Source organism: Corynebacterium diphtheriae (assembly GCF_001457455.1).
Lineage (GTDB): Bacteria > Actinomycetota > Actinomycetes > Mycobacteriales > Mycobacteriaceae > Corynebacterium > Corynebacterium diphtheriae.
In genome coordinates this window covers 1,094,049-1,209,391 of record NZ_LN831026.1, presented here as the reverse complement: position 1 = coordinate 1,209,391, position 115,343 = coordinate 1,094,049, and the positions used below count along the sequence as shown (strand labels likewise).

General features: G+C 49.1%; 115 protein-coding genes, 3 tRNA genes, 3 rRNA genes and 3 pseudogenes (2 of these 124 cut by a window edge). 65 read left to right on the top strand and 59 right to left on the bottom strand.

Annotation, left to right across the window (positions count from 1 at the left end; all coding sequences use genetic code 11):
- Positions 1-758, top strand: partial view of a polyprenol monophosphomannose synthase gene (locus AT687_RS05935; protein ID WP_003851440.1) — the 3' portion only. The gene continues 46 nt to the left of window position 1, outside the view; 758 of the gene's 804 nt are visible here — the last part of the coding sequence; its start codon lies off the left edge, out of view; it ends in the stop codon at positions 756-758.
- Between the two features lie 77 nt (positions 759-835).
- On the opposite strand, the gene AT687_RS05930 is transcribed toward AT687_RS05935, so the two are convergent.
- Positions 836-1,225, bottom strand: coding sequence for an RNA polymerase-binding protein RbpA (locus AT687_RS05930; RefSeq protein ID WP_014301899.1), 390 nt, complete (start codon positions 1,223-1,225; stop codon positions 836-838).
- Positions 1,226-1,489: 264 nt separating this feature from the next.
- Here AT687_RS05930 and AT687_RS12620 point away from each other — a divergent pair, with 264 nt between their 5' ends.
- Positions 1,490-1,819: a hypothetical protein gene (locus tag AT687_RS12620; RefSeq protein ID WP_003851437.1), complete on the top strand. Its 330-nt coding sequence runs from the start codon at positions 1,490-1,492 to the stop codon at positions 1,817-1,819.
- A 13-nt stretch (positions 1,820-1,832) separates the two neighbouring features.
- Positions 1,833-2,531, top strand: a complete 699-nt coding sequence (locus AT687_RS05925) for a YceI family protein (protein WP_014301897.1) — start codon at positions 1,833-1,835, stop codon at positions 2,529-2,531.
- Positions 2,532-3,137: 606 nt separating this feature from the next.
- Here AT687_RS05925 and AT687_RS05915 read toward each other — a convergent pair.
- Positions 3,138-4,112: a bile acid:sodium symporter family protein gene (locus tag AT687_RS05915; protein WP_014316729.1), complete on the bottom strand. Its 975-nt coding sequence runs from the start codon at positions 4,110-4,112 to the stop codon at positions 3,138-3,140.
- Positions 4,113-4,392: 280 nt separating this feature from the next.
- Between AT687_RS05915 and AT687_RS13285 the strand changes: the two genes are divergently transcribed.
- The 5 genes from AT687_RS13285 to AT687_RS13005 are packed head-to-tail and all read left to right on the top strand — an operon-like array spanning position 4,393 to position 6,526.
- Positions 4,393-4,506, top strand: coding sequence for an FAD-binding oxidoreductase (locus AT687_RS13285; RefSeq protein WP_088251254.1), 114 nt, complete (start codon positions 4,393-4,395; stop codon positions 4,504-4,506).
- Between the two features lie 2 nt (positions 4,507-4,508).
- Positions 4,509-5,030, top strand: a complete 522-nt coding sequence (locus AT687_RS13020; RefSeq protein WP_014308329.1) for an FAD-binding oxidoreductase — start codon at positions 4,509-4,511, stop codon at positions 5,028-5,030.
- Entirely contained in the window at positions 5,027-5,647 is a 621-nt protein-coding gene (locus tag AT687_RS13015) for an FAD-linked oxidase C-terminal domain-containing protein (RefSeq protein ID WP_014310413.1), read from the top strand. The genes AT687_RS13020 and AT687_RS13015 overlap by 4 nt, the downstream gene beginning before the upstream one ends.
- Before the next feature lie 42 nt (positions 5,648-5,689).
- The gene (locus tag AT687_RS13010; protein WP_014310412.1) at positions 5,690-6,154 is read left to right on the top strand and encodes a (Fe-S)-binding protein; all 465 of its coding nucleotides are present in this window, start codon (positions 5,690-5,692) and stop codon (positions 6,152-6,154) included.
- Between the two features lie 42 nt (positions 6,155-6,196).
- Positions 6,197-6,526: a (Fe-S)-binding protein gene (locus tag AT687_RS13005; RefSeq protein ID WP_014303395.1), complete on the top strand. Its 330-nt coding sequence runs from the start codon at positions 6,197-6,199 to the stop codon at positions 6,524-6,526.
- A gap of 14 nt (positions 6,527-6,540) precedes the next feature.
- Here AT687_RS13005 and AT687_RS05890 read toward each other — a convergent pair whose 3' ends face one another.
- Positions 6,541-7,836 (bottom strand): SAM-dependent methyltransferase, encoded by a 1,296-nt coding sequence (locus AT687_RS05890; RefSeq protein WP_014303394.1) that lies wholly within the window; start codon positions 7,834-7,836, stop codon positions 6,541-6,543.
- Positions 7,837-8,012: 176 nt separating this feature from the next.
- Between AT687_RS05890 and AT687_RS05885 the strand changes: the two genes are divergently transcribed.
- Entirely contained in the window at positions 8,013-9,377 is a 1,365-nt protein-coding gene (locus tag AT687_RS05885) for an NAD(P)/FAD-dependent oxidoreductase (protein WP_014303393.1), read from the top strand.
- Between the two features lie 76 nt (positions 9,378-9,453).
- Here the strand turns inward: AT687_RS05885 and AT687_RS05880 are convergent, their stop codons facing one another.
- Positions 9,454-10,083: a class I SAM-dependent DNA methyltransferase gene (locus AT687_RS05880; protein ID WP_014303392.1), complete on the bottom strand. Its 630-nt coding sequence runs from the start codon at positions 10,081-10,083 to the stop codon at positions 9,454-9,456.
- Positions 10,084-10,089: 6 nt separating this feature from the next.
- On the opposite strand from AT687_RS05880, the gene AT687_RS05875 reads away from it, so the two are divergent.
- A complete protein-coding gene (locus AT687_RS05875; protein WP_014310409.1) occupies positions 10,090-11,190 on the top strand; it encodes a magnesium and cobalt transport protein CorA in 1,101 nt (366 codons plus the stop codon).
- Here the strand turns inward: AT687_RS05875 and AT687_RS05870 are convergent.
- On the bottom strand, positions 11,187-11,672 hold the full coding sequence (locus AT687_RS05870; protein WP_021335004.1) for a PaaI family thioesterase: 486 nt from the start codon (positions 11,670-11,672) through the stop codon (positions 11,187-11,189). The two genes, AT687_RS05875 and AT687_RS05870, sit on opposite strands and share 4 nt — an antisense overlap.
- Positions 11,673-11,753: 81 nt before the next feature.
- On the opposite strand from AT687_RS05870, the gene gndA reads away from it, so the two are divergent.
- From gndA to AT687_RS05840, 6 genes are all read left to right on the top strand, one after another.
- Entirely contained in the window at positions 11,754-13,208 is a 1,455-nt protein-coding gene (gene gndA / locus AT687_RS05865) for an NADP-dependent phosphogluconate dehydrogenase (RefSeq protein WP_014310407.1), read from the top strand.
- Positions 13,209-13,311: 103 nt separating this feature from the next.
- On the top strand, positions 13,312-14,670 hold the full coding sequence (locus AT687_RS05860) for a DEAD/DEAH box helicase (RefSeq protein ID WP_014310406.1): 1,359 nt from the start codon (positions 13,312-13,314) through the stop codon (positions 14,668-14,670).
- A 24-nt stretch (positions 14,671-14,694) separates the two neighbouring features.
- Complete coding sequence (locus tag AT687_RS05855) at positions 14,695-16,089, top strand: hemolysin family protein (RefSeq protein WP_014303387.1); 1,395 nt, start codon at positions 14,695-14,697, stop codon at positions 16,087-16,089.
- Positions 16,086-17,138: a hemolysin family protein gene (locus AT687_RS05850; RefSeq protein ID WP_014319066.1), complete on the top strand. Its 1,053-nt coding sequence runs from the start codon at positions 16,086-16,088 to the stop codon at positions 17,136-17,138. Before AT687_RS05855 ends, AT687_RS05850 begins: the two co-directional genes overlap by 4 nt.
- The gene (locus AT687_RS05845; protein WP_003851408.1) at positions 17,135-18,013 is read left to right on the top strand and encodes a hypothetical protein; all 879 of its coding nucleotides are present in this window, start codon (positions 17,135-17,137) and stop codon (positions 18,011-18,013) included. The genes AT687_RS05850 and AT687_RS05845 overlap by 4 nt, the downstream gene beginning before the upstream one ends.
- 31 nt (positions 18,014-18,044) lie before the next feature.
- Positions 18,045-19,457 carry a vWA domain-containing protein gene (locus tag AT687_RS05840; RefSeq protein WP_014303386.1) on the top strand — a complete coding sequence of 471 codons (1,413 nt, stop codon included), beginning with the start codon at positions 18,045-18,047 and terminating at the stop codon, positions 19,455-19,457.
- Positions 19,458-19,532: 75 nt separating this feature from the next.
- On the opposite strand, the gene AT687_RS05835 is transcribed toward AT687_RS05840, so the two are convergent.
- The 5 genes from AT687_RS05835 to secA2 all read right to left on the bottom strand — a co-directional run bounded on the left by AT687_RS05835 (position 19,533) and on the right by secA2 (position 24,595).
- Complete coding sequence (locus AT687_RS05835; RefSeq protein ID WP_010934892.1) at positions 19,533-20,093, bottom strand: MerR family transcriptional regulator; 561 nt, start codon at positions 20,091-20,093, stop codon at positions 19,533-19,535.
- A 151-nt stretch (positions 20,094-20,244) separates the two neighbouring features.
- Positions 20,245-20,832 (bottom strand): bifunctional nuclease family protein, encoded by a 588-nt coding sequence (locus AT687_RS05830; protein ID WP_010934891.1) that lies wholly within the window; start codon positions 20,830-20,832, stop codon positions 20,245-20,247.
- A gap of 22 nt (positions 20,833-20,854) precedes the next feature.
- Entirely contained in the window at positions 20,855-21,625 is a 771-nt protein-coding gene (gene ftsR, locus AT687_RS05825; protein WP_014301880.1) for a transcriptional regulator FtsR, read from the bottom strand.
- A gap of 77 nt (positions 21,626-21,702) precedes the next feature.
- The gene (odhI, locus tag AT687_RS05820; RefSeq protein ID WP_010934889.1) at positions 21,703-22,134 is read right to left on the bottom strand and encodes an oxoglutarate dehydrogenase inhibitor Odhl; all 432 of its coding nucleotides are present in this window, start codon (positions 22,132-22,134) and stop codon (positions 21,703-21,705) included.
- Between the two features lie 166 nt (positions 22,135-22,300).
- A complete protein-coding gene (secA2, locus tag AT687_RS05815) occupies positions 22,301-24,595 on the bottom strand; it encodes an accessory Sec system translocase SecA2 (RefSeq protein ID WP_021335003.1) in 2,295 nt (764 codons plus the stop codon).
- A 268-nt stretch (positions 24,596-24,863) separates the two neighbouring features.
- On the opposite strand from secA2, the gene AT687_RS05810 reads away from it, so the two are divergent.
- Both AT687_RS05810 and AT687_RS11905 read left to right on the top strand, forming a co-directional pair.
- A complete protein-coding gene (locus AT687_RS05810) occupies positions 24,864-26,051 on the top strand; it encodes a bifunctional alpha/beta hydrolase/OsmC family protein (protein WP_014319065.1) in 1,188 nt (395 codons plus the stop codon).
- A gap of 6 nt (positions 26,052-26,057) precedes the next feature.
- Entirely contained in the window at positions 26,058-26,435 is a 378-nt protein-coding gene (locus AT687_RS11905) for a YchJ family protein (protein ID WP_010934886.1), read from the top strand.
- 194 nt (positions 26,436-26,629) lie between these two features.
- On the opposite strand, the gene AT687_RS05805 is transcribed toward AT687_RS11905, so the two are convergent.
- Positions 26,630-26,703, bottom strand: a tRNA-Pro gene (locus AT687_RS05805).
- Between the two features lie 104 nt (positions 26,704-26,807).
- Complete coding sequence (locus AT687_RS05800; protein ID WP_014319064.1) at positions 26,808-28,058, bottom strand: alpha/beta hydrolase; 1,251 nt, start codon at positions 28,056-28,058, stop codon at positions 26,808-26,810.
- Between AT687_RS05800 and AT687_RS05795 the strand changes: the two genes are divergently transcribed.
- Positions 28,057-29,061 (top strand): class I SAM-dependent methyltransferase, encoded by a 1,005-nt coding sequence (locus AT687_RS05795; protein WP_014310403.1) that lies wholly within the window; start codon positions 28,057-28,059, stop codon positions 29,059-29,061. The genes AT687_RS05800 and AT687_RS05795 overlap by 2 nt on opposite strands.
- A 30-nt stretch (positions 29,062-29,091) precedes the next feature.
- Here the strand turns inward: AT687_RS05795 and AT687_RS05790 are convergent, their stop codons facing one another.
- From AT687_RS05790 to AT687_RS05755, 8 genes are all read right to left on the bottom strand, one after another.
- Positions 29,092-30,477 (bottom strand): anaerobic C4-dicarboxylate transporter, encoded by a 1,386-nt coding sequence (locus AT687_RS05790; protein ID WP_014310402.1) that lies wholly within the window; start codon positions 30,475-30,477, stop codon positions 29,092-29,094.
- Between the two features lie 231 nt (positions 30,478-30,708).
- A complete protein-coding gene (gene der, locus AT687_RS05785; protein ID WP_003851382.1) occupies positions 30,709-32,352 on the bottom strand; it encodes a ribosome biogenesis GTPase Der in 1,644 nt (547 codons plus the stop codon).
- Complete coding sequence (gene cmk / locus AT687_RS05780; protein WP_014319062.1) at positions 32,349-33,074, bottom strand: (d)CMP kinase; 726 nt, start codon at positions 33,072-33,074, stop codon at positions 32,349-32,351. Before cmk ends, der begins: the two co-directional genes overlap by 4 nt.
- A 1-nt stretch (position 33,075) precedes the next feature.
- Positions 33,076-34,041 (bottom strand): pseudouridine synthase, encoded by a 966-nt coding sequence (locus AT687_RS05775; protein WP_014301875.1) that lies wholly within the window; start codon positions 34,039-34,041, stop codon positions 33,076-33,078.
- 103 nt (positions 34,042-34,144) lie between these two features.
- Positions 34,145-34,699: an SMC-Scp complex subunit ScpB gene (gene scpB / locus AT687_RS05770; RefSeq protein ID WP_014319061.1), complete on the bottom strand. Its 555-nt coding sequence runs from the start codon at positions 34,697-34,699 to the stop codon at positions 34,145-34,147.
- Between the two features lie 18 nt (positions 34,700-34,717).
- Entirely contained in the window at positions 34,718-36,292 is a 1,575-nt protein-coding gene (locus AT687_RS05765) for a cation:proton antiporter (RefSeq protein WP_014319060.1), read from the bottom strand.
- A gap of 116 nt (positions 36,293-36,408) precedes the next feature.
- Positions 36,409-37,077, bottom strand: a complete 669-nt coding sequence (bioD, locus tag AT687_RS05760) for a dethiobiotin synthase (protein ID WP_010934877.1) — start codon at positions 37,075-37,077, stop codon at positions 36,409-36,411.
- Positions 37,078-37,089: 12 nt separating this feature from the next.
- Positions 37,090-38,403 carry an adenosylmethionine--8-amino-7-oxononanoate transaminase gene (locus AT687_RS05755; RefSeq protein WP_014306858.1) on the bottom strand — a complete coding sequence of 438 codons (1,314 nt, stop codon included), beginning with the start codon at positions 38,401-38,403 and terminating at the stop codon, positions 37,090-37,092.
- Between the two features lie 50 nt (positions 38,404-38,453).
- On the opposite strand from AT687_RS05755, the pseudogene AT687_RS05750 reads away from it, so the two are divergent.
- A pseudogene (locus AT687_RS05750) lies at positions 38,454-39,958 on the top strand (peptide MFS transporter).
- Here AT687_RS05750 and bioD (AT687_RS05745) read toward each other — a convergent pair.
- The 28 genes from bioD (AT687_RS05745) to AT687_RS05605 form a co-directional block, all read right to left on the bottom strand.
- Positions 39,959-40,609, bottom strand: a complete 651-nt coding sequence (bioD, locus tag AT687_RS05745) for an ATP-dependent dethiobiotin synthetase BioD (RefSeq protein ID WP_014301870.1) — start codon at positions 40,607-40,609, stop codon at positions 39,959-39,961.
- Positions 40,610-40,678: 69 nt separating this feature from the next.
- A complete protein-coding gene (locus AT687_RS05740; RefSeq protein ID WP_003851367.1) occupies positions 40,679-41,497 on the bottom strand; it encodes a segregation and condensation protein A in 819 nt (272 codons plus the stop codon).
- A gap of 42 nt (positions 41,498-41,539) precedes the next feature.
- Positions 41,540-42,409 carry a ParA family protein gene (locus tag AT687_RS05735; RefSeq protein ID WP_014301869.1) on the bottom strand — a complete coding sequence of 290 codons (870 nt, stop codon included), beginning with the start codon at positions 42,407-42,409 and terminating at the stop codon, positions 41,540-41,542.
- A 191-nt stretch (positions 42,410-42,600) separates the two neighbouring features.
- Positions 42,601-43,536, bottom strand: coding sequence for a site-specific tyrosine recombinase XerD (xerD, locus tag AT687_RS05730; RefSeq protein WP_014316714.1), 936 nt, complete (start codon positions 43,534-43,536; stop codon positions 42,601-42,603).
- A gap of 2 nt (positions 43,537-43,538) precedes the next feature.
- Positions 43,539-44,177, bottom strand: coding sequence for an NUDIX domain-containing protein (locus AT687_RS05725; protein WP_016829734.1), 639 nt, complete (start codon positions 44,175-44,177; stop codon positions 43,539-43,541).
- Positions 44,178-44,198: 21 nt separating this feature from the next.
- Positions 44,199-45,149 carry a copper transporter gene (locus AT687_RS05720; protein ID WP_014306854.1) on the bottom strand — a complete coding sequence of 317 codons (951 nt, stop codon included), beginning with the start codon at positions 45,147-45,149 and terminating at the stop codon, positions 44,199-44,201.
- Positions 45,150-45,173: 24 nt separating this feature from the next.
- A complete protein-coding gene (gene steA, locus AT687_RS05715; RefSeq protein WP_010934869.1) occupies positions 45,174-46,367 on the bottom strand; it encodes a putative cytokinetic ring protein SteA in 1,194 nt (397 codons plus the stop codon).
- A 110-nt stretch (positions 46,368-46,477) separates the two neighbouring features.
- Positions 46,478-48,217, bottom strand: a complete 1,740-nt coding sequence (recN, locus tag AT687_RS05710) for a DNA repair protein RecN (RefSeq protein WP_003851361.1) — start codon at positions 48,215-48,217, stop codon at positions 46,478-46,480.
- Positions 48,218-48,348: 131 nt separating this feature from the next.
- Positions 48,349-49,287 carry an NAD kinase gene (locus tag AT687_RS05705; RefSeq protein WP_014303377.1) on the bottom strand — a complete coding sequence of 313 codons (939 nt, stop codon included), beginning with the start codon at positions 49,285-49,287 and terminating at the stop codon, positions 48,349-48,351.
- On the bottom strand, positions 49,287-50,108 hold the full coding sequence (locus AT687_RS05700) for a TlyA family RNA methyltransferase (protein WP_014303376.1): 822 nt from the start codon (positions 50,106-50,108) through the stop codon (positions 49,287-49,289). The genes AT687_RS05705 and AT687_RS05700 overlap by 1 nt, the downstream gene beginning before the upstream one ends.
- 209 nt (positions 50,109-50,317) lie before the next feature.
- Positions 50,318-51,313, bottom strand: coding sequence for an HAD hydrolase-like protein (locus AT687_RS05695; RefSeq protein ID WP_014316711.1), 996 nt, complete (start codon positions 51,311-51,313; stop codon positions 50,318-50,320).
- A 37-nt stretch (positions 51,314-51,350) separates the two neighbouring features.
- A complete protein-coding gene (locus AT687_RS05690; protein ID WP_014319057.1) occupies positions 51,351-52,427 on the bottom strand; it encodes a tetratricopeptide repeat protein in 1,077 nt (358 codons plus the stop codon).
- A gap of 101 nt (positions 52,428-52,528) precedes the next feature.
- Positions 52,529-52,645 (bottom strand): 5S ribosomal RNA (gene rrf / locus AT687_RS05685).
- Between the two features lie 146 nt (positions 52,646-52,791).
- Positions 52,792-55,877: ribosomal RNA gene (locus tag AT687_RS05680) — 23S ribosomal RNA — on the bottom strand.
- 364 nt (positions 55,878-56,241) lie between these two features.
- Positions 56,242-57,760 (bottom strand): 16S ribosomal RNA (locus AT687_RS05675).
- Together the 16S, 23S and 5S rRNA genes form the textbook arrangement of a ribosomal RNA operon.
- 620 nt (positions 57,761-58,380) lie before the next feature.
- The gene (gene tyrS, locus AT687_RS05665; protein WP_014306849.1) at positions 58,381-59,643 is read right to left on the bottom strand and encodes a tyrosine--tRNA ligase; all 1,263 of its coding nucleotides are present in this window, start codon (positions 59,641-59,643) and stop codon (positions 58,381-58,383) included.
- Positions 59,644-59,656: 13 nt separating this feature from the next.
- Positions 59,657-59,839 (bottom strand): Trm112 family protein, encoded by a 183-nt coding sequence (locus AT687_RS05660; RefSeq protein WP_003851328.1) that lies wholly within the window; start codon positions 59,837-59,839, stop codon positions 59,657-59,659.
- A gap of 93 nt (positions 59,840-59,932) precedes the next feature.
- Complete coding sequence (gene argH / locus AT687_RS05655) at positions 59,933-61,366, bottom strand: argininosuccinate lyase (protein ID WP_014308313.1); 1,434 nt, start codon at positions 61,364-61,366, stop codon at positions 59,933-59,935.
- Positions 61,366-62,565 carry an argininosuccinate synthase gene (locus tag AT687_RS05650; protein WP_014301857.1) on the bottom strand — a complete coding sequence of 400 codons (1,200 nt, stop codon included), beginning with the start codon at positions 62,563-62,565 and terminating at the stop codon, positions 61,366-61,368. Before AT687_RS05650 ends, argH begins: the two co-directional genes overlap by 1 nt.
- 157 nt (positions 62,566-62,722) lie before the next feature.
- Complete coding sequence (locus AT687_RS05645) at positions 62,723-63,214, bottom strand: arginine repressor (RefSeq protein ID WP_003851324.1); 492 nt, start codon at positions 63,212-63,214, stop codon at positions 62,723-62,725.
- 106 nt (positions 63,215-63,320) lie between these two features.
- Positions 63,321-64,280, bottom strand: coding sequence for an ornithine carbamoyltransferase (gene argF, locus AT687_RS05640; protein ID WP_010934859.1), 960 nt, complete (start codon positions 64,278-64,280; stop codon positions 63,321-63,323).
- Positions 64,281-64,308: 28 nt separating this feature from the next.
- Positions 64,309-65,550 (bottom strand): acetylornithine transaminase, encoded by a 1,242-nt coding sequence (locus AT687_RS05635; RefSeq protein WP_014303347.1) that lies wholly within the window; start codon positions 65,548-65,550, stop codon positions 64,309-64,311.
- Positions 65,543-66,475, bottom strand: a complete 933-nt coding sequence (gene argB / locus AT687_RS05630) for an acetylglutamate kinase (RefSeq protein ID WP_014303346.1) — start codon at positions 66,473-66,475, stop codon at positions 65,543-65,545. Before argB ends, AT687_RS05635 begins: the two co-directional genes overlap by 8 nt.
- A gap of 36 nt (positions 66,476-66,511) precedes the next feature.
- Entirely contained in the window at positions 66,512-67,672 is a 1,161-nt protein-coding gene (gene argJ / locus AT687_RS05625) for a bifunctional glutamate N-acetyltransferase/amino-acid acetyltransferase ArgJ (protein ID WP_014316706.1), read from the bottom strand.
- Between the two features lie 74 nt (positions 67,673-67,746).
- A complete protein-coding gene (argC, locus tag AT687_RS05620) occupies positions 67,747-68,790 on the bottom strand; it encodes an N-acetyl-gamma-glutamyl-phosphate reductase (protein ID WP_041740673.1) in 1,044 nt (347 codons plus the stop codon).
- A gap of 126 nt (positions 68,791-68,916) precedes the next feature.
- Positions 68,917-71,427 (bottom strand): phenylalanine--tRNA ligase subunit beta, encoded by a 2,511-nt coding sequence (gene pheT / locus AT687_RS05615; RefSeq protein ID WP_014306846.1) that lies wholly within the window; start codon positions 71,425-71,427, stop codon positions 68,917-68,919.
- 41 nt (positions 71,428-71,468) lie between these two features.
- The gene (pheS, locus tag AT687_RS05610) at positions 71,469-72,524 is read right to left on the bottom strand and encodes a phenylalanine--tRNA ligase subunit alpha (protein WP_003851307.1); all 1,056 of its coding nucleotides are present in this window, start codon (positions 72,522-72,524) and stop codon (positions 71,469-71,471) included.
- A gap of 127 nt (positions 72,525-72,651) precedes the next feature.
- Positions 72,652-73,473, bottom strand: coding sequence for a TrmH family RNA methyltransferase (locus tag AT687_RS05605; RefSeq protein WP_014319055.1), 822 nt, complete (start codon positions 73,471-73,473; stop codon positions 72,652-72,654).
- 246 nt (positions 73,474-73,719) lie between these two features.
- Here AT687_RS05605 and AT687_RS05600 point away from each other — a divergent pair, with 246 nt between their 5' ends.
- Positions 73,720-74,265 (top strand): hypothetical protein, encoded by a 546-nt coding sequence (locus AT687_RS05600; protein WP_010934851.1) that lies wholly within the window; start codon positions 73,720-73,722, stop codon positions 74,263-74,265.
- Positions 74,266-74,514: 249 nt separating this feature from the next.
- Here the strand turns inward: AT687_RS05600 and rplT are convergent, their stop codons facing one another.
- From rplT to uvrA, 4 genes are all read right to left on the bottom strand, one after another.
- Positions 74,515-74,898: a 50S ribosomal protein L20 gene (gene rplT, locus AT687_RS05595; RefSeq protein ID WP_003851301.1), complete on the bottom strand. Its 384-nt coding sequence runs from the start codon at positions 74,896-74,898 to the stop codon at positions 74,515-74,517.
- Positions 74,899-74,959: 61 nt separating this feature from the next.
- Positions 74,960-75,154 carry a 50S ribosomal protein L35 gene (gene rpmI, locus AT687_RS05590; protein WP_003851299.1) on the bottom strand — a complete coding sequence of 65 codons (195 nt, stop codon included), beginning with the start codon at positions 75,152-75,154 and terminating at the stop codon, positions 74,960-74,962.
- A 29-nt stretch (positions 75,155-75,183) separates the two neighbouring features.
- On the bottom strand, positions 75,184-75,705 hold the full coding sequence (gene infC, locus AT687_RS05585; RefSeq protein ID WP_071570303.1) for a translation initiation factor IF-3: 522 nt from the start codon (positions 75,703-75,705) through the stop codon (positions 75,184-75,186).
- Between the two features lie 268 nt (positions 75,706-75,973).
- Positions 75,974-78,835, bottom strand: coding sequence for an excinuclease ABC subunit UvrA (gene uvrA / locus AT687_RS05580; protein ID WP_029589651.1), 2,862 nt, complete (start codon positions 78,833-78,835; stop codon positions 75,974-75,976).
- Positions 78,836-78,996: 161 nt separating this feature from the next.
- On the opposite strand from uvrA, the gene AT687_RS05575 reads away from it, so the two are divergent.
- The 3 genes from AT687_RS05575 (at position 78,997) to AT687_RS05565 (ending at position 83,101) form a co-directional block, all read left to right on the top strand.
- Positions 78,997-79,635, top strand: coding sequence for an MBL fold metallo-hydrolase (locus AT687_RS05575; RefSeq protein WP_014317864.1), 639 nt, complete (start codon positions 78,997-78,999; stop codon positions 79,633-79,635).
- 184 nt (positions 79,636-79,819) lie between these two features.
- Positions 79,820-80,665, top strand: a complete 846-nt coding sequence (locus tag AT687_RS05570; protein ID WP_014317863.1) for a DoxX family membrane protein — start codon at positions 79,820-79,822, stop codon at positions 80,663-80,665.
- Positions 80,666-80,788: 123 nt separating this feature from the next.
- Positions 80,789-83,101 carry a HelD family protein gene (locus AT687_RS05565; RefSeq protein WP_014319054.1) on the top strand — a complete coding sequence of 771 codons (2,313 nt, stop codon included), beginning with the start codon at positions 80,789-80,791 and terminating at the stop codon, positions 83,099-83,101.
- Positions 83,102-83,149: 48 nt separating this feature from the next.
- On the opposite strand, the gene AT687_RS05560 is transcribed toward AT687_RS05565, so the two are convergent.
- From AT687_RS05560 to coaE, 4 genes are all read right to left on the bottom strand, one after another.
- Positions 83,150-83,590 carry a universal stress protein gene (locus AT687_RS05560; RefSeq protein WP_010934845.1) on the bottom strand — a complete coding sequence of 147 codons (441 nt, stop codon included), beginning with the start codon at positions 83,588-83,590 and terminating at the stop codon, positions 83,150-83,152.
- A 229-nt stretch (positions 83,591-83,819) separates the two neighbouring features.
- Positions 83,820-85,916 (bottom strand): excinuclease ABC subunit UvrB, encoded by a 2,097-nt coding sequence (uvrB, locus tag AT687_RS05555; RefSeq protein ID WP_014319053.1) that lies wholly within the window; start codon positions 85,914-85,916, stop codon positions 83,820-83,822.
- A 49-nt stretch (positions 85,917-85,965) separates the two neighbouring features.
- Positions 85,966-87,198 carry a TIGR04053 family radical SAM/SPASM domain-containing protein gene (locus tag AT687_RS05550; protein WP_014319052.1) on the bottom strand — a complete coding sequence of 411 codons (1,233 nt, stop codon included), beginning with the start codon at positions 87,196-87,198 and terminating at the stop codon, positions 85,966-85,968.
- A 186-nt stretch (positions 87,199-87,384) separates the two neighbouring features.
- Entirely contained in the window at positions 87,385-87,987 is a 603-nt protein-coding gene (gene coaE, locus AT687_RS05545) for a dephospho-CoA kinase (RefSeq protein WP_014319051.1), read from the bottom strand.
- A 381-nt stretch (positions 87,988-88,368) separates the two neighbouring features.
- Between coaE and AT687_RS05540 the strand changes: the two genes are divergently transcribed.
- From AT687_RS05540 to dcuC, 3 genes are all read left to right on the top strand, one after another.
- A complete protein-coding gene (locus AT687_RS05540; RefSeq protein WP_014319050.1) occupies positions 88,369-90,399 on the top strand; it encodes a glucose PTS transporter subunit IIA in 2,031 nt (676 codons plus the stop codon).
- Between the two features lie 111 nt (positions 90,400-90,510).
- Positions 90,511-91,338: a PRD domain-containing protein gene (locus AT687_RS05535; protein WP_003851273.1), complete on the top strand. Its 828-nt coding sequence runs from the start codon at positions 90,511-90,513 to the stop codon at positions 91,336-91,338.
- Between the two features lie 219 nt (positions 91,339-91,557).
- Positions 91,558-92,970, top strand: a complete 1,413-nt coding sequence (gene dcuC, locus AT687_RS05530) for a C4-dicarboxylate transporter DcuC (protein ID WP_010934840.1) — start codon at positions 91,558-91,560, stop codon at positions 92,968-92,970.
- 83 nt (positions 92,971-93,053) lie between these two features.
- On the opposite strand, the gene rpsA is transcribed toward dcuC, so the two are convergent.
- Positions 93,054-94,514, bottom strand: coding sequence for a 30S ribosomal protein S1 (rpsA, locus tag AT687_RS05525; protein ID WP_003851272.1), 1,461 nt, complete (start codon positions 94,512-94,514; stop codon positions 93,054-93,056).
- Between the two features lie 210 nt (positions 94,515-94,724).
- On the opposite strand from rpsA, the gene AT687_RS05520 reads away from it, so the two are divergent.
- Positions 94,725-95,492 (top strand): class I SAM-dependent DNA methyltransferase, encoded by a 768-nt coding sequence (locus AT687_RS05520; protein WP_010934839.1) that lies wholly within the window; start codon positions 94,725-94,727, stop codon positions 95,490-95,492.
- Between the two features lie 49 nt (positions 95,493-95,541).
- On the opposite strand, the gene polA is transcribed toward AT687_RS05520, so the two are convergent.
- Positions 95,542-98,241 carry a DNA polymerase I gene (gene polA / locus AT687_RS05515; protein ID WP_014319049.1) on the bottom strand — a complete coding sequence of 900 codons (2,700 nt, stop codon included), beginning with the start codon at positions 98,239-98,241 and terminating at the stop codon, positions 95,542-95,544.
- A 71-nt stretch (positions 98,242-98,312) separates the two neighbouring features.
- On the opposite strand from polA, the gene AT687_RS05510 reads away from it, so the two are divergent.
- The 32 genes and pseudogenes from AT687_RS05510 to AT687_RS05385 all read left to right on the top strand — a co-directional run bounded on the left by AT687_RS05510 (position 98,313) and on the right by AT687_RS05385 (position 111,639).
- Positions 98,313-98,386 (top strand) — tRNA-Leu (locus AT687_RS05510).
- A gap of 289 nt (positions 98,387-98,675) precedes the next feature.
- The gene (locus AT687_RS05505; RefSeq protein ID WP_014319048.1) at positions 98,676-98,861 is read left to right on the top strand and encodes a hypothetical protein; all 186 of its coding nucleotides are present in this window, start codon (positions 98,676-98,678) and stop codon (positions 98,859-98,861) included.
- A 1-nt stretch (position 98,862) separates the two neighbouring features.
- Complete coding sequence (locus AT687_RS05500) at positions 98,863-99,714, top strand: DNA-damage-inducible protein D (RefSeq protein ID WP_014319047.1); 852 nt, start codon at positions 98,863-98,865, stop codon at positions 99,712-99,714.
- Positions 99,711-99,977, top strand: coding sequence for a hypothetical protein (locus AT687_RS05495; RefSeq protein ID WP_014319046.1), 267 nt, complete (start codon positions 99,711-99,713; stop codon positions 99,975-99,977). Before AT687_RS05500 ends, AT687_RS05495 begins: the two co-directional genes overlap by 4 nt.
- Before the next feature lie 144 nt (positions 99,978-100,121).
- Positions 100,122-100,424, top strand: a complete 303-nt coding sequence (locus AT687_RS05490) for a hypothetical protein (protein ID WP_014319045.1) — start codon at positions 100,122-100,124, stop codon at positions 100,422-100,424.
- A 140-nt stretch (positions 100,425-100,564) separates the two neighbouring features.
- Complete coding sequence (locus AT687_RS05485; RefSeq protein WP_014319044.1) at positions 100,565-101,590, top strand: YqaJ viral recombinase family protein; 1,026 nt, start codon at positions 100,565-100,567, stop codon at positions 101,588-101,590.
- A 221-nt stretch (positions 101,591-101,811) separates the two neighbouring features.
- The gene (locus AT687_RS05480) at positions 101,812-102,741 is read left to right on the top strand and encodes a RecT family recombinase (RefSeq protein ID WP_014319042.1); all 930 of its coding nucleotides are present in this window, start codon (positions 101,812-101,814) and stop codon (positions 102,739-102,741) included.
- Positions 102,742-102,803: 62 nt separating this feature from the next.
- Complete coding sequence (locus tag AT687_RS05475; RefSeq protein ID WP_014319041.1) at positions 102,804-103,319, top strand: single-stranded DNA-binding protein; 516 nt, start codon at positions 102,804-102,806, stop codon at positions 103,317-103,319.
- Positions 103,320-103,337: 18 nt separating this feature from the next.
- Positions 103,338-103,535 (top strand): hypothetical protein, encoded by a 198-nt coding sequence (locus AT687_RS05470; RefSeq protein WP_014319040.1) that lies wholly within the window; start codon positions 103,338-103,340, stop codon positions 103,533-103,535.
- Positions 103,536-103,885: 350 nt separating this feature from the next.
- On the top strand, positions 103,886-104,149 hold the full coding sequence (locus AT687_RS05465) for a hypothetical protein (protein ID WP_014319039.1): 264 nt from the start codon (positions 103,886-103,888) through the stop codon (positions 104,147-104,149).
- Positions 104,146-104,595: a hypothetical protein gene (locus tag AT687_RS05460; RefSeq protein ID WP_014319038.1), complete on the top strand. Its 450-nt coding sequence runs from the start codon at positions 104,146-104,148 to the stop codon at positions 104,593-104,595. The genes AT687_RS05465 and AT687_RS05460 overlap by 4 nt, the downstream gene beginning before the upstream one ends.
- Positions 104,588-104,755 (top strand): hypothetical protein, encoded by a 168-nt coding sequence (locus tag AT687_RS12430; protein WP_014319037.1) that lies wholly within the window; start codon positions 104,588-104,590, stop codon positions 104,753-104,755. The genes AT687_RS05460 and AT687_RS12430 overlap by 8 nt, the downstream gene beginning before the upstream one ends.
- A 30-nt stretch (positions 104,756-104,785) precedes the next feature.
- A tRNA-Lys gene (locus tag AT687_RS05455) sits at positions 104,786-104,858 on the top strand.
- Positions 104,859-105,142: 284 nt separating this feature from the next.
- Positions 105,143-105,499 carry a hypothetical protein gene (locus AT687_RS05450; RefSeq protein ID WP_014319036.1) on the top strand — a complete coding sequence of 119 codons (357 nt, stop codon included), beginning with the start codon at positions 105,143-105,145 and terminating at the stop codon, positions 105,497-105,499.
- A 1-nt stretch (position 105,500) separates the two neighbouring features.
- Positions 105,501-105,932 (top strand): dUTP diphosphatase, encoded by a 432-nt coding sequence (gene dut, locus AT687_RS05445; RefSeq protein WP_014319035.1) that lies wholly within the window; start codon positions 105,501-105,503, stop codon positions 105,930-105,932.
- Between the two features lies 1 nt (position 105,933).
- On the top strand, positions 105,934-106,191 hold the full coding sequence (locus AT687_RS05440; RefSeq protein ID WP_014319034.1) for a hypothetical protein: 258 nt from the start codon (positions 105,934-105,936) through the stop codon (positions 106,189-106,191).
- Positions 106,192-106,271: 80 nt separating this feature from the next.
- Positions 106,272-106,769 carry a hypothetical protein gene (locus AT687_RS05435; protein ID WP_014319033.1) on the top strand — a complete coding sequence of 166 codons (498 nt, stop codon included), beginning with the start codon at positions 106,272-106,274 and terminating at the stop codon, positions 106,767-106,769.
- A 64-nt stretch (positions 106,770-106,833) separates the two neighbouring features.
- Positions 106,834-107,184, top strand: a complete 351-nt coding sequence (locus AT687_RS05430; protein ID WP_014319032.1) for a hypothetical protein — start codon at positions 106,834-106,836, stop codon at positions 107,182-107,184.
- Positions 107,181-107,345, top strand: coding sequence for a hypothetical protein (locus AT687_RS12425; RefSeq protein WP_014319031.1), 165 nt, complete (start codon positions 107,181-107,183; stop codon positions 107,343-107,345). Before AT687_RS05430 ends, AT687_RS12425 begins: the two co-directional genes overlap by 4 nt.
- Positions 107,338-107,610, top strand: a pseudogene (locus AT687_RS13000) (pentapeptide repeat-containing protein); the annotation flags it as partial. The gene AT687_RS12425 and the pseudogene AT687_RS13000, both read left to right, overlap by 8 nt.
- 111 nt (positions 107,611-107,721) lie before the next feature.
- Positions 107,722-107,919 (top strand): hypothetical protein, encoded by a 198-nt coding sequence (locus AT687_RS12995; RefSeq protein WP_227917079.1) that lies wholly within the window; start codon positions 107,722-107,724, stop codon positions 107,917-107,919.
- A 136-nt stretch (positions 107,920-108,055) separates the two neighbouring features.
- Positions 108,056-108,298 (top strand): hypothetical protein, encoded by a 243-nt coding sequence (locus tag AT687_RS05420; RefSeq protein ID WP_227917063.1) that lies wholly within the window; start codon positions 108,056-108,058, stop codon positions 108,296-108,298.
- The gene (locus AT687_RS05415; protein ID WP_014319028.1) at positions 108,295-108,669 is read left to right on the top strand and encodes a hypothetical protein; all 375 of its coding nucleotides are present in this window, start codon (positions 108,295-108,297) and stop codon (positions 108,667-108,669) included. Before AT687_RS05420 ends, AT687_RS05415 begins: the two co-directional genes overlap by 4 nt.
- On the top strand, positions 108,656-109,213 hold the full coding sequence (locus tag AT687_RS05410; protein ID WP_014319027.1) for a hypothetical protein: 558 nt from the start codon (positions 108,656-108,658) through the stop codon (positions 109,211-109,213). Before AT687_RS05415 ends, AT687_RS05410 begins: the two co-directional genes overlap by 14 nt.
- A gap of 63 nt (positions 109,214-109,276) precedes the next feature.
- On the top strand, positions 109,277-109,618 hold the full coding sequence (locus tag AT687_RS05405) for a hypothetical protein (protein ID WP_041740504.1): 342 nt from the start codon (positions 109,277-109,279) through the stop codon (positions 109,616-109,618).
- On the top strand, positions 109,619-110,287 hold the full coding sequence (locus AT687_RS05400; protein ID WP_014319025.1) for a hypothetical protein: 669 nt from the start codon (positions 109,619-109,621) through the stop codon (positions 110,285-110,287).
- Positions 110,284-110,442 (top strand): hypothetical protein, encoded by a 159-nt coding sequence (locus tag AT687_RS12420; protein WP_014319024.1) that lies wholly within the window; start codon positions 110,284-110,286, stop codon positions 110,440-110,442. The genes AT687_RS05400 and AT687_RS12420 overlap by 4 nt, the downstream gene beginning before the upstream one ends.
- Positions 110,439-110,576: a hypothetical protein gene (locus tag AT687_RS12415; RefSeq protein WP_014319023.1), complete on the top strand. Its 138-nt coding sequence runs from the start codon at positions 110,439-110,441 to the stop codon at positions 110,574-110,576. The genes AT687_RS12420 and AT687_RS12415 overlap by 4 nt, the downstream gene beginning before the upstream one ends.
- Complete coding sequence (locus AT687_RS05395; protein ID WP_014319022.1) at positions 110,573-110,764, top strand: hypothetical protein; 192 nt, start codon at positions 110,573-110,575, stop codon at positions 110,762-110,764. The genes AT687_RS12415 and AT687_RS05395 overlap by 4 nt, the downstream gene beginning before the upstream one ends.
- A 62-nt stretch (positions 110,765-110,826) precedes the next feature.
- The gene (locus AT687_RS05390) at positions 110,827-111,354 is read left to right on the top strand and encodes a hypothetical protein (protein ID WP_014319021.1); all 528 of its coding nucleotides are present in this window, start codon (positions 110,827-110,829) and stop codon (positions 111,352-111,354) included.
- Positions 111,266-111,454 carry a WDGH domain-containing protein gene (locus AT687_RS13600; RefSeq protein WP_462138034.1) on the top strand — a complete coding sequence of 63 codons (189 nt, stop codon included), beginning with the start codon at positions 111,266-111,268 and terminating at the stop codon, positions 111,452-111,454. Before AT687_RS05390 ends, AT687_RS13600 begins: the two co-directional genes overlap by 89 nt.
- Positions 111,451-111,639, top strand: coding sequence for a WDGH domain-containing protein (locus tag AT687_RS05385; RefSeq protein WP_041740502.1), 189 nt, complete (start codon positions 111,451-111,453; stop codon positions 111,637-111,639). Before AT687_RS13600 ends, AT687_RS05385 begins: the two co-directional genes overlap by 4 nt.
- Here AT687_RS05385 and AT687_RS05380 read toward each other — a convergent pair.
- Entirely contained in the window at positions 111,636-112,319 is a 684-nt protein-coding gene (locus AT687_RS05380) for a hypothetical protein (protein ID WP_014319019.1), read from the bottom strand. The genes AT687_RS05385 and AT687_RS05380 overlap by 4 nt on opposite strands.
- 98 nt (positions 112,320-112,417) lie before the next feature.
- Here AT687_RS05380 and AT687_RS05375 point away from each other — a divergent pair, with 98 nt between their 5' ends.
- The 5 genes and pseudogenes from AT687_RS05375 to thyX all read left to right on the top strand — a co-directional run.
- A complete protein-coding gene (locus AT687_RS05375; RefSeq protein ID WP_014319018.1) occupies positions 112,418-112,816 on the top strand; it encodes a hypothetical protein in 399 nt (132 codons plus the stop codon).
- A gap of 354 nt (positions 112,817-113,170) precedes the next feature.
- Positions 113,171-113,920 (top strand): annotated as a pseudogene (locus AT687_RS05370) (IS1249 family transposase); the annotation flags it as partial.
- Positions 113,921-114,403: 483 nt separating this feature from the next.
- Positions 114,404-114,739 carry a hypothetical protein gene (locus AT687_RS05365; RefSeq protein WP_014319016.1) on the top strand — a complete coding sequence of 112 codons (336 nt, stop codon included), beginning with the start codon at positions 114,404-114,406 and terminating at the stop codon, positions 114,737-114,739.
- Positions 114,740-114,833: 94 nt separating this feature from the next.
- Entirely contained in the window at positions 114,834-115,181 is a 348-nt protein-coding gene (locus AT687_RS05360; protein ID WP_014319015.1) for a hypothetical protein, read from the top strand.
- A 10-nt stretch (positions 115,182-115,191) separates the two neighbouring features.
- Positions 115,192-115,343: the 5' portion of an FAD-dependent thymidylate synthase gene (gene thyX / locus AT687_RS05355; protein WP_014319014.1), read on the top strand. 565 nt of this gene lie beyond the right edge of the window; the window shows 152 of its 717 coding nt (coding positions 1-152); the start codon lies at positions 115,192-115,194; its stop codon lies off the right edge, out of view.

Sequence of the window (115,343 nt, the reverse complement as noted above, 5' to 3'; positions counted from 1 at the left end):
ACGAGTTGGAAAATCTCCCATTGATCACGGGCCGTGTACGTAAGACAAACCCTAACGTAGACATCCTCGTTGTGGATGACAATAGCCCAGATGGCACAGGAGAAGCCGCCGATGCCTTGGCGGCTTCCGACTCACACATCAAAGTGCTTCACCGCGAGGGTAAAGGCGGTTTGTGCGGGGCCTACGTGGCTGGCTTTCAATGGGGTCTGGAACGAGACTACACCGTACTATGTGAGATGGATGCCGACGGCTCACATGCACCCGAGCAACTCCATTTGTTGCTTGCACAGGTAGATAACGGCGCGGACCTCGTCATTGGTTCCCGTTATGTACCAGGTGGCAAAGTTGTGAACTGGCCGAAGAATCGTTGGGTGTTATCTAAGGGCGGTAATATCTACATTTCCTTAGCCCTTGGCGCAGGACTTTCTGACATGACCGCGGGTTACCGTGCTTTCCGCCGAGAAGTACTCGAGACAGTTGATCTTAACGAGCTATCTAATGCTGGCTACATTTTCCAAGTAGATATGGCGTGGCGTGTGATTCAGCTTGGCTTCGATGTGCGCGAAGTTCCGATTACCTTTACAGAACGAGAGATCGGTGAGTCTAAACTTGACGGTAGTTTTGTCAAGGATTCCCTCCTCGAAGTAACAAAGTGGGGCATCCACCACCGCAAAGAACAGATCACCAATCTTTATACAGAGTCTTCACGTCTCATTCGCCATGAGATTAGCTCTTTCCGTAAAAAGCATCTTATCTAGAGCCCATCTCGAATAGGGGCGGTGCACAGGAGGAATCCTGTGCACCGCCCCTATTCGTTTCAAGTCGAAATCTGACTTTAGGAATTTTGAGCTGCAGCAGCTTCTTCCTGCTGTTGTTTTAGCAAACGCGCAGCATTGCGACGTCGTTTACGAAGCATTTCAATCCGCTCTTCCAAAAGAACATCAAGTTCTTCAAGAGAACGACGTTCACGAAGCATATCCCAGTGTGTACGTGCTGGCTTAACGGGCTTAGCTTCTACGCCTTCACCTTCCATAAGGATGCCCAGCTGACCATTCTTGCACAGCCACTCACTTGGAATTTCAGCGTCATGAGCGAAAGGCACGTCAAAAATTTCACCCGTTTCAGTTTTGTAACGGACCATCTGACGTGGAGCGAGATCATGATCACGGTCAGTTTCGTAGCTCACAGCACCCATTCGACTGCCACGTAGTACGCGATCTGCCATAAGAGGAATCCCCGTCCTTTCGTTCTAGCGATTCAAGCATTTGATGTTCATAGTGTCATGTTTCTTCACAAGTAGGAGAGAAGCCGACATGACTACACAGATCTTTCACTATAACGTATGGCGGTTAGCTTTTTGTTCCCAGCATGGCCTTTATAGGAGTTTTACCGACATAAAAATATAAAATCTATAAAATTCACCTACGAAAAGGGCCTTTGATATTAATCGAATATACGGTAGGGAGTTTCATTCGCTATGATATGGCGGATGCCTACGAAACGAATCCCGACCTGCGCCTGGTGTGGCAAAGAGCTAAACTCCAACGGCCGTGGTCGTCCGAAGAAATTTTGTAGCCAATCTTGCAGACAGCGCGCATATGAACAACGACATGGATCCGGAGCAAAAACCGCGCTCCCAGAAGGAGCAGTTGTTTTAGTACCCGAAAAAGTAGAGAACCTCCGCGATGCACTGTACGAACTACGATGTTCCGCCGAAGATATAGCCACAGCCGCAGATGAAGGCATCAGCGTCGAAGATATGAAAGAGCTTTGTGCAGAGCTTGTCTCATTGGCAAAGAAAATCGAGAGATTAAGGTAAAAGAGACATCACTATGGATAAAAAGCAAAAGCCCATTATTATTGGCACTTTTATAGCGGTCGCGGTTCTCGCCATCGTAGCGGTAGCCATAGCCCTTATCCCATTGCTCACAAACCCGGGGGTAAAAACCGAGCAGGTAGACACCGCCAATGCACAGCCAGCTTCCACAGATATTGATGGAGAATGGTCCGTTACTTACGGAAAAGCCCCCAATATCAGTTCTGCAGGTTTCACCTTCCATGAAGTTCTACCTGGTGACAAGAGAATCACATCAGGGTCCACACGGTCAGTGTCAGGAAATGTTTCCGTTCAAAATTCACACTTAACTTCCGGAACTGTCACAATCGATATGGCAGATATCCACACCGACAATCAAAAGCGCGATACCAACGTACGCTCAAAGATTTTCGAAACTGCCAAATATCCTGAAGCGTCTTACGAGATTTCCCAAGCAGTAGATCTTTCGGCCGTGCCAAGCGATGGAACATCTATCGAACTTAAGATTCCCGGAAAACTCACCATCCACGGTGTAACACGTGACGTGACACCAGATTTCACAATTATTCGCGACGGCAATACTGTGAAAGTATCGACGACCATTCCGATCAATCGGCTCGATTTTAATGTACACACGCCTGAGTTTGTAGCCGCAAAAATTGACGAAAACGGGGAAATCAACGTCTTGCTAAACCTCGAAAAGTCCGGATCCTAGAAAGAGGCTCGATAACGATGGCACATAGAATGATTCCTGCATTGTGGCTCCGGATTATCGTGCTCATAGCGTTCATGGCGTATATGGTTCAACAATCTTTGCCTTGGCTGGCGCTTATCGCTGGAGTATTTGTTTTACTTACCGGCCTACAGTTGTGGGTAGCGTATCGTTCTAAAAAAAGATGATCGAAATTTTTCTTAAATCAAAACTGTAGGTCGATGGCAACAAGAGGCCCCATCATTATGTCACAGTGACGTAATGATGGGGCCTCTTGTTGCCTTATTGATCGCATCCCCAAAAGGAAAGTTGACACCGTTCACGTGCCCGCATCCAGGCCAGTCAAATAGGAGCTACCATCATGTATAAATTTGAACCTCAATACCACGCTGCTCAAATATAAATCTCCGTTAAAGGCAAGCGTTACAAACGGTGCAAGCAGCGAAGATTGAAAGCCATTAATTACCAAGCTGAACGGGCTTGACCCAAGGGATATTTGAATAGTCCCAAATGTCCGATAATGTACATTATGTCATTTAGGACTTCCCTTCGCGAAAGAGGCTGTAATGCACTTCGACATCACAGCCGATTTGCTCTTACTTCCTTTTCCTACAGCGCCTTACGTCGAACTATCGCCTCATAAATCGCGCCAGAGATATTTGCACAGATTGTCGCAACTGCACCGGGCAACGCCGCTTCCGGTGTAAAAAACTGCGTTGCCATCGAAGCTGCCAGCCCAGAGTTTTGTGTGGCAACCTCAATCGACGTAGTACGACAAGAAGCTTCTGACTGACGTACTGTGCGAGCGCTCCAGTATCCAGCAATAAAACCAATAAGATTTTGAATCGCAACACCTAACGCAACCACGATGCCAACTAGCGCTAATTTAGCATGCGCCCCAGCTACAACGGTCATCATCACGATCCCAATCACTACAATCGAAAGCCACGGCAATACCGGCAGTACAGTATCGACAAAACGCTGAGCGAAAAACCTTAAAATGAGCCCAAAACCAACTGGAATCAATACTGTTTTTAACAGGCTCACCATCATTCCAGAAGCATTGACCTCAGCGCTTTCTCCAGCTAACAGCAACATGATCAGTGGTGTGGCAAAAGGTGAAACCAATGTAGAAACTGATGTCATTGCGACAGACAATGCAACGTCTCCTTTTGCCAAATACGCTAATACGTTGGAGGCGGTACCCCCAGGCACGGATCCCAATAGAATTAGCCCGATGGTAAGTGACTGATCAAAGCCCAAAATTGAGGATATTGCCACCGCAGACAAAGGCATCACAATAAATTGACACACCACACCCAGCGCTATTGGCCATGGTCGCCGAGCAACCTCTTTCAAATCAGGAGGTGTTATCGTCAATCCCATTGCAAACATAATAAACATCAGCATTGGATTTAGATATGGCTTGAAGCCGACGAAAGTTTCCGGCGTTTGATACGCAATGATTGCGCCCACAATCATCAAAACCGGAAACACGAGGACGGCAATTGCTGAAGACCTATCCTCGGTAGTTACTTCCCCAGTGTCTCCGCACTGTTTTTCATGGCTATCAACCATTGACATCCTAGGCACCTCCCATGGGCCATACCCCCGCCTTGTTCTACACCACACATCATAACCCCAATTCCCACATAATGGAATTTAATTCCCACTATACGGGTTAAATGTTGAATTTAAGTAACGAAATGTGAGGGTAACTGTGCGCGAGATGACAAATAAGCACTAACGTGCAATGTATGCGCAAACTACTTCTCCCCGATCCCCACGTAATAGGCCGTCCGCAAGGCACCACCAGTCAAGCTGATGCGGTCGGCCCCGTAATGATCACGACTTTTCCCGCTTGATGCAATTTGCACGAAACCACGGACGAAAGCTCACTTTCCGTGCAGCGGGATCGTCTCTTAATGGACAGGCCACAAGCTACGATATTCTTGTAGACGTCAAGACTCACTTTTAGGGATGGAAGTACGTAATGACGGCGCACAATTGTGGGCTCGCTCCGGTGTAGTCCTCGGTGACTCAAAAGCAGTATTGGGAAGACAAGGGGTGATGCTTGGCCCAGATCCAGGCTCAACTGCCGTTTGTACTATTGGTGGAGTAATTGCTGACAACTCTGGTGGTATGCGCTGTTCAGTGGAGCGCGATGTTTATCACTCAATTGTTGACGCTCGTATTGTCCTTCCTAGTGACACCATTGTGGATACAGCCGCAGGCGACCTACGTTTCCAAGAACAAACACCCGAATTACACGCAGGACTTTTAGAGCTTCGCGATCGTATTCGTTCAGATTCAGTTCTCGCTGATAGGCTGCGCAACAAGTTTTCCATCAGAAATACAAATGGAATCCGTCTCAACGCCTTCCTTGACAAAGATCAACCAGTAAAGATTCTGCTTAAGCTAATGGTGAGCTCCGAAGGTAACTTTGGTGCGGTTACTGAATCGGTCATCAATACCGTTCGACTGCCTAGAAAAAGGCTGTGACTTGGGTACTGCTTAGTGATCTGAGAGACGCAGCTAACTACGTGAGCCCACTGATGGGGATCGGTGCAGAAACATGTGAGCTACTCGTCGCACCTGTACTAAAGCGATCTGTTGCAAATTTCCGAGAAGCGCCTCGTGACTGGAATGATATCCCTGATACATGTGCTGCATTGCTACTTGAAGTTGGCGGTGTTGATGACGCCGATCTCGATTCGGCTATTGAAAAAGCACGCTCTGTGCTGACTGACGCCGATCTAATTGCACCTCTAATCTTCGACAAAACTGTAGACGGCCAAAGAGGCGCGTGGCATATTAGGAATGGCTCGTTTGGTGTTATTGGTTCTGACCGACATCAAGGAACCACCCTCATTACCGAAGGCGTCTGCTTTCCGCCAGCCTTAGTAGGGCAAGGTGCAGCCGATCTTCTTGATCTATTAGCTTCCTATGAGTATCCCGAAATGGTCATGGGACATGCAGCTTTTGGTAAGCCCCATTTCTTTATCCTTCCCCACTTTGGAATTGAACAGGAACGTGAAAAATCTTCTCGATCCTTCGGGAATCTTGGCTCCTTATGTAAAGCTCACTCGAAAGCAAGACATCCACCTTCAGAATTTTAAGAGGTTCCCCAAGATCGAGCAGGAAATCAATTCTTGTGTGGAATGCGGATTCTGCGAGCCGGTTTGTCCCTCTCGTCATGTCACGCTGACTCCGTGCCAACGCATCGTTTTGCGTCGAGTAAAGCCGGAGCGCAAGCTGTCTACTTCCCTGCTTGCATCAATCGTATGTTTGGAAATTCCGATCCTGCACATCCTGCAAATCTGCTATTACCCCAAGCAGTCGTCGAATTAGGACGTAGAAGTGGTGTACCCGTGTGGATTCCGCAAGACGTTGGAGGACGTTGTTGCGGAACACTTTGGTCATCAAAGGGCTACAATGAAGGCTTTAAATATCATGCTTCGCAGATCGTTAACGACATGTGGCGGTGGTCCGACCAAGGTCAACTTCCAATTATCGTCGATGCATCGAGCTGCACTCACGGAATCCTCGAAAATATTCCTACAGTATTATCTGGCACCGATAAGAAGCTATTCTCTCAACTTCGCATCTTAGATGTGGTGGAATAGCTCGTTACTGAAGTAATAGATCATTTAACAACCACTGAAACTTTGGGAAATATCGCAGTTCATCCCACTTGTTCTATTCAACATCTAGGACTCGATGCCGATCTGTTGAAAGTAGCACAAACAATAGGTGCAGCATCGGTACCAGAAGGTACTCATTGTTGCGGTTCGGCGGGCGATCGGGTACTTCTTCATCCAGAACTTACCGAATCAGCCACTAAGGAAGAGCGTCATTCGCTTGATTCTGGAGACTATGACTGCTTTGTTGCATCTAACCGCGCCTGGGAAATGGGATTAGAGATGATCACTGACCGGCCGTTCGAGCGCATTGCCGTTGTCCTCGAACGCGCTTCTCGACCAGTGATTTCCCCCTAAACCCGTACAAGGTCTTACCTGCCACCACGTCGATGCCGTGTAGTCGCAAGACACTGCACGGCATCGACAGCACCTGCAATAAAGAGCGCTTCACGCATAGCTAATTGGTAGATCCATAAGCGCCGATAAACCACGTCAAAACCATCAGCCGCAGCTTGGCGAATATTGCCTTCAAATGTTTCTCTCTGCAACCGGAGTCCCGCCTGATAATGACCAGGAAAATGGGTCTGAGAGATAATCCTTAAATTGGTAAACCGGTCTACTAGTTTATGCATATCCGACAATCGCATAGGACTAAAAGCAGGCCACACATAAGCTTTATGTACACTCATGGCTGCTGTTGCAATATCTGCTTTTTCCTCGTTTAAAACGACACTTTGGCATGCAAATGCCCCGCCAACTGCAAGCATCCTATCGATAGCTTGCACGTATCGTTTCTTCATTCCTGGTTGCATGAGTTCGAGTTTTTCGACGCTCGTAATCACGTCATACTGCGTAGGCCACGCCTTGGGTGCTGGGATGGGATCGTCGATAAGTTCAACATGCGCACTGCCTTCTACGTTCGCCAAATCCAATATTTCGCGAATATCAGTGGCGAAATTCAAGTCTGTAGTAAGCGCATCAACCGTCGCTCCTCGATGGCACGCATTTATAGCCAAGGCGCCACCTGAACTCGGGAAATCCAATAGGTGCGTTCCCGCATGTACTCCAGCTGAATCCAAAAGCGCAGTTGTAGAACGTAGTTGACCTGCACCAAGATCAGCTTTCTCTACCAAAGTCGGATCACTTAGCGTAGTTTGGTCTACAAAATGGGTAGCCGGCTCATTCGCGCGTCCCGCACCTTTTACGTAACTGCGTACCGCAATACGCTCCGTTGTGGGAACGCCAGAAGAAAACAGAGTTCCTTGAATGCTCATGCCGTCTCCAGAAAATAGCTTAATAAGCTGGGTGTCGACTTCCATTCCAGAATAATCTCCACCGAGATCGAGCTTAGGCATTTTCGGGTGGTAGCCCACAGCAATCAGTTTTTTTAAAACATCTACCAAATTTTCGGCATACCACTCGCCTGCCATATACGATTCAGCGACTCCCAACCAACCAGCTGCCGCGATGCGTTTAAATAGCGAATCCTCTCGGACAATGACATCTGGAGCATCACCGAAGAGCTGAATTCCCGCCTTTTCGCATATAGCAGCAAACTCCGATTCGGCTTTACGCGCTTTGACTTCTATACGACGACCTTGTGGAACCAGTGCAATATTTGGCCATCGATCTGCATTAATTCGGGCATGTTGGTCGTTGACATTCACAGTGGTCAAGCCTACTAACTCTGCTAGATATACGGGTGGAGGCGCGCACCAACCCCACCTCAATTCAGCTGTTACCGCCAAATGGGTCTAATATTGTGACCATCGTCGCGTTAGGTTAAATATCACATTCAAATTTAATGCGGTTTACAAAATTTTTGAAGGAGCATTCCATCACCATGACTAACACCCCATTTCGCCCAGAAGGTGGACGCCACCACGTTGTAGTTATCGGCTCCGGCTTCGGTGGACTATTCGCAGTTCAAAACCTCAAAGATGCAGATGTCGATATCACCCTCATCGACCGGACAAACCACCACCTTTTCCAGCCGTTGCTTTACCAAGTAGCAACCGGTATCTTGTCGTCTGGTGAAATCGCACCACAAACGCGTCAAGTTCTTGCACAGCAAAATAATGTGCACGTTCTTAAGGCTGAAGTCACCGACATTGACACCGAATCGAAGACGGTCGTCGCAGACTTGGATGATTATTCTAAAACAATTGAATACGATTCCCTGATCGTCGCCGCTGGTGCAGGTCAGTCTTACTTCGGAAATGATCACTTCGCGGAATTCGCGCCGGGTATGAAAACAATCGATGATGCGCTCGAACTGCGTGCGCGCATCATCGGCGCTTTCGAACGCGCAGAAATGTGCGAAGATCCCAAAGAACGTGAACGCCTCTTGACTTTTGTTATCGTTGGCGCAGGACCAACAGGCGTAGAACTTGCAGGTCAGCTGGCCGAAATGGCACACCGCACGTTGTCTGGAGAGTACACGCAGTTCACGCCTTCCAACGCGAAGATCATCCTGCTTGACGGCGCTCCTCAGGTGCTTCCACCGTTCGGCAAGCGTTTGGGTCGTACTGCACAGCGTGAATTAGAAAAGATTGGTGTAACGGTCAAGCTGAACGCTATCGTTACCGGCGTAGACGAAAACTCAGTGACATATAAGTCCACCGTTGATGATTCTTTGCACACGATCGATTCCTTCTGCAAGATCTGGTCGGCAGGCGTAGCCGCTTCCCCACTAGGCAAACTAGTTGCAGAGCAGCTTGGTGTTGAGGTTGATCGCGTAGGACGCGTCCCAGTCAACGAAGATCTTTCTGTTGGCGACGATAAGAACGTCTTTGTTATTGGCGATATGATGTCGCTCAACAGGCTTCCGGGAGTCGCACAGGTAGCAATCCAAGGCGGTGAATACGTTGCTGAGCAGATTGCTGCTGAGGTCGAGGGACGTTCCTCGTCTGAACGCCCAGCCTTTGAATACTACGACAAGGGTTCGATGGCTACGGTGTCACGCTTTAACGCCGTTGTGAAGCTTGGAAAAGTTGAAGTTACGGGATTTATTGGCTGGGTCATGTGGCTTCTCGTCCACTTGATGTTCTTGGTCGGCTTCCGCAACCGAGCAACTGCAGCTTTCTCTTGGGGCATCAATGCACTTTCACGTAAGCGTTGGAACCTCGCCACCACTCGTCAGCAGCTTCACGGCCGTACTGGTTTGCAAAAACTTACTGCGCTCGTCGATACCGCCGAAAAGAAGTAATTAGCCCCGCTAATAGTTTAAAAACACCAGCGAACAGGATCGTTTCGATGCTACAAATTCGCTGGTGTTTTCTCACTTATTCAGGTTTACGCAAAAATGCTACGAGAAATTGAGACCGGTCGGTCATTGGATTTAGGTCCCAAGACTCGAAGTTATTTTCAATAACAAATCCTACGTTACGGGCATCTTCGAAAAACTGAGGAAACACATATCCTCGGCCAGCACCAAATCCAATAATGCACCGGCCATTGGGTCGCAAAGCTTCAAAAATATGCGCTAAAGCGGCTTCTTGTTTATCCGGCTCTATAAACGTAATAACGTTCCCAGCACATACAGCGATATCAAATCCCTGATCCGGAATCGATTCGCCCCCTAGGTCACCTACATGCCACGTTGCACCTGGGAATTTCTTTTCCGCCTCAGAAATCAAATAATCATCGATATCAATGCCAGTTACGATATGCCCTCGTGCCGATAAATATCCACCGACGCGTCCCTGCCCACATCCAGCATCAAGGATTTTCGATCCACGCTGAACGAGGGCGTCGATAAGCCGAGCTTCGCCGTTGATATCATTACCTTCAGCTTCGAGATTTTCCCAGCGTTTTGCATAGTTATGTGAATGCTGGGGGTTTCGTGCTTTGATGTCGTTCCAAGTTGGCATACGTTCAATAATAGACACTAAAACACAAAAAGAGGTCTGCATAAAGCTATGAACGAAAAGAATCGCCAGCTACCAGCATTCACCCCGCGAAATCGCCGCACGCACCCCATAAGCGCTGAGCGTAAACAACTTGGTGTTGACGATATTGTTGATCACTGCATGATTTATGTTGATGGACGAGCAATTCAAGGGTGGTTCGATTACGAATCAGGCTTAAAACGCGTGAAAGACTTCGTTGCTTCGGGCCATAAAGCTTTCATGTGGTTATCTCTCGAAGAACCCAGCGAACAACACATGATGCAGGTTGCCGATGATCTCCACATCCACGAACTCATCGTCGAAGACGCTGTAACTGCACATCAGAGGTCTAAAGTCGAACGCTACGACGATCAAATCTTCATGGTGGTTCGATCAGTTTTCTACCGTGATCACGAAACGGTTGATGACGCAAACGAAATTATTAAAACCGGTGAAGTTCAAATGCTGATTGGCGAACACTTCATCATCACAATCCGACACCGTACCCCTATGCCTGATTTAACGATGCGTCTCGACGACCCGCAAGAAATCAGCAGCTATGGGCCGATGATCATAGCTTGGGCGTGGGCAGATTATCTTGTCGACGGATACCTGCGTATCGTCAATATACTTGCCGAAGAAGTTGATGAGCTTGAAGAGGAAGTATTTACCCCAGGTAGCAGCTTCAACATCGAGCACATCTACATGATTAAACGCGAAATTTTAGAAATGCGACACGCCATTGATCCGTTAGCTCCCGCATTACGCATGCTCGTTACACAGCATAAGGATATGATCGCGAAACAACTCCGGTCGTATCTGCGAGATGTCCTTGACCATGAAATGGTAGCCAAGGACTATGTGGCAAACTTTGACGAACGTCTTAGTTCCCTAATCGACGCTGGCGTGGCAAAGATTTCACTACAGCAAAACTCTGATATGCGCGCTATATCTGCCTATGTTGGTATGGCAGCGGTTCCTACACTTATCGCCGGAATTTACGGAATGAATTTTGAAAATATGCCGGAACTAACTACCAACTACGGCTACTACATTGTAATTCTTGTCATGGTACTAACCGTGAGTCTCATGTGGTGGTACTTCCGCAAGATGAATTGGATCGGAGACTAAGCCATTTTATCTTTCTGGGGCTTTTCTGGTTGCGGAGCTACCAACAAAGTACGAAGTGTTGCTCGCGCCACTAACTTGCCCCTGTGGTGCATGTCAACGGCGACCACGTGGGTAGTACGGCCACGATGGATGATTTCAGCTGAAACGTCGATTACTCCAGCATGAACCATTCCCAAGAAATCAGTCGCGCAATGTACTCCTACCGCCATTGCCCCATCTGCAGCAACAACACTTGCTATTGATCCAGCTGTCTCAGCCATAGCCGAATACACACCACCATTGACTACACCTGATACTTGAAGATGCTCAGCTGCTACTGGAAGTTCCGCATGCACACCTTCAGAATTGATTTGTGTGAAACGTAGACCGAGTGTCTTAGAGAATCCTTCTAACTTTTCGTTAAATTCTTCCAGCTGTTCGATGCTCAGGCCTTCGACATTGGCGCTTTTGAGCAATTCCATAATCTCATCGTTGTTACTCATGTTGCCCAATCTAGTCTTTCTCCATGCCCAATCCGCAAGCTGGGTGGGTAAAATTGTTGCAGTCAGGGTATTGTCACAGTCATGACTGATCAAACACAACTAGCGCAGATCGGCGTTGTAGGTCTCGCTGTCATGGGTTCGAACCTCGCACGCAATTTTGCTCATAAAGGCCACACGGTTGCTGTTTTTAATCGCAGCTTTGAAAAGACCCAAGCGCTCATGGATCAGCATGGAGATGAAGGCAATTTCATCCCGTCCGCCACAATCGAAGAATTTGTTGCTTCGCTAGAAAAGCCTCGTCGCGCCATCATCATGGTTCAAGCAGGATCTGCAACTGACGCCGTAATCAACCAACTTGCCGATGCGATGGATGAAGGCGACATCATTATCGATGGCGGCAACGCACTCTACACCGACACGATTCGTCGTGAAAGCGAAATTGCTCAACGAGGCCTCAACTTCGTTGGCGCCGGTATTTCCGGAGGCGAAGAAGGAGCCCTCAATGGTCCTTCTATCATGCCTGGTGGTCCTAATAAATCTTGGGAAGCACTTGGACCGCTGCTCGAATCCATTGCCGCACAGGTTGACGGCACACCATGTGTTACTCACATCGGTCCTGACGGCGCAGGCCACTTTGTCAAGATGGTTCATAATGGAATCGAATATGCCGACATGCAGGTGATCGGCGAGGCATACCAATTGCTTCGATACGCCACCGAAATGCAGCCATCTGAGATTGCAGATGTGTTTAAGACATGGAACCAAGGCGACTTGGACTCCTACCTCATTGAGATTACGTCTGAGGTACTTGCTCAGGTCGATTCTGAAACTGGCACACCACTTATCGATCTCATCGTCGATGAAGCTGGTCAAAAAGGCACCGGTCGTTGGACGGTGAAAGCTGCTCTAGACCTTGGTATTGCAACTACTGGAATCGGCGAAGCTGTATTCGCTCGCGCACTTTCAGGTGCAACCACTCAGCGCAAGGCAGCCCAAGGTAACTTGCCAGCCGGCACTTTGGAATCATTGGCCTCGTTGAACATCGATAAGGACCAGTTCGTAGAAGATATCCGTCGCGCACTCTATGCTTCGAAGCTCGTCGCTTATGCGCAGGGCTTTGACGAAATTATCGCCGGATCAGCCGAGCACAACTGGGATGTCGATCCTCGCGACCTCGCTACCATCTGGCGCGGTGGCTGCATCATTCGCGCAAAGTTCCTTAACCGCATCGTTGAAGCTTACGACGCTAATTCAGAACTCCCGTCCCTCCTACTGGATCCCTACTTTAAGACTGAGTTGGAATCGCTTATCGATTCATGGCGCCGCGTAGTCGTTGCAGCTACACAACTGGGATTGCCTGTTCCAGTGTTCGCTTCATCGTTATCCTACTACGACTCTTTGCGAGCCGAACGCCTACCAGCTGCACTTATCCAAGGCCAGCGTGATTTTTTCGGTGCACACACTTACCGTCGCACGGATAAAGACGGAAGCTTCCACACCTTGTGGTCCGGTGATCGTAGCGAAGTAGAAGCTTAACGCTTCTTCTCGAAGAAACATTCTCCTTTATTTTAGAAAACAGGCTGGGCATTTTCACCCAGCCTGTCTGTTTTTTCACGCAGATTGCAGTAGAATTTTCCCAATGACTTCTTTTCTCGACCTCGGACTTCCTAGTGGTATCGTCCAGGTTCTATCCCGCCTAGGCATTGTTAATCCGTTCCCTATTCAAGAGGCGGCTATTCCCGATGCGATAAGCGGACGAGATATTCTCGGACGAGGTCCCACAGGCTCAGGTAAAACTTTTACTTTCGGCCTACCCATGATTACTCGACTGCAAGAATCTGGAGTGTCAAAGCCTGGTAAACCACGCGGACTCATCTTAGTTCCTACCCGTGAGCTCGCCGCCCAAGTTCGCGAACGTTTGGAAGAACCTGCTTCTGCTATGGGCTTACGTGTCCTCGAGGTAGTAGGCGGCGTCAGCATCAAGCGACACATCACATCACTAGCCTCTCCAGTCGACATTCTGGTAGCAACTCCAGGACGCGCCCAAGATCTGATTAATCAAGGAAAACTTTCCCTATCTGAGGTAGAGATCTCTACGCTTGATGAAGCCGATCAGATGGCAGACATGGGCTTTCTACCACAGGTAACCAAGCTACTGGAACTTACCCCGAAGACTGCTCAGCGATTGTTTTTCTCAGCAACACTCGATGGAGACGTGAATAAACTGGTCGATCGTTTCATGTCGGATCCAGTAACTCACTCGACCACCGCAGTAAAAGCAACCGTAGAGACTATGTCGCACTACCGATTCCATGTGGGCGACAGAGAAGCACGAAATTCTATAGTAGAAAAAATTGCTGGTCGCGACGGCAAAACAATCATGTTCATGCGCACGAAACATGGTGTTGATCGCCAAGTAAAGAAACTTCGCCGCATTGGTATAAACGCAGCTGGTTTACATGGCGATAAAGGACACAACACACGCGCTGCCGCCCTAGTTGGTTTCGCGGACGGCAGCGTTCCAGTGCTTGTTGCCACTGATATCGCAGCCCGAGGAATCGATATTGACGATGTCGATCTAGTAGTTCACGTAGATCCCCCAGCTGCGCACAAAGCTTACGTGCATAGGGCAGGCAGAACCGCCCGCGCCGGGACAGTCGGTAAAGTTGTCACACTTGTCATGGATAACCAACGTGAGGAAGTAGACAAGCTCCTCGGCAAAGCCGGAGTCTCTCCTGTTATCGTCGATGTGCATGCTGATTCAGCTGAGCTGACGAATATTACTGGGGCCCGCAAGCGTAATGGCAAAGCGTTGCAACCATTCGGTGCGCAGCAAAAAACTTCACAGCGCGGAAAGAAACAAGAGACAACTGCACAGGCAAATCAGCCCAAGCGCGGCAAATCTTCTTCATTCCGTACACGGCAATCCAAAAAGAAACGTCCCATCGCAACGTTTGGTGGGCACAAGAAGAAAGATGGTCAAAAGGGTCGAAGTTAATTCTTTAACCCAGTATTTCTCACGATGGACATTCTGTTAAGTATCCTCTCGCTCTTAGGTTTTGTGCTTCTCACCGCCAGCACAGGACTTTTCGTTGCCATTGAGTTTGCGCTCACCAGTTTGGAGCGCTCAACCATTGAAACCGAAGTAAAGGAGCGTGGGGATAAAAAATCTCGGGCGGTACAACGCGATTATCAAAATCTCTCCTTCGTCTTGTCTGGTGCCCAATTAGGTATCACCATCACTACCCTTGCAACGGGTTATCTAGCAGAACCAGTTCTTGCAAAGTTTTTAACACCGCTTTTGGAATTGATGGGATTGGAAGCGTCGACAAGCGTAGCTGTCGCTTTAGTGTTGGCGTTGATGATCGCAACGTTCTTGTCAATGGTGTTTGGCGAACTCCTGCCCAAAAACGTTGCAATCACAAACCCTATGGGTACCGCGCGCCACGTCGTCGGACCAGTTAATGCCTTCAATACCGTATTTAAGGGCTTTATCAAGTTTTTAAATCACTCGGCTAACTGGGCAGTACGAAAAATGGGAATCGAGCCAGCCGATGAGCTCGCCACAGCTCGTTCCACTCAAGAGCTCACGGCCATCGTCAAAAGTTCTGCGGAAACTGGCGATATTGATGAAAATACAGCTCTTGTTCTTGACCGCTCACTCAAATTTGGTGAGACAACTGCCGGTGAGTTGATGACTCCTCGGTCTACAGTTGAAGTTCTCTCAGCAGAAGACACCGTTCTTGACCTCATCGCATTAGCAATAGAGACAGGACACTCACGCTTCCCAGTCATTCGTGGCGACCTAGACGATACGATCGGCGTCGTCCATTTTAAAGATGCATTTTCTGTTCCTGAAGATCAGCGCCACGTAATTCCATTAAGTTCAATAGCACGCCCTGTGCCCATTATCCCTGAAAGCCTAGATGGTGATGCCGTCCTCAATGCAGTGCGTTCTGCTGGATCCCAAATCATCCTCGTTGCAGATGAATACGGTGGAACTTCAGGCCTTATCACAATCGAAGACGTCGTTGAAGAAATCCTCGGTGAGGTTTATGACGAGCATGACGATGCAGACGCAGAACGTGATTTCAACAAATTTGGCAATAGTTGGGAAGTTTCCGGCCTAGCCCGTATCGATGAAGTTGCCAAAACAATTGGATACGTCGCCCCAGACGGCCCCTATGAGACTCTCGGTGGATTAGTAATGCAAGTCCTAGGACGAATCCCTGAAACTAACGACGAACTACTACTACCTGAAAGTGACAATCCAGCATTAGCTGAATTCGAATCCGGTTACAGTTGCCGCTGGCTCGCTAAAGTCTCCGCCATGGAAGATCGCAGAGTAGACAAGGTAATTATTTCACCGCTGCAAGATGATGAAGTACCCCAGTATGAAAAGGAACAGAATTCATGAGTCTCAGTAGCACCGTTTTACTGATTGTTCTTTTGCTCCTTGCCAATGCTTATTTCGTCGCATCCGAATTTGCACTTGTCTCTTCGCGCAAAGATCGAATTGAGAATCTGATAGCTCAAGGACAGCCACGGGCGCAAAAAGTCTTGCTGTCCATGGAGCATCTTTCTATCATGCTTGCGGCATGCCAATTTGGTATTACGATATGTTCCCTAATTTTAGGCAAAGTTGCCGAACCAGCTATTGCACATTTTATTGAGCAACCATTCCATTCCCTTGGATTACCTGCTCATCTGCTCCACCCGGTTTCATTCATCATCGCACTAGGTATCATTACTTTCCTTCATATTCTCGCCGGAGAAATGGTTCCGAAAAATATTGCACTTGCAGGGCCAGAAACTCTTGCACTTTGGCTGATTCCATCGCTGCTATGGTTCATGCGTTTGACAAGGCCCATCATTGCAGTAATGAACTGGCTAGCTCGTATAAGTTTGCGCGCCGTCGGGATTGAACAAAAAGACGAACTTGAATCCGCCGTAGACCCAGACCAGCTAGTGACCATGCTCTCCGAGTCTCGATCAGAGGGCTACCTCGACGCAGAAGAACATGCACGGTTGAATAAAGCACTCCGAGTTGAAGATAGGTCTCTTCAAGAGGTCATGATTCCTCTCAACAAAGTGCGTTCCCTCAACTTTGGAATGCGGGGACCACTTCTCCAAGAATTAGAAACTGCTGTTGCAGAAACTGGGTTTTCACGTTTTCCAGTGACAGGAAAAGACGGCTCGTATCTCGGTTATGTGCACATCAAGGACGTACTGGATCGTTTTGATCATTCCAGTCCTGACACCATCATTCATCGCTCAGAGATCCGGCCATTAATCATCGTTGATGCAGCTGGAACTATGGATGAGGCCTTGCAATCGATGCACTCCAAGTCAGCGCACATGGCCCAAGTTCGTGATCGCGGCCTCCTCCTAGGCGTTATCACCCTAGAGGATCTCATCGAGGAATACGTTGGAACCTTCTCCGACTGGACACACGAACAATCATGAGAAATTTTGATCTAATTCGTCTCACTGAAGCTCAATGGCATGACCGTGAATCTGCTCACCAACTTCGGGCAGATCGGCTTACAGCTGACCACATGAAACGTCGTCGTGCGGGTATTAGTCACCCCGTCTATGATTTTCTTTTCGAATACTATCCAGTACGCGTTGCCCACATGAAAAAATGGCACCCTGGTGTCGGTGTAGGACTCGAAGGAAATCCCCCACATTCACGTTGGAAGGGTTACACCACCATTGACGATGTCACCGTAGTCGACGTTGAAGCCCTCAAAAAGAAACGAAGCTCAACGCTTCACTACGTATCTAATCTGTTGAAACAAACGCAACTTAACCCAACTCATTTTGACTGTTTTGGGCTCCACGAATGGGCTATGGTTTATCAAACCTCTCAGCCTCGACACACTCTCCCATTGCGGCTAGGCGCGCAAGGCAGCAACAAAGTCGTAGAATCCCACAACATAAGATGCACGCACTTTGATGCATTCCGGTTTTTCACCGAGCCTGCCGTGCCTCTCAACTTTCAGGTACTCACACGCGAAAACCAACCATCCTGTGAACAACCAGGCTGTTTACACGCCATGATGGACCTCTACAAATGGTCTGCCAAACTTGGCCCACTTATCCCAGGTGATCTCTGGCTTGATACCTTTGAGCTCGCTTGGGACTGTCGAGTGTTAGATATGGAAGCTTCTCCATACGACTGCACCGATTATGGCTTGGGAATCGTCCCAATCGAAACAGCCGAGGGTAAAGCCGAGTATGTTCGCCGTCAACGTGAACTGTCTGAGCGTGGTCAGCTGCTACGTCAACGGCTTGTCGCAGAGCTAGAGCGAATCGACCGGTTTACACTTACCTCCTAGATCTATTTCCAATTCCAGAAAGGCGCCAATTATGGCTAAGCATTCGGACGGGAAAAACAACTATCGACTTTCGCCCAGTGTGATCGCGATAGCGATCGTCATCGTACTGGTAGCCGCTGGTGTTTTCTTGTGGACCCAGGCAAAACGAGAAGACTCTGCAAAATCCTCCTGTATCAATGGGAACTTAACGCTTCCTATTGCGACCAATAACAAGGAGGTAGCAAGCCAAATTATCGATGCCTACAACTCTTCAGGGCGGGTCACTCGCGACTACTGTGTTCGTGCTGAACTAACCGATTCTGTCGCTCATGCTGGGGTTTACCTTAGCGACGAAAGTGATCATCAGGTCAACCAAGTGTTGTCAGCAGAAAAACGGTCACCGGCAACTTTAGAATGGCCGACAGTCGCAACTGACCAAGTGGGGATAGCTCGTCGTGAAGATGCCACAGAAGATGCGCCCGTTACCTACCCGGTGAAGTCCGATGCAGTGTCTTCAGCGCTCGTTGCTGCTTTTACCCACAATAATGATGCTTCTGCTGCGACCAAAATGCTACGTGATTTTAGTGAAACAACAATTGATTCTGCTGTCGCTCAATCAGCGCCAAAGATTGTCGTGTCGAAATCTGAAACTCCGCAAGGATATTCATTTGAAGAAATTCAAAACCTGTCGAAACCGCTACGCGCAGTAGCTCTAAACCCTACCGATTCGGTTAATGAGGAAGTTGTTCGGGCAGGAGCAGACTTTGGTACAGCAATTGCGGCAAACACACCTGATGCTCAAAAACCACAAAAATTGTCACAAGAGGTCGCAACTGCAGCAGAAATTTTGGCTTCACTCACTGATAGTTCACCAGCTGTAGATTCACAATCCAATCAGAGTCCTAGAGATATCCTGATGCTTCTCGATACCTCAGAGTACATCAATGGTGTGAGCACAGATGGAATCCGTTGGTTCGATGCAGCATCACATGGGCTCATTAATCTTGCCCAAAAGCAAGAAGAACGCGGTAAAGCCATAGGACTGTGGAATTATTCTTCCCCACTGACTCCTGGAATTACCCAAGGCTGGCGGTCGAACCTTAATTTCGATACCCTTGACGCTGCTCGCCAAGTCAAAGATGTCCTCGGAAATTTTGGAACTGGCGGGCAACCACAGACTCTTGCGGCAACATCAGCAGCCTTAAATTATGCTGTAGAGCATGCACAGCATGCTGGAAATACAAGCGTGGTCATTGTGTTCACAGGAACAAATGACTCATTCACCGGATTAGCTGAATCAGTCAGAAAAGCTCAAGAATCTCACGTTTCACTTCATGCGATTCAAATCGGCGATGGACAAGATGATACGAACATCGCGCAAGCTGCAAAAGACACCAATGGCAGCTACGTGCACGCAACATCGGCGGCAGAACTAGATAGAGCTATTGCTTCCACAACGAAGTAACCATAATGGATGCGCCCTCGTTTCTATCGGCCAGAGAAAATGATAGAAACGAGGGCGCTTTTGCGTATCAACGCGTTACGACGTCTTCCGAAGGCGACGTGCTGCTAACTCATCTATTCCGCCCGCAGCTGGGCTATTGGACAAAAAATCGCTGATCTTTTCTGAAGGGAATGAAGAAATAGTTCCGGTAAGCTCTCGAACAATTCCAGGTACTGCGATCCCAAACACACCTTGACCACCGCCGAGGAGATCAATTACCTCTTCATTCGAACGGCACTCATACACCGTAGTACCATCCGAAACAAGCGTAATTTCCGCCAAATCATCCACTCCACGATTACGCAATTTGTCTACAGCGAGACGAATGTTTTGCAGGGAAATTCCAGTATCCAGAAGTCGCTTGACAATCTTCAACACCAGAATGTCTTTAAAAGAGTACAGCCGTTGAGATCCCGATCCTCGTGCAGTGCGAATTGTCGGTTCTACTAATTTAGTACGAGCCCAATAATCCAATTGACGATACGTAATTCCCGCCACTTGGCATGCAATAGGAACACGATAGCCGACTTCTTCATCGGGTCCCATATCAAAAAGTGCTTGTTGCACTGGGACATCGTTGTCGCGCATTTCTTCCATCAGGTTGTCTCCCCTGCGATCTCTGGCTTCGCATCGAGCTTGGGCCGTAGGTATTGCTGTTAAGCAACAGGTTAGAGCACGAACGTATAGAAAACGCGCGACACGCCCAAAACCTCAACCTCAAGTTGAAGTTTAGACATTTGCCGAAGCTTTAGCTATCCCCCAGATCAAAAGAATCGTCCCCAAAGTCATCCGATCCCAAAAGATCCTGCTCACTTACACCAAGACTTTCCATAAGGTTGGAAAAATCTGCATCTGCTTGAGATTTGGTGGGATCCGAATCTAGTTCATCATGAACATCTTTAGGAAAAACAAATCCTAAATAGGCTTCCATATCGGATTCAGGAACGAAAACGCTAGCTTGGTTAAGGACTTCATCATCTACAGAGATTGCAACGCCAATCAATTCTGAAATCGCAATCGCATCACTTGGTCGACAATCAATTTCTTCTTGATTATCAAGCACTAATGAACAGATAAAGACACCTTCGTAGTAACTCACTACACGGATTGCCTCGACGCTACCCCCCATACGGTTAATGGTTTCAATGAGCACATCGTGTGCCAACGGCCTACGAGGAGCTCCATGCTCACTTCGCTCTGAAAGTCTGATGCCTTCTTCAACATCAACCCAAATGGGAAGAATTCGGCGCCGTTCTGACCAGGAGAAAACTAAACAAGCATCATCTTCTGGTGGGAAAAAATGGACGCCTTTATATTCAACTTGGCGAAAAGCCATAAATTAATTTCTCCCCAAAAGTTTAACGGTTCAGCTCATCGCGCAACATCGAACGCAGCATCGTAGCATTCAATGATACTACCAATGCGCTAAGTTGCTGTGACATTTCTTCTGCACGTTGACGCGCGCTCTCACTTTGAGAACGAGCGACAGGCGTTGTAGCGCGAGAAATTAAATCGGCATGGCGCGAAGCAAGATTACGCAATGACTTGAGGTGCCTAACATCGAAACCAAATTCCTTCAGCTGCACCGCGACCGATACCACTTGTACATCATCCGCGGTAAAGAAACCTGAAGAATCCGGTCTAATCAATCCCGCTTCGGCAAGTTCACTTACTTCGGATTCGGAAACTTGGGCTCTCGCCGCAACATCGCTATCGGAAAGCCTAGTGACCACCGAAGTGCGGAATGACTCTGGGCTAATGAGAGGGGCATTGTCACTGCCACGCGAAATAGGCGTGACCGCGCCAGAATCCATTGCCTCAAGTTGCTCCCTAATAACCTTAAGCGGCAAATAGTTATCCCGCTGTGTAACGAGGATGTAGCGCAACCGTTCGACATCATCTTGGGTAAATCGACGATATCCGGTTGAAGTGCGCTGGGGAGTAATTAGCCCTTCGGACTCGAGGTAACGAATTTTCGACACCGTGACATCAGGAAATTCCGCAGTGATTTTTGCGAGCACGACACCAATCGACATCGTCTTTTTCGACGAAGACAGCGACGATGACTGCGGCCTAGGCTGGTAAGAACCAGCCGAACCTGAATCATTTCGTTGCGGAAGTGCACTCATAATTTTGTGAATCGTTTCTTTCGATGACGTATGCGGCTAATGTCACGGGATAATCTGAAAGCAGCAGGATTTAATGCCTACGCGCGAGGCCCCTCAATGAAGACCAAACGGAACTTACCAATCTGCACTTCATCACCACTGGAAAGTACTTCAGAGTTACGTGGCTCACGATTAACGTAGGTGCCGTTGAGGCTTCCGACGTCAACGACCTCAAATGATCCGTCTTGACGTCGGAATTCAGCGTGACGGCGAGACACTGTGACATCATCCAAGAAAATGTCACTTTCAGGATGGCGACCAGCTGTTGTTGTTGGACGGTCGAGCAAGAAACGAGCGCCGGCATTGGGCCCACGCTTGACGACCAGCATGCCTGCACCTGCAGGTGGAGTCACATCACTTCCTGATGCTGTAGCTGCCCCTGCCCCCGATTCCATTTCCTTGAGTAAATCTGCACGGAAAACGGAAGTGGTCTCGACCTGAACGTCGGGAGCACCGGTGTTGTCGCTCATTATTCAACCTCCGATAAAAGACAAGATTCGGCTTCACGCCGAACTTTCAACAATGCTTTACATCATAGCGCTAGTTTGACCGTGATGACCAAGGAGAGAGGATTATTTTCCAATATCTACCTTTGAGCTGCCATTTTAAACAAGTTTATACACGGCAGCACAACGTCTATCTAAAAATACTTCCTATTCCATTTATTACTGAACGATTATTATTTGAAAGCGGATTATCGCTAACCATGTAGGTCCACGTTGCAGATGGCCGCGTTAGGCCAGCGTCCGCCAAATGCGCTCCGTCTTGGTCAATAGTTACGTCCCGAAAAGTCTCTACAGCAAGATCAACCGCACGTTGCGCTAACTGTTTAAACTCTCGTACTGCAATTCGGTGATATTCATCAAGCGGAGTTTCTCGTGCAATAGTACGTAAATGTATGGACTCACGGACATGATCCATAAGTGCTAGGTGATCACTCCAACAGCGGTCAAGATGATAGAGCATGACCTCTCGTGCAGCCTGAACAAGAATCGCTGGATCTAATTTGTCGCTCAATTTATGAGCTTTTTCAGGCACCGCCTCTGATAGCTCCACCCACGCCTGATCAGTATCGAGAAGTCGCGCACGACGCTCATCGATAATGACTCGTTGATCCGCCAACAATTTATTGTATTTCCATGTTTGAGAATGAATTTCCAGTAACTGCCCTTCGGTTACACGTTGACAGTGCGCTACAAAATCAGTAATTCTCTTGGAATCAATGCGACCATCAGCATCCGGCAAGGCTTTAATTTCTTCTCCGGCACCGCCTACGACAACGACGTCGTCTTCTAAAGACACGAAAAACAGAGAAAGGCCTGGGTCGCCTTGCCGACCGGCACGACCACGCAGCTGATTATCCAAACGGGAACTGCGGTGACGACTGGATCCGATAACCGCAAGTCCCCCCTTTGCTACTACTGCGTCCCTATCTTTTTCGTTTGCCCCACCGAGGCGAATATCGGTTCCACGGCCAGCCATCTGAGTAGAAACCGTCACCCGGCCGATGTCTCCCGCCTCCGCAATGATCTGTGCTTCTTCCGCGTCATTTTTAGCGTTCAATACATTGACCGTGATGTCTCGTGCCTGTAAGGCTTGCGCTAATTCTTCAGATTCTGAGACATCGCTAGTACCAATCAAAACTGGTTGTCCAGTGGTATGAAGCAACTCAATCTCTTTCACCAGCGCTCGAAATTTTTCAGCTTGGGTGGCATAAACGCGGTCAGCTTCATCAAACCGTTGGGACTGTTTGTGCGGTTCAATCACTGATACTCGAAGGTCATAAAACTGTCGCAATTGATCCGTAGCTTCGACAGCCGTTCCAGTCATGCCGCAAACAATTGGATATCGCCCCATCAGCGATTGGAGCGTGAGAGTATCGAGGATTCGACCGCCTTCAGTAACGACTAATCCTTCTTTAGCCTCTACAGCTGCTTGAACTCCATCAGGCCAACGCTGTAGCTGAGCAACACGACCTTTGGAGGCGTCAATAAGAGCAATCTTTCCATCTCGAATGATGTAATGAACATCTCTAATAAGTAATGCCTGCGCATGTAGCGCTAAATTCACTTGTACGAGCGTTGTCCCTACATGAGCATCATCGTAAAGACTTTGAATACCAAGCACCTGTTCCACCAACGCAGCACCTTTATCATTTAGTGATACATTCCGCCGGTCTGCATCCACACTGTAATGCTCGTTTTCTTTTAGGCGCCGCACAATTTCGGTAATCCGGCCAGCTGGGGCCGTACCAGGTTCATTTCCGGCTAAGACAAGTGGCACGAGAGCTTCGTCGATAAGCACTGAGTCCGCTTCGTCCACGATCGCAACATCTGCTCCGTTTTGGACGGCGTGGCTACGCTGCGTAACCAACTGATCCCTCAATACATCAAAGCCAATTTCAGTCACTGGCGCATAAACAATCGAAGATGCATACGCGCGACGGCGTTGCTCAGTATTAAGAGATTCTGTCACCGCGCTGACTGTGAGCCCGAAATATCGAACAAGATCACCCATCCACTCAGCATCACGCTCCGCCAAATAATCATTTACGGTTATTGAGTGAACTCGCTTCCCCTGCAACGCGTATCCGACTGAGGCCATTGCCCCAACTAGGGTTTTACCTTCACCAGTAGCCATATGGATTACGTCGCCTTCTAGAATGCGCAGCACTGCCTGCAGCTGCACATTAAAAGGATTCATAGACAAGGAGCGCTGGGCCCCAATTGATAACAACGCTAAAAGATCGGCGCGGCTTTCATCGTCTGAGTGCTGAGCACACTCATGTGCGCGTGCAACCACATCTGCGTCTGAAAGAGAAGCAAACTGCACACCACGCTTAGCAGCTTGGGCAACGATGTTTTTACTCTTCGTTTGATTGCGGGTATTTTTCCCACCCATCGCATCCCAAAACCAACGGAATCCAGCCACTCTCTTGCCTTCCTTTTAGCATTTGCAATTGAATCTGCTTGTAAAACTATTTAACTCTATTTCAGGAATTCAATCTAATGTCTGAGACTGTCACTGTCTGACAGGGATCTCACATGACTTACATGAACAATCGTGAGTTAGCTTTCATTGACAGTAGCGACTTGATCAACAAAACACTCAGGATCTGTGCATCTATACAGCAAACACCTATAGTCTGGAACTCGGAAACACATACTCGCTACCAAGGGATAATAAAGGAGCATTAGGAATGCATTCGCGCAGCGTGAAGTTCCCCTCAAGCAAAGGGCACCAAATCGCCGGAACTATTGATTTTCCTGACGGCACTCCACGTGCATTCGCAATGTTCGCGCATTGTTTCACCGGATCGCGTTTTACCCCTGGCGCAGCGAGAGTATCCAAGGAATTAGCTGAGCGTGGCATTGCATGTCTCCGTTTCGATTTCCCAGGCCTTGGACAATCTGAAGGTATTTTCTCTGAAACTTCTTTCAGCGAAAATGTTGCCGATATCAAAGCAGCAGCGGATTGGCTTGGCCAACATTATTCCGCGCCTCAGCTCCTCATTGGACATTCACTCGGAGGCGCAGCATCACTTAAAGCTGCAACGACGCTCAAATGTCTACGGGGCGTTGCGACGATCGGTGCTCCTTTTGACCCAGCTCATGCAGTATTGCACTTTGCGGACCGTATCGGTGAGGTCGACGAAAACGGCGCGGTTACGCTAACTCTTGGTGGACGAGACATCACCATTTCCCGCGAATTCCTAGAAGATCTTGCAGATACCAATCCAGAAGCGTATCTGCCACGTTTGCGGAAGCCTCTGCTCATCTTGCACTCTCCCATTGACCAAACAGTAGGAGTAGATAATGCCCAACTCATTTTCAGAACCACGCGATATCCCAAGTCATTAGTTGCGTTAGACAAGGTTGACCATCTGTTGACTAAGCAAGGTTCTGCACAACAGGCAGCGCGAATAATTAACACATGGTTTGAGCAACATATAGTTGCTGAAAATGAAGATCCCAACGCTGACACCCTGCCTGAGGGTGTAGCAGTAGCTCAGTCTATTCCAGCGGGTAAATTCGCTGACATCGTCCATACCGGTACACATTCTTTTACCACCGATAGAGAAAAGGCTCTTGGCGGCAAGAACCTAGGAGTCTCCCCAACCTCACTGCTTATTTCTGCGCTAGCAGCTGCCGCATCTCAAGAAATTCGCTTGGCAGCAAAGGAATCTCGTATTCATTCGCTTGAAGATGTCAACGTAACTATCTCAAAGACCGTAGGAGATGGCGAACGTGTGCACTTACGTCGAAATATATCTCTCGTAGGCGATCTTACGGATGACGAACGCCATGAATTGCTTCTTGCTGCTCGCAATAGTGATATTGAAAAGATGCTTCAAGGAAACGTAACCATCAACGACCAGGACGTTTAGCACCTCATGATGAATTGCCCGTGTGGTTCCGGCACCAGTTATTCAGACTGCTGCCAACCTTTTCACACCAAGGCTAAAAATGCACCAACTGCTGAATTGTTGATGCGATCACGCTATTCGGCTTTTGTGCTGGGGAATGAGGAGTACCTTCTATACTCTTGGGCACCTGAAACCGCGCCTCATAGCTTGAATCTTGAAGAATTTATTATGTGGCGCGGACTCACCATCCATCAGTCCTATCACGGCGGCCTTTTTGACTCGACGGGGATTGTCGAATTCACTGCTAGGTATGCTGTCTGTGGACAACTGCAATCACAACATGAAACGTCCCATTTCAGACGCCATGATGGGCGCTGGGTCTATGTTGACGGAGATCTTCATTAGAAATATATCTAAGTGCTAGGGATTCCCCAGTTCCGGCTCCAGTCTAAGAATTAGAGTGAACTTTTTCACTAGCAGATGTTCACTGCGCACCTAAAATACGAAAAGCAAAACCGGTGTTCTTGGCTGAGAACACCGGTTAATGCTCGATACCGAGCACTGGAGTTTAACCAGAAACTCGCTATCAACTTAATTTGTCGGACTAACAGGATTTGAACCTGCGACCCCTTGACCCCCAGTCAAGTGCGCTACCAAGCTGCGCCATAGTCCGTCCGCTTCCGTTAAAAGCATAAGCTCAACGTCTGCTGCTACAGGCTACAACACTCCTAACCAATATGGCTAATCGGCACGTCAAGCCGTTGTTATACGTCATGATCACAGACCGCCGTATTGGGCACTTAAAGCAAACGTTGCTCGGATTGCCTCTCGCCAAGTTCCAAAATCATGACCTCCTGGCACTTCAAGGTATTGAGTGTGCATTCCTGCGTGCTGCGCTAGATCATTCAAACGTTTCAAACCTTTCTGGGATTCAGCGTCTTGAGAGCCTGCTACAAAGACACCCGAAATAGAACCAAACCGGTTACTATCACTATATTTCTTCAAAATCGCAGCAGGATTGGAATCGTCGTAACGCTTTTGATCGCCACCAAAAAACTTCGCTAATGTTTGTTCGTGAGTACCCGAAACTAACTCATCTTGGCCTGAAAAATCTAGGAAATGGCCATAAGCACTAGGATGATTAGTAATTACCTGAAAGCTACATGTTCCACCATAACTTAACCCCCCAATAGTCCATTGAGACTGATCAGAATTGACTTTAAAAGCATTTTTAATCCCCGTTGGAACATCTTGGGTAAGATAAGTCATCACTTTAAACTCAGGCCCATCGACGCAAAGCGGATCACCGCCCAGAGTTGCCGTAGCATCAACGCTAATCACAATTGGCGACTTTCCATCATGTGTGCGCTGATATTCGTCAGCAACGGTGTCTACTCGTGCAGACTCGAACCAATCCGAAGGACTCCCAGGACTGCCCGCCATGAGCACTAATACGGGTAAAGAATCAGCTTGTTTCGTCCAATAACTAGGAGGAATGTAGGCAATGGCATCACGTGCAGGAAAAGACGATTTTTCTCCTACTAATGAAAAAGTCACCTTCGCGCCTATCTCTCTCCCCTGAGCAGTCGGCGCCTTGGAAACGTGAGCAAATTCGCTATAAGACATCTCACGCGCAACTTCGACTGGGACAAGCGAACGCAGATCTGGGTACAACTGGTACGTTAAATTTGCAACGCCAGCGGATCCAACAAGAGACAAACATAGTGCAATGAACAAGAGGATACGACGGCGAATGAACATTGTTGCAAAAAGAGCTATTACAGTCAATGCCACAGCAAAATATATAGATATTGGTATGGAATCTGGAAAAGGTCGCCAAAGTTTTTCTACGATAATTTTAGCCGCAAACGCCCCAACCGTGATCGCAACTAGCGTAATGACCACACCTTTTACACGCCACGGTCGCCAAGCGGCATAAACTATCATCAGCAATGAAACAACGCATAACCCCATGAAAAACCACATCATGAGTGGTTGCGTAAGGCTAATCGATAAAACCCGACTCATGGAGATTCATTCTTCCGCGGCTGCAGAGGTTTTTCCAGTTTGCCGGATCCTTCTAGGAAAACTGCCAGCACATTCACATAATCGTTCGGTTGCTCCCACGGTCTGCGACTATTATCCCCAAATAATGAAAACTTATAATTCAAAGATGACCACTCAACACAGTTCCGATATTCGGAACTCACAAAGCATATCCGCGTCTTTTGTAACTCCTCATGATGCACCCGTTACTTCACGCAAGTATGTTCCTAAGTTCAATTCCAATAACCATAGAATAAAAACTGCAGCAGCCTTCGAAAAAGGCTCCGAAATATATCACGCAGTCCGCCCCAATTATCCCAATTCGGTAATTGAACTTTTAAATCTCTCCCCTAATAGCAGGGTGCTCGATATCGGATGCGGCACCGGTAAGCTAACGGAGCAAATCGCACAACAAACAAGCTCCGTCTATGCTCTGGACCCAAGCAAAGACATGCTTGATTCGTTTCGTTCCACACTTGACATCCCCTCTTGGCAAGCTACTGCTGAACAAACTGCAGTTTCAGATTCTCGCTTTTCGACGCTTACTTGTGCACAAACATGGCACTGGGTAGAACCTCTTGCAGCTAGTGCCGAACTCGACAGAATTAGCACCAACGACGCGCAGTTGCTCTTAGTGTGGAATACTCTTGATGTCTCCGTACCGTGGGTTCACCGCCTTAGCCGTATTATGCATTCAGGCGATACCCTCGCCGAGGGGTTTATTCCCCACGTCGCACAACCGTGGGAACTAGTATCTGTTCTCCGCGGAAAACATGCCCAAGAGCTATACCCCGACCAGATACATACTCTCGCCCACACTCGTTCGTATTGGCTACGTGCATCCGAAAAAACAAGAGAAAAACTAACACATAACCTCTCGTGGTATCTCACCGATCACCTCGAATTACCTAGCACATCTTTGGTGGAAATCCCTTATCGTTTCGACGCATTTTTATATAAAAAAGCGCCAGTCAAAACTCAATAAGAGCTTGACTAGCACCTACTCACTTCTACTCTAAAGAAGTACTTGGGCTAATACAGTTCCCACAATGCAAGAAACAATAACACATATAAAGCCAGGAATAATGAACGAATGGTTCAAGACATACTTACCGATTCTGGTAGAACCAGTCTTATCAAATCCAATACAAGCCAAATCTGACGGATACGTTGGAAGAATAAAGTAGCCATACGCTGCACCGATAAAGCCAATAACCGTTGCAGGATCCAGACCAAGCTTAAGACCCAACGGTACGATCGCTACGATCGCTGCACCTTGAGAGTTAACAAGTTTAGAAACAAGCAGCAAAACTAACGCATAGGCCCATGCATGACTTTGCACCACACCGCTGAGCGCATCTACGAGAGAATCTAAATGCGCTTGGAAAAATGTGTCAGCCATCCATGCAACACCGAACACAGAGAACACAGCGGTCATTCCCGCCTTGAACACGGTTGTAGAAGCAATCTTTCCAGGTTCAACCTTGCACAACAGCATCATGAGGGCACCTGCCACCAACATAATCATCTGGATAACGAGATTCATAGACAATGGTTTCAGATCACCATTGGAATTAGGGAATGATGGGCGCAACCATTCGATCGCGCCGAGTAACACTACGATCGCAATGGCACCCAAGAAAATTCCAGTGGCACGATACGCGCCCTTTTCAAATCGTTGTCCGATCAAAGAATGCGACTCACTGTATACACTCTTTTTAAAATCTGGATCTTTAAGACGTTCTTGGAAGGCCTCATCTTTATCCAAGTCTTTACCTCGATGCAGGGACCACACTGCAGCCACCAAAACACCGCATAACGATGCAGGCATCGCAACCGCTAAGATTTGCGGAATAGAGTATGCAGATTGAGTTACACCAGCCTGCTCCGCCAAAATAGAAGTCAATGAAACAATAGCTACCGACACCGGCGAGGCTGTGATACCCATCTGGGCAGCTGTAGAAGAGACAGCCATAGGCCTTTCTGGGCGGATATTTGTTTTAATCGCGATGTCTTCAATAATCGGAAACATTGTATAAACAACATGTCCAGTTCCACACAATACGGTTAATAGCCAAGTAGTAATCGGAGCCAAAATCGTGATTCGCTCGGGATGCTTTCTTAAAATCTTTTCCGCAAATTGCATCATCACATCAAGACCACGCGCCTGTTGCAAAGTAGCTGCACAACCGATGACCGCAATAATCGTAAGCATCACCGACACCGGTGGCTCTCCCGGTTTAAGGCCAAATATAAAGGCAAGGATAAACAAACCAATACCAGAAATAAGACCTAGCCCCATTCCGCCATATCGCGTACCCAACACGAGGCAGAAAAGAATTACCGTAATTTGTAATAAAAGCGCGATACCAGACGTGGGATCGAGAATTGAAGCGAGCATACGCAGAAGCCTTTCAAATTAATGCCACCGATTGCCTAATCTTTTAACAATCATTTCTCAATCTATTCCCGCATTATTGAAAATCCATAACCGAATCTCCGTGTCATTTTTCACATCAATAAAATGAATTAAATTCATTTTGGAATATATGGAAATTAAATGCAAAAGTCGCCCATTTGCATAGATATTGCATAGCAAATGGGCGACTAACGATAAATCTTTAAAGAATTATCACTTCTTTGAACGACGTTCGCGCACACGAACTGCAATCTTGACTGGGGACCCCTCGAAACCAAAGCTTTCCCTAAACTTGCGTTCAAGGTAGCGACGATAACCAGCGTCTAAGAAACCAGTGGTAAATAGCACAATCGTAGGCGGTTGAGTTGAAGCTTGCGTGGCGAACAATACGCGAGGAACGCGGCCCCCCTTCATTGGTGGCGGATTCTGTGCAATAGTCGCCCGCAACCAGTTGTTTAGCTGACCTGTGGTAACACGCTTATCCCAGCTTTCCAGCGCTTCCAGCATGTACGGCTCTAGTCTTTGAAGGGCACGTCCCGTCTTAGCCGAAATATTTATACGCTTTACCCACGGAATGTGAGCAAGTTGCAGATCAATTTCACGTTCTAGTTCCCAACGGCGATCTTCTTCCATAAGATCCCATTTGTTGAAAACAAGGACGAGCGCTTTACCAGCATCCAAGATCATGGACAACACACGTTGATCTTGTTCCGAGACTGGTTCCGAGGAATCGATCATGAAAATACATATTTCAGCAGCATCAATAACGCCACGAGTACGTAGAGACGCGTAATACTCATGCCCTTGGGCATTTTTCACTTTTTTGCGTAGTCCCGCAGTATCAATAAACTTCCAAAGGTGCTTGTCAAGTTTTACGATGGAATCCACCGGATCCACCGTTGTACCGGATACATTATCGACAACTGATCGATCTTCGCCAGACATTTTATTTAGCAAAGATGACTTGCCCACATTGGGCTTACCCACAAGGGCAACGCGACGCGGTCCTTCAACAATTGAGGTTGCACGTGGGGTTTCTGGGAATGCTGCCAAAATTTGCTCGAGAACGTCTGCGCCGCCTCGACCATGCTGCGCAGAAACCGGCCAAGGGTCTCCCAAACCCAATGCATAAAACTCTGCCATATCGGCATACTGGCTATCAGAATCAAATTTGTTAGCCACCAAAATTACTGGAACTTCAGATTTTTGAAGTTTACGGGCCATCACCGAATCGGTTTCCGTAATACCCACCTTGGTATCGACAACCATAACGATAACGTCTGCTGTAGCCATCGCGGTTTCCGCCTGCCGGGCAATCGCCGCGTGGATCCCCTTAACGTTTGGATCCCAACCACCAGTATCTTGAACCCAGAATCTACGTCCTCCCCAATCCGCTAGATAAGAAATTCGATCTCGCGTAACGCCGGGGAAGTCCTCAACCACTGCTTCTCGGCGCCCTAAAAAGCGATTAACAAGCGAAGACTTGCCAACATTTGGACGACCTACGATGGCCACCGTGCAGAGGTTCTCTGACTCAATCGCCCGAGATCCAACACCGAATGCACGCTCAAGCTCTTCCCAATCTTCATCGGTGTAATCCTCACCAAAGTCGGCTTCCCCAAAATCAGCTTCATCGAATACGACATTGCCTTCAGAGTCATGTTCAAAATCGAAGTCAAAGTCATTCTCATCAAAGCCATCAGAAGCATACCCAGCCCCATCGACTACGACGTCTTCTTCTACGAATGCTTCCTGAGCATCGACTTCACCATGTGCAGTGTGATAAACGAAAACCGTTTCTTGGTCTTCATCCGAGGAGTTATTTCCGCCAAGCGGTGCATTGTGCGCATTGCTCATCGTGCGGTCCTTTCAGCAGATTTTTCAATCAGAGTCATCAAAGTATCGACGACTTGATCAAGGGTTAACGTAGAAGTATCGACAACGGTTGCGTCACTAGCTGGCGCTAATGGAGAAACAGATCGGTTGCTATCGAGCTCATCACGACGTTTCACGTCGGCAAGTACAGTCGCCAAATCTGTTAGTCGTCCGGCCGCCACATCCTGGTCATATCGCCGTTGTGCGCGTACCTCAGCAGAGGCAGTTAAGAATATTTTTACAGGCGCATCGACCAGAACGGTCGATCCGATATCACGACCATCGACTACGCACCGATGTGCAGTAGCTACCAGTTCGCGCTGTAGGGCTACCAGATTTTCCCGAACTTCTAGGATTGCAGCAACAGCAGAAACATTTTGAGTTACTAGACGTCCACGGATTTCATTCGACACGTCTTCCCCATCAAGGATCACTTCACGTGAAGCCGGGTCATCATTGACGGACAAAGGCAGTTCCCTGGTGGCCTGAACTACCGCAGTAGTATCGCTCGGGTTGATTCCTTGGCGTAACACGTGAAGCGTCGCAACGCGGTACATCGCGCCAGTGTCCAAGTACTTTGCCCCGAGCATAGAAGCAATCCGTCGACAAACCGTAGACTTGCCTGCTCCAGAAGGACCATCGACAGCTACGATCAGCCCGCCCTCAGGCATATTGCTCAGTGCAGTGCTATCAGCTGTGCTCATTTTACATCCCTACCGCCTTGTACAAGCTAGCTAGTTCGCTACTGTTGAGAGCTCGGATCGCTCCTGGGGTTTGCTCACCAAGCTGAATTGTGTGAATTTTGGTTCGCACTAGTCGTTGAACTGGGAATCCTGCAGTTTTGAGCATCCGTCGTACGATGTGCTTACGACCTTCATGCAGCTCAATACGAATCAAGGACTTACCTTGGAAAGTATCAATGATCTGAACAAGATCCGCCTTAGCTGGACCGTCATCAAGCTCGATACCATCACGTAATTGCTTAACAAGGCGTTTATCCGCCTCACCGAGAACAGTAACCAAATAAGTCTTCGAAACTTCATATCGAGGATGCATCAACCGATTAGCGAGTTCTCCATCGTTAGTGAGTAGCAGCAAGCCTTCCGTAGCCGCGTCGAGACGTCCCACGTGGAACAAACGCTGGCCTGCAGAAATTCTCTCTCCCACGATGTCGCCAACACAAGGCCGCCCCATGTCATCGCTCATAGTCGATTGCAACCCGCGAGGCTTATTGAGAACGAAGTACTGCAAGTTTTCATTAACATTGACTCGTACACCATCAACGCGAATGACGTCGACATTTGGGTTAACTCTCATGCCCTGAGTCATCACGATTTTTCCGTTGACCTCAACACGGCCGGCATCGATCAAAATCTCAGCGTGTCGACGAGACGCGACACCTGCCTGAGCAAGGACTTTTTGCAGACGTATGCCTTCAGTACTGCCATCTCCTGCTTCACGACGGCCTACATGCTGGTGCCGTGCTGGACGCGCATTCGAGATCAACATTTCTGAATCACGCTGTTTACGTTGCTTTATGGGACGGCCCGAATTTGCCGATTGTGGCTTGGCATGGCTACGTTTCGGCTTTCCGTAGTCCCCACGGGAGCCTCCCTGAGAGCCCCGACGAGGCTTTTCCGGTGTGCCGTCACGGCGAGCGGTTCTATTCACGATACTTCCTATTGATCAAATTATGCGATTATAAATCTCTGCCACTGTAACGCAGTAGAATCAAGAATTCTAGCTTATCCACTATCTATTGCATATTTGAGGTTTAAAAATACTCATCGATACTATCAATATCTGGCAAAAGTGGAGCTAAGTCCGGCAAACGCTCAAGCGAATCGATTCCAAGTAAATCGAGGAACAACTCTGTTGTCTCATACCGATGAGCGCTACCATTCACCCCCTCCGTGCCAGGATTAATAGCAACCTCACGTATTAGGCCACGGAGCTGAAGCGTTCGCATTACTCCATCAACATTGACACCTCGAACCGCAGCGACCTGTGCTCGTGTTGTTGGTTGACGGTAAGCCACCACAGCTAACGTCTCCAAGGCCGCTCGTGAAAGCTTGGTATGCGAACCATCTAATAGGAATTTCTCCACCACATCAGCGTTACGCTTTACAGTATAAAGGCGCCAACCTTCTGGCGATTCTCTGACCTCAATACCACTACCTCGATCCTCAAACTCTTGAGCCATCGAACGCAAAACGGAGGTGACTGTTTCAGGTGCAGCCTCCGTAGCTCGCGCCAAGGCAGCAACAGAAGCCGGTTGGTCCACGACCAACAAGATCGATTCAATTTGCGATCTCAGTACTGTCATCATGATGAAGAAATGCCCTTATTATCTCGTTGATTTCTCGGCGGCGATGATCTGGCTGTCGATTTCAAACAGAACTTCGTCAACAATCATCGGATCGACGTCCCGCTCGCTTCTGGCTCGAAGTAACTCAGCTTGAGAAGCATACAAGGCTTCAAGCCGTACTTTATTAAACAGAGCAAAACGACGCTCTTGAATCTTGCGACGCTCTTCAGGTGTCATGGCATCGTCGTCATCTTCATCAGCATTAATGTCATGTTCGAAGCGACGCCGTAAGGAAGCCATAAATTCTTCTGGGATGTCATGAGAATAGGAATCCAGCACTTGTCGTGCAGCAAATCTGGCGCGAACAAATAGCTTTTCACGTGCGTAATCGCCAAAAGCATCCGGACCTTCTTCGAGGTTTAATACCCTCATGAGAGCAGGAAGTGTCAGGCCAGGAATCACCATCGTTACAAGCAAAACAGTAAGTGCAACAATAGAGAGCTCTCGGTAAATTGCAAATCCGGTAGTCATCGGGATTGACAATACGAGCGCCAAAGTGACTAATCCACGCATTCCACCCCAAGTTAGTAACAGTACTTCTTGGAGTCGTAACGGTGCACCAGTTCGTCTACCCGCCTTTTTGTTCCCTACATAGAGCAAGTACAGCCACAGTGCCCGCACTGCGATGGCAGTCAATGCCAGCACTAGGCCGAACCACACCCCATGCCACAGGTTCGCTCCAGCAGAATGGATCGCATCACGCACCGAAATTCCAATGAGTCCGAATGCCACACCAGTAAAAAGCAGCTCAACTACCTGCCAAAAAGCCGATCCAGACAGTCTATCCTCGGCACCAGCTTGACTCTTGGAATTAAATTGGATCGCAGCAATAACGATGGCAATAACACCCGAAGCAAGCAATTCCTCAGCAGCGATAAAAGTAGCAAACGGAATGACCCACGTGAATGCATTCCTAGCAACTGATGAAGTCATCCAAGAATGGAGTTTTGCACATCCGGTTCCCAAGACAAAACCAATAACCACGGCGACCGCTGCTGAATATACCAATGTAGATAGCGCCGACCACCAAGTGATATCGTGCCCAGACTGCACCACTGACAATGCCAAATTAAAAACGACGATCGAAGCAGCATCATTAAAGAGGCCTTCAACTTGAAGCGTATTAGATAATCGTCGTGGAACACCTGCCGGTTCTGCAACAGCATCAACAGCTACGGGGTCTGGAGGAGAAATGGCTGCGCCAATAACAACCGCAGCTGCAAATGAGAGAGTTGGTACTAATAAATATGCGACAAGACCCACCGTAACTGCAGTAACTATAACTAATAGAACTGAAAGCAAAACTACGGTTCGCCACTGCCTTTTAATCGACGCCCAGCTGCTATGTCGCGCCAGTGCCCATAGCAATGGCGGAATAAAAATCGGGAGGATCATCTCTTCAGGAATCGCTACTTCGGGAAGCCACGGAAGAAAAATTCCACCGGCAGCAACCAAGGTAAGTAACACAGGCCATGGCAGACCGGTTCGGTCTCCGACGGCGACCATGATGACCGTTGCAAAAAGCAACGCTAGCAAACCAATAAGAATTTCCATCTAACCCGATGAGCTCCTTGAATTAACTGAGTACAGTGACGTAATCAATCATAGCGATTGCACTATCTCTAAGGAGCTCACCGCCCGGTCGATCAGGGGGCCTCGGCCTGCTCGGATTACGGCCACATAGTGGGAAGATGTAGATCTTCTACTAGTTGACAAAAGGCTTCCTTGCTCAATTGCCCTGCACCTTCTGCGATAGAACCCCACAACGGTATGCCAGTCACCTTTTCCATTTCTGCAACATTAAGCGAGGTAGCCAAGTCAGGATTCTTAGGCATACTGCCACCAATCAGCCCTAAAACCTTCAAGCCACGTCGCTGCGCTGCTTCTACAGTGAGTTCTGCCGCATTGAGCGAGCCCAACGCCATATTTGTTACTACGATGAGAGGTGCGTCTAGCTGCGCCGCAACATCTGCGATCGTAAATGAATCCGCCAAACGAACTAAGAGTCCTCCGGCCCCCTCGACAACAACAACTGTTTGAGGCCCATCGAGTTCACGAATTTTATTAACTATTTCTTCCAAATTTAACTGCTGCATACCAGCCCGCTGTGCAGAAAGATTAGGCGCGAGTGGTTCTGGGAATCGGGCAAAGCATTTGCCTACTATTCCGGTTAGTTTTTCAATGGTTTGTGCATCACCTGAACCTTTTGGTTCTCCAGTTTGGACGGGCTTAACTGGAACGACTCGGAATCCTTGTCGTGAATAATGCTGACATACTGCAGCGGAAGCGATTGTCTTTCCTACATCTGTGTTTGTACCGGTTACAACTACGATTGCCATTACATTTCTCCTTTAGCGTTCGAAACGTTCCTGTTCCGTATGCACGATAGAAGCAATTGCACACGAAATCTTTTGTATTTGTTTATGAGTACAGACAAATGGAGGCATTGTGTATACGAGCCTGCCGAAAGGACGGAGCCATACACCTGCGTTCACAGCAGCATGAGTAGCACGTTTCATGTCAACAGGTTCTTTCATTTCAACTACACCAATTGCACCGAGGACTCTTACGTCACGAACAGCAGGGTTGGAAGCTAGCGGAACAAGCCCTTTTTTTAGCTCGCTTTCAATTTCTGCAACCTGCTGCTTCCAATCACCTTCTGCAATAATGCTTAATGCTTCGCTAGCAACAGCACATGCCAACGGGTTTCCCATAAATGTTGGTCCATGCATTAGTGCTCCTCCTCCGGCAGCGGAAGAAATACTTTCTGCCACAGCATCCGTGGTGATGGTTGCAGCTAACGACATAAACCCGCCAGTTAATGACTTTCCAACACAAAGAATGTCAGGAGTTACTTTTGCAGCTTGAGTGGCAAATAAGTTACCCGTTCTACCAAAACCAGTCGCAATTTCATCTGCGATAAATAAAATTCCATGTTGATCACAAAGCTGTCGAATACCTTTGAGAATCTCTGGAGCGTGGAATCGCATGCCACCAGCTCCTTGAACAACGGGTTCAACGATGATGCCGGCAATTGTTGAATCAATCAACGAATCGAGATGATCTATGTATGCAGAAATTTCATTTGATGCAGCGCCCCACAGCGGCGGCCGAGACGCAAAAACATTATCCATTACGCGCCCCTCCCACATTGCGTGCATTCCCCCCTCTGGATCACACAAGCTCATCGTGGCAAAGGTGTCGCCGTGATACCCACCACGCCAGGTCAACATACGACGCCGTTCGGGATGCCCTTGCCCAAGCTGGTATTGATACACCATCTTCAGTGCCACTTCTACGGCAACAGATCCCGAATCAGAAAAGAAAACCTTGGTAAGAGGTTCGTCCGTAAGTTCACACAATTGACGTGCAAGCTTAATCGCAGGCACATGCGTCAAGCCACCAAACATGACATGGCTCATCACGTCAATTTGGCGATGAGCAGCCGCTTTAAGCCTCTCGTTCCCATGCCCGAAGGCGGCAGCCCACCATGAACTCATTCCGTCGATTAAGCGCGTTCCGTTGTCTAGAATGATGTCCGTGTTGTTAGTGGCTGCAACTACGTAGGGGGCAACCGTAGCCGGCATCGGGCCATAAGGATGCCAAATATGATCACGATCAAATTGTGCGAATGAATTATTTTCCAACTCATCAGTATTGAACACCGTTTAATTGTACGACCAATCGACTGACAATTGTTCCCCTTTTGGTAATAATGTACGGTATGCAATTAATTGAACAGCGTTCAATCGACTCTAAAAACAACCGCGCGATGTTTTGGCGCCATCCTCGAATGATGACATCTGTCGTCAGCATTGAAGCATGGGAGCGCTTCAGCTTCTACGGCATGCAAGCGATCCTAGGTTTCTATCTCTACTATTCGATTGCCGACGGCGGACTCGGCATTGCCAAAAAAGATGCAACAGCCTTAATCGGGGCATACGGCGCATTGGTATACCTATGCACGTTCATCGGCGGCTGGGTGGGCGACCATCTCCTTGGTGCAGAAAAAACGCTTCTGAGCGGCGCCGCGTTGCTCGTCATAGGCCACATAAGTCTGTCTACATTTCCTGGTTTTTACGGACTAGCGATAGGTTTACCCCTGATCGCTGTGGGATCCGGCTTACTAAAAACAGCTGCTATCACCGTGCTAGGCGCAGTTTACGATGAAAATCCGAAACAGCGTGAACCGGCTTTCAGTTCTTTTATCTAGGAATCCAACTGGCAGCATTTTTCGGCCCGCTCCTTACCGGCTGGTTAACTCAACAGTATTCTTTCCACATCGGGTTTATAGCAGCAGCCTTTCTCATGATTATCGGCATATCGCTCTATGTTTTCGCACGCCCCGCTGCCATGGCGTCGCTTTGCACACAAACTCGGCAGCGCATCACACAACCTCAATTGACTGCAACTACTACCCAAGCAATATTCATTGTGGGAGGCAGCACCCTCGCTTTATTTTGTGCAACATTCTGCGTTGCAACAGGCTTAATTAAACCAGTAGTCCTTGCAACATTTCTATTAGCACTGACACTAGGAGCGGCTCTGCTTCTCTACACTTCTATGTTTCGGAGCAGTGAAGTCACACCAGCAGAAAAGATACAGTTGCTACGCTACATCCCTATCTTTTTAGCATCGGTAGCCTTTTGGGCAATTATGAACCAAACCTACGGAGTTTTAGCAGTTTACTCCGATGTACGCCTTAACCGCTCAGTTGGCAACTTCTTGATACCAGCTGCTTGGCTACAATCACTGAACCCTTTTTATGTGTTCGTACTTTCACTTCCGCTTGCCTACCTATGGTTACGCCTTGGCGATCGCAGCCCCCGCCCTGCAACTAAGCTTTCAATCGGTGTCGGAATTGCCGGATTAGGTTTTGCAATTTTAATCCCCTACGCAGGTGGCGAACCTAATTCCACACCATTTATAGTCTTGGCAATCAGTATTCTTGTAACAGCCATAGGTGAACTGCTGATTGGCCCAATTGGCATGGCAGCAACCGCTCAATATGCACCCCGAAAATACGCCACCCAATTTTCAGCAATGTTTTTCCTCACCATGGCCATAGGCACAGCGTTATCAGGGCACATTTCTCAGTACTACAACCCAGACAACGCCCAAGCAGAAGCTCGCTATTTTATAGCATGCTCGGCTACCGCAATGGTTATCGGCATCATTAACTATATGCTGACCAGAATAATCACGACCAAAACTCAATAGTTACCACTCGTCGGGAATGAAAATCGTCGATAATGCCTCTGCAAATGGCTCGCAACCAAGCGAGCCTACGCCATCGTTCAAACTGCCAATAAATGGCACTCCAGACGCACGCGACGCCTCCACTAGAGTTAAACGAGTACGTAGATCTGCACCCGCCGGCAGTTTTCCCCCCAACAAGCCCGCAACATTTGCCCCACATGCTCGAGCGAAACCAACGGCATTTACTGCAAGTTCTACAGCACCGCGATTCATTCCCGAGACAACTACCAACGGAGCATCTAGTTCAGCTGCAATATCCGCAATTGTTTTCTTTCCTATTAAGGCAACACTCAGCCCACCAGACCCCTCAACCACAACAGTTTTGCCCGATTCAGAGAGATGACACACTTGAACCAACGGATCATCCAACTGCGAAAAGTCCTCTCCTCGGATACCCGTTAACTTTTCAATTGTGCCAATATCTGGAGAAGCACACAGGTTTTGCAATCGAGCGATCTTAGCTGGCACAACATCCCTACCTTTTGCTTGCAAGATTTTCACGATCGCTGCGGTTGCCGTCGTCTTGCCCACTCCCGACGCTAAACCAGACACAACGACGATACCCACTTCAGCTTCCCTTCCCTTTTTAATCCGCGCGTGACAGAACCACATTTTTACCGATGGTAGAACACTACAAAACCTTTTATGTGAGCCTCCCCCATATGTAACCTCACTCCGGATCTATGCCCAGTTACTTGCTGCGACTATTGCGGGATCCACATGAATTCCTGTCCACGACACCCGCAAAGCGCCTAATGATTCCTCTTGTTCTAAAGAAACCGCTCGGGCCTTATACAACTCGAGTAGAGCAAGGAAGCGCCCAACAACTTCTAATGAAACTCTGCAACCAGTAATCAGATCCGGAAAATCCATCCAGACGCCCTCGCCACACTCAACGAGCAGATCCAAAACCTTGCCAGCTTGTTCTGGAACAGACACTTCAACACCATGCACATGACTTGTGCCAACTGTATCCGGAGGTTTTGGCCTAAAAACACTTGCAGCCAATTCAGCGAAAGACTTAGGTGTATGACTAATTTTAACCGGAGGAAGTAATGAAGAAAATTGTTCTTCCATGCCTACTGCCCGCGGATAACGTCGCTGCGCAGCCAATTGCCAGCGGGCAAACTGATCTGCAACCTGTTTATATGCTTTGTACTGGAGCAACCTAGCAAACAAAAGATCGCGCGACTCTAAAAGCTCCAGATCAGACAGATCATCCACTTCACCCCGTGGAAGCAGTCGAGCAGCTTTGAGGTCCAATAACGTGGCTGCTACAACAAGAAACTCCGTGACTTCATCCAGCTCAGCAAATTCCCCTAACGCACGCGTGTACGCTACAAAATCATCTGTAACTTTATGCAAAGCTACATCAGTTACGTCTAGTTTTTTCGCGCTAATCAGCTGAAGCAAGAGGTCAAACGGACCTTCGAAATTATTCAGGACGATACGAAAACCCGTTATCTCAGGTTGATTATCCGGAACAGCAGTTCTCGCCATAAATCCTCAAATTTTCAAACCTTTTATGCCTAAGCGTATGAGCTAGGCGGTACGCTCGATTACTTCGCGTGCAAGCTGCCGATATTGCTGAGCACCTTGAGAACTCGGAGCCCACGTAGTAATGGGTTCACCGGCAACAGAAGTTTCTGGGAAGCGAACTGTCCGGGTGATCACAGTATCAAAAACTCTATCTTCAAATACTTCAATCACTCGAGACATAACTTCCCGAGCATGGGTTGTCCGCCGATCGAACATCGTTACCAAGATTCCAACAATCTCAAGATCAAAATTGAGCCTATCTCGTACCTTTTCGACAGTATCTGTCAGCAATGCCAATCCGCGCAACGAGAAATACTCACATTCCATGGGGATAATGACTCCATGAGAACAAGTCAACGCATTGACGGTAAGAAGACCCAATGACGGCTGACAGTCTAAAATAATAAAGTCATAATCCCGCATCACCGGCCTTAGCGCCCGCGCTAGAGTTTGCTCGCGTCCAACCTCGTTTACAAGCTGGATCTCAGCCGCCGAAAGATCAATATTTGCAGGTACCAAATCCAATCCATCAACCGAAGTGTGATGGATTGCTTGGTGAATCGAGGTATGCCGATCGACTAAGAGATTGTAAACGGTGATTTCGAGCTCTTCGTGGGGAATATTCAAACCAGCAGACAATGCGCCTTGTGGATCAAGGTCAACGAGAAGTACTTTCCTCCCCGCCTCTGCCAAGCAAGCTCCAAGGTTAATAGTCGAAGTAGTCTTTCCGACTCCACCTTTTTGGTTACACATCGAAATAATCTTCGCAGGACCATGTTTATACAATGGTTCAGGTTCAGGGAATTCCCGCAACGGACGCCCTGTGAGGCCGACCTTCTGATCGGGTGTATCAAACAATCCCGATTCGCCCATGTCTATCCCTCTTCCTTGATTTTCACCCTGAAAATTATTTATATTTCCCATACCGTTAGATCGAATTGAGCCTAACAGCACACCAACAAACTATAAATTACACGCTTCGGATTCATTCCGTGTCTTTGAAGCAATTTTACGAAGAAAAAATTCACAAATCTAGTTTGCTGACTTTACAAAATCCAACCATGTTAGTGAGCACGCGGATGTGAACGAGACCAGACAAATCGTAGATTATCGGCAGTTACATGGGTGTATATCTGTGTAGTTGTGACCGACGAATGCCCTAACAATTCTTGTACTACTCGAACATCAGCCCCACCTTCTAAAAGATGAGTGGCAAAACTATGGCGCAAAGTATGTGGAGAAATATCTTTTTCAATTCCTGCGCGTTGAGCTGAGTTTTTGAGAATTTGCCAAGCGCTTTGTCTAGATAATTGTCCGCCACGTTTATTAAGGAAAAGTGCGTGCGATTTCCCTTTTGACATTGCCGGTCTGCTTCTCACGACATATCGCTCGAGCGCTGACAAACACTGATCACCAACAGGCACAATACGCTGTTTGTTGCCCTTTCCAGTTATTCGGACAATGCCTTCATTTTCGACAATTGCAGCCACGTCGTCCACCACTAAACCTACTGCTTCCGAAATGCGGGCTCCAGTAGCATAGAGGAACTCCAGTAGAGCGCAATCCCTAAGATTTTCTGGCGAAGCCGCATCATCTATGGGTATAGCTTCTATTAGACGATTCACTTCCTCGACTGAGAGGGTATCAGGCAGGTGACGCCCCATTGCAGGTGGAGAGACATCAGCAGATACATCGTTCTCCACTAAGTTTTCTAACAATGCAAAACGATGTAGACCACGAGCAACAATCAAAGCTCGCGCAGCAGATGAGGCAGCTAGAGGTTTTTTTCCAGTATCACTATCCCCCTTACGCAACTCTTGAACATATCTTTCAATATCTTGTGCGGAGATATTCTCAATATCTGTGATTCCCTGTACTTGCAGCCACCGTGTATACCGTTCAAGATCACGACGATAATTAGACAATGTGTTATCGCTAACTCCTTTTTCCACTGCTAAGTGAGTTAGCCATTGACGAGCAACATTACTTATTGAGCCCATAATTATCGACGAGGTACTGCTAAATCTTGATGTCGTTGTGCCAATGAAGTAGGTCTAATTTCGAATTCGGTGGCTCGACTCGGTAAAGATGCTCCATGCTCGATATGCTCACGTGCAGCAAAAATACCTGCGATCGCAATGGAATTCACGATCTTTCCACGCATGATCATTTCAATAGCATCTTCGAGTGTGACCCATTGTGTCGTAATGTCAGCTTCTTCATCTGACGCCTCAGGCCGAGGCACAGCATGTACTCGATCAGCTAGGAAGATTCGAACTGCTTCGTCACAAAAACCGGGACTAGTAACTAAATCAATTATGCAAGACCAATGATGAGATGCGAGTCCTGCTTCTTCTTTTAATTCTCGTTGAGCAGCCTGCAACTCAGATTCAGCTGGGATATCAAGTAACCCAGCTGGAAGCTCCCACATGCGCCTACCTACACTATGCCTATATTGTTTTATCAGTAGAATTCGCCCAGGTTCATCGCGAGCTACTATGGCTACTGCGCCATAATGCTCGACGATTTCTCGATAGCTCTCGTTTCCTTTCGGCATAAGCACCTTGTCCCGCCGCACCGCAATAATTGGAGCATCCAAAAGCAACGTACTATCTGTCACGACAAACGAATGAGGAGTCATAATCTCAACGATAGCTGCAATCTACTCAGGATTTTTAATTCCTGGAGATGTAGCGTCGACATTCCCCGCTGCGCCATAAGCACCAGATTTACCGTCGAGTTGTTCCTTAAGCGCTAAGATTGCAACAATTTGTGCCCAATTCTGGTCAATTGAATCAATGGTAGAAACAGCTTGTTTATCTTGTGCCGAGGTCCGAATTGTTCCCAAAAGACCAGCGTCACTTGCAGTATGAATTCGACCTGCAACAAGCAGACCAGATCCTTTGGATTTCAAAGCGGTGGCAAATGAGGCTTGATTTTTAATAGAAAAAGCTGCTTTTGATCCGTCAGAATCTCCTGAAAGTAAAACTATCGCATGAGCCGGTTTTACGCTCGCCTCATCAAAATCGATATAGCCGCTTTCTCGCAGTGCACCTAGCACAATCCCACGATCTTCTTTATTTGCTTGCTCAGAACCATCATCTTTGTTCAACAAGAGTGCACTGCCCAACGCATCTCCGGCATGAGTACCAGAATCCATTTTCTCAGTAGAAAGCTGAGCACCAGCTGGAAGCGTAGTAGCAATAATATTTTTTAAGCCATCAGCGCCTTCTTGAGTGAAAAATTTCTCACCCAATTTAATGGTTCCAGCATTTTCCGCTCCTGCACTTTTTAACGCTTCAGACAAGGCATCCGCATCGCTATCAAGCGAATCTGAGGTGCGGAACACTAATACCTTCTTTTCTTTCAGGAGATCAGTAGTAATTCCCCTCCCAAGTGCCGACACTACACTATCGGCACTTTTAGCTTGCGCCTTTGCAATCTGGGCAGACTCAAGAGCATCGTCACGTTCACGTTCCAAAGTGGAAGTTGTTTGATTTGGGCCACCAGCAACATTTGGAGCCAACACGTACATCCCAGCCCCGATGCCTAATGCAAGGCCGAAGGAAAGACCTGCAATAGCAGTTGCAGTGCGTCCAGATTTTCTAGCCATATTTTTGTTCTTCCTTCGAGGGTTTTATTTAAACCAACTTTGCACTGTCAAAGCAAAGTTATTCCATGTGTCAATGAGATTCTGGCTAAAAGAACCATCGCCAGACGTTCCCGCAATAGCGATAATGACCGCAGCTGCCACCAAAATTCCCAAAATTGCCCATAACCAAGCAAGACCCGTTGAAGAACGTACTGTATAAAGATCGGTAATAGCTGTGGCGTCTATCAATCGTGACCCCAGTTTCGAGCGTGTCAACAACGTAGCAGGTGATGCGGTCTCTGAATCGGCGAAGATCAAATCCAAGTCGAATGGAGAACCAGCGTTTACCACTAGCTCTGCACCGTGATAATCAGCTAACAAAAGGGCCAAGTTGGTCGATGAATCTACAGAGGACGGAAAAGTTACTGCGCCAACACCTAGGTCTTGGATTCGTTCCAATCCCAAGGCATGACCATCTGGATCCGCGGGAAGAACTACCTGGGCGCCGCTACGTAATGCATCAGATCCAATTACTGATGGATCACCAACGATAAAATTGGGTTTATATCCCAATTCCACCAATGTATCAGCTGCAGCATCGACACCAATCAAAACCGGCTCGTACTCTCGGATAAAATTACGAAGCCCTTTTACTTGTGTACGGTGTCCTGTCCCTGGGCTGACCACCAATACTTTGCGCCCACGAAGCATCCCACCACGATCAGGTACACCAAGTCCATCAATGAGCAACGGGGCCTCAGCATGAATAAACTGGATGGTATTTCCAAAATAGGCTTCCATTCGATCAATTAATGACCCTTGTGCCTCTACGAAAATAACTTCAGCTTGCTCTGCAGTGATTACGGTTCCAGAAGCGATGAGTTTTTCGCCATAGAAAATCTGGCCGTCTTCCGTTAACCGCGCTTTCTTTCCGTCTTTTAGAATCGTCCACACATCGTGTCCAACAGCATCAATTAGCATGATGCCTGCATCGATTAACATTTGTGGGCCAAAGTTAGGAATCGCCCCTGTAGAGAATTGTCCACTATTGACTACTGCAAGGGGCTTGGCATCGATCAACTGCTGTGCAATGGATCGAGTTATGTCGGGTGCGTCAACGACTGCGATCTCTCCGCTTTTCAGCCTTTTTAGACCTCGATTAAGCGATGAACAATCGCGCGTCACTGCATGAATACCGGGAAGATCCGCAGAACGGTTGAACAGACTCATGGTGAGCATTGTGCCTTCCATTATTGAATTGTGTACAGAGGCGCGCGGAAGGAAAAGCCTTAATCCTCATAAAATTTCGACATCCACAGTATTTGTACAATGCTTATTGAAATCTACCGCTAAACGCGAAACGCACGGTTTTCCGCTTGAGCCTTCTCAAAAAGCTCTTTGGCGTGTGCCCGCCCAGTATCAGTGTCCTCAAGTCCCGCGAGCATACGAGCGAGATCCTCAACTCGACGTTGTTCCGACAATTTTTCTACACCCGATGTCACTGTTGATTCACCAACGTCTTTCGCGACATGTAAATGGGTATCTGCATAGGCAGCCACTTGTGGCAAATGCGTAACAACAATGACTTGGTTATTTTGGGCAAGACGAGCTAATCGACGCCCGATTTCTACTGCAGCGCGCCCACCAACTCCTGCATCCACCTCGTCGAACACAAGCGTATTTCCATGTTGCCCTGCCGAAAGAATAACTTCCAAAGCAAGCATGACACGAGACAGCTCGCCTCCTGATGCCGACGAAGCCAATGGCCGAGGATCAGTAGCTTTATTTGGTGCTAAGCAAAACTCAACTTCATCGAACCCAGAAGGTTGTGGTTCCGTTGGATGTACAACCACTGAAAACATGGCCTTAGGCATAGCCAATCCGTGCAGCTCTTTCGTGACTGCATTACTAAGTTCCTGCGCAGCTTCGATACGAGCTGCGCGCAAAGCCATACCGGCATCATTCATTTTTCGCTCTGCCAGAGCTGTTTCCTTTTTGAGCTGATCAAGAGCTTCAGGTGAAACATCAATCGATTCCAGTTTTTGCTCAGCTTTAAGCTTCCATTTGATAACGCCATCGATGTCAGAAGCATACTTGCGTGTTAACTGTTTGAGTGCCTGCTGCCGTTGAAGCAATTCGTCTAACATTTTAGGATCCGCTGGTAATTCATCTAGAAAACCACCTAATTGAGCAGAAACTTCCATCAAGATTGATGTAACAGCTTCTAGCTGTTGCGAAACACCTTGTAATGTGGGATCACTACTTACCCTGACACTTGATAGTGCTTGACCAATAAGATCCGAAGCTGCATTGGAGTCACTAGAGTCACACGTAGCATATCCTTCAACCCCTGCAGCACCATCAATTACAGAAAGCGCTCCTACAGCCTGCGCCCGAAGATCATCTACGTCTTGTAGTCGTGTGATTTGAACAAGAAGATCCGCTTCTTCACCTGGTTGCGGATCGACCTCACTAATCTCTCGAATAGCAAACTCTAGGCGATCGACTTCTTGTGCAAGTTCCCGTTTCGATGCTTGACGTTCCTGGAGGTCCTTCGAGAGATTTTTCCACGCTCTATACGCTTCGGAATAAACTGTCATTAAAGCACTAATCTTTTGGGAAAAACGATCGAGTGCATCTCGCTGGCGATCGCTATTAAGTAACCGAAGCTGGTCATTTTGACCATGAATTGTGAGAACTTCTTTCGAAAACTCCACTAAGTTCGCCGCAGGAACGGAGCGACCTCCAAGGTGCGCACGAGAGCGCCCTTGTGCACTCACTGTGCGGGAAACTATAACCTCACCATTTTCATCTAGCGCACCTCCTGCTGCGGATACCACCGCACGTGCCATTTCGGCCGATTCGGGGGCAACAGAGTCCAGTAAAAATCGCCCTTCTACAACAGCTTGGCTACTGCCACTTCGAACACGTTGAGCTTCGGCACGGCCACCTGCCAGCAGTCTCAATCCTGTAACGACCATCGTTTTACCGGCGCCTGTTTCGCCGGTCAAAACGGTAAGACCCTCACTCAGCTCAAGTGACGCACTCGGAATAACCCCAAGGTTGTGAATGGTGATATCGGAAAGCATAGAGCTATAGTACATCAAAATCATCCAATTAAGGAACAGGTGTTCTATTGTGTTCGAATATCAAATTTTTCTGCCATAGCATTTTCACCAATCGCCCACTAAATACTGGCGAAAGTTACGCTTAATGGGGATTAATCTGTGGAATCATGATTCTTAGGTCCCCTCCACCCTTCTACGGGCAACCGCAATTTCGTGACAAGTCTGTCCGTGAACGGGATGTCATCCAACCGTACCCACTTAATCGACCGAGAACCGCGCTTGACTTCTACTCGTGCACCTGGTGGGACGGAAATCGAACGGAATCCATCCATGACAGCAGTAGCAGGAAATGCGCTAGGATGCGATTCCACTGCCACAGATGACCGAGGACTTACTACTAGTGGCTTGGTGAATAGTGCATGTGCGTTGTTCGGTACGACCAAAATGGCGTCTAGTTCAGGCCACAACACGGGACCACCTGCGGAAAAAGCATAAGCGGTCGAACCCGTAGGTGTTGAAACTATGATGCCGTCACACCCAAATGAACTTACAGGCCGACTATCAATTTCTAATGTTGCATCCAAAACACCACTTCGGTTGCTATTTTCGATACTAATTTCATTCAAAGCCCACCCTCGACCAATTGCAGTACCATCTGAATCGTAAACGCTGACATCGAGAGTCATACGTTCTTCAATTCTGAAACTTCCTTTTGTAACTCTACGGACAGCTTCGTCTAAGGAATCCTTCTCCCATTCAGCCAAAAAACCGACATGTCCTAGGTTGATACCTAACACTGGTAGATCAGCACCATGGGCGAGATCAGCTGCACGCAGAAATGTACCGTCGCCGCCTAATACCAGTACTAGATCAACACTTTGAGTCGCTTGAGGAGAATGAGAAACCCGTTCAAATTGTCCCAAAACTGGATGCGTTGCAACCGTTGTGTCTTCGGCCGGAACGAGAACACGAACTCCGACGCCTGAATCGTCGAGAAGCTCGGCAGCTAGCGCAGCTGAAGCAACATTTTGAGGTCTTCCGGTATGCGGAACTAGTAAAACTCTGCGATCTTCAAGGCAATCGATAGTCATTACTGCGGACCTTTCTGGACTGCTTCCGCGACTTTTTCATGAATCTCTTGTAACCCCTTAGCAGACCTACCTGAATCCTTTTTTAGCCAGAGGAAATATTCAACATTTCCTGATGGACCAGGTAATGGTGATGCGACTACATCGACAAAACTCAGTCCAAGTTGCTGAGCAAATAATGCGATATCTTCGGTGACCTCTGCCCGAAGCTTGGGGTCACGGACCACTCCGCCGTGTCCTAGTCGTTCTTTACCTACCTCAAACTGGGGTTTAACCATGGGTAAAAGGTCCGCACCATCACTCATGCAGGCTGTGATAGCTGGCAAAGTGAGCTTCAGAGAGATAAACGAAAGATCACCCACCATTAAATCGCAGGGGCCATCTGTTATTTCCAAGCTCAGATTTCGAATATTGGTGCGGTCCAAAACCTTAACACGAGCATCATTTCGTAATCGCCAAATGAGCTGACCATACCCAACATCGACTGCTACGACCTCAGAAGCAGATTCCCGCAGTAGAACATCTGAGAAACCACCAGTTGATGCACCAGCATCAAGCGCACGACGTCCAGAAACATTCAAGCCTTTAGATTTAAACTCTGCGAGTGCACCCAATAATTTATGAGCGCCACGAGATGCCCAATCATCCAAACCAGCATCTTCTACACGAATTGATGCCTCTGGGGTCACTTGGGTGGCTGGCTTCTTGGCAACGAAACCCTGTACGTGGACCCGGCCATCTTTAATCATCTCTACTGCTTGCTCGCGAGAGCGTGCGATTTTACGACGAACAAGCTCGGCATCGAGGCGCCTTCTAGGTTGCATCTGTTATAGCTCTTTCCGATAACGATGTGTGCCATCCCTTTTTTAGGAAAGCGCATCATGTAATAGTGAATGAGCCCGCGTTAATAGCTGGACTTCATCGTGGAGATTGTTGGGATTTTGCGCCAATAATTCGCTTATTTCTGACGCAATTTGAGAAGGGCTAAGAGGATCATGAGGCTTAGGAATCTCCATTTAACTCAAACCACCTATTAACGCCATTCAGACATACACCGAATAGCATGTTCACTGACCGGTTTAACAGTGCCACCAAATTCAGCACTTTGCCACGCTACAGACAACACTGATCTCAACGCTTCCGTAGAAGTCGAAGCCGTCAAACCACCGTCAAGAACAATTTCGGTTCCTTGAAGATAAGCGTTAAAATCCCCCTGCATTTGAGGCATTAACACACTTCTATCAGAGCTAAGAGCACGTAAATCCTCAGCTATAAGAGTCGGGCGTTCCGATTCAATAGCATGAATGAGCGCCCAATGCTGGGATACGCCAGTAAGAAGATGCAGGGTATCAAACCCCGCAGCAACGCCACCAGCAATATCGGTATTTAAACGATCACCGACAGCTAACGGGTGCTCTGAAGCCAGTTTTTCAGCGGCAACATGGAACATAGCAGCACCCGGTTTGCCCGCTGAAACAGGTTGAACTCCTGTTGCGCTCACAACCGCCGCCACCATCGACCCGTTACCAACGCAAAGCCCTCGCTCACTCGGAAGAGTTGTATCTAAATTTGACGCGTAATATTTAGCGCCACATCTAATAGCCAGAGCAGCCTCGCTCAATTCAGTCCAACTAGTGGCGGGATTATGACCATGGAAGACGGCAACAGGCTCCATATCAGCAGAGTTCACTACCATATAACCTGCTTCTGCAGCCAGAGATTTAAACGAATCTGTGCCTAACACCAAGACGTTGCTACCAACAGGTACCTCTTTGAGAGCTAGATCGATCGCTGCTTGGGCTGAGGTAAGAACCTGTTCAGGTTGAGTAAAAATACCCATACCAGACAACAAAGAGGCAACTACTTCTGGGCCACGCGAGGCATTGTTGGTCACATACATGAGCGGAAGATTTGCTTGATTAATTGAGTCAACGGCAAAAGGTAACGCCCTGCCGCCTTCCCAGACAGTACCGTCTAGGTCAAACAACAGGGCATCATACTCATCCAAAACAGTCATGCGTAACAGCATAGTGGACGAAAGATATCAGAGCTCAATCAAGCACAAATTAATGAGCGAGAGACTCCAAGCGATCAACTACATCGGTAGTCTCGTCAATGTCTTGCACTTTGCAAATGGTGAACCAACGATGAGCATCCTCTTTTCTTCCCGATTGCAACAAAGCATCAGCATAGGCGTAAGAAAGTCGGGCTGCTTCGAGTCCAGAAGCATTTTCTTTTGGATTCATGCTCTCCAAAGTGGCTACCGCAGACTCAGGTTGTCCCAAATCAAGACGTGCACCAGCTACTACAATCGCAAGCTCAATACGGGTCTCATGATCCAAATGCTTAGTATCTTCATTGCGAGCAAGCTCAATAACTTTTTCTGGACGTCCTAAACCGCGTTCGCAGTCAGCCATAACTGCGATGAGTCCTGGGCCACCACTCATACGACGCGCGGCGCGAAGCTCAGACAAAGCCTCTTTCCATTCACCTGCGTGATATGCAGCAATACCACAGGTCTCACGAGCGATTGCGACCCTTCCTGCACGATCTTTAGCTGCACGAGCGTGCTTCAAAGCTAATTCTGGATCTTCAGACATCCAAACTGCGGCCATGATCATATGCTTCGCGACTGCGTCAGCGTTATCTTTAGCCAGTACCTTTAGATCTTGAAGAACCATCGGGTCCAGATCACGCACATCAATATCAGCGGGCAATGCAGGCTCATTCAGGCGCTTAGTAATGCGTTCTTCGCGATATCCAGAACGCATAGGCCCGTTGAAATGCTTATCCCGATCAGAACCGCCACGCTGGCTATGTTGGCGCTTTTGGCCCTTAGACTCGAAGCGATTGCTACGGTCAGAACGGTAATCCTTCCGGTCACCACGCTTCCACTCGCCACCATCGCGGTCGTGTCGACGTTGCGAATTCGCCGAATCTCCTCTATAGCTGCGACGGTCACCATCCTGTTTTTCCCATCGCTTACCGTAGCCTTGACCACGACGAGACTCAGAGGTTTGGTTACCAAAGCGACGAGGTTTTCCACCTTCTGAACGCTTTTTACCGTAGCTACCACCACGTGGTCGCCCTTCGTTGGAACGGCGAGGTCCGTCGTGTGAGCTACGTGATGAGGAATCAGCCATAGAGAAAATCCTTTGAAATTACGTAATATACAATAAAGCGTGTACAGAAAAGAAAATATTCTCTCCTGCACACGCCTTACCATATCATTTTTTAAGTTTTAGGTTGGCAGCGACCTACTCTCCCACACCCTCCCAGGTGCAGTACCATCAGCGCAATCGGGCTTAGCTTCCGGGTTCGGAAAGGGACCGGGCGTACCCCCGACACAATAACCACCAACACACACAACCAACCACCCACGGTGACAAGGTGTGCCATGCCAGACACTGCACAGCAGACGCAAGCAACACTCATTATCCATTTAAACCATCACCCACAACAAAAAGCGGTGAGATGTTCATAGATGTTTATTTTTTGCTCGTTACACACTGTTATTACTCGGTAAAATTAGTACCAGTCACCTTAACGCATTACTACGCTTCCAGATCTGGCCTATCAACCCCCTAGTCTAGAGGGAACCTCAAAAGAAACCTCATCTCAAAACAGGCTTCCCGCTTAGATGCTTTCAGCGGTTATCCCTCCCGTACGTAGCCAACCAGCCCTGCCACTGGCGTGACAACTGGCACACTAGAGGTACGTCCGTCCCGGTCCTCTCGTACTAGGGACAGCCTTCTTCAAGTTTCAACGCGCGCGGCGGATAGAGACCGAACTGTCTCACGACGTTCTAAACCCAGCTCGCGTGCCGCTTTAATGGGCGAACAGCCCAACCCTTGGGACCTACTCCAGCCCCAGGATGCGACGAGCCGACATCGAGGTGCCAAACCATCCCGTCGATATGGACTCTTGGGGAAGATCAGCCTGTTATCCCCGGGGTACCTTTTATCCGTTGAGCGACACCACTTCCACAAGTAGGTGCCGGATCACTAGTCCCGACTTTCGTCCCTGCTCGACCTGTCAGTCTCACAGTCAAGCTCCCTTGTGCACTTACACTCACCACCTGATTGCCAACCAGGCTGAGGGAACCTTTGGGCGCCTCCGTTACACTTTAGGAGGCAACCGCCCCAGTTAAACTACCCACCAGGCACTGTCCCCAACCCAGATCATGGGCCAAGGTTAAGGTGCTCAATCCGATCAGAGTGGTATTTCAACTTTCGACTCCACAACCACTAGCGTGACCACTTCACAGTCTCCCACCTATCCTACACAAACCGAACCAAACACCAATACCAAGCTATAGTGAAGGTCCCGGGGTCTTTTCGTCCTGCCGCGCGTAACGAGCATCTTTACTCGTACTGCAATTTCACCGGGCCTGTGGTTGAGACAGCAGGGAAGTCGTTACGCCATTCGTGCAGGTCGGAACTTACCCGACAAGGAATTTCGCTACCTTAGGATGGTTATAGTTACCACCGCCGTTTACTGGGGCTTAAATTCTCCGCTTCGGACAACAATGCCCTAACAGGTCCTCTTAACCTTCCAGCACCGGGCAGGCGTCAGTCCGTATACATCAACTTCCACGTTTTCGCACGGACCTGTGTTTTTAATAAACAGTCGCTTCCCTCTATTCTCTGCGACCACCACCAGCTCAACCACGTCGGTCACCAGCAATGGTCCCCCTTCTCCCGAAGTTACGGGGGCAATTTGCCGAGTTCCTTAACCACAGTTCACCCGATCGCCTTAGTATTCTCTACCTGACCACCTGTGTCGGTTATGGGTACGGGCCATATATGCACTCGCTAGAGGCTTTTCTCGACAGTACAGGATCACCAACATCAACCACAAAGGTCTACGCATCACGCCTCACCCAAATATGCGACACGGATTTACCTATGCCACGGGCCACACGCTTACACCACAATCCACTACATGGCTCAGCTACCTCACTGCGTCACCCCATCACTTGGCTACTACCAACGAAGATCCCACGCACATCACCACCAACCACACACAAAGCATGACCAGCAGATCCATGGATGGTTAGTACCACTGATTCACCACTGGGCGCACATACACGGGTACCAGAATATCAACTGGTTATCCATCGACTACGCCTGTCGGCCTCGCCTTAGGTCCCGACTCACCCTGGGAAGATTAGCTTAACCCAGGAACCCTTAGTCATCCGGCGGAAAAGTTTTCCACTTTTCATTCGTTACTCATGCCTGCATTCTCACTCGCACACACTCCACACCATCAAGTCACCCAGGTGCTTCACAGCAGTGCACGACGCTCCCCTACCCAACCAACAAAAAAATTGTTGACTGCCGCGGCTTCGGCGGTGTACTTGAGCCCCACTACATTGTCGGCGCAGAACCACTCGACCAGTGAGCTATTACGCACTCTTTCAAGGATGGCTGCTTCTAAGCCAACCTCCTGGCTGTCTTCGCGATCCCACATCCTTTTCCACTTAGTACACCCTTAGGGGCCTTAACCGGCGATCTGGGCTGTTTCCCTCTCGACCAACGGAGCTTATCCCCCGCAGTCTCACTGCCATGCTTAACATTACCGGCATTCGGAGTTTGGCTGACATTGCTAAGATTGTAGTCCCGCTCAACCAACCAGTAGCTCTACCTCCAGCAAGAAACACACAACGCTGCACCTAAATGCATTTCGGGGAGAACCAGCTATCACGGAGTTTGATTGGCCTTTCACCCCTACCCACAGCTCATCCCCTCAGTTTTCAACCTAAGTGGGTTCGCGCCTCCACAACCTCTTACAGCTGCTTCACACTGGCCATGGGTAGATCACCCCGCTTCGGGTCCAGGACATGCCACTAACAACACCCTCATTAGGATTCGCTTTCGCTACGACTACCCCACACGGGTTAACCTCGCGACATGCCGCTGACTCGCAGGCTCATTCTTCAAAAGGCACGCCATCACCTAACAAAAAGAGGCTCTGACGGATTGTAAGCACACGGTTTCAGGTACTATTTCACTCCCCTCCCGGGGTACTTTTCACCATTCCCTCACGGTACTATCCGCTATCGGTCATCATAAGTATTTAGGCTTACCGGGTGGTCCCGGCAGATTCACAGCAGATTCCACGAGCCCGCTGCTACTCGGGAACATCATCCACTCGCATGCACATGTTTTCACGTACGGGACTCTCACCCACTACGGCAGGCCATTCCAAACCACTTCCGCTAACACACACATCACAAGCGAGGAGCCGGCAGCCTCCTCCAACAACGCCCCACAACACCACACACGCAACCCCTGCCAGGTATCACACGCATACGGTTTAGCCTCATCCACGTTCGTTCGCCACTACTAGCAGAATCATTAATTATTTTCTTCTCCTACGGGTACTGAGATGTTTCACTTCCCCGCGTCACCCCCACACCAGCTATGAATTCACTGATGGGTAACCACACATAACCATGGCCAGGTTTCCCCATTCGGACACCCTCGGATCAACGCTCTATTGGCAACTCCCCGAGGCCTATCGCGGCCTTACACGTCCTTCATCGGCTCATAATGCCAAGGCATCCACCGTGTGCCCTTAACAAACAACACACATGTAACAAACAAAACACCAAGAACAATTAAAGAATAAAGATTACTCGCGTCCACTATACAGTTCTCACACAACACACCAACCACGAAGATCCCATGAAGCACAACCAGCACACAACCAGCCACACCAACACAAAAACCACATGAGTGATCAACCAGAACAACCATGTTGTCCCAGACACCCAACAGCGCACCAACACACAAAAAAAATAAGAACAAACACACGCAACAACAACAAACACAACAACCACAACAGCCCCACACCACACAGCGTGAGAAAAAACCATCATGGGTCACACGCATCCACCCGGATACAAAAAACAAAACAGGCAACAACTGTCACCCAACAATAAAAACTCCTTAGAAAGGAGGTGATCCAGCCGCACCTTCCGGTACGGCTACCTTGTTACGACTTCGTCCCAATCGCCGATCCCACCTTCGACAGCTCCCCCCCACAAGGGTTAGGCCACTGGCTTCGGGTGTTACCAACTTTCATGACGTGACGGGCGGTGTGTACAAGGCCCGGGAACGTATTCACCGCAGCGTTGCTGATCTGCGATTACTAGCGACTCCGACTTCATGGGGTCGAGTTGCAGACCCCAATCCGAACTGAGGCCGGCTTTCAGCGATTCGCTCACCCTCACAGGCTCGCAGCGCGTTGTACCGACCATTGTAGCATGTGTGAAGCCCTGGACATAAGGGGCATGATGATTTGACGTCATCCCCACCTTCCTCCGAGTTAACCCCGGCAGTCTCTCATGAGTCCCCACCATCACGTGCTGGCAACATAAGACAAGGGTTGCGCTCGTTGCGGGACTTAACCCAACATCTCACGACACGAGCTGACGACAACCATGCACCACCTGTATACAGACCACAAGGGAAAACGTATCACTACGCCGATCCTGCATATGTCAAGCCCAGGTAAGGTTCTTCGCGTTGCATCGAATTAATCCACATGCTCCGCCGCTTGTGCGGGCCCCCGTCAATTCCTTTGAGTTTTAGCCTTGCGGCCGTACTCCCCAGGCGGGGCGCTTAATGCGTTAGCTACGGCACGAAAGTCGTGGAAGACCCTCACACCTAGCGCCCACCGTTTACGGCATGGACTACCAGGGTATCTAATCCTGTTCGCTCCCCATGCTTTCGCTCCTCAGCGTCAGTTACTGCCCAGAGACCTGCCTTCGCCATCGGTGTTCCTCCTGATATCTGCGCATTCCACCGCTACACCAGGAATTCCAGTCTCCCCTACAGCACTCAAGTTATGCCCGTATCGCCTGCACGCCCGAAGTTAAGCCCCGGAATTTCACAGACGACGCGACAAACCACCTACGAGCTCTTTACGCCCAGTAATTCCGGACAACGCTCGCACCCTACGTATTACCGCGGCTGCTGGCACGTAGTTAGCCGGTGCTTCTTATCTAGGTACCGTCACAAAAGCTTCGTCCCTAGCGAAAGAGGTTTACAACCCGAAGGCCGTCATCCCCCACGCGGCGTCGCTGCATCAGGCTTGCGCCCATTGTGCAATATTCCCCACTGCTGCCTCCCGTAGGAGTCTGGGCCGTATCTCAGTCCCAATGTGGCCGTCCACCCTCTCAGGCCGGCTACCCGTCGACGCCTTGGTAGGCCATTACCCCACCAACAAGCTGATAGGCCGCGGGCTCATCTCGTACCGAAAAACTTTCCACCACACACACTAAAGCATGGTCCTATCCAGTATTAGACCCAGTTTCCCAGGCTTATCCCGAAGTACGAGGCAGATCACCCACGTGTTACTCACCCGTTCGCCACTCGAGTACCTAGCAAGCTAGGCCTTTCCGTTCGACTTGCATGTGTTAAGCACGCCGCCAGCGTTCGTCCTGAGCCAGGATCAAACTCTCCATAAAAAATCAGTCAAAAGACCAACCCTTCAAGCTGGAACGAGTCCAACCAACTGGCTAAAAACCACCACAAACAACACACAATTGTTTGCAACTGGCAAAATAAAAAATTAATGATTTGCTCTATCAAAAACGTGGCCATCATCCCTTGACGGGGAAAAAATAACAATGACCACCAACACAACAATTCACAACAACCATCATGTTATTTACAAGCCATGGCACACTTGCCGGCCGTATGACAACATCACGTTCATCATCATTGCATGTATCTTTATTCCTATACCGATCCCCACCCACAATAAGGATGGGAACCACAAGTACATTGGCACACTATTGAGTTCTCAAACAACACGCACACACAACACCAATCACCATCACAATGATGACCAGAACTTTGCGGTGAATGAAACGTTAACCCCTGATGAACATAAAGTCAAACAGGATCAACACTTTTTTAATTTTGTCTTATCCGAACAACCTCTCAGTGTCGGCGACTCGCTATAAGTTACACACGTTCACACAAACACACAAACCCGCAGGTAGATAGATTTTTGAAGATATTAAAAAGACTTTAAGGTCCAATCTCACAACAAAACATGAGATTGGACCTTAAGCATCAATCTTTACGCGGAGTACTTCACACCTGCAAAGTTTTTCTTTCCTTTACGAAGAACTAACCATGCTCCATGTAGCAAAACCTCATCAGTTGGTTGCCAATCTTCTGATTCAATTCGCTCATTATTGACGTATGCGCCGCCTTCTTTAATTGTTCTACGCGCAGCTCCCTTCGAGTTAACAAGACCTGCACCGATGAGAAGATCGATAACCGTAGGCGATTCACCTGCGGGAACTTCAAAAATTACGGTTTCGGACAATGCACCATCCAACGTAGCTTCATCTAGATCTTGCAAAGAAGCACGGCCGAAAAGTGCTTGAGCAGCCAACTCAACCGAGACAGTCGCATCGTGTCCATGGACTAAATCAGTCATCTCTTGAGCAAGTCGGCGTTGAGCAGCTCTTTGGTGAGGACGCTCCCGTACTTCAGTTTCTAATTCAGCGATTTCTTCTTGAGTTAAGAAAGTAAACCATCGAAGGTAATCAATGACGACAGAATCTCCCGCATTGAGGAAATACTGATACCACGAATATGCGGAGGTTTTCTCCGGATCAAGCCAAAGCTTTCCGCCGCCCGTCGACTTACCAAATTTCTGTCCCTGGGCATCAGTTACAAGAGGAACGGTCAGTGCATGAGTTTTTGTTCCGGATACTCGACGATTGAGATCCACACCCGAAACAATGTTGCCCCATTGATCTCCACCACCGATTTGCAGGACACAGTCGTATTCACGATTCAGCTGAACAAAATCATTAGCTTGGAGCAGCATGTAGGAAAACTCTGTATAAGAGATTCCGTCTGTTTCCAAGCGTCGTTTGACAGTTTCACGATCCAGCATCGTATTTAGTGAGAAGTTTTTTCCGACATCACGCAAAAAATCAACTACTGACATAGACATAGTCCAGTCAGCATTGTTCACCATGATGGCTGGATTATCACCATCAAATCGGACAAATGACAGAAGTTGTTTTTTAATCGACTCAAGATTGTGCTCGATAGTATCTTGGGGCAGCATAGAACGCTCCCCCACGTCGCGTGGATCCCCAATAAAACCTGTTGCACCCCCAGCAAGAGTAATCGGTCGGTGACCAGCTTCTTGGAAACGTCGGAGCATAATCATCGGTACCAAGTGACCTGCGTGTAGAGAGTCACCAGTTGGATCAAACCCGCAGTAAAGTGTGATCGGTTTTTCGCATGCTTCTCGCAACGCGTCGATGTCGGTGGACTGATTAATCAGGCCACGCCATTGGAGTTCGTCGATAATGTTCATAAAAGATCCCTAATTATTTTTCTGCTGGTGGCCAGGCGATGGATTCTTCGACAAGCATTACTGGAATGCCATCATCAATTCGATAGGCAATCTCGAGGCGTTCATTAACGAGGACTTGTTCCGCCTCAAGATATTTTAGTGGGCCTTTATCCTGAGGGCAGGCCAGCACTTCAAGCAGCTTAGGGTCAATACTCATGATTGGCATTGTACCTATCCCAAAAGGCAATACCGATATCGCTACCCCAAATAAGAAAAATGCCAGTGTATCTATTCACTGGCATTTTCAATGTCACTTACGAACAGGAGTTAGCGCCCATTCTTTAAAATATTGAGAGGCGGCTTCTACTCGAGAACGTTGTTCTTCAACTCTTACACCTGCTGTCCCACCGCGTGTAGCTCGCGATGCAACTGCACCTTCGACAGTAAGCACTGTACGTACCTCTGGCGTCAAGCGTACATCTACGGAAGCAAGTTCATCATCAGTAAGCTCGTCGAGGCCTACACCACGAGATTCTGCGATCCTAACGCATGCACCGGAAGCTTCGTGAGCTTCGCGGAATGGAACACCTTGACGTACCATCCACTCAGCCAAGTCAGTAGCAAGAGTAAATCCTGCTGGTGCTAAAGAAAGAAGTCGGTCTTCGTGGAAGGTAAGCGTAGAAACGAGACCAGTCATAGCTGGAAGCAACAAGTTCAACTGAGCAAACGAATCAACAATCGGCTCTTTATCTTCCTGAAGATCTCTGTTGTAGGCGAGCGGCTGCGCTTTAAGCGTTGCCAAAAGCCCTGAAAGATTTCCGATCAAGCGTCCAGTCTTGCCTCGAGTTAATTCAGCAACATCAGGATTCTTCTTTTGCGGCATGATTGATGAGCCAGTTGACCAAGCATCAGCAAGAGTTACATAGCCGTACTCTGGTGTACACCAGTAAATAATTTCTTCAGCTAATCGCGACATGTCAATGGCAATTTGCGCGAGAACATATGCAGTTTCCGCTGCAAAGTCACGCGAAGACGTACCATCAATCGAGTTATCACACGCTGAGTCGAATCCTAACTCTTGGGCAATCGCCTCAGGATCCAAGTGTAAAGATGAACCAGCTAATGCACCTGAACCATATGGAGAAATAGCAAGGCGTTTATCTAGATCTCGAATACGATCGATGTCACGAAGCAACGGCTGCGCATGAGCGAGCAACTGATGTGCTAGCAAAACAGGCTGGGCTGCTTGGGAATGCGTCTTTCCAGGCATAATCGCACGAGGATGCTGAGTCGCTTGATATGCCAAGGCATCGACAAGCTCGGTAACCTGCAAGGCTACTGAACGCACGGCATCACGAACCCACATCCTGAACAAGGTGGCAACCTGATCGTTTCGGGAACGACCAGCACGCAGGCGTCCGCCTATTTCAGGGCCCACGATGTCGATAAGTCCGCGCTCCATTGCACCATGGACGTCCTCATCGGTCGGCAATGGCTTGAATTCACCTGAAGCTACAGCTTTGCCCAACTTGTCGAGACCGCCAAGCATTGTCTCTAAATCGGAGTCAGAAAGTAGTTTCGCCTTGTTCAAAACACGAGCATGGGCTTTTGAGGCTAGAACATCGTACGGAGCTAAAACCCAGTCAAAGTGCGTAGATACAGATAACGCGAACATCGCCTCTGAAGGGCCGCCAGAGAAGCGGCCGCCCCAAAGCGCGCCTTCATTAGTACCGTGTTTTTGCACTATTGTGCCTCACGGTCACGCTTGTTCGAGATCTTGGATGACAAACCGTGAAGTTCTACAAAACCCTTAGCCAAGGTCTGGTCGAAGGTATCACCGGTGTCATAAGTAGCCAAGTCGAAGTCGTAAAGCGAATGCTCAGAACGACGTCCGTTTACGGTGCACTTACCAGCATGCATGACCATGCGAATGTCACCTGTTACGTGCTCTTGAGTATTTTCAATGAACGCATCCAAAGAACGCTTGAGTGGCGCGTACCACAATCCGTCGTACACCTCTTCAGACCAACGAGCGTCGATTCCGCGCTTGTAACGTGCAAGCTCACGTTCAATGGTCACATCTTCCATAGCTTGGTGTGCTGTAATCAATGCAATTGCGCCTGGAGCCTCGTAGACCTCGCGAGATTTAATACCAACGAGACGATCTTCCACCATGTCCAGACGGCCAATGCCTTGTGCACCTGCACGACGGTTCATTTCTTCGATTGCTTCAAGTACGGTGACTGGACGTCCATCGATTGCTACCGGAACACCAGCTTTGAAGCTAATGATGATCTCATCAGGAGCATTGCCGAGAGCTGGATCTTCAGTGTAGGAGTATAGATCTTTTGTCGGCGGGTTCCAGAGGTCCTCGAGGAAGCCGGTCTCTACGGCGCGTCCCCAAACATTTTGATCGATGGAGAATGGCGACTTCTTGGATTGCTCGATAGGTAGATTAATCTCTTCAGCAAAAGCAATCGCCTTATCGCGAGTCCATGCGTAATCACGGGCTGGGGCAATGATCTGCAGTTCTGGAGCAAGGTTGCGGAAACCTACCTCAAATCGAACCTGATCGTTTCCTTTACCAGTACAACCATGGGAAACATGGGTACCACCATGTTCTTTAGCGGCTTCTACCAAGTGCTTCACGATGAGTGGACGAGAGATTGCAGAAACCAAAGGGTACTGCTTCATGTACATGCCGTTTGCTTTGATAGTCGGCAGGCAGTAATCATTGGCAAACTCATCTTTAGCGTCAATGACGATAGATTCAACCGCACCACAATCAAGTGCACGCTGACGAACGGACTCCATGTCCTCTCCACCTTGGCCAAGATCCAAAGAAACTGCGACAACTTCGCCACCAGTCATCTTAGCTAGGTATGGAATTGCAACGGAGGTATCGAGTCCACCTGAATAGGCGAGGACGACACGATTGGTCATGGTTTTCTCCTTCGAATAAAGCTTTTGCAATACAGAAAGCTCAAGATGTCTACAGCACCAAGCAATTCTGCATATATTAAGTCAAACGGATAGTTTACGCCTTTTATAGAAAAGACAACACACTGGCATGGAGTTTAATGAAACTGATAACTCAATTTTAGAGTGACGTTCGTCGTTGGCTTAGAAATTCTCCCAATTCCTTGCCCGTCATAGGGTCACGCGCCAGCACAAACACGGTGTCATCGCCCGCGATGGTCCCCACAACCTCGTCCATTCCAACACGATCAATAAAGGACGCTAAAAAGGGTGCCCCCGCCGGAGGTGTGCGCAGCACCGCAATGTTTCCAGAGTGGTCTACTGACACTAAAAGATCGTCTAACATTTTTCGTAATTTTTCACGAGTTCCTGCCGTCGTAGATGACGCAGCATCTTCAGATGTCCCTACGGCATAAAATGCACGCCCACCATTAGGGCGGATTTTTTTAGCGCCGAGCTCATCTAAATCGCGTGACAAAGTACCTTGAGTGATGTCAACGCCGCGTTGCTTTAATAATTCCGACAACTGCATCTGACTCGACACTTGGTTTTGCTCGAGCAAATCCAAAATAAGTGCTTGACGAACCGTCCTCGTAATCGGGCCATTGCTCATAGATTCATCCTTAAAAAAACTTAAAACGCGGGGGAAAGTCTGACTTCACGCCTGATACTAAATAGTACAAAGCCAGACTAAAACAAATGAAATGCCAGTCGATAAATTATCGGGGTTGATTTTCCATAAGCCAGACAAGCAGGGCTTTTTGCGCATGAAGTCGATTTTCAGCCTCATCAAAAACTACTGATTGCGGTCCATCAATGACCGAAGCCGCTACCTCACTACCTCTATATGCCGGTAAGCAATGCAAGAAAATTGCTGACTTTTTCGCTAAAGCCATCACCTCATCATTGACCTGATAAGGCAAAAATGGAGTGCGTCGGTCGATACCGTCATTTTCCATACCCATAGATACCCATGTGTCTGTGATTACAACATCTGCATCAGATACTGCGGAAATATCAGCTGTGACCGAAACAATTGCGCCAGTCTCGCTGGCGCGCTTTTCCGCCCTATCGACGAATTCTTGCTTGGGTTGGAATTTTTTAGGCGCAATAATAGTGATATCAAGGCCAGCGGTAGCGAAACCGATCATATAAGAATTCGCCATGTTGTTATCACCATCGCCCAAATACACAGCTTTCAGACCTTTTAAACCAGGCACACCTTCTTGCGGGCATAGATGCTCGATACAAGTTTGCAAGTCAGCCAATATTTGGCAGGGATGCAGGTCATCTGACAATGCATTGACGATAGGAACAGTTGCGGTTTCTGCCATGTCCAAAAGATTTTGGTGAGAACCCGTCCGCCACACAATAGTGGAGACAAAACGAGAAAGAACAGCACCAGTGTCTTGGAATGTCTCTCCCTTACCCATTTGTGATTTGCCGGAGTCGACCACGATCGCATGTCCACCGAGTTGCGAAATACCAGCGTCGAAGGAAAAACGCGTGCGTGTCGACGTTTTATCGAATAGAACTGCCACTGATTGTGGGCCGTCATATGTCTTTCGCGAATATGGATGTTGCTTCAATTCCGAAGCAAGTTCCAGAACTTCACGTTGCTGCGCAGGCGTAAGGTCGTCGTCCGCTAAAAAGTGGCGTACACGGGTTTGAGTACTCATATCTATTCTTTCTTCCGAAGACAACGCCCTAATGGCATTCTTTCTTCTTTATCTTAGTCAGCACTATTGAAAGGCGTTCAATTGATTCATGAATTTCTGCGTCACTGATAACTAAAGGCGGAGTAAGTCGCAGCACAGACGCAGAAGGAGCGTTCACGATGAGCCCATGTTCTAAAGCCAGTTTGACGCACTCTTTAGCGACTGGCTCGGACAACAGCACACCAAGCATCAAACCACGTCCGCGGATCGACTCAACCAAAGGCAGTCGGCTCATTCCTTTAACTAACTTGTGACTCTTACGCTGGACGTTCTCGAGGAAATCGTCGTCAATTGTGCGCAAAACTGCCCCTGCCGCGGCACAAGAGACCGGATTTCCACCAAAAGTCGTGCCATGTTTGCCAGGACCTAACAAATCTTTCGCTTTTCCCGTTGCAAGGCACGCACCAATCGGTAATCCCCCTCCCAAACCTTTCGCCATAGTTACGACGTCGGGAATGACACCAGTTTCATGCTGAAATGCGAAAAAATCTCCAGTGCGTCCGATTCCGGTTTGGACTTCATCAACGATCATCAGAATGTCAAATTCATTGCATAATCCCCTAACCGCAGACAAAAATCCATCTGGAGCAGGAATAACACCAGTTTCACCTTGAATTGGCTCTAAAATTATGGCTGCGACATCTGTCGAGTTGATTTGGACAAGCTTGCGCAAATAGTCAATGTCGCCATAGGGATAAAATTCAACGCCTGCGGGCAGCGGATAAAACGGCATTTGTTTGTCAGGTTGGCCCGTCATAGCAAGTGCTCCCATCGTACGACCGTGAAAACCATGCTGCGCTGCTAATATTCGGTTCTTTCCAGTCATACGAGCCAACTTGAATGCCGCCTCATTAGCTTCAGTACCTGAGTTACAGAAAAATACTCGAGTATCGTGAGCAGTTTGAGTTGAGTCGGTGGTTCCTTCCGCGAAGCGTCGAATTAACCGAGCTGCGGTATCAATAACTGGTCGCGATCCGAAGAGATTTGAAACATGAGCAAAATTTGAAATTTGTTCTGTTACGGCCTCAACAATGGCCGGATGCGCATGCCCCAAAGAGTTTACGGCAATTCCTGCCAGTAAATCGATGTACGTTTTACCTACAGAATCCGTAAGAGTGGCGCCATTTCCTCCTGTGATCGTCAGAGGAGGCGTGCCGTAGGTATTCATAATGACATCAGCCCATTGAGTCTCTGACGATTGTGAATCTGTGTTCGCCGCATTCTTAGACATGATTATCCTTTCGGTACACTGTCCCATTTGTCATTTCTGTATCGGGAACAACCATGGTCCCAACACCGCCCGAAGTCAGTAACTCAAGAAGCACTGAATGCGCGACTCGTCCATCAATTACGTGAGCTGCCGAAACACCATGGGTGACCGCATCTACACAGCTTTCCATTTTAGGAATCATTCCCGAACCCAACGCTGAAAGCTTTTCACGCAACCTCTCAGCACCAATCACGGATACCAGCGAGTCTTTATTCGGCCAGTCGGTATAAAGACCCTCAACATTAGTGAGAATCAATAGGCGTTCGGCAGACAACGCAGCAGCCAACGCCCCTGCAGCCGTATCAGCGTTGATGTTATATACCGATCCATCATCGCCTGGAGCGATGGTCGAGACTACCGGAATTCGACCAGCATCAATGATGTCCATCAAGCTTGAAGCGTTGACTGCAGTAATATTGCCAACTTGGCCAATATCGGTTAGCTCTCCATCGATTTCGACAAGTCGTTTCTCGGCTCTGAAAAGGCCAGCATCCTCGCCAGAGGTACCCACTGCATAAGGGCCGTGTGAGTTAATCAGTCCAACTAGGTCACGACCTACTTGACCAAAGAGAACCATCCGAACGATTTCAAGCACCTCCGGCGAGGTAACGCGGAATCCCCCTTTAAACTCACCCTCGATGCCGAGGCGTTGCAGCATTTGTGAAATTTGAGGGCCACCACCGTGCACAACAACCGGACGAACGCCTACTGTGCGAAGAAAAACCATATCTGCCGCGAAAGCAGCTTTGAGTTCTTCGTCGACCATGGCATTGCCACCATATTTAACGACGACAATTTTGTCGCGATAACGCTGCAACCATGGCAATGCATCGGCCAGTACGGTTGCACGCTCTCGGGAGGTCAAATTATCGATAGTGGCTGTCATAGCCCCACACCGGCTTTCTTGTCTGAAATGTTTGAGTTACGAGGAATACGCTGAGTTAATTTCAACGTATTGATGTGATAAATCGGTCGTTCGAACAAAAGCCTTTCCAGGTCCCACTGTTCCAAGATCAACTCGAACATCGATATCAATTCCAGAGAGGTCCACCTGACGGGCTTCCGGAGTGCCACCGGATTGCAGGCATACTGGTTGATCATTGAAATACACCGATATGTTATCTGGATCCATATCAGCATCAGCCATTCCAACTGCAGCTAGAACTCGCCCCCAATTCGGGTCGGAACCAAACATCGCACACTTGAACAGGTTGTCTCGTCCCAAAGTTCTAGCCGCATTCAGTGCTTGGGAATCCGTGGTTGTTCCAGTAACAGTAATACGCACGCGTTTTGTCACACCCTCAGCATCAGCTTGCAGCTGATCGGCAATATCAGCACAAGCCTGAAGGACAGCGTCGTTAAATTCTGATTCAGTGGGCGTGATTCCCGATGCCCCATTTGCCAACAAAATTACGGTGTCATTGGTAGAGGTTGAACCATCAATATCGAGAGTATTAAAAGTCACGTCGCATGCCTTGGACAAAGCGGCGTGAGCTTGTGCTTGGGTCACACAAGCATCAGTAGTAAGACATACCAACATCGTGGCGAGGGAAGGCGCCATCATACCAACACCTTTACCCATACCCCCTAATGTCCAGCCATTACACTTGACAACTGTTTCTTTAGCGACCGTATCGGTCGTCATGATCGACTCTGCAGCTTCCCCGCCGTTATCCCCCAATGCAGGAATTAGCTTGTCGACGCCTGCTTTTATCATGGTCACTGGAAGCGGCTCTCCAATGAGACCAGTGGAACACGCCGCTATGTCTAGTGGATCTACCTTCAGCTTTGAGGCAAGATAGTCCACGATTTCATGTACGTCTTTATCCCCTTGTACACCATTACAAGCGTTCGCGTTGCCGGAATTGTAAAGAACTGCACGTAAAGTTCCATTTGCGACCGCTTTCTTTGTGTACTTGACTGGCGATGCCACAACTCTATTCCGAGTAAATACCGCTGCACCAACAAATTCCGGCCCTTGGTTTACAACCAACGCCATATCTTTATTTCCGGATGGCTTAATTCCTGCAGTCGCACCTGCCGCAACAAACCCCTGTGGAGCAGTTACTCCTCGTGAACTCATGTTAATTCCCTTCGCATTGCCAGTTGTGTTGTACGCTACCCCGTTTAATCTCATAGTGGAGGATTTTCAATTCCCTATGGCGCAACACCACCACAAGGTAGACCTGAAGTTTCGGAAACCCCGAGGGATAAATTCATACATTGAACTGCAGCCCCAGCTGTACCCTTTGTTAGATTGTCAATCGCAGAGGTAACGACTAGTTTTTTCGAATTATCGTCCGCATCAACTTGAATGTGACACATATTGGAACCTACGACTGCCTGGGTCTGCGGCTGCTGGCCCGACGGCAATATATGAACAAAGGGCTCATTCTCATACGCATTGAGGTAGATCTCCCGAATTTCATCAAGAGTAATCCCGCTAGTTAACTTTGCCGTTGCGGTAGTAAGAATTCCACGAGGAAGCGGAGCCAAAACAGGAGTAAAGCTAACGACAATTTTTTGGTCTGCATATTCACTAAGATTTTGTGATATCTCAGGGGTATGTCGATGCTTTCCGGCCACGTTATAGGCCTTCAACGAACCCATTGTCTCTGTGCCCAGCATGGCAACTGATGCCTTTTTACCAGCTCCAGACACTCCGGTAATTGAGACAACAGAAACGTCAGGTTCAATAATGTGAGCGGCAATTGCCGGCAAAAGTGCAAGCGTTGCACCTGTCGGAAAACATCCCGGCACCGCAATACGCTTTGATGATGCAATCAAATCCCTATGCCCAGGCATTTCTGGGATGCCATACGGCCATGAACCTGCATGTTTCCCCCCATAGTACGCATCCCAGTCTTTTTGATCTTTAAGTCGAAAATCTGCAGCACAGTCAATCACCGTAATTTCAGCAGGAAGCTGCTGAGCAATTTCCGCAGAAAACCCATGTGGCAACGCTAAAAATACGACATCATGACTTTTTAGTGTCTCAACATCAGTCGGCTCGACAACACGATCCGACAATTCGGGAAGATGCGGCATGAGTTCGCCAACTGTCTGGCCAACAGTTGAAGAGCCCATCAGCGCTCCAACGCTCAGCTGACCTGATAAATACAACGGATGTTGCAGTAAAAGCCGAAGGATTTCTCCTCCGGCATATCCACTCGCCCCAACGATAGCTACCTTGATATTCATAGCAGCCATCATACACATACTATGCATTACAATGTAAAGTATTCGCCATTAATATAATAAAATCCCCATGTCAGTGAAAAATTACTTCATTGACATGGGGATTCTCATTGAAGAACCATTGCTATTTTATGCGCGCATCGTCGCACCGAATAGCTCAGCGGCCCGACCCGCAGCTGCAAGCCTACCTTCAGAACATTCATCGTCTGTCAGAGTGCGATCCTGAGCACGGAATTCAAGAGAAAAAGCGAGAGATTTTTTCTCTGCACCTAGCGCCTCAGAACGGTATACGTCGAAAAGCTCAACCTTTTCCAGTAGTTCTCCTGCTGCATCCTCGATAACTTTACGTACGGATTCTGCCGGTACGGACTCGTCTACGACAAGTGCTAGATCTTGATGTAATACAGGAAACGCTGATAGAACCGGCGCTGGAAATGATTCCTTCAATGGCAGCGCAGATACATCGAGTTCCATGGCGCACGTACGTGCTGGCAGATTCAAGGCTTCAACAATCTGAGGATGCAATTCGCCAGCATATCCAACAATGTGGTCACCAGCTTTTAATGCAGCACAGCGCCCAGGATGCCAAGGTAGCATCTCTACATTTTCGACGTTAAGTTCAACGCCTGCTGCACGGGCAACAACTCGAGCCGACTCGATAGCATCAGCAAACGAATACGTTCGACCATGGCCCCATGGTCCGTCCAACTCCATAAAACCAGCACCAACAGTTGCCACATGGAGTGGTTGTACTGGCAAGGATTTTAGCAACTCAGCAACTTCATTATCGCTAGGACGCTGACGGACATCGAGCATTGGCGAAATACCTGAGCCACGTTTGAAGGATACCTGCTGAAGACCGAAAAGATTGACAGAAGTTTGCCCTCGAGCAACATTGCGGGTAACAGCCTCGAGCATAGAAGGCAGCAATGTAGTCGCGAGAACTCCGTACTCAGCATCGAGAGGGTTTTGTACCGTGACGACGCTTCGACGCTCATCGTCTGCTGCAAGCCCCCACACATCGAACGTATCGTTTCGAATAAAAGGCGTAGGTAGGATTTCCGCATAGCCACTGTATGCAAGTGCATGACCGATCGCACGACGACGCAATTGCGCAGGCGAGAGCCCTGATCCCACAGGTGCAAGCGGAACGATTGCTGGAATGTCCTCTAATCCTTCGAGACGAAGAACTTCTTCAACCAAATCAGCAGACATAGTCATATCTGGACGCCACGTAGGAGGCGTGACAAGAAGATCATCACCATCGACTTCGACAGCACATCCGACTTCTTTCAACCGCGCAATCACAGTAGCGTCCGAGTAAGCTACTCCAGCCAACTCGGCTGGGCGAGACGTCTTCATACGGATTTGAGGCATGCTTGGCGCAGATCCAATCAAAGTGCGGGCGGATTCCACAGAACCACCAGCAATACTGACAAGTAAGGCGCAGGCAACGTCCAGAGCTACCTCAATAATTTCTGGGTCAACGCCACGCTCGAAGCGTCGTGACGCCTCGGTGCTGAGCTTATGGCGACGCGACGTACGTGCTGTAGTAATTGGATGCCAATTGGCAGCTTCAAAAAATACATCAGTTGTTTCGTCTGAGATTTCTGAAGTAGTTCCGCCCATAACGCCAGCCAAGGATTGAATACCAGCATCATCGGAGATAACAACGTCTTCTGCAGACAAAGTACGCTTTACATGATCAAGAGTCTCAAAAGACTCCCCTTCTAGGGCATTACGTACAACCAATCCGCCCTTAATTAAGTTGGCATCAAAGGCATGCATAGGCTGCCCCAAAAGCAACATGACGAAATTGGTCACGTCAGTTGCGGCATTCACGCAACGCTGGCCTGACAACATGAGCTCACGCTGCATCCAAAATGGTGTGGGAGCCTTTGGATCGATTCCAGAAATTTTACGAACTCCGAAACGACGTGCCTGCGTTTCTGGTCGCAGATCAACCTTAATTAACTCACCTGAAGGCTCTGGAACATCCGAAGTATCGACGCCAGCCACGTTAAGATCTACTGCAGGATCAACGAACTTTAGATTAAAAGCCGAAGCCAGTTCTCGAGTTAATCCACGTGCAGACAATGCATATCCACGATCTGGCGTGATATTGACATCAAAAACAGTATCGTCCAAACCAACAATGCTTCGTGCATCAGTTCCTGGTTCGGCGATTTCATTCGGAAGCGTTATGATTCCAGGATTTTGCTTGTCAGATAGCCCCAATTCCGCTGCCGAGCAAATCATGCCAGCTGACATGCGTCCATATGTCTCACGTGCCGAAATTGCGAAATTACCAGGCAAAACAGCACCTGGAAGTGAAACTACTACATAAGAACCTTCTTGGAAATTACGCGCCCCGCATACAATGGACTGAAGCTCTCCAGTGCCATTCGCGTCTCCAACATTGACGAAGCAGTGACGAATTGGCTTTTTAAAGCCCTCTAGCTCTTCAATTGTTTCAACTCGACCGATGACGAGTGGACCAGTCGTTTCAGGGATTGCGCTGTAACCCTCGGTTTCAAATCCAACTCGGACATATCCCGAATCCAGCTCAGCTGGGCTAACTTTCCAATCTGGGTTCGATCGACCTAACAATTCGGTGACCCAGTTTTGTGAAATGAGCATGTAATCTAACTCCTGTTTATTCTTTGGATACTCGAATTGCTCTACGCCTGAACACCAAATGGAAGAGTGAAACGAACATCGCCTTCCACCATGTCACGCATATCAGTCAGTCCATTTCGGAACTGCAAAGTACGTTCCAATCCCATTCCAAAAGCGAATCCTGAATACACTTCTGGGTCAATACCTGCGGCTTTCAACACGTTAGGGTTCACCATGCCGCAGCCACCCCACTCGATCCAACCAGCACCGCCCTTTTTATTGGGGAACCAAACATCCACTTCAGCTGATGGTTCAGTAAATGGGAAGTAATTGGCACGCATACGGGTTTTTGTTTCAGGGCCAAACAAAGTCTTAGCCAAATGATCAAGTGTGCCACGCAGATGAGCCATAGTTAGGCCCTTATCCACAGCAAGACCTTCTACCTGATGGAAAACTGGAGTATGTGTCGCATCTAATTCATCCGTGCGAAACACGCGGCCTGGGCACACAACATAGATCGGCACCTCACGGGACAACATGGTTCGCATTTGCACAGGTGAAGTGTGAGTGCGCAATACTTGACTCGAACCAGGCTCACCGACATGGAAAGTATCTTGCAACGTACGGGCCGGGTGATCAGGGATGAAATTTAGCGAATCGAAGTTGAAGTACTCTGCTTCTATTTCAGGCCCGTCTGCCACCTCGTAGCCCATTGCTACAAAGATATCCGCAATCTTTTCACTAAGGGTCGTAATTGGGTGTAGAGCACCTGTCTGATGACGCGTTGTGGGAACAGTGACGTCCACCCGCTCAGCCTTCAGCATCTCTTCGAGATGTTTAGCTTCCAAGACTTCTTTTACCTGAGCAAAGTGTTTCTCTAAACGGCCCCGAGCCATGTTAACAAGACGACCGGCATCTTTACGCTGATCTTTAGGCAGAGTGCCTAGGCTACGTCGCGCTTGAGGAATCGGCGCCGCATCACCTAGATGATCTCGACGAGCAATATTCAACTCATCTAAGTTTGAAGCAACGTCAAAGGCACGAATCGCGGCATCAGCAGCTTGCGCTAGGCCCTCCTCAGTCAGCTCGACAGCGGGATAGTCCGGTTGTTCAGACACTCGATGCTCCTCGTCATAGTTAGCAGAAGTTATAGATAACCATGACATCATACCCCGTTATGCCAAGCCGAGGGCCAACTCACCCACTACTGGGAAAGTAAGCCAATTACTCGTGAAAGGAATTCACCTACTCAGTTTTCTTTGTGAGCTTGTGCTTTGAAGACTCGTACATACAAATACTTGCAGCAGTTGCGAGGTTGAGAGACTCTGCCCTACCACGAATGGGAATACGAACCGAATGATCCGCAGCAGACAATGCCTCATCATTGAGCCCATGAGCCTCATTTCCCATCAGCCATGCCGTGGGCTTTTCTAACAATTCACCTGCTGTGTCCAAGTTAATTTCACCTTGAGCAGCCGTTGCTAACATCTGCACATTTCGAGCCCGAAGAATCTGCCATACTTTTTGCATGTCTGGTTCTCTCACGACAGGAATGTGGAATAAAGATCCAGCACTTGCCCTGACAGCCTTTGGCGATTGCGGATCTACCGTTGTTCCCGCGAATATCACGCAGTCTGCTCCCATAGCGTCTGCCACACGAACCAACGTACCTGCATTACCAGGCTCACCAGTTTCGACCGCCACGCATACCAATGATGGATTACCTTTTAGCGCTTCTCGAGCACTCCACAATACTGGTAGACAAACTGCAAAAATCCCTGTAGTGGTCATGGTGTCCGACAAACTCTTTGCGGCGCGATCAGTAATCGGATGCACAAAAACCCCCATATGCCCTGCAGCTGTGACGATTGCTTCAAATCGCTCAGCAGCTTTTTCGGTAACAAAAAGGTCCGTCGCAGCACCCGTAGCAACTGCAGCCTCAACTGAATTTTCCCCTTCAGCAAGAAAACGATCAACCTTCTTACGGCCTGCAGAACGCAAGAGTTTAGCGGCGTTCACTACACGAGGGGTTCTTTCAGTAAAAGGAGAGGAAAAATCAATCGGCATAGTTTCCTACCCTATCAGCGCGTCCCAAATAAGCCCCTAGTTGACCACAATATTCAATTGTGGATCTATCACATACCATATCCATGTGCCTGACTAAAATTGGTGACATATCCGATAAATCACATCGTCAAAGCGTGGTTTCAAGTGGAAATTACACACGACACCGATCTAACTTATTAAAGGAAAGCAAAAAGATTGCTTATACTACAATGAAATTCTCCTACCACTGCCACAGAAAGGACCCCCATGATTAAAGCAACATACGGTGTGCTCGCACGAGTTTTTGCCATTGTCCTCATAGTCGTTGGCGCCGCAGCTATTTTTGGCGGAACCTACGCCCATGGTTTTGTGACTGAACAGCTAAAACAGGAAAGAATTACCATGCCAACGCAAGAAGGCATCGACAAACTCGAAGATCAAGCTTCAAAAGAAATTTTGCAGCAGTGGGTCGGCCAAGATCTCACTACTGGACCACAAGCTAAAGCATTTGCTGACAATTACATCTGGCAGCACATGATGGCTTCTTCTGGCGGAAAGACTTTCCAAGAATTTGGCGCTGTTATTGCACAAGCCAAAAAGGATGGAAAATCGGCCGATGAGATTGCAGCACTTCAAAAGACGCGCGATAGCCTCTTTCAAGGTAATACCCTCCGCGGCATCCTATTGAGCGCCTACGGATGGTGGCTTGTGGGAAGCATCGCTTTGTGGGCCGGAATTGGCTTGATCATTTTGGGCCTTATTTTGGCCACACTCGGATTTATTACGTGGAGCGCTAAAAAGACTCAAGTATAAATCAACAAATTTGATTCCCTCCTCCACATATCACTTTGCTTCACACTAGGAAATCTGATTTCCAACAGCATTCGTGATACGTGAGGAGGGATTTTTCTAATCGACGGGCTCAACCTTTACTACCGGCATCCAACACTTGGGAAAGCAAAAACCGTACAAACCTCAATACGAATGGCCGCACTCTTGGAATAAGAGTGCGGCCATTCATTAAACCCAATGGAGCATTCGCTCACATTGATAAAAGCCTTATTAGGCAGCCTTAGGAGCGTTAACGTCTGCTGGCAAAGCTGCCTTTGCAGCTTCACAAATTGCGGAGAACGCAGCAAAGTCGTTAACTGCCAAGTCAGCCAAAACCTTACGGTCAACCTCGATCTCAGCAAGGCGCAGACCCTGGATGAGGCGGTTGTAGGTGATGTCGTTCATACGAGCAGCTGCATTGATACGGGTGATCCACAGCTTGCGGAACTCAGACTTACGTGCGCGACGATCGCGGTAAGCGTAAGTCATGGAGTGCAGCCACTGTTCCTTAGCCTTACGGTACAGGCGGGAACGCTGACCACGGTAGCCCTTGGCGGACTTCAGAATCTCGCGACGCTTCTTCTTGGCATTCAGTGAGCGCTTGACACGTGCCACGGTGTTACTTCCTTATCAGTTATATAGGTCTAAAGGGTAATGAGAATGAAGGGGGAAGGAATTAAGCCTTGCCCAAGAGACGCTTGATGCGCTTGGTGTCAGCCTTAGCAACATCCTCGGTGCCCTTCAAACGACGAGTGCGCTTGGAAGGCTTGCCCTCGAGAAGGTGGCGGCGGTTAGCCTGCTCACGACGGAGCTTGCCAGAACCGGTGATCTTGACGCGCTTAGCGGTGCCCTTGTGGGTCTTCTGCTTCATGAAAATTACGTCCTTTTTGTTTTAAGTGTCTACTTCTTGCCCTTGCGCGCTGGACCAAAGACCATGGTCATATTACGACCATCCTGCTTTGGCTTGGACTCAACGATGCCATACTCAGCAACATCGCCAGCCAGGCGCTCAAGGAGACGGAAACCAAGTTCAGGACGAGACTGCTCACGCCCGCGGAACATGATAGTGACCTTTACCTTGGATCCCTTTTCGAGGAACCGGATCACATTGTTCTTCTTCGTCTCGTAATCGTGGTCATCGATCTTGGGACGGAACTTCTGCTCCTTGACCACAGTCTGCTGCTGGTTCTTCCGAGCTTCACGCGCCTTCTGCGCCTGCTCGTATTTGAACTTTCCATAGTCCATAATTTTGCAGACTGGCGGTTTAGCATTCGGAGCAACCTCAACCAAGTCAAGGTCTGCTTCGTAGGCAAGCTTACGGGCGTCGTCGATACGCACGATGCCCACCTGTTCACCGTTCGGTCCGACTAGACGAACCTCGGGAACTCGGATGCGCTCATTAATGCGAGCTTCAGCGCTGATGGGGACTCCTCAAGTAGCAAATGTATGTGATATACCGCGCCCATCGCTTATAGAAACTTCTTCAAAGGAAGAACACACAGAAAAGCCCGCCTCACAAGAGGCGGGAGATCTGCTTGCTGGGTTAACCCCATACCCTTTGACCTTTGTCCAACTGTAAACAGCGGCTTCAGGTGGGAAGATCTCCACTTGCGACCTGATCAGAAGAACCAATCAGGCGGTAGTACGGAAATACTAACAGAACACAGCAAGATTTGTAAAATATCATTCGCTATTTCGAAGCTGATAGAACTTCTTTGAGGAAACCTCCTGTATACGAACCCGAAACTTCAGCCACTTGTTCAGGGGTTCCTTCAGCAACCACTGTTCCGCCTCCTGAGCCACCTTCCGGCCCCATGTCGATTACCCAATCGGCTGCCTTAATAACGTCCAAATTATGCTCGATGATAATGACAGAGTTGCCCTTATCAACTAGCCCTTGGATCACCAACATAAGCTTACGGATATCTTCAAAATGAAGGCCTGTTGTCGGCTCATCCAAAATATAGACGGTTCGACCATTCGATCGCTTCTGAAGCTCCGCGGCAAGTTTCACTCGTTGTGCCTCACCACCAGACAATGTGGTAGCCGACTGCCCCAGACGCACATACCCAAGACCTACCTCAGTGAGAGTTTTAAGATACCGATGTATAGAAGTAATGGGTTCAAAAAACTCTGCAGCCTCACTAATTGGCATGTCTAATACTTCTGCAATGTTCTTGCCTTTGTATTTAACTTCTAGTGTCTCTCGGTTATATCGAGCACCGTGACACACCTCGCACGGCACATATACGTCTGGCAGAAAATTCATCTCAATTTTCAAAGTGCCGTCGCCTTGGCATGCCTCGCAACGACCACCTTTGACGTTGAAGGAAAAACGACCAGGTTTATATCCTCGAACTTTTGCTTCGGTTGTTTCCGCAAAAAGATTACGAACTTTATCAAAAACGCCGGTGTATGTAGCTGGGTTTGAACGTGGTGTTCGACCAATGGGAGATTGATCAACTTGAACTAATTTATCGAGGTTGTCGATCCCCTCTACTCGCTGCGCGCGCCCTGGAACAGTACGAGCTCTATTAAGTTCGTTAGCCAAGACTTTTGCCAGAATCTGATTTACCAGTGTGGATTTGCCTGAACCCGAAACCCCCGTCACGCATGCCAAAACACCTAAAGGAATCGTGACGTTTATCCCCTTGAGGTTATTCTCCTTCGCACCAACAATCTTAAGCACCCTGTCCGGATCAATCCCACGCCGTTTCTCAGGTACTCCAAGGACCTTATTCCCAGATAAATACGCGCCTGTGATGGACTCTTTACAGTCAACAATTCCTGCAGGCTCACCTTGGTAGACGATTTCGCCGCCGTATTCTCCCGCTTTTGGCCCGACATCGATAAGCCAATCTGCTGCCCTGATCGTGTCTTCATCATGCTCGACAACGATCAGTGTATTTCCGATATCGCGGAGTCGCTCAAGTGTCGAGATCAACCGCTGATTATCACGTTGATGGAGTCCAATAGAAGGTTCATCGAGAACATACAAAACACCTGCAAGACCTGACCCAATCTGGGTGGCAAGACGAATTCGCTGAGCCTCACCGCCAGACAAAGTTCCTGCTGCACGATTCAGGGTCAGATATGTCAACCCGACGTCCAAAAGAAACCGCAGCCGCGCATTTATCTCTTTAAGCACTGCACCGGCAATAATTTCTTCTCGTTTGCCCAGCACTAAGTCCTGAAGGAAATCAGATGCGTCTTGAATAGACAGCTCGCTTAAACCTGCGATTGAAAGCTCTCCATGGCTCGATGACGCTAATCGGACAGCCAAAATTTCAGGTTTTAGCCTCGAGCCATGGCACGTAGGGCATGCAACTTCCCTAGTATATTGCAGCAAACGATCTTTCTGCGACTCGGTATCTGCCTGATCCAATTTGCGTTCGATATAACCCAAGACCCCTTCGAAAGGGGCTGTCCACGTTCTCACACGACCATACCGGTTTTTATATCGTACTGTTACTTCTTCTTGGCATCCATGAATTAATGCATCTCGCTGGTCCTCTGATAACTCATCAAAAGGAGTCGCAGGATCAAAACCTTTAGCTTTAGCGAGTGCTTCAATAAGCTTTTCAAAATACTTGTGGTTGGGACTTGAATTCCATGGCTGAATAGCCTTCAACGCTGGGGCGTGCGTATCGGGAATCAGTAGTTCGGTATCAACCACTGTTCGTGTGCCTAAGCCATCGCATGCGGGACATGCACCGTAAGGTGAGTTAAAAGAAAATGCCCGTGGTTCCAATTCATCGACACTTAATGCATGTCCGTTTGGACATGACATTTTCTCGGAAAATCGAACAAATCGCTGTGGGTCATCTTCACTCAGGCCCACAAATTCGAGAACTACAACGCCGTCGGCAAGCTTCAGGGCTGTTTCTACCGAATCAGTCAAACGCTGTTGTTGTGAGGCCTTAACTTGTAAACGATCCACAACAACGTCAATATCATGCTTGACCTGTTTTTTAAGCGTCGGCGGTTCTGAAAGCGAATAGATGGAACCATCGACTCGAACACGCGAATAGCCTTGAGTTGCTAGGTCTGCAAAGAGATCAACAAACTCCCCTTTGCGTGTGCGCACTACTGGAGCAAGAACCTGGAATTTTAGCCCTTGTTCCATGTCCATGACTTGATCAACAATCTGCTGCGGTGTTTGGCGTTCGACTTTGGCGTCACACACAGGGCAATGAGCGGTGCCAGCGCGAGAAAACAATAATCGAAGATAGTCATACACTTCAGTGATGGTGCCAACCGTGGACCGCGGATTACGGTTTGTTGACTTTTGATCGATCGAAACTGCAGGTGACAATCCATCAATGAAATCAACATCCGGCTTGTCCATCTGACCCAAAAACATGCGCGCATAGGACGACAACGACTCAACATAGCGCCGCTGCCCTTCCGCAAAGATCGTGTCAAACGCTAGAGAAGACTTGCCAGATCCCGAAAGGCCAGTAAATACCACCATGGCGTCACGTGGGATATCAATATCCACACCTTTAAGATTGTGTTCACGAGCGCCGCGGACTACAAGACGATCAACCACTAACGATTCTTCCTTACGCATGGGGATGGGAAAAGAACAAAACCCGTTGGAATAACCAGCCAAAATCGCCAGTTTATGCTCGGACTTGTCCAAACTGTCAAGCTATATACAATCAACACTACATCATTTCGAACATACTACCGAAGGGAAAATTGATTAGTGTGGACACTATGACTAACGCATCTTCCACTGACGGTATTTCACTACACCACATCTCAGTAGCTGATTTAGACAACAATTGCTATCTCCTTACCACAGAGTCCGATGAAGGTACCCAAGGTTTGCTTATCGACGCCGCCGACAACGCGCCAGCTCTTCTAGACTTGGCCGAATCAGCGGGCGCACGCATCACCGCCGTAGTAACAACACACCGACACTTTGATCATGTCAGAGCGCTTGAGGACGTCCTCGACACTACCAAGGCAACACATTTTGCTAGTCTCGGAGATAGCCCTCGTCTCCCCCGATCCGCCGACACAACGTTGGGCGAAGGGGACACCCTCCGCTGGGCAGGCCATAGCCTGAGAGCCCATATTCTCCGCGGCCACACCCAAGAAGGGTTAGCCCTCAGTATCAAAATAAATGGCATCTACCATCTATTTGTTGGTGATAGCCTCTTTCCTGGCGGGGTAGGAAAAACCTCAACACCAGAGGAGTTCAACCAATTACTCTCAGACGTTAAAACTCGGCTATTCGATGTATATCCAGACACTGCTGTTGTACATCCTGGCCACGGAAAACCCACCACTTTAGGAACTGAGCGTCCGCATCTGGAACAATGGCGCCAACGCGGTTGGTAATTACTTCAGTTCACTCCACAGATCTTCATGTATAAAGCCCATAGTCTTTACCAACTTGTTGCAATCATCTCGAGCAGGAACGAGCAATGGTCTGTAGCATGGGCATCGTACTCTGGTTTGATGATCCGGACACTAAACGATCAAAACTAGTGATTTAAAGGGCTTAAGAGAAAGGGAATTCTATATGATCCGCAAATTTGCTCGCCCCATGCTCGCCTCCGTTTACGTGGCTGACGGTGTCGACGTTGTTCTCAACAGCCAAGCTCATGTGGAAGGCACACAGACCGTTATCAACCGACTGCGCACGGTTGTGCCTCGCAAATACATGAAAAAACTTCCAGAGGATCCACAGGTAATCACTCAGGCAGTTGGAGCAACCAAAGTATTAGCCGGCAGCTCACTCGCACTCGGTAAAGCACCTCGCACCTCCGCTACAGTTCTGGCTGCCATTAGTGTTCCAACTATCATTGCTCGTCACGCGTTTTGGGAAACTCAAGATCGTGAAGAAAAAATCGCTCGACGTCAGGGCTTTTTAACGAGCATCGCATTACTTGGCGGTTTGGCAATTACGAGCGCAGATACCGCCGGAAAACCAAGCTTGAAGTGGCGCGCTGATAAGGCTGTACAAAAAGCATCCACACAGATTCAGCAAGCTCTCCCTACCAAAACTGAGACCGAAAAATTTGGCGACCAAGCATCTGCAGTTGCAAGCCAAGCATCATCCACAGCAAAAGATTTGTGGAACGAAGCGACAGATGCTGTTTCCCAATACAGCCAAACAGCGCTAGAGTACGTCGAAGATAACAAAGATGATTGGCTAGCTCTTGCTCAAAAGAACGCTGTTTTGGCTAAAAAGAAAGCCGTAAAGGTTGCAGCACGCGCTCAAGAACGAGCAGCTCAAGCATACGAGAGTGCAGAAAAATCTACTGGCCGTAACGCTAAACGAGCTTCTAAAAAAGCTAACCAACTTCAGCGAAAAGCAGAAAAATCTCTGAACAAAGCAATGAAACGATTCGATTCAGCTTTCTAGAATCGCCTTAATTTAGTCCAGAAACGAGTGCTGGCTTTATCACCTAACGAGAGACGGTGTTAAAGCCAGCACTCGCATTTCCCCACTACAACGACTAGATGCAAGCCGTAGTTGAGAAGCGGTATGATTGACAGCTTGTTCTTTCATAACCACACGAAAGGCACGCCATCAATGAAACACCCCATCGATTCAACTTTTGCAGAGATTGAAGACGAACAGGCGTACGTCGATAAGCTTTTTGGAAAACTTGACGAGGAAGTAGTAGCAGCCAATCAGCGTCTCAACGACGTTATGTTGCACGTCGACCCTGCTAACCCCGATGCAGAAGCTTTGGTCAGACGTGAAACTGAATATCACGCATTGAACGAAAAAATCGACCGCCTCAATATTGCCCAATTGGGATTAGTTTTTGGCCGAATCGACGTAACCACCCAGCGCACAGACCTCATCGACAATTTGGTTGCAGGGACAGACAACGTCGATCGTCGTTATATCGGACGCATGGGGCTTGACGATCGCCAAAATGATTACCGGACCCTCCTATTGGACTGGCGTGCGCCATTAGCTCGACCGTTTTACCTAGCCACTACTGCCCACCCCGAAGGTGTTTTGCATCGTAGACACATCCGAACTCAAGGTCGTTCAGTCGTAGGTGTAGATGATGAAGTGCTCAGTGGTGTTAGTGCAGAAAGCGCCCACAGTGAGCGTGCAGATGTAGTGAGCGAAACCGCTTTGTACCGCGCTATGTGTTCTGCACGCACAGGTTACATGTATTCCATCGTAGAAACCATTCAACGCGAACAGGATGACATTATTCGCGACCCAACTCGTGGAGTCATGGTTGTTGAAGGCGGACCTGGTACAGGTAAAACTGCTGTAACGCTACACCGAGTAGCATACCTTCTCTATACATGGCGCGATCAACTCGCAAAAACTGGAGTACTCATCGTAGGGCCAAACCGTAGCTTTTTGGACTATATCTCTCGAGTTCTTCCAGAATTAGGCGAGACTGGTGTCGTGTTGTCAACCGTCGGGGACCTCTACCCTGGCATCAGCGGCACCGCTGTTGAAGATTCACTCGCTCGTGAGATTAAAGGCAGTGAGGAAATGGTCACTGTCCTCCGGCGACTGGTACAAGAATATCAACAGATTCCTTCAGAGCCATTCACTATCAAAATCGATGGCCTAGAACTCACAGTCACTCCAGACATAGTGAAAAAAGCACGAACACGAGCTAGCAGATCGAGACGACCTCACAATGAAGCTAGGCCACTATTTACTGAGCACTTGACTGAGCTGCTTTCACATCAAATGGCCGACCTTATTGGTGCCGACCCCATGAGGGGAAAGAATTTGCTCTCAGCTGCCGATATTGCTCAGTTACATGATGACCTGCTAGAAGAATCCGTTGTTGCCGAGATAGTCGATGAGTACTGGCCGCAACTTACCCCCCAAGATACATTAACGAGTCTGCTCGAATCACAAAATATGATCAGCACAGTTGCCTACGACTACGACGAGGAAACTCAAGAAGCTCTATGGAGACAACAAGGTAGCCCCTGGGCCGCCTCAGATGCAGCGTTGCTGGACGAACTAGCTGTCATCATCGGGGTACTGGATCCAGAAAAAGAACGAGCCGAGCAAGAAAAAGCGTGGCGCGAACAAATCGAAGACGCTCAGGATGCGCTAGAAATCCTCACCGGTTCAGCTAACACAGATCTAGATGATGAATCCGACGCTGAAATCCTTTCTGCTCATGATGTCATCGATGCAGAAACATTGGCTCGACGCCAAGAAGTCCGTGATATTAGATCAACAGCTCAACGGGCACGAGAAGATCTAGCGTGGGCATACGGCCATGTCATTGTCGACGAAGCTCAAGAGCTCACTCCCATGGAATGGCGAATGGTCATGCGCCGCTGTCCATCACGATGGATGACACTTGTAGGCGATACCGCACAAACTAGTTCCCCAGCCGGAGTTGACTCTTGGGCTGAAACCCTAGAGCCGTTTGTTAACGGCCGCTATGTAACCCACCACCTCACTATTAACTACCGCACTCCAGCAGAAATCATGGAATGGGCGAATAAAGTCCTTCACGTTTTTGCACCCGATGCAGTCGGAAGCACCGCTCTACGGCAATCAGGCACACCAGTACGATTTGAAAATAGTGATGCACCAGCAATTGAGATCGCACAAAAGCTACGCCAAGATGATCCATCACGCCTTACTGCCATCATCGGACCAGACAGCATGGCGAACAATGAGATTTTCGGCGTTTCAGATGTCAAAGGGTTGGAATACGACCATGTCGTTGTGACCAACCCAATCGATATTGTTAATGGATCCCCACAGGGATGGCAAGACCTTTATGTTGCACTAACCCGGGCCACACAGTCCCTTTGTATTATCGGCGATCTTCCTGAATTGTCATAAAAAAATGGTGCCATGCGAAAACGCATGGCACCATTGTGTATTTGCTCTTTAGCTTACGGTGTGAACAATCATGACGTCACAATCCGACTGACGTGCAACATCAGCAGGAACCGAACCGAGCAGACGACCGGTCAGGGAGTTAATTCCACGGTTACCAACAACGAGTAGATCTGCGTTGTGCTCGCGAACGATTGCCATCAATGCCTCAACTGGAGTTCCTGGAAGAATGGCAGTCTCAATCTTGGTAGCGCCGATCTCTTTAGCCACTGCAGCTGCCTTATCCAAATTCTGTTGAGCTGGGTCATTACCCAACACAGTGACAGAATCTTGTCGCAGGGTCTTGGAGGCGTCTTCTTTATTTTCGTAATAAGCACAGCCGACAACCAAGGTGCAGTCCATAGCAGCAGCAATCTTTGCTGCACGCTCGACAGCTAGCATCGAGGACTTGGAGCCATCTGTACCGACAACGATGGTGGAATAATCGCTCATGAGAGCCTTTCATTGTTGAACTCGCGTTACGTGCTTTATTGCTAGCCAGCTTACTCTTAAATTACGAGCATGGCAGGCAAGCGCAATAACTGTAAGTCTAACAATATATTGCGCTTTTAAATACCAATTGAATGGTGACGTTATAACAAGCAGATAGCAGGATTAAGGCGCGTCACAATAGGAAAAATTCATTACCGATGCTCACAACAGTGGCCTAGAAAACACCCATTTATGCAAGCCCTATTTCTTCCATACCACGAAGTTCTTTCTTCAATTCGGCGATTTCATCACGTAAACGTCCAGCTAATTCAAACTTTAATTCTCGTGCTGCCGTTCCCATCTGGGTCGTAAGATCGTCGATAAGCGATCGCAATTCTGCCACCGGCATCGACGACGCATTTGTTTTAGAAACGACTACGGCATCGGACGAAGGTGCCGTACTTTGTGCTTTACTTTCTTGAACCTGTTCCAAGATATCCGCAATCTTTTTACGTAGCGGCTGTGGGTCAATGCCGTGTTCTTTGTTGTATGCGATCTGTTTTTCTCGACGCCGCTCGGTCTCATCAATCGCGTACTGCATAGAATCTGTGATCTTATCTGCGTACATAATTACAGTGCCTGAAACATTTCGGGCTGCACGGCCAATAGTCTGAATCAACGATTTAGTTGATCGGAGGAACCCCTCTTTATCAGCGTCCAAAATCGCTACGAGAGAAACCTCAGGCAAGTCCAAGCCCTCACGCAACAAGTTGATGCCAACGAGAACATCATACTCCCCTAATCTGAGCTGTCTCAGCAACTCAACACGCTGCAAAGTATCGATATCGGAATGCAGGTATCGCACCCTAATACCATTTTCTAGAAGATAATCTGTAAGGTCTTCGGCCATCTTCTTTGTCAGAGTGGTTACTAATACGCGCTCGTCTTTAGTGGTCCTCTGTTTGATCTCATGAATGAGATCGTCGATTTGGCCCTTAGTTGGCCGCACATCAATTTCAGGATCTACCAGACCTGTAGGTCGAATGACTTGTTCAACATACTCACCGCCCGAAGCCGCAAGTTCATAATCCCCAGGCGTGGCCGACATATACACCGTTTGACCAACGCGTTGCTCAAATTCTTCCCACGTTAGTGGACGATTATCAAGAGCTGAAGGCAACCGGAATCCAAATTCAACCAAATTGCGCTTACGCGACATGTCTCCTTCAAACATTCCGCCAATTTGCGGAACCGTCACGTGGGACTCGTCGATAATCGTCAGAAAATCCTCAGGGAAATAATCCAACAACGTTGCCGGTGCAGACCCAGCTGGTCGACCGTCTAGATGCCGAGAATAGTTCTCAATCCCGGAACAAAATCCGACCTGCTCGATCATTTCTAGGTCATATTCAGTGCGCATACGTAACCGCTGTGCCTCTAGAAGCTTGCCTCTGTTTTCCAAATCTTCGAGACGATCATGCAACTCAGCTTTAATATCCTCGACAGCTTTTGCCATGCGTTCTGGCCCAGCGACGTAGTGAGTGGCAGGAAATATGCGAACTTCATCTACCCGCCGAATAACGTCTCCAGTTAAAGGATGGATGTAATACAACGCATCAATATCATCACCAAAGAGCTCAACACGGACCGCGACCTCTTCATATGCGGGAATAATATCGACTGTGTCACCTTTTACGCGGAACGTACCTCGAGTAAACCCAACATCATTGCGATCGTATTGAATGTCCACAAGTAGTCTCAGAAAACGATCACGTTCGACTTCTTCGTCTACGCGCAAAACAACAGAGCGATCCAAATATGACTGCGGAGTTCCCAAACCATAAATGCAGGAAACTGAAGACACCACCACCACGTCGCGCCGAGATAACAACGAACTGGTGGCGCGGTGCCTAAGTCTTTCGACGTCATCGTTAATTGATGAGTCTTTTTCAATATAGGTATCTGTTTGCGCGATATACGCTTCAGGCTGGTAATAGTCGTAATAAGAAACGAAGTACTCAACCGCGTTATTAGGAAGCAATTGACGTAGCTCATTTGCCAATTGCGCCGCTAGCGTCTTGTTAGGCGCCATCACAAGAGTAGGCCGCTGTTGTTGCTCAATCAGCCACGCAGCCGTTGCAGACTTACCAGTGCCAGTGGCACCTAATAAAACAACGTCTCGTTCTCCACGTGACAATCGTGCGTCTAATTCCTTAATAGCAGCCGGCTGGTCACCAGCCGGCTCGTATTCGGAGATGACCTCAAATCGCGCATCTGTACGCTCAATATCGCCCACCGGACGAAATTCTGAAACCGATAACTCTGGATGTTCCGCCGCAAAAGCCATATCCAAAAGTGTAGTGTCTGAATCAACTTCTCGCCCGAGACGCCAAGTTTTAATCTTCTACGCCAGAATGCCCCGCATCTAACCACGGCTGCGGCATGTATACACACGTAGGATCTGATGCACGAACATCACCAGTGAGTGCATAAGCAGTCGAACGCGAGCCACCACAGACATCATGAAACTCACATACCGAACACTTACCATGCCAGTGGTTGGGATCTCTTAGAGCTTTAAATGTTGGCGATTGCGAATAAATAGTTTTAATTGATGCTTGTTTTATATTGCCGCAGTGAATTGGCAAGAAGCCACTAGGGTAGACATCTCCGATGTGATCAATAAAAACAAAACCTGACCCTGAATTAACTGCCATCGGCGGTCGTGGGCGGCGTGGTTGAACGGGGTGGGCACCTAATAATTCTGTAGTTTTTTGGGTTAGGTATCGATAAAGTTCACCGCCAGGATACTTATCAAGCTGGCCTTCTTTCCGTAGGCGCTGCTGGATCACCACGCGACGGTATTGTGGCGCTTCAGTAGTTTTAATTGCAATACGATCGGATACGTCGGCAAGCCAATGGAGAACATCTTCACGTTCTTGAGGGTTTAACGCGTTTAAGGCAGCTCCACGCCCAGTTGGTACAAGGAAAAATACGTACCACATTTTTGCGCCCATCCCCATCACCGTCTTCAGTAATGCTGGAGCTTCTCGGATGTTGGACTTCGTGAGAGTGGAATTGATTTGCAGCCTAAAACCTGCTTGAAGAATATCCGCTGCGCGTTTAACAGTCGTGTCGAAAGTCCCACTGAAACCGCGAAAGGCATCATGCGTTTCAGCCGTTGCACCATCTAAAGACATTGACATTGCTTTGCCGCCGAGCTCATAAAGTCGGTGAATTCGCTCTGGAGTCAAACGCGGGGTGACCGATGGTGACAGAGAAACATTTAAGCCAAGAGAAGTACCATAATCCACTAACTCTTCAAGGTCTTGACGCTCAAAGGGGTCACCCCCAGTAAGGACCACCAATGGCTTAGGTCGTTCATATGACGCAAGGTCTGAAAGCAATTGTTTTCCCTGTTCAGTGGTCAGCTGTTCAGGATGCGGCTCGTGCTGCGCGTCCGCCCGACAATGCTGACACACCAAGCCACATGCCCTCGTTACCTCCCAAATTGCAATGAATGGTTTGAGGTTGATGTCTCCACGAATGTGCCGGACCTCTTTAAAATCAGCAACATCACTTGATGTATGAGGCACTTGGAGCGAAGCTGGGTTGAGAGTTGTTGACACCTGACGTTGACCTCCGGCTTGGGGCAAAAATAACCACTGAGCAGTAATCCGCAAAAATCAACCTTTCGATTGACTTTTGTATCAACCATTTTGGAACGGGTTACCTACCAAAATCCAGTTAGGCGACAGTAATTAAGACCACGTCACCGCAGCGACCGACCCAACTTCAAAATATATAACCCCAGCTCATTCCACTTGAGTGGCGAAGCGTTGCCATAATTCACGAGCCAAACGCTCCAACACATCTCTAGATCCAGAGTTATCAATCACATAATCCGCCCTCATTCGGCGATCCTCATCGCTCATCTGTCGCATAATCCGATGGCGTGCATCTTCCTCCTTTAGCCCCCTCAAATCCACAAGCCTGCGAACTCTCAGCTCAGCCGGAACGTCCACTACAACCACGTCGTCCACCAGATCCGACATTCCAGATTCAAACAACAGCGGATGGTCAAGCACTAGGACTTGAACCCCTTCCGCCCTAGCGCACTCAATACCCCTTCTAATCTGACGCCTAATTGCCGGATGAGTAATGGAATTTAGTTGCGCTGTTTTCTCTTCAGAAATAAAAGCACGCGCAGCCAACTCCGCTCGCCGAAGTTTTCCTTCTGCATCAAGAAGATCGCGGCCAAAAACTTGCGAAACTTCTTCAAGTACTGTCGAACCAGGTTCCATTAGGACGCGAGCAATTGCATCGGCGTCGATAGCAATCGCTCCGCAGCCTTGCCAAATCCTCGCAACCGTAGATTTACCACTACCAATACCGCCAGTTAATCCAATAATCCGCATACTCGTACTGTACCCAACCGCTTTCACACCACTCCACCCCAAAAAGATCAAAATGTGACCTAGATCCAATTATACCCATAAGACTCATTAGAATTGATTGAAAAATTCCATTTACCTGCATTTTTATAAAAATAGCAATACCTAAAGACAGCCACACACATAAATCAGTCAAGCTTCAACTCTTTACATGACGGCAGTCACGCCTTTCCCACCATGTAAATGCACATCACGATTGTCTTTGTTAGGTAGCTAGCTGTATTCTCAAACATGGATTGTTACTTCGGGCAAGACCTAGGACGCTTAATTGCAGCGCCCTAGGTCTTTTGTGGTTTCTAAGCTTTTAAAGAGATCGAGCCCATCCATAAATGAAAGGAAAAGCGAATGTCTACGCAAACACGCGAAGATACCGCTCGGGCCATCCTTGATGGCATCGGTGGCGCGAGCAACATTACGTCGTTTACGCACTGTGCAACTCGCCTGCGTTTCGAGCTTGCCGACGCCTCCAAGGTTGATAAAGCAGCCCTCGACTCCATACCTAAGGTCATGGGTGCGGTCCCACAAGGTGGCCGTAATTATCAGGTCGTTATTGGTGGCGACGTAGCCAACGTCTATGACGACATGACCCACCTTCCCGAGATGAAGTCTGCGGCTCCTTCAGATGCTGATATCAAGGCTGCGGCTCGCGCAAAGTCTAAGGGCAAACTGCCATGGATGGACTCCTTCTTTGAGTACCTATCCGACTCCTTCCGCCCAATTTTGGGCGTGCTGCTGGGCGCCTCCCTCATTATCGCGTTCACGGCTGTGCTCGACGCATTCCACATCGTCGACTTCCGCGCAGACGACAAGTCGGCTTCTTGGGTCTTCGTCGATGCAATGTGGCGCTCAGTCTTCTACTTCCTGCCAGTCATGGTGGCCTTCAACGCGGGTAAGAAACTGCGTATCGATCCGTGGGTTCCAGCCGCCATTATGTTTGCGCTATTTACCCCAGAGTTCCTTGGTCTTAAAGAGAGCTCTACTGCGGAATGCGTGACCAACGCAGCCCTGGGCACTGAAACCTGCCACGCTCCAATCTTCGGCATCAACATGACTTTCCCCGATTACGGCGGAAACGTCTTCGTGCCATTGATCATGGCCGCTGTCGCTGCCGTTGTTTACAAGGGCTTCCAGAAAGTTATCCCTACCGCAGTTCACATGGTTTTCGTACCATTCCTGACTTTGGTCATTATGATTCCTGTGACCGCCTTCATCATCGGCCCATTCGGCACCTGGGCTGGTAACGGTATCGGTCTTGGCTTGTCCTGGATGAACGAGAACGCACCATTCGTCTTCGCTCTTGCTATTCCACTGCTATACCCATTCTTGGTTCCACTCGGTCTGCACTGGCCTCTGAACGCCTTGATGCTTATCAACATTCAGACCTTGGGCTACGACTTCATTCAAGGCCCTATGGGTACTTGGAACTTCGCTTGCTTCGGTGCTACCGCCGGCGTCTTGGCACTGTCCATCCGCGACAAGGACACCGTAATGCGACAGACCGCTGGTTCTGCTCTAGCTGCAGGTCTTCTCGGCGGCATCTCCGAGCCTTCCCTCTACGGTATTCACCTCCGCTTCAAACGCGTGTACCCACGTATGCTCGCCGGATGTTTTGCAGGCGGCTTGACCATCGCTGTATTGTCCACCATCTTCGAACCAGTAACCACTAACGCCTTCGTCTTTACTTCGATCCCAACTATGTTCGTGTTTAACCCAGCATGGATCTACATGGTTTCGATCTTGGTCGCCTTCACCGTGGCATTCCTCGCCATCTTCATCACCGACTACCGCACTGCAGAAGAAAAAGCAGAATTCTTTGCTCGTCGCGACAGTGCTGACGATGTTCCTGCCGCAACAGTCCCATCAGCTACTACCCCAGCGCCTGCAGCTGCAGCTGCTAATCCTGCTGGCGAGTGCAAAGTCGGCTCCCCTATTTCCGGCGAAGTACTCCCTATGGCAGAAATCGCCGATCCTGTATTTTCCGCAGGCACACTAGGCGACGGCGTCGGAGTTAACCCAACGGCGACTGCTGGTGCCGGCACAGAGGTTTATTCACCAGTCTCCGGCACCGTTAAATCTGCCATGAAGTCCGGCCATGCTTACGGAATTAAGACAGATGACGGCGTCGAGGTTCTCGTTCACATCGGAATTGATACCGTTCAGATGAAGGGCGAAGGTTTCACTCCTGCAGTCCAAAAGGGCGACCGTGTTGAAGCAGGACAAAAACTCGCAACTGTTGATTATGACAAGGTTCGCGCTGCAGGATATGGCACCACCATCGTCGTTGCAGTTACCAACACAAAGGCAATGAAGGCCGTAACCCCAACCGGCGTCAAGCATGCCGGCGCGGGTGACACCATCTTCACTGTTACGCAATAAACTGAACATTCGATACGGCCCCCTGTTATAGGGCAGCCTTCGAAGTCACTGCGAGCCAAGAGCAGGGTCGTTTCCTTTCAAGGAAGCGGCCCTGCTTTAGAATGAATACTCATGCAAATTCTGCGCGTTTTTAACAACAATGTGGTTCTCGCCCGTCGTGACGATGAAGAGGTCATCGTGACCGGCCGCGGCCTGGGCTTCCAAGCTAAGACTGGAGATGACGTCGACCCCACAAAGGTAGTACGCGTTTTCGTGCCTGCTGATGGTCGAGATCCAGACCACTCCGCGCTCATGCTAGCCGCTATTCCTGGTGAGTACATTCGGTTAGTACTCGAAGCCATGGAACGTGCTGGTTTATCCGAAAAACTACGCAGCACGCTCACCCTCGTGATCGCTTTAGCCGATCACGTACATGCGGCGTCAACTCGTACCAAATCAGTGGAGTATCCGCTTGAGGCGGAGGTTCGCCACCTCTACGCCGAAGATTTTCATAGTGCGCAGCGGTTACTCAAAGAAATTAACTCCGAGTTACAACGTCCACTCCATGAAGCGGAGGCAATCGCATTAACACTCCACATTGTTAATGCTGGTTTTTCCGTAGGAGATCTATCTGGAACGTATCGGATGACCGGCCTTATTGAACAGCTCTTGGAGATTATCGGCGGTTTTTATGGAACCACACTAAGCGGAGAAGATATTTCCGTCGCCCGTTTTATTACCCATCTGCGCTATCTTTTCGTCCGCATGGCCGAGCACAAACAGCTTGATTCGCCTACAGCACGGGTAGCAAGCACGATTGCCGAGCAATACCCGACTGCAGCTCAATGTGCCGAAGCTCTTTCGGCCATTATTGAATTGCGCATGAATGCCCCTCTAACCGCAGAGGAAGTATCTTATCTCACCTTGCACGTCGCTCGTCTCGGCGCAGACAATCGCTAGGTAATTGTCGTAGCCTCTCTCGTGTCAATCATCACAAGTAGTAGATATTCTCCACAGAGGTCATAACCACTAGCTAAAGTGGTTACTACATGAAAGTGTTGGATTAAGGCCACACAGGGAGATCACCGCGTCAGTTTGGCAAGGTCGAATGCTTTCACACGCAAAGACCAGTGCTCCTTATATGACGCGGACGGTCGCTATGTCGAAGGACCTCAGATAGTGCTTTATCTTCTCATAGCCCTCATTTCCTTCGCCGCAGTGATGTACCTAATTATCAAGAAAGTCAACGCTGCTGCTGCGATTTTCTTCGTGGGTGTACTTCTTCTTATGATTGCGGCTATTTCTGGGAAGGCCGAACCGTCAGTAGAAATTAAACCATCTGGTAATAGTTTTTACGATGAGCTGCTTGTCATCGAGGCACTTTTTAAATCCAGATTTTCTGGTATTGGCATGGCCATCATGGTGCTCTTTGGTTTTGTCTCCTACATGCGCACAATCGGTGCCGACGCCAAAGCAGTCGTTCTTTTGTCCGCACCACTCCAAAAAATGCGCGGTTCTTACTGGATGGTACCGATCGGTTTTACCATTGGAACTGCGTTGTCCCTGATTGTGCCATCAGCGTCCGCACTTTCTCTGCTATTGGTCGCTACCCTATTACCAGCACTCGTCGCAGCCGGTCTCACCCCACTCACCGTGGCCGCTATCATCGTCACCTCATCAACCATCGTAGCTACACCTTTGGAAGCTGGACTTATCCAAGGTGCTGATCTCGTGGGTATGCCAATTTCAGAATATGTGTACGGCAACGTTGCTAAGGCCACTATTCCAACTCTTGTGATCACCGCTTTTGTCCACATGGCTTGGCAACATCATTGCGACAAAGTAGACGCACGCAAATCAGCACTTCCCACAAGTGATGCTCCTTCGATTCAGCATGACACGTCAGCAGTTGACGACGCGCTCCGGCGCGCCGCTGGCCTCCCCGCATACTATGCCCTACTCCCCTTGCTTCCACTCCTTCTCATTTTGGTGACAGCCGTCTTACATCGCGCAGACCTACTATCTTTTGAAGCTGGCATTTTGCCGGTGACAATTGTGTCACTATTCATTTCGCTGATAATCGAAGCCATCCGGCATCGAAGCCTCATGAATGCACTAGAAACAGTGAAACTCTTTTTTAAAGGCATGGGAGAAGGCGCTGCGGGTGTGGTCGCACTATTGGTTGCAGCTGCGGTACTCGTCGAGGGCGTAACCCAGCTAGGCGTGATCGATATGCTGATTAATGCTACTGAAGGATCCTCTGGCGCTACTGTGATTATCATTTTGGCATTCGTAGCTTCAACAGCACTTATGTCAGCTTTAACGGGATCTGGCACTGCCCCTTACTTCGCATTCTCTGAAGTCGTACCGTCACTTGCAGCCCAGACTGGTGTTCTCCCCGTTCAAATGCTTACGGCAATTTGGGGAACGTCGAATTTGATGCGCCAGGTGTCCCCCGTCAACGCGGCAGTCATTATTGTTTCGACTGCGATTAATGTCAGTCCTATCAAACTCGTCAAACGTACATCTGTACCGATGATTGTTGCCACGATTTTGAACGTTGTGTTTGCATTCCTTTTCATTCACGTTTAGTACGCCATACGACATAGAAAAAGGTGGGGGTCCTAGCAAAATACGCTAGGACCCCCACCTTAAAGGCTTTTAATCAGTACTGATTAGTTACCAGCAAGCTTCTCGCGCAGAGCGGCGAGCTGCTCGTCGGAAGCCAAGGAGCCACCTTCTGCCTCGGTGTTAGCTGCGGCCGGAGCTGCCTCAGCGGACTCAGAGGAGTAGTTGGTAGCTTCACCTGCTGCTGCAGCTTCAGCGGCAGCAACGCGGTTCTTCTCGATCTGAACAGTGTGTAGCTGGAAGCGACGCTCGGACTCAGCGTAGCGAGCCTCCCAAGCCTGACGCTGCTCGTCGAAGCCCTCGAGCCATTCATTGGTCTCTGGATCGAAGCCCTCAGGGAAGATGTAGTTGCCCTGCTCGTCGTAGGAGTCAGCCATTCCATACTTGGAAGGATCGAACTCTTCGGTGTAGTCCTCGTCAGCCTGCTTGAGGGACAAGGAGATGCGACGGCGCTCAAGGTCAATGTCGATGACCTTGACCATTGCCTCGTCACCGACGTTAACAACCTGGTCTGGAACCTCAACGTGGCGTTGGGCCAACTCGGAGATGTGAACCAAGCCCTCGATGCCCTCTTCGACGCGAACGAACGCACCGAATGGAACGAGCTTGGTGACGCGACCTGGAACGATCTGGCCGACAGCGTGGGTGCGTGCGAATACGCGCCATGGATCTTCCTGAGTTGCCTTCAGAGAGAGGGAAACGCGCTCACGGTCGAGATCGACGTCGAGAACCTCAACGGTAACCTCGTCACCAACGGTGACAACCTCAGATGGGTGATCGATGTGCTTCCAAGACAGCTCGGAAACATGAACGAGGCCGTCGACACCGCCGAGATCGACGAATGCGCCGAAGTTGACGATAGAGGAAACGACACCCTTGCGGACCTGACCCTTTTGCAGCTGGTGCAAGAACTCGGAGCGAACCTCAGACTGGGTCTGCTCAAGCCATGCACGACGGGACAGAACAACGTTGTTGCGCTGCTTATCCAGCTCGATGATCTTTGCTTCGATCTGCTGACCGATGTAAGGATCGAGGTCGCGAACACGACGCATCTCAACGAGGGATGCAGGCAAGAAGCCACGCAGTCCGATGTCGAGGATGAGGCCACCCTTGACAACCTCGATAACGGTACCGGTAACTGGCTCGTCCTTCTCCTTGAGCTCCTCGATAGCACCCCATGCACGCTCGTACTGTGCACGCTTCTTGGAAAGGATCAAACGGCCTTCCTTGTCCTCCTTGGTGAGAACAAGTGCGTCGATCTGGTCGCCGACTTCGACAACCTCATCTGGATCGACGTCGTGCTTGATGGACAGCTCGCGGGAAGGGATAACACCTTCGGTCTTGTATCCGATGTCAAGCAAAACCTCATCATGGTCAACCTTGACCACGGTGCCCTCGACGATGTCACCATCGTTGAAGTACTTGATGGTTGCGTCGACTGCAGCGAGGAAATCCTCAGCGGTTCCGATGTCGTTAATCGCAACCTGAGGGACGTTGTTGGTTGGCATATGTATAAATGCTCCGAAAATAATGTAGGAATCGTTGATGGACAGGAACGCGTCTCTCAAAACACCACATACCCTTGGCATTTGATCCCACTAGAGTTACAGTGCCACCCTCCTACTAAGGCAACCTGCAACTTAAGCACAGACACGCTGTGACAACAATAGTGCATAATCCCAGCTAGATCAAGCAGTTTGAATAGAAAAGAATAATCAATGATGAACATCTCTCATAAAGACCACCACAACGATCAAGAAATCTCAGACGCCAATCGAGATTGGTGGGATTCAGATGCCCAGCGTTACCACAACGACCATGCGGCATATCTCAATGGATTTCATTGGTGCCCAGAAATGCTCCCAGAACGCGAGGCACACCTATTGGGAGATATTTCAGGACTAAATGTCTTAGAGATCGGATGCGGATCTGCCCCATGTTCTCGCTGGTTATTCGATAATTATGACGCCTTTGTTACGGGGTTTGACCTTTCGATGGGCATGCTTAGACATTCTCCTACCGACGTACCTCTCACACAGGCCGACGCTGTGAATCTTCCTTATAAAGACAGCAGCTTCGATATAGCATTTTCGGCTTTTGGTGCTTTCCCCTTCATAGAAAATTTAGGGCCAGTTTTAAAAGATATTGCACGGTGCCTTAAGCCTCATGGCAAATTAGTATTTTCTACAAACCATCCCATGCGATGGATTTTCCCAGACGATCCCACCGAAATCGGATTATGTGCTGAGCTGTCTTATTTTGATCGAAGTTACACAGAACGCGATAAGAACGGCAAAATAACCTACGCAGAATTCCATCGCACTATGGGCGATTGGATCGAGCTTCTCAATGCCTCTGGATTCATAATAGATCGTCTGATTGAACCAGAATGGCCTACCAATCTCACTGAAACATGGGGCCAATGGTCACCACTGAGAGGTCGTATCTTTCCAGGAACAGCTATTTTTGTAACGCATTGCCGTTAGCCCGTGAATGAATTCCGCACTCAGCCACGGGCTCAATTCCAGCTTGAAATTAATGCGCAGCTTCTTCCCAGTTTGTACCGACACCTGCAGAAACCTCCAGCGGTACGCGCAGTGAAATAGCGGCGTCCATTTCTTCTTCTACAAGTTGTTGAACCTTTTCTTGTTCACCTGAAGCTACCTCGAGCACCAATTCGTCGTGGACTTGAAGAAGCACCCTCGATTGGCAGTTTTCTGCAGTAAGGCGGGCGTCGACACGCAGCATTGCAATCTTAATAATGTCTGCTGCTGTGCCTTGAATTGGAGCATTCAATGCAGCTCGTTCGGCATTTTCACGTGCCACTCGATTATCCGAAGAAAGCTCCGGCAAGTAACGTCGACGGCCAAACAAAGTCGATGTGAACCCATCCTTTCGGGCTTGTTCGACCACTTGGTCAAGATATCGTTTTACCCCTCCGAATCGTTCGAAGTAGCTTTCCATGATCACTTTGGCTTCACCAGCAGGGATGTTTAATTGTTGGGAAAGACCAAATGCAGAAAGCCCATAGACCAACCCATAGCTCATCGCTTTAACTCGGCGACGTAGTTCAGGAGTTACTTGATCAACTGGCACATCGAAGACCTTCGAACCCACAAAATTGTGGAGGTCCTCACCCGTTTGATAAGCCTCAATCAAACCTGGATCCTCAGAAAGATGCGCCATCACACGCATCTCAATCTGCGAATAGTCTGCCGTCAGCAGAGACTTATACCCTTGTCCTACCACAAAAGCAGAGCGAATTTTCCTTCCTGCTGGAGTACGCACAGGAATGTTTTGCAGGTTTGGTTCCGTTGAGCTTAAACGACCAGTTGAGGCGACAGTTTGATTAAACGTAGTGTGAATACGGCCGTCATCTCCGACTGCTTTAATGAGGCCGTCTAGAGTAGTTTTCATCTTTTGGAACTCTCGATGCGCCAAGAGATGATCAAGGAACGGATGTGGATTTTTAACAGCCAGCGATTCTATTTCTTTTGCTGCCGTGGAGTATCCAGTCTTGGTCTTCTTAGTCTTAGGAAGCCCTAATGTGTCAAATAAAACCACTTGAAGCTGCTTTGGGCTCGACAGATTTAGGGTCTCATCCCCCGCGAGTTCTCGGGCAGCGCTTTCTTCTTCTTTAACCTGCTCAACAAATACGTCTCGCTGTTCCCGCAATGTGGCCACATCAACGCAAATTCCAGTTGCCTCCATGCGCGCCAACACGCCAACGAGCGGAAGCTCCATTTCCCGATAGAGCTCATATGCGTCGATAGCTTGTAGTTGCGCAGTAAGCGATTTACTTAACTCCAAAATCGCTACAGCACTGTTAACAAGTTTTTGAGCATCAGGTGCGTCAAGCAACGAGAGTTGACCGCTCTCGCTAGAACCGCCGCCTAGTTGACGTTGCAAATGGCACTGATACACGTCTTTCAGATCATACGTGCGCTGGCCAGGGCGCAATAAGTACCCCGCAATAGCAGTATCATGCTCAATGCCGTTGAGAGTGTAGCCCCTGCCCGCGAGCATATGAAATACAGCTTTAGCTTCATGTAGGTATTTAGGCGAATCACTAGCAATCCACTGCGCAAATGCTTGGTCGTCATCGGCGTCAAGGTCACCGAAATCAAGCGCTACAGCATGAAATTGCTTATCGACGATCGCCGCCGACTCAGCATCACCACTGGCGGGACTACCATGGCCTCGCACATACAATGCCAGCGACTGCCCAGCGCGATTGGCGAGCCATGATGCTAGTTTTTCATGGTCGATGACGACTTCAGGCTTGTCTTCTTCAGGCTCTTCAGAGACGTTCCCTTGCGCATCAACTGCATGGATCACTCGATCGCGGAGATTCGATCCAAATTCAAGTTCATCAAACTTAGATGCAATTGCCGACGCATCAGCGGGTTTGCGCTCGAGCTGATCTGGAGCATAAGGAAGTTCGAGATCCTTGACCATCTCAGTCAAAGTGCGATTCATACGCACCTGATCTAAACGCTCTCGGAAGCTATTACCAGCTTTGCCCTTAATCTCATCGGCATGAGCAAGCAAGGAATCCAGATTTCCATATTGGACGATCCACTTTGTAGCGGTTTTCTCACCAACACCTGGGATATTAGGCAAATTATCTGAAGGATCTCCCCGCAATGCCGCGAAATCTGGATACTGTACTGGAGTTAATCCATATTTTTCTTCCACCGCTTCTGGGGTGAAACGATGAAGAACAGATACACCACGCATGGGATACAGCACCGTGGTTGATTCGTTTACTAGCTGGAAAGAATCGCGATCACCAGTAACGATATACGTATCAAAACCAAGTGGGCCCGCTGCGGTAGCCAACGTGGCGATGATATCGTCCGCCTCAAAATTTTCTTTTTCCAAGGTGGTGATTCCCAAAGTCCCTAGGACCTCTTTAATAATTTCCACCTGTCCTTTAAATTCTGGTGGCGCAGCCTCACGCTGCGCTTTGTATTCAGGGAACATCTCGGTTCGAAATGTTTGGCGGCCAACGTCGAACGCAACTGCTACGTGGGTTGGCTTTTCTTCAACGAGCAGTGACGACAACATCGACAAAAATCCGTAAACGGCATTCGTCGCCTGTCCACCCGATGTAGAGAAGTTCTCCGCAGGCAGCGCGTAGAACGCACGGAAGGCCATCGAGTGGCCGTCGATAAGCATGAGTCGGTTCGCATTGGAAGTCACGATGGCCAGTGTAACGAGTACATCTAACATTTGCCCGAATCCACCCTCCGAACAGGCAATTTGGCATAAACCCACCTTGATGGTTTATAGTTCTTTCCAGCGCCCCTGTATCCCAATTGGCAGAGGAAACGGATTCAAAACCCGTGCAGTGTGAGTTCGAGTCTCACCAGGGGCACCGTCTAAAACGCCGTTTACTAGCTTTGTTGCTGGTAGATGGCGTTTTTTGTTTTGGGTTTGCGAATTGGTTTGCAACCCTTATTTGGCAAAATGTTACTTTTTTGACCTGCTGTTTACTTTATTTCCGGCACGTAAACGGCACACAAAAGCGATAGTTTCGGGGGTAGTTCATGCGTGACACCTATTTGGGGGTTTTCGGACTTTATTGCGTTTTCGCATGTCCGAGCCGGTTTTGAAAGTTTAACCCTGTTGCATAATGTTTTACGACACTGGCACTATTAAGGCTTATGGAATCCACACCTTTTATCGCGCTCGCTGCTCTCGAAAACGACCCCTCCCCATGGGCCACAATGCGGGTCGTTGGCATCAAAGCACACGCCTTTGACCTTCTAACAGAAAAAGACTCCCAACACACCATCGAGACTGCACTAGCAACCGCCCTCATGATGGATACCAGCTTCCAAGGAGTCTGACATGTCAGCACCTGTTGTCATCAACCAGCCGGAAACCACTTCCCCATTCGACAACCTCAAGCACACTCGCGTTGACGGCTACGAATACTGGTCCGCCAGAGAACTCATGCCACTGATGGGATACGGGGCGGACTGGCGCAATCTAGGAACCGCAATCGAACGGGCAAAACTTACTGCACTGAACACCGGCGAAGACGTGAGCAGCCTTTTCGTTGATGTCACCGAAAAGACTGCGGGTCGCCCACGAGAAGACGTCCACCTCACACGGTATGCCGCCTACCTCACATCAATGAACGGTGACCCGCGCAAACCAGAGACGGCTGCCGCACAAGCCTACTTTGCGATCAAAACCCGCGAAGCTGAAGTTTCCGCTCCACCTACACCAGCACTTCCACAAACCTATGCCGATGCACTCCGTGAGCTTGCCACCACCGTTGAAGCTTACGAGGCGGAACAGCGCCGCGCCAATGAGCAAACAGCATTAGCATCCCGTGCCACACGAGCTTTAGAGGTCGCTGCGCCGAAGATCGCGAAGGCTGATGCTCACAGCGGTGTAACGGAGTGGAAGACCCGCCAAGTTTTCTACCGCGAAGCCCAACAATGGGGCATTGCCTGCGGAATCAAGATCAATCAAGCCCACATCCGTGACCTACTCACACGACATGGGATGCTCATCGGGGGACAACGCAACGACACCGGGCACATGTCTTCACACGCTATTCGCAGTGGGTGGGGTCGCAATAAGAAAGGCGTTTCAACAAGTGGGCATGCATATGTGACACCAGTGATGTCCCCAAAGGGGCAGGATGTGGCATGGAAATGGATCGTACAAGAGTTTGGAGATAAGAAATGAGACTATACAGGCTGCTGATTACGAGTGAGCCGGAGATGGAGTATTCGGAGGGTATGATGCTTCCTCATCCTGTTGGGTGGTCACCGACACCGGATTATGTGGAGAAGATGCAGACTCGTGAGTGGATTGCGCCGGTTTCGGATCGTGTTTATAAGTCTCGTGGTGGTGCTCGTGCTCGTGCGGATTTGTTGCGGAGTTATGGGTTTGGTGTGGAGATTGTTCGGTCTGCTCGTGTGGTATGGGAGTCTCCACAGGCCGCCTAACCCTTCTTCTTGTTAACCGTGTCACTTTTTGGCGTTTTTTCGGCTACCTCCGTTGCAAAATGTAAAACACAACGGGTCGGTAGTCATTGCTTTTCGCGCACATCTATCATTGACATATTGGCGCCTTGAGTAAGGAGTGGAACTGTGGATGCGTTAATTAATACCGTGCTGGGCCGCGTAACTGGCATCAATCCCGACAATGTTGTGTGGTGCTTATTCGCAAGCGCTGGAAAACCAGACGAGTTCGGAAAAGTCGTTAACACAGTTCCTGTAACCATCGAGGAACGCGGAGACTTCCCCAACGTCGTAAAAGTTGAACTAATGTTGGCGTTCCTTGTGGACATGATGCGCGACAAAGACGGCTTCTATGCGCCAGAATTAGCCGAAAATTTAGACACGGTCCGCGAGATGATTAGCATGGAACTGTTCAAACAGAAAAACGACTAAATCCCTTATTTCACTGGTCACATACATTTGTTTGACACTACCGCAAATATTGGGTAGTGTCTTTTTTGTCAGCAGGTGTTGCTAAATACTTTGCAACAAAAACACCACGATCCCCCCTCGACCGGACAAGGAGGTGCCACATGCCATCCACACTCGTCACAACACCGCTCACCCCAGGAGCCACCGAATGGCGCAAGGCCATCACCGCATCAAAAGTCCCCGCCATCCTCGGGCTAAGCCAATACCAAACCCGAGCCGACATCCATCTAGGAATGAACGACATTCTCAAAGAAGACACTATCGATTCTGTGACACAAGCACGCTTCGATTGGGGTCACGATGCCGAAGACTCACTGTGCAAGTTTTGGGCACGCTACCACGAAGGTGTTGCCCTGTCTGATGGTGAAGTCGGTTACACGAACACTGATCTTGATTTCCCCAACCAAGTCCTTCTTGATCGCGTCGCCACATTCCCCGATGGAACACAAACCATATTGGAGTGCAAAACCTCAACCGATTATGCGAAGTGGGGCGCGGAAGGCGACCCACTACCGGCCGATGTGTTCGCTCAGGTGCTTGCTCAAATGGGCATTTCCGGCATTCACAGTGCGGTCGTGATCGCACAGGTTGGCAGTACGATTCCACGGTTCTACCATCTGGAATTTGATTCTGAGCTATGGGCGGATGTCACTCAAGAGCTTAAACGATTCTTCGATTCCACTAACGCCAACACAGCTCCACCAATCAGCACAGATGTACTCAACGAGGTCACCAAAGCAACCGGTTCCCCAACCGTTAACGACGCAATGGAAGTTCCCATCAACGCGATAAGCGATTATCTCTCAGTGTGCATTGAAATTGAAGAACTCATCAAGCAGAAAGAAAAACTTGAACAGGAAGCCCTAATCCCCCTGATGGGAGATCACCGGCAGCTTAAAGTCGACGGCTATGTTGTTGCTAGCGCCAGCACCCGATTCACCAAAAAGACAGTGGAAGTCTTATTTGCCGATCAACTAAAAGATGATCGCATCTATGAGAATGTGTCACAAAAGCGCCTACAGCCTGAACTTGTGAAGAAAATCTACCCGGAGATGTACGAGGCTGGATGCACACCAAAGGTGGCGTTCAAACCAGCGTCTTTGGTGAAAAAATACGCAAATCTGTAACGTAGTGTTGCAAAATACTTTACACCAGTAAAAGCCATCAAGGATGTGATCTTATGGCCGAGTGGCCAACCCACCGCAAGAAGACAAACCTGCGTAACAGCTTTTCCCGCTACCTGAAGAAGAAGGCGGCGCAGGAAGCTAAGTGTCGTAAAAAATAACTAGCCGCAATAAAACAGGGTGTAGTTGTTGCAAAACATCTTCACCCCACCACAAGGAGAAAAATGAGCACCACAGTTTCAACCACAGATAACAGCCAAGATCTTGTAGGCACCACTAACGACCGCGGCGTCTACCGTACGGGTGAGAACAGCAAATACACCCCCGAAGAACGTGACCAGCTTCGTGCACTCGCAGGACTAGATGAGGCATCAGATGCTGACCTCGATATGCTCAAAATGGTTGCGAATCGCACCGGATTAGACCCATTCGCCAAGGAAATCTATCTCATTGGGCGCAAAACAAAAACAGGTGGTTACCGTGGCGAACCAGTGCGCTGGGAAACCAAGTGGACCGTTCAAGCCGGTATTGACGGTTTCCGAAAAGTCACCCGCCGTTGGGCGGATGCCCGGAATGAATCGGTATCCATCCAGCCCGCGACGTTCTTCAAAGAAGATGGAACCGAAACCCCAATCTGGTTAAAGAAGTGGGGTTTCCCTGTTGCCGCGTCTGTCACCATCCGTATCGGAGACGCGGAAACCACCCACGTTGTGATGTGGGATGAGTACGCACAAACCAAGAAGGATGGCGGCTACACACAAATGTGGAACGACAAGCCAACCACCATGCTCGGAAAGTGTGCAGAAGCAGGCGCCCACCGAAAAATCTGTTCTCTCACAGCAGGCATGTACGTGGAAGAAGAAATGCAGACCGTACAGGCAACGGCGCAACGCATGGACCAAAACAACGCTGAGTCTGCCGCACAAGTACGCGCACAACTCATGGCTAAAAAGCCAGAGCAAGAACAAATCACCCAGCAGCCAGCGCAAGAGGTCAACAACACCGAACTGATCGAACAGCTCAAAAACATGATCACTAGCGCAACCACCATGGAACAACTGCACCAAGTTCCACGCCCTGAAAACCTCACCCCACAAGAAGACGCAATCCTAGAAGAACTGTGGAACACCAGGGCCACAGAAATCACCAACTAACCGCACGTCATGAGGGGGCGCGACCTCAACAAAACGCGCACTAGATCAAAAGGACAAAGAAAATGGCACAAGGCGAAGTCAACGTCACCATTGTTGGTAATCTCGTTGCAGACCCAGAACTTCGCTTCACCCCTAATGGTGTAGCAGTAACCAGCTTCCGTGTTGCTTCTACCCCCAAGAAGTACGACTCCCAGTCGAACCAGTGGGTAGATGGTGACGCGGTTTTCTTGCAGTGCAACATTTGGCGCCAAGCTGCCGAAAACGTTGCAGAATCCCTCACCAAGGGCATGCGCGTGATCGTCACCGGGCGTTTGCGTCAACGCTCATATGAAACCCGTGAGGGTGAAAAGCGCACTGTGATGGAGCTAGAAGCCGATGAGGTTGGCCCATCGTTGCGTTACGCATCTGCGAGTGTCATGCGGAATGAGCGTAATTCTGGTGGGAATGGGTTTGGTTCCCAGCCGTCGACCGGTGGTTTTGGTGAGCAGGGGTCACAATCCCAGTCTGGTGGCCAGTCTCAGGGTGGTGACGGGTGGAATAATCCGGCGCCTCTTGGTGGTGATAACCCGCCGTGGTGATCGGGTTATGATTCCGCTATGAGAAAAGATGATTTGAAAGAGGCTGCACTTGTTGCGATGCGGGAGTATTACGCCGCTCGTGATGTTCTCGCGGAGAAGCGGAGTGTCGCAAAAAAGGCGTTGAAAACTGCAAAACTTCGTGGCGTTACGAACCGTGAACTAGCGGAAGAGTTGCCCACCTCAGAGAGTGCGTTATCAAGGTTTTCCGCAGGTTAACAGCAGAGTTTGACACTACCGCAAATATTGGGTAGTGTCCTTTTTGTCAGCAGGTGTTGCAAAAAATTTAGCAACTGTTAGGCGATAAAAACATGGTTGTGAACCACAACCTAAACGTGCTGTTTGATAACTCAAAAGAGAGCCCAACCCCACAGAGAACGGTAGTGGGGACGTGTCCCAGCGGAACTACTTACTAATGCGAGCGTGTGTCACAGATCGCCTTGACCATTAGTGCCGACAGGCTGAAACCACCCCACCGCACCACAGCCTAGGGGTGAGGAAACACCGCATAAGAGGGCACGAAAAACACACGCCATGAACCAGCAACTCCCTAGGTGCAAGCCCTAGGCATGGCACAACCCGCCCCCAAACAAAAGAAAAATGAGAACAATAACACGCATCTACCAGCGGATATTCGCAAGAAAAATCATCCCACTCACACAACCCATCAAGGAACAATCATGACATGGAAAGAAATCGCTGAACGCCGACTCCGCCTCTGGTGGGCAGGGCTCGCAATCGGAATCATCGCAGGATTCGCCCTCGCACTCATCGTCACAGCACCACCCACATGGATCAACGACATCCCAACCACCACCCAAGGTGCAAGATGAACATCACCAAAAAAGAAGCCCTCGCACACATCCGACGCTTACACACCCACCTCAACATGGTGCGCCAAAGCACCCCACTCAGCGCGACCACACATAGTGCGCTAAAAACAGCTCTACAAGAACTCGAAAAAGCAACACGCATCATTAGCTCCGAACTCCCCCGCCCCGTCACCGAACGCACCACCACCCACGCCGACGGAAAGAAACCCCTCACAGGTCGATACCCATTCCTCCCCACAGTCACACTCGCAGACATCGACGGAAAAACCTTCGACAGTGACACAGTCACAAAAGCAATCCTCTCCGGAGCAACCCACATCAAAGAAACCACCGGGCGAATCAGCAAAATCGGTAAAGCCATCCTCCCGCAAAGCATCAAACGCGCCGACGGTGGATTCATCAACTACCGCAACATCGAAGCATTAGGAACCATCGACAATGGGTAAACAACAACGATTCATGGACGGTGAGCGCCTCAAACTCGTCGAATACGGGCTTCGCAGTGCTGCTAAAGACACTGCACTCCACCATCTTCCAGAAGTACGCGAATCGCTATTAGAAAATGCGGAATTAATCCGACGGAAAGTCCTAGAACTCAGCAAATAACACCCGTGGATGGTGCTTTAAGTCCACAAAGCCCCTATAGCTCAACTGGCAGAGCAACTGACTTTTAATCAGTGGGTTGCAGGTTCAAATCCTGCTAGGGGCACGTAGTGGTGTGAACGCGGGTCACGTCTACTTCCCTGCAAAGGCCGCCATCATGGGATAGTTCCCGGCAGTAAACCTGTCTCCCTAGCCAAGCCTGCACCACTCACACGCCCGTACAGCTCAATTGGAAGAGTCACCGCACGCCGGTTCAAATCCGGCTACGGGCACAAGGCACACACCGTACCCTGTGCCAAAGCATGTAAGTCATGCACCAACAAACCGGTGCTAGGGCGCACCATACCCCGCCCTGGCACCGCAAAACTACAGCGCAACGAGGTACCACCAATGGCACGCACACGATCATCAGCGCGAAAAGCAGGCTCACAATTCGAAAGAATCATCGCCGACTACCTCGCCCACCACATCGACGACCGCATAGACCGCCGCGTCAAAACCGGCGCCACAGATAAGGGCGACATCGGGGGCGTCCGATACCACGGCGAACGCGTCACTATCGAATGCAAAAACACCACCCGCACAACACTTGCAGGCTGGATAAAAGAAGTCGAAATCGAAGCCGCCAACGACGAATCCCCCTACCCAATCGTCATCCACAAACGCCACGGCAAAGCCAACCCAGCCGAACAATACGCCACCATGACTGTCGAAACACTCACCCAACTGCTCAAAAAAGGCCAATAACATGCAAGAACTCCACTACAAACGACTCACCAAAAACGCCCTACCCCCAGCACGCGCATACCGAGGCGACGCCGGCCTAGACCTCCACACCGATACCCCAATCACCATCCCAAGCGGCGCAATCCGAACAGTCACCACAGGCCTTTCCGTCAATATCCCCTACGGCTACGTTGGCGAAGTTCACATCAGGTCAGGAATGGCCTTTAACTACGGCCTAACGCTCGCAAACAACATCGGAATCATCGACCACGGATACACCGGCGAAATCAAACTCTGCATCGCCAACCTCTCCGAACACAGCGTCAAATTCCCAGCCGGCACACGCATAGCACAACTCATCATCAAAAAAATCGAACTCCCATACCCCGTAGAAATCGACACCATGCCCGAAACCGAACGCGGCGACGGCGGATTCGGATCAACAGGACACTAACATGCTCACCCAATCAGACATCCTCACACTCACCCGCGACGACAACACCGAAACCGGATACCAATTCCGCGGCGACATCGAAGAACTACTCAACCTCCTTGAAACCGAAGGATGGACAATCCACCAAACCACCAACACCACCTTCACCGCCGAAAGCCCAATCGAAGGTGAATGGATCGGATTCGACTCCGGGATGATCCAACCCTACGACGCCGGCGAAGAACCAGCATGGGAAATGTTCACCCAAGCGGTCGCCTAACACCCCAAAAGCACCATGAAGAAAACCCACAAAGCAAAACCACACATCCATAAAACAGGCGGCCAATGGTGTGCCACAGGATGGGGGCGCACCATACAAACCCCCACGGAAGCCTCATCGCACGCCGCAAACTCCGTGCACTCCTAGCACTAGGAATCCACATCTTCGACCTTGGAAGCGAAGAAACACCAACCTCCTGCCTCATCGAATCCCTCAAAGACGCCGGCCACATCCACCCAGTAACACAGCAATACATTAACCAACTCTGGGACAAACACAACGGTGACAGCTTCCGCCCACACCCCAACTACGGGCCACACGTTTTCTGGCCCGTACCACTGGAATGGGACAACATCGAAAACCCCGATGAAAAGCACAAAGACCAAACCCTAGAACGCCCCAAAGTATGGGTTGACCGGATCATCCGGTCAGGCCTAACAACTCCACTCGCAGCAGCCTGCGACACCAAAAAAGAAACCATTTATTCATGGCGCAGACAAGGCGCCTCAGAAAAACACTTCCACAAAATCTACAACTTCTACCTCAAAGCCTACGAAGCCCATGACAACAAAACTTAAAATCGGCTCGCTATTTCTCCGGGTACGAAGGTCGTCGAAAAATGATTAACGAGGAGGTAAGTAAATGAAAATTTCTATTTATTCATGCAACGAAAAAATGGCGGCATTCATGCGCGGTGAGATGGCCTGCCTCGATGTGCGAGGTTTGCCGGATCCTAGCCCCACATGCCAGGACATTTTTGGTACGGATCCGCGAGTGTGGGACGCGATGGTGACTGAGGACAGTCGGCTAGTCGTGGGTAAGGCTATCACTGCGGTCAGCTGGGCCTTGGCACATAAGACGCTGTGTGTTTATTGCGAGAGAGGCTGGCAACGAAGCGTTGCTATCGCTGAGAAGGCGGCGGAGATGCTGCGGGGGATGGATGATAGCGGTTTCCTTGAGGTGGATGTGACGCATATGGAGGCGAAAAAATGATGCCTATTGACCAGGCGCCCATGCTCACCCCGCATGATGTGCTGCAGATGATGACCTCAGAACTGGTGGATATGCGGCGGGATGATTACCCACTCACTGCCACCGAATTTGCCTACCACGTCCACAACCTCGAAGAAGCACTAGGAGAACCCAATGACTAGCCTGACCCATGAGGATGTTGAAAAGATCATCAAGAAAGCGAGGGCAGAATATAAGGCCCCTGATCTACGTGGTGCTGATCTACGTGGTGCTGATCTACGTGGCGCTGATCTGTGTGGTGCTGATCTGTGTGGTGCTGACCTACGTGACGTTGACCTACGGTTCGCTAACCTACGTGACGTTGACCTACGGGGCGCGAACCTACGTGACGTTGACCTACGGTTCGCTAACCTACGGTTCGCTAACCTACGGTCCGCTGAACTATGGGGCGCTAACCTACGGGGCGCGAACCTATACAACTGTATATGGGATGGTCTGCAAATAACACAACCCCCATACGGCCAAGTCATTCTCACCCCCACCTGTAAAGGCTGGTGGATGAGTATCGGGTGCTGGGATGGCACCCCAGAAGAGTTAAAAACCCTCATCTCGAAAGATGAGGGTGGGATAGAAGCAGGCGATGAAAACCACCTCCCCTGCTCCTACCTTGAAGCAGTCTTCGCCTTATGCGAGGCATACATGAAAGATAACGCAAAAATTATAGATGATCTAAAGGGTATCTGGGGTGACGCCTGATGAGAAGGATCGAGTTAATCACGTGCGGGGTTGACCAGCTCGAAGCGGCCAAAGCCGCTGGGCTAACCCCCGCACAGGCGAAAGAGCTAGCGGGAATCCTCACCACAGCAGCAGAAAGAACACAACCATGACGGATATGAAAGATATTCTGGGTGACCTTATTACCGAATATGGCGCCTGTTTCAAGGCGGAAACCTTTAACTGGGCAGAAGGCGTACCGCATTCTGGGGCTGGGCCGACTATGTGGACTGTCGTAGGTGGCAGGGTCATGATTCAACGCACAGAACCTGCAGACTTTAGCCCCAATGATGCTAGACGGTTCGCACAAGCACTTATGCGAATGGCGGACATTGCCGAGGGGAAGGAGCCACAGCAATGAGAGCCATTAATTTAATCACGTGCGGGGTTGACCAGCTCGAAGCGGCCAAAGCCCAGCACCCTCACGCGCCGGTGGTTGACGCCCGCATACTCCCCGACCCTTCGGAAGAGGTAGGCGACCTTTTCGGCACCGACCCCACTGTGATGCTCTGCATCGCGAGACTTGATCCACAGGGCGCGATAAAAACCGCCAATCGCGTAAAAGGATCAATCTACGAGGGGTGCGACACGGTGATCATTTTCTGCGAAGGGGGCTGGCACCGGTCGGTAGCTATCGCCGAAGCTGTGGCATGGGGGCTGAAAGCATTCAATGAAAATCCCGGCGCAAAAATCATTACAACCCATTTAGGAGCAAAGAATGAAAATTGTTGAAGCAGTTGAAAAAATCGGAGAAGCTTCCAACAACTTGCGCGAAACTGCCAATGGTTTTGACAACCTTATGCCCCTAGGCGATTGGCACGGCATCAGCCGCCTTGACATGATCGACTTTTTCTACACAGTGGCGGAAATGCTCGATGCGATCCACAAGCAGCTAACGCGAGACTTTGGGGACAACACGGCCCCTCAAGAAACCTCCCTAAACGCCGCAATCGGGGACGGGTGCAGAGCAGTAGCTAGGGCCTATTCAAGCGTGGTTGGCGACGACCTTACTGCGACTAATTATTCTTACCTCACTGGTCTTTTTGGAGACCCTGATGATGACGATTCAGCGCTGAGCATCCATGAATCGGCGCATAACCAGCTTTGTGAGACGATTTCCGCTTACCCTTACATTTTGTCCTATTTGAACAAGGCAAAAAGAATTAATCAGCAGCGTAAGCCAGAAGGTAAAGACTGGATCGATGAGGCACATGCACAGATGCTGAGGGCGCAGGAGGCGGAAAAGAAGCTGCGGTTGCTAAGAGCGAAACGTTGAGAAGCTATGTCCTATCGACGCTGGCGAATGCCGTGTTCGACACGCACAATTGGAGATAATCGAATGAGTATTCTAAACATCCTTGACCGTGTGCCGCCACGGTGGGACGGCCGTGAAATCGAATGGGAAGATTGGAAACCCGCGCCAATCGTTTGCGGCTCGGCATCCAACGCCTGCGATAACTGTGGCTGCACAAGTGGCGGCATCGTGCGAAAAGGACACGTCGAACAAGCAGAAGAGCGCGACGGCAATGTAGTGCCCCTGCACTCGAAAGCTAAGACGCATCTAATCCTATTCCGTTGCACAGGATGTGCAAATACAAGCGTGTTTGATGGAGCGCAGTTCTGGGAATTAGACGAACAAGACTATGCCGCAGAAGGCTCCTACGAGCGACAGGAGGATTAAATGACTACTGATGTTTTACCCCCAGAGAAGGTTAAAGAGCTAATCGGCATAGACTTCGACGAGTCTTTCTTCGAGGCTCGTGCATGGTGGGTCTGTAAAGACCCACGCGAAAACACGCGGGCTCATAAACTTTCTGTCGAGCATGAAGAAAAACAGGTCGCATTCTGTAAGCAGGTCTGTGAAGAACTTGACTGTGACTACGACAAAGCCATATTCATGGGTCGACAAAGCGAATACTACATGGGCGGATTCGTCCCCAACGATCCTGACAACGTGAACAAAAACCTCAAACTACCAGGACCAAATGATTATTCGTTTGATGACGGTGTTTACGTGCTCGACGGGCGTAAGAAGCTCGGTAGGAAATACAAGCATGAGCTTAAGAATATAGAGAATATGAGGTTAAAGACCCCATTCTTTATCGAAAATATCCCGCACCGCGTGTTCATCTGGACGAGCCATGGCTGCTTTTCCGTTGAACCCCACGTGTATTACAGCAGCAACCTGCACCACCGCCCTGTCATCATCACTACATGGAATCCAGACGATGCACTAAAGGGCAGCGAAGAATTCATCCCTGATCCTGAGATGTGGGAGCGTCGTCCCCTGTCTGAATTTGTTGCATATGTCGAATACTGTCAGGCCAACCGTGAAAAGGAACAATCGTGAACAACATCGATAAAGCAGCACGAGTGATTCACGAGTGGCTGCAAGAGCACTTTTACATCTCTCAAGACACTGGTGACCCCCGTGCAATTGCTCAGCGTATCGCAGACGCGGGACTACTAGCAGCAGAACAACACCAGAATGAGGAGACAAAATGAGCAACCTAGATAAAGCGGCGGATTTGATCGCACAATATGAGGCGGAACCAGGGGAATTCAACCCCCGTGGCCTCGCGCAGCAGCTCGCAGACGCGGGACTACTAGCAGACAAAGAACAGGAGGGGATAGTGTGACGGCGCTTGCTTATATCTTGGTGGTCCTCGCCACCGCCGTATGGGTATTAAATTTTGCCGCCGTTCTTTACGAGGTCATTTGGGACGATGACCTCGATAAGGCCTTACTTTTCATCTACCTGCTTGTATTCATCTCAGTATGCGCCGGTATCGCATATTCAGGCGCATACGAAATTATGAACGGATAAGAAAATGACCACATTCGCACTGATCTTCAAAGAGTATGGAGTGTGTACGGAGAGCCAATAGGATGAATCCACGCAACATCTTCCAAGAAACCATTGAAGCTGCCGGTGGGGACATCAAACATCTACTCCACTTCCTATCCGAAGCGCCCCAAGGGACCACCATATACGGCGGCAACCTTGGTGTTTGCCTCAAAACAACACCCGGTTCCAGTATCTTCGCCAACAACGAATACCTCAACAACGAACCTAACGATGAGGAATGGGATACCGAAACTCTCAGACCCGCACAACAACAATGGGTATGCGAGGACGGCAACACCTATGATTCCTATGATGTTGCGGATGAACTATTCGGCACGAAGATTTTCAAAGCCGAATTCCGCCCAATAAATATCATCACCCCCTCCACTAACAGTGTTGATGATGTGAAAACCATCGTGTGTCTTGAAGAACCTGAACAGGACGGGAAGTTGGGGAAAACCAACTTCGATGCCGCCGTAAATGTTATTGAAAACACATACGATTCGGGGGGAAGCAGCCCAACATCTCGCAGGCTGGGGGCTACTCGTGGACAATTACCACAACATTGATGAACTATATGACTACCGGTATGCTTATAACGCCCTAATTTTCAATGAGTGGGAGCGCCAAGGGGTATATTTCAGTACACAAGTCAATTCGTCACAGTGACGGTAATTTATGCTTGGTGGTGGCTGGTTCATCGTCTCCGCAAACACCCCACCGACCAAATCACCAACCACTACCCCATGAGCAAATGGGACATGTTCAAAATCCCAGAATCCCCCAAAGCCGCACCATGGGACGGACACACCCCACAAATCGCCCTCCAACGACTAGAAAACCTCCTACGTTAGACACGAATCGTGCGCCCACTTTGATACTTCTCAACATATTCACCAAGAATCTTCGGATTCTTCCATAACCAACCATTCGCCGCAGCCCACTCAACAACCGAATCCCGATCAATCTCATTGATCAACCCGCGTATCTTCAACTCATCCAAAGCCCTCTTAACATCACGCTTCTCATACCCTCCTGTGATTGTGTTGTTGTGATTGATGATCTGCCCACAGCTCGACAAGATTTCAACAGCAGCCTCCGGAAGTGCAGGTAACATACCTTCTTGGTAAAAGTCCGGTACCTCACCTGAAAGCACAGTAGCGCCGACTTCTTTACTCCACACATTCAACGGCTGCCCCCAAGTGAGAACCATTAATGCTTTCATCTTGGGGTTGTCGTTGAATACCGACAGGTGTTTCCTGTGTGGGAGGTATGCAAGAACAGCTTCATCTCGGGCGAAGAGTCTGTACGGTTCGTGGCCAGTTGCGACACGGACATCGTTGCCGTGTGCAAGGCGTCGGGCAAAATCATTCCTTTCGATGGCGGATTTGGTTGGTGCCCAAAGCACTATGCCTTCCATCTCCTCAACATCAATTGTTTTCCTCAACCATCTCAACAAGTCCCTAATGCCATCTTCTATACCAGCGGCGCCGTGTGCGATTGCGACTGGGCAATCTATTTTCGCTTCAAACATAATTAATCCTTCCTGGGAATGAGGCGTGAATTAAGCGTACTAGAAAACCACGATTCGCCCTCCCCCGCGCCACCCCCGTCTCCCATAAGAAGAACACCATGAACAAAACCATCCACACAGGCATAGCCTCCTTCCCCACCATCACCATCACCCCAGCCGGTGATGTCAAACTCCATGGTGGCAGTATCTACGGTGACGTGCACCTCACCGTAGAAAAAACACGACGGTTCATCAACGCCATGAACCAAGCACTCGACGAAGCAGGGAGATACCCATCCGACCGCATCTACGATATGCTACGCCAAAACCCAGAACACGCCTACGGCATGCTCACCAGAGACATCCGCAAAGGAATCCGCAGGGCGGCACGAGGCAAAGTCCCCGCCAGGAAAACAGCATGGGAACTAGACCGAGCTGGTATCACCAAACGAATGGAACTCACTGACTTCGGCTGGTCATTGTACCGAGCGCTCGACCCCAAGAAGAGGGAATCGTGAGAACATTTTTACCGCTGACCTACACCTAGGCCATGAGAAGGTAGCCAAGCTGTGTGGCTTAAATAGTGTCAAAGAACACGTCGAAACCATCATGGGCAGCCTCTTTAAAGGCCCTCCCCAAATCTGTGCGAGTTTCGAAACATGGGACTTGAAACCCGCGCCACTCAGCGAGATTGAAAAATCATCAAATAAGGGCTAAGTAGCAAAAAGTGTGTCTGATCTTCTTGAAGTCTGCTGGTCACAATAGCTAAAAGCTGCGTGTATATTCCGGCAGGCAATATATCGGGGTGGATTTCGACCAATCCCGAGTTTTGAACCGTACTTGTGCTAGCACGTGCGGTTTGATTCGTCTTCATGTCTAAGAATCGACCACGATGCCCGGTTTGTGCAGGGCAAATGAAGAAAAACGGCACAACAACAAAAGGCACCACTAGATGGCGCTGCATCAGCCCCGACTGCGGTGCTTCCACCACCAAAAAGCGAACAGACCTTACCCACATCGCCGACTTCAAGGCCTTCATCTCCTATACGAGTGGCAACCACACGTTAAGCCAACTTGCCGAAGACCGCGGATGCAGCCGATGGACTCTCAACCGCAAATTCGAACCGTTCTGGCTTATCGATATCCCCAACACCCCAGATAAGAACCGCATCTACGACCAAGTCTTCATCGACGGAACCTACACCAATGGCGGATGCCTACTCATTGCAGCATCACGCACCCATGTACTGTGCTGGCACTGGTGTAAGACAGAATCCACTAAGGCCTACAAAAGACTGCTCTCAAAACTACAACCACCACTATGTGTAGTACTCGACGGCGGATTAGGAGCCTGGTCAGCAATAAAAGCCCTGTGGCCCAACACCATGATTCAACGCTGCCTAGTTCATGCCCAACGCGTTGTTCGGCGCTATCTCACCTCACGGCCTAGGACGGATGCGGGCAAGGCGTTATACTACCTTGCGCTGCGACTGACCAAGATCAAAGACCTCAACACCGCACGGGAATGGGTCACCCTGCTGCATGAGTTTGGGCAGGTGTATCGCACATTTCTCAATGAGAAGACGAAACTACCCAAACACCGCGACCCAACGGGCACACAATCCCTCGACATCGCCCAATATCTCACAGGGCTAGGCTCACAAATCGTGCAATACGTAAGCCGGAGTTGCCGAATGGACGGAAAAATCAAAGAAACCCCATCAAAGACCTGCGCAAATCCACCGATCTCACCATCTACGAAATAGCGCGCGTTACTAACAACACCACAATCGCCCAAAATGTTGTCGCACAAATCAACAACATCCTCGATGACGCATTCGGAGTCACCCATGAAACCCCATAAAAGAACAAACCTTCTACAAAAAATTTCCCTATTCTTTGCAACACTCGGAGCTGCGAGCGCGTTTATAGGCGCGTGCTATCACAACACATTTGAAAGCTGGTGCATCTTCATACTCACCGCAGCGATCATGGTCATGGTCTTTGTGGATGCATTCACTTCATCCCATGAATAAATAGCTAACAAACACGTAAAAAACGTACCATTAAACTAGACACCAACACCTCAACCCGAGAAGAAACCAATGCCAACACCACAACACCCCAACATCATCGTCGCAAAACTCCGCTACCAGCAACAACGTAAAACCCTCATCATCCCCACAGGGCTAATAATCGCATCATTTCTCATCCCGCTACTCGCCATCATCCTCGGAGGGTCAGACGGAGCAGTAGGAGGATGCGCGGTCGGCGGAATAGTCGGTGTTGTATCTGGGACAGTCATGCTCATCAACGCCAGCACCAAAGTAAACGAAGAAAAAATCGCCTACGAAAAAGCACTGGCGGAAGCCGAATGGGCCGAACACCAACGCATCCAACAACTCACCAACAAGCTACTCCACGACGAAGGGCTAGCCTAAAATTACCGCGAGCTAAAGGACTCGCAGCAACACCCCAAGGGTCAACGGCCCTTTTTTTTAATACTGGGGTGTTGCAAAATTGTTTTGCCACACGATGAGACTTTTCAACAAGACCCGCACCATCAAACAGCTACGTACACACAACGAACACCTACTCCATCTACTCACCAGCTACGCACACGAACTTAAAGAAAAGTGCGATGACATCGACAAACACCGCGCAAACATCACCATCGACGACCTCACAACCGTAAACGGTGTAGAAGCCCTCTACCCGAGGATCATGATCCGCAGCAAAAATTTCACCTTCGGGGTGCTCACAAAAACAGGTGTTATTTTCCCCGCAGATGATGCAGAACTCGCCTACACCCCCACCGAAATTGAAGAACTCATCGCAGTTCTACAAATCGCCCTCGAACAACACCGCAAGACCAGCAAATAGGAGTCACATAATGACAATCGCAACCCCCAAAGCGCACCTCATCGCACGCACCACCATCTGCGAACCAATCACCCAATTCATGGACATCAACCCAGATGCCTCCGAAGTAGAAACCCTCATCGAATTCGCCGGACGCGCCTGCTACCAGTCCTTCCACCGCCC

Bases quoted from the DNA above. Each gene is read 5' to 3' on its own strand.
- AT687_RS05390 (WP_014319021.1), top strand. From the start codon at position 110,827: ATGAATCCACGCAACATCTTCCAAGAAACCATTGAAGCTGCCGGTGGG.
- pheT (WP_014306846.1), bottom strand. From the start codon at position 71,427: ATGCTCATTTCACAAAACTGGGTCACCGAATTGTTAGGTCGATCGAAC.
- AT687_RS05480 (WP_014319042.1), top strand. From the start codon at position 101,812: ATGAGCACCACAGTTTCAACCACAGATAACAGCCAAGATCTTGTAGGC.
- AT687_RS13010 (WP_014310412.1), top strand. From the start codon at position 5,690: ATGCGGATTCTGCGAGCCGGTTTGTCCCTCTCGTCATGTCACGCTGAC.
- AT687_RS05570 (WP_014317863.1), top strand. From the start codon at position 79,820: ATGATCCGCAAATTTGCTCGCCCCATGCTCGCCTCCGTTTACGTGGCT.
- argC (WP_041740673.1), bottom strand. From the start codon at position 68,790: ATGAATATCAAGGTAGCTATCGTTGGGGCGAGTGGATATGCCGGAGGA.
- AT687_RS05380 (WP_014319019.1), bottom strand. From the start codon at position 112,319: ATGTTTGAAGCGAAAATAGATTGCCCAGTCGCAATCGCACACGGCGCC.
- AT687_RS05800 (WP_014319064.1), bottom strand. From the start codon at position 28,058: ATGAGTCGGGTTTTATCGATTAGCCTTACGCAACCACTCATGATGTGG.
- AT687_RS05505 (WP_014319048.1), top strand. From the start codon at position 98,676: ATGGAATCCACACCTTTTATCGCGCTCGCTGCTCTCGAAAACGACCCC.
- AT687_RS05475 (WP_014319041.1), top strand. From the start codon at position 102,804: ATGGCACAAGGCGAAGTCAACGTCACCATTGTTGGTAATCTCGTTGCA.
- AT687_RS12415 (WP_014319023.1), top strand. From the start codon at position 110,439: ATGAGCAACCTAGATAAAGCGGCGGATTTGATCGCACAATATGAGGCG.
- AT687_RS05795 (WP_014310403.1), top strand. From the start codon at position 28,057: ATGGAGATTCATTCTTCCGCGGCTGCAGAGGTTTTTCCAGTTTGCCGG.
- AT687_RS05600 (WP_010934851.1), top strand. From the start codon at position 73,720: ATGATTAAAGCAACATACGGTGTGCTCGCACGAGTTTTTGCCATTGTC.
- AT687_RS05485 (WP_014319044.1), top strand. From the start codon at position 100,565: ATGCCATCCACACTCGTCACAACACCGCTCACCCCAGGAGCCACCGAA.
- scpB (WP_014319061.1), bottom strand. From the start codon at position 34,699: ATGATGACAGTACTGAGATCGCAAATTGAATCGATCTTGTTGGTCGTG.
- AT687_RS05360 (WP_014319015.1), top strand. From the start codon at position 114,834: ATGAGACTTTTCAACAAGACCCGCACCATCAAACAGCTACGTACACAC.
- AT687_RS05465 (WP_014319039.1), top strand. From the start codon at position 103,886: ATGGCACAACCCGCCCCCAAACAAAAGAAAAATGAGAACAATAACACG.
- AT687_RS05705 (WP_014303377.1), bottom strand. From the start codon at position 49,287: ATGACTATCGATTGCCTTGAAGATCGCAGAGTTTTACTAGTTCCGCAT.
- AT687_RS12430 (WP_014319037.1), top strand. From the start codon at position 104,588: ATGGGTAAACAACAACGATTCATGGACGGTGAGCGCCTCAAACTCGTC.
- AT687_RS05460 (WP_014319038.1), top strand. From the start codon at position 104,146: ATGAACATCACCAAAAAAGAAGCCCTCGCACACATCCGACGCTTACAC.
- uvrB (WP_014319053.1), bottom strand. From the start codon at position 85,916: ATGGCTTTTGCGGCGGAACATCCAGAGTTATCGGTTTCAGAATTTCGT.
- AT687_RS12425 (WP_014319031.1), top strand. From the start codon at position 107,181: ATGATGCCTATTGACCAGGCGCCCATGCTCACCCCGCATGATGTGCTG.
- AT687_RS05415 (WP_014319028.1), top strand. From the start codon at position 108,295: ATGAGAGCCATTAATTTAATCACGTGCGGGGTTGACCAGCTCGAAGCG.
- AT687_RS05850 (WP_014319066.1), top strand. From the start codon at position 16,086: ATGAGTCTCAGTAGCACCGTTTTACTGATTGTTCTTTTGCTCCTTGCC.
- AT687_RS05860 (WP_014310406.1), top strand. From the start codon at position 13,312: ATGACTTCTTTTCTCGACCTCGGACTTCCTAGTGGTATCGTCCAGGTT.
- AT687_RS05565 (WP_014319054.1), top strand. From the start codon at position 80,789: ATGATTGACAGCTTGTTCTTTCATAACCACACGAAAGGCACGCCATCA.
- AT687_RS05495 (WP_014319046.1), top strand. From the start codon at position 99,711: ATGAGACTATACAGGCTGCTGATTACGAGTGAGCCGGAGATGGAGTAT.
- xerD (WP_014316714.1), bottom strand. From the start codon at position 43,536: ATGGGCTCAATAAGTAATGTTGCTCGTCAATGGCTAACTCACTTAGCA.
- AT687_RS12995 (WP_227917079.1), top strand. From the start codon at position 107,722: ATGAGTATCGGGTGCTGGGATGGCACCCCAGAAGAGTTAAAAACCCTC.
- AT687_RS05840 (WP_014303386.1), top strand. From the start codon at position 18,045: ATGGCTAAGCATTCGGACGGGAAAAACAACTATCGACTTTCGCCCAGT.
- steA (WP_010934869.1), bottom strand. From the start codon at position 46,367: ATGCTCACCATGAGTCTGTTCAACCGTTCTGCGGATCTTCCCGGTATT.
- rpsA (WP_003851272.1), bottom strand. From the start codon at position 94,514: ATGCCAACCAACAACGTCCCTCAGGTTGCGATTAACGACATCGGAACC.
- AT687_RS05405 (WP_041740504.1), top strand. From the start codon at position 109,277: ATGAGTATTCTAAACATCCTTGACCGTGTGCCGCCACGGTGGGACGGC.
- cmk (WP_014319062.1), bottom strand. From the start codon at position 33,074: ATGAGCACAGCTGATAGCACTGCACTGAGCAATATGCCTGAGGGCGGG.
- AT687_RS13285 (WP_088251254.1), top strand. From the start codon at position 4,393: ATGCAATTTGCACGAAACCACGGACGAAAGCTCACTTTCCGTGCAGCG.
- AT687_RS05400 (WP_014319025.1), top strand. From the start codon at position 109,619: ATGACTACTGATGTTTTACCCCCAGAGAAGGTTAAAGAGCTAATCGGC.
- AT687_RS05875 (WP_014310409.1), top strand. From the start codon at position 10,090: ATGAACGAAAAGAATCGCCAGCTACCAGCATTCACCCCGCGAAATCGC.
- AT687_RS05470 (WP_014319040.1), top strand. From the start codon at position 103,338: ATGAGAAAAGATGATTTGAAAGAGGCTGCACTTGTTGCGATGCGGGAG.
- AT687_RS05450 (WP_014319036.1), top strand. From the start codon at position 105,143: ATGGCACGCACACGATCATCAGCGCGAAAAGCAGGCTCACAATTCGAA.
- AT687_RS05845 (WP_003851408.1), top strand. From the start codon at position 17,135: ATGAGAAATTTTGATCTAATTCGTCTCACTGAAGCTCAATGGCATGAC.
- rpmI (WP_003851299.1), bottom strand. From the start codon at position 75,154: ATGAAGCAGAAGACCCACAAGGGCACCGCTAAGCGCGTCAAGATCACC.
- AT687_RS05605 (WP_014319055.1), bottom strand. From the start codon at position 73,473: ATGCCGATTGATTTTTCCTCTCCTTTTACTGAAAGAACCCCTCGTGTA.
- AT687_RS05790 (WP_014310402.1), bottom strand. From the start codon at position 30,477: ATGCTCGCTTCAATTCTCGATCCCACGTCTGGTATCGCGCTTTTATTA.
- AT687_RS05720 (WP_014306854.1), bottom strand. From the start codon at position 45,149: ATGGCTAGAAAATCTGGACGCACTGCAACTGCTATTGCAGGTCTTTCC.
- AT687_RS05930 (WP_014301899.1), bottom strand. From the start codon at position 1,225: ATGGCAGATCGCGTACTACGTGGCAGTCGAATGGGTGCTGTGAGCTAC.
- polA (WP_014319049.1), bottom strand. From the start codon at position 98,241: ATGTTAGATGTACTCGTTACACTGGCCATCGTGACTTCCAATGCGAAC.
- AT687_RS05435 (WP_014319033.1), top strand. From the start codon at position 106,272: ATGGGGGCGCACCATACAAACCCCCACGGAAGCCTCATCGCACGCCGC.
- AT687_RS05645 (WP_003851324.1), bottom strand. From the start codon at position 63,214: ATGAGCAATGGCCCGATTACGAGGACGGTTCGTCAAGCACTTATTTTG.
- gndA (WP_014310407.1), top strand. From the start codon at position 11,754: ATGACTGATCAAACACAACTAGCGCAGATCGGCGTTGTAGGTCTCGCT.
- recN (WP_003851361.1), bottom strand. From the start codon at position 48,217: ATGCTTTCCGATATCACCATTCACAACCTTGGGGTTATTCCGAGTGCG.
- AT687_RS05535 (WP_003851273.1), top strand. From the start codon at position 90,511: ATGCAAATTCTGCGCGTTTTTAACAACAATGTGGTTCTCGCCCGTCGT.
- bioD (WP_014301870.1), bottom strand. From the start codon at position 40,609: ATGTGGTTCTGTCACGCGCGGATTAAAAAGGGAAGGGAAGCTGAAGTG.
- AT687_RS05700 (WP_014303376.1), bottom strand. From the start codon at position 50,108: ATGCAACCTAGAAGGCGCCTCGATGCCGAGCTTGTTCGTCGTAAAATC.
- AT687_RS05410 (WP_014319027.1), top strand. From the start codon at position 108,656: ATGAAAATTGTTGAAGCAGTTGAAAAAATCGGAGAAGCTTCCAACAAC.
- AT687_RS05635 (WP_014303347.1), bottom strand. From the start codon at position 65,550: ATGTCTAAGAATGCGGCGAACACAGATTCACAATCGTCAGAGACTCAA.
- AT687_RS05365 (WP_014319016.1), top strand. From the start codon at position 114,404: ATGCCAACACCACAACACCCCAACATCATCGTCGCAAAACTCCGCTAC.
- AT687_RS05430 (WP_014319032.1), top strand. From the start codon at position 106,834: ATGAAAATTTCTATTTATTCATGCAACGAAAAAATGGCGGCATTCATG.
- ftsR (WP_014301880.1), bottom strand. From the start codon at position 21,625: ATGAGTGCACTTCCGCAACGAAATGATTCAGGTTCGGCTGGTTCTTAC.
- odhI (WP_010934889.1), bottom strand. From the start codon at position 22,134: ATGAGCGACAACACCGGTGCTCCCGACGTTCAGGTCGAGACCACTTCC.
- argB (WP_014303346.1), bottom strand. From the start codon at position 66,475: ATGACAGCCACTATCGATAATTTGACCTCCCGAGAGCGTGCAACCGTA.
- coaE (WP_014319051.1), bottom strand. From the start codon at position 87,987: ATGCGGATTATTGGATTAACTGGCGGTATTGGTAGTGGTAAATCTACG.
- argF (WP_010934859.1), bottom strand. From the start codon at position 64,280: ATGAGTACTCAAACCCGTGTACGCCACTTTTTAGCGGACGACGACCTT.
- AT687_RS05725 (WP_016829734.1), bottom strand. From the start codon at position 44,177: ATGACTCCTCATTCGTTTGTCGTGACAGATAGTACGTTGCTTTTGGAT.
- AT687_RS05660 (WP_003851328.1), bottom strand. From the start codon at position 59,839: ATGAGTATTGACCCTAAGCTGCTTGAAGTGCTGGCCTGCCCTCAGGAT.
- AT687_RS05690 (WP_014319057.1), bottom strand. From the start codon at position 52,427: ATGGCTGATTCCTCATCACGTAGCTCACACGACGGACCTCGCCGTTCC.
- AT687_RS05855 (WP_014303387.1), top strand. From the start codon at position 14,695: ATGGACATTCTGTTAAGTATCCTCTCGCTCTTAGGTTTTGTGCTTCTC.
- AT687_RS05695 (WP_014316711.1), bottom strand. From the start codon at position 51,313: ATGCTGTTACGCATGACTGTTTTGGATGAGTATGATGCCCTGTTGTTT.
- bioD (WP_010934877.1), bottom strand. From the start codon at position 37,077: ATGGCAATCGTAGTTGTAACCGGTACAAACACAGATGTAGGAAAGACA.
- AT687_RS05375 (WP_014319018.1), top strand. From the start codon at position 112,418: ATGAACAAAACCATCCACACAGGCATAGCCTCCTTCCCCACCATCACC.
- AT687_RS05500 (WP_014319047.1), top strand. From the start codon at position 98,863: ATGTCAGCACCTGTTGTCATCAACCAGCCGGAAACCACTTCCCCATTC.
- dut (WP_014319035.1), top strand. From the start codon at position 105,501: ATGCAAGAACTCCACTACAAACGACTCACCAAAAACGCCCTACCCCCA.
- AT687_RS11905 (WP_010934886.1), top strand. From the start codon at position 26,058: ATGATGAATTGCCCGTGTGGTTCCGGCACCAGTTATTCAGACTGCTGC.
- AT687_RS05520 (WP_010934839.1), top strand. From the start codon at position 94,725: ATGATGAACATCTCTCATAAAGACCACCACAACGATCAAGAAATCTCA.
- AT687_RS05420 (WP_227917063.1), top strand. From the start codon at position 108,056: ATGAAAGATATTCTGGGTGACCTTATTACCGAATATGGCGCCTGTTTC.
- AT687_RS05560 (WP_010934845.1), bottom strand. From the start codon at position 83,590: ATGAGCGATTATTCCACCATCGTTGTCGGTACAGATGGCTCCAAGTCC.
- AT687_RS05880 (WP_014303392.1), bottom strand. From the start codon at position 10,083: ATGCAGACCTCTTTTTGTGTTTTAGTGTCTATTATTGAACGTATGCCA.
- AT687_RS05440 (WP_014319034.1), top strand. From the start codon at position 105,934: ATGCTCACCCAATCAGACATCCTCACACTCACCCGCGACGACAACACC.
- AT687_RS13600 (WP_462138034.1), top strand. From the start codon at position 111,266: ATGTTATTGAAAACACATACGATTCGGGGGGAAGCAGCCCAACATCTC.
- AT687_RS05870 (WP_021335004.1), bottom strand. From the start codon at position 11,672: ATGAGTAACAACGATGAGATTATGGAATTGCTCAAAAGCGCCAATGTC.
- AT687_RS05740 (WP_003851367.1), bottom strand. From the start codon at position 41,497: ATGGCGAGAACTGCTGTTCCGGATAATCAACCTGAGATAACGGGTTTT.
- AT687_RS05765 (WP_014319060.1), bottom strand. From the start codon at position 36,292: ATGGAAATTCTTATTGGTTTGCTAGCGTTGCTTTTTGCAACGGTCATC.
- AT687_RS05830 (WP_010934891.1), bottom strand. From the start codon at position 20,832: ATGGCTTTTCGCCAAGTTGAATATAAAGGCGTCCATTTTTTCCCACCA.
- AT687_RS13020 (WP_014308329.1), top strand. From the start codon at position 4,509: ATGGAAGTACGTAATGACGGCGCACAATTGTGGGCTCGCTCCGGTGTA.
- AT687_RS05915 (WP_014316729.1), bottom strand. From the start codon at position 4,112: ATGTCAATGGTTGATAGCCATGAAAAACAGTGCGGAGACACTGGGGAA.
- AT687_RS05810 (WP_014319065.1), top strand. From the start codon at position 24,864: ATGCATTCGCGCAGCGTGAAGTTCCCCTCAAGCAAAGGGCACCAAATC.
- argJ (WP_014316706.1), bottom strand. From the start codon at position 67,672: ATGAGTTCACGAGGAGTAACTGCTCCACAGGGGTTTGTTGCGGCAGGT.
- AT687_RS05540 (WP_014319050.1), top strand. From the start codon at position 88,369: ATGTCTACGCAAACACGCGAAGATACCGCTCGGGCCATCCTTGATGGC.
- AT687_RS12620 (WP_003851437.1), top strand. From the start codon at position 1,490: ATGCCTACGAAACGAATCCCGACCTGCGCCTGGTGTGGCAAAGAGCTA.
- AT687_RS05835 (WP_010934892.1), bottom strand. From the start codon at position 20,093: ATGGAAGAAATGCGCGACAACGATGTCCCAGTGCAACAAGCACTTTTT.
- AT687_RS05885 (WP_014303393.1), top strand. From the start codon at position 8,013: ATGACTAACACCCCATTTCGCCCAGAAGGTGGACGCCACCACGTTGTA.
- tyrS (WP_014306849.1), bottom strand. From the start codon at position 59,643: ATGAACATTATCGACGAACTCCAATGGCGTGGCCTGATTAATCAGTCC.
- AT687_RS05735 (WP_014301869.1), bottom strand. From the start codon at position 42,409: ATGGGCGAATCGGGATTGTTTGATACACCCGATCAGAAGGTCGGCCTC.
- der (WP_003851382.1), bottom strand. From the start codon at position 32,352: ATGAGCAATGCGCACAATGCACCGCTTGGCGGAAATAACTCCTCGGAT.
- AT687_RS05925 (WP_014301897.1), top strand. From the start codon at position 1,833: ATGGATAAAAAGCAAAAGCCCATTATTATTGGCACTTTTATAGCGGTC.
- AT687_RS05650 (WP_014301857.1), bottom strand. From the start codon at position 62,565: ATGACCAATCGTGTCGTCCTCGCCTATTCAGGTGGACTCGATACCTCC.